Below are 115,343 nucleotides of genomic sequence, written 5' to 3' on the forward strand. Positions count from 1 at the left end.
TGCGTCGTATCGTCAACATGACAGCGGTTGCCGTTGCAGATGCAAATTTTGCGCGCTGATAGGCGTATTTACAGCGCTATTGGGCGAATGCAGCCTGACCTGAGCCTGTAAAATACTGAGAAGCCTGCTCAAATTTTGGGCAGGCTTCTTGCATTTTGGGGGGCAATCCGTCACACTGACCGGCTGAACTTGCGGTGACGCCGCAGTTCTGAAAGGTGTTGTTGATGCTCAAAGCATGGGGTTTTCTGGCCCGCTCGTCTGTGAAGGCTGGTGTGCTTGCTGCGGTGATGGCTGTGCTGCCGCCTGGGGTTCAGGCCCGTGGCAGCGGGCCTTCCGCATTCGACGGGCCCGTGGTGGCTGTCGCCGAATTGCCGCCGCAAGGCCGCAAGACCTATGCGCTGATCTTCGAAGGCGGCCCTTTTCCCTATGACAAGGACGGCTCGGTATTTGGTAACCGCGAACGCATACTGCCCAGGCAGCAGCGTGGGTACTACCGGGAATACACCGTCAAGACACCCGGTTCCCGCGATCGCGGGGCGCGTCGCATTATTTGTGGTGGCCAGGTCGCCACAATGCCCGATACTTGCTACTACACCCAGGATCACTACAGCAGCTTTCGGCGTATTGTGAATTAGCCAGTCAGATTCCTCCTATGTCGCTTTTCCGCAAGAGATGTCTTGCGCAGAGTGATGTGCTAAGTCAACAATGCCCAATGAGCTCCAGGGATGGGGTGTGGTTTTTAAAAAATGCTAATGGAAAGAGCAACGGAGATGGACACTCCACTTCGTCAGGTACAAGATACATCGCTGCGTTTCGTGCGTCCCAATATCGTGCAGGCCATTCGCGCCTACCGGTTGGAAGACCTGCGTGATGCAGCCCAGAACCTGGGGCAGCACTTTTTGTACGCCAATCTGGCGCACGCTCTGTCCAAGGCCGATGTGCTCGAGCTGATTGGCATGCAGTTTTATTTTCCGTCGCACTATGGCAAGAACTTCGATGCGCTGTTCGACTGCCTGACCGACCCCTTGCACAAGAGCGGTCCCCAACCCGGCTTTGTCGTGGTGCTGGACCAGATCCCTACGGCCATGAAGTTTGACCGCGAAGCGCGCGAGCAGCTGCTGGACGTGTTCCGCGATGCCGCAGAGTACTGGGCCGAGCGCAAGGTGCCTTTTCGCTGCTTCTACTCTTTCCTCTGATCGGCTTGCTGATCTCCAAGAAAAAACGCCCGGCTTGCGCCGGGCGTTTTGCTTATGGGTTGGGCTGCTTCAATCCCGCAGCGCTCAGGCGCCCGTAGGTGCCGACAGGCTGGCAGCCGCTTGCTCGTATTCGGCAACCGGTACTTCCTCGGCCCGGCGCTGCAGATCAAAGCTGCCGCTGTAGCCTTTTTCCTCCAGCCATTTGCCCAGGGTGTTGCGCAAGATCTTGCGGCGCTGGCTGAAGGCCACGCGCACCAGCTCTTCGAGCAGCTTGGCATCGAGCTGGGCGGGTTGCGCGCGCGGGACCATGCGCACCACGGCGCTGTCGACCTTGGGGGGCGGGTCAAAGCTCTCGGGCGGCACGAACAGCACGTTCTCCATCGCATAGCGCCACTGCAGCATGACGGTGAGGCGGCCGTAGTCCGAAGTGGCTGGTGCGGCCACCATGCGGTCGATCACCTCTTTTTGCAGCATGAAGTGCTGGTCTTCGACCACATCAACCTGTTCGAGCAGGTGAAACAGGATGGGGCTGGAGATGTTGTAGGGCAGGTTGCCGGCCACGCGCAGCTTGGCCACGCCCAGGCGCTGGGCCAGCGCGCGGAAGTCCACCTTCAGCACATCGGACTCGACCACATCGAGCTGCGGATGGCTGCGCAGGCGCACGGCCAGGTCACGGTCCAGCTCGATCACGCTGAGCTTGCCCAGTCGCTCGACCAGCGGCTGGGTCAGCGCCATCAGGCCGGGGCCGATCTCGACCACGGTTTGGCCGGGCTGCGGGTTGATGGCGTCGACAATCGCGTCGATGACGGCGCGATCGGTCAGAAAATTCTGGCCAAAGCGCTTGCGGGGAATGTGTTTCATGCAATGACAAAGCGGTGCGAAAGCACCGCTCTTGGGTTGGCAGGCCTGGGCCGATGATGACACCGCCGCAGCGCCACAGCGCAGGGCAGGGTCATCGCACGCATCAGGCGGCTGGGCTGTTACTGGGGCGGGTCGCGGTATTCCACATAGGCCCGCGCACGGGCTTCTTGCGCCCAGGTGCTGAAGGCCTGCTCGAGCTTGTTCTCGCGCACGATGGAGCGCACCATGTCACGCTGCTCGCGCTGGTTGAGCTTGGCTTCGCGGCGCTCGAGCAGCTGGATCAGGTGGATGCCAAAGCGGCTGGCAATGGGCTGGCTGATCTCGCCGGGCTGCAGCGCGTTGAGTGCTTCTTCGAACTCAGGCACGAACTTGCGCGGGCTGGCCCAGCCCAGATCGCCGCCTTCCTTGGCGCTGCCGTCTTCCGAGTAGCGCTTGGCCAAGTCTTCAAAGGTGTCCTGCTGGGCGAGCACACGGCGGCGGTAGTCTTGCAGGCGCTCCACGGCCTGGGCTTCGCTCAGTTGGGGGCTGGGGCGCAGCAGGATGTGGCGTGCGTGGCTCTGGGTGACGATGGCGGGCACTTCACCGCTGGTCTTCTCCAGCACCTTCAGGATGTGGAAGCCCGCGGGCGAGCGCACCGGGCCGGCAATCGCGCCTTGTGCGGTGGACTGGGTGGCCTTGACGAACAGTTCGGGATAGCGGTCCGCAGGACGCAGTCCCATCGCGCCGCCGCCCTTGCCGTCGGGCACATCGGAGAACTCGGCCACGGCCGCATTGAAGTCTTCGCCCGCGCGGATCTTGTCGGCCGCCTGCTGGGCCTTGGCCTGCAGCTGCTTGACCTGGTCTTCGCTGGCGTTTTCCGGCACCGTGATCAGAATATGGCCCAGGTTGAGCTGGGTGGCAGCGCCGGCCAGGCCTGCCTTGGCCTTCTGCTCGCGCAGGTACTGGTCGATCTCCAGGTCGCTGACGCGTACCTTGGAGTCGACCTCGGCCTCGCGCAGCTTCTGGATCACCAGCTGCTTTTTCAGGTCGGCGCGGAACTGCTCCTCTGGAATGCCTTCGCTGGCCAGGCGGCGGCGCAGCTCGGGCATGGTCATGCTGTTCTGGCGCGCGACGGACTCTTCGGCCTGTTGCACGGCGAAGTTGTCCACCGTGATGTTGCGCTCGGCAGCCATCTGCAGCTGGATCTTCTGGCCAATCAGCATCTCCAGTGCCTGGCGGCGCGCGGCCTCAGCCGGCATGTTGTTGGCCTCGGCCTGGGCACGCAGGCGCTCGTACTGCTGCTGTACCTCGACATTGGTGACCGGCTCGGAATTGACGACCGCGACGATGAAGTCTGCAGAACGCGGGGCATTGCTGCTGCGCTGGGCCAGCGAGGCAGCGGGGATGGCCACCGAAGGCACAGCCGTCGGGGTGGTCAGGCCTGCGCCTGGTGCCCGCATACCGGCGGATGCGTTGTCGTTCGTCTTGAAGCCTTGCGCTGCGCTGGCACCAGCGAGCAAAGCCAGGCTGCAGGCCACGCTCAAAGAGAGAATGCGTTGTTTCATGGTCAGGGAGTGCTTCAATCGTAATTGCTGAAACGGCTAGGTACTGCAGCGCCGTTGCCGCTGGGCAGAGACTGGTAGCCGGGCACGTTTTCGCGCATGCTGGCCAGCGGATCAGCGCCCAGGGTAAGTTTGGTCAGGCCGGTAAATTCCATCTGGAACAGCAGCTTGGTGTTGGACTGCACCAGCGAGTTCTGCAAGCGCTGCAGCACAATGCGGCTGCTCCAGCAGCAGCCGGCGTATTCCACACCGACCACAGAGTCCACCAGTTTCTTGTCGCGCATGCTGTAGTTCAGGCGGCCCACAGTGTACCAGCGGCCTTCGCCCTTGGCTTTTTTGCCCCCGGAGCCGAAGATTTCATTGACGGGCCACTGCCAGCCCAGGTCCATCTGCTCGCTGTTCTGCGCCTGGTAGCGGTAGGCCAGTGCCAGGGTCTTGTAGTCGCCGGGCTTGTAGCGCGCCTGCATGGTCGAGCGCACCGAGCGTCCGCTGTCCGGGTTGAACTGCACCGTGGTGTCAAAGCCCCACTTGGGCGTCCAGTTGATGCCGGCGCCCAGCATGATGTCCGACCAGCGCTCGTTGACCGAATTGGCATTGGGCATGACCACCTGCTGGTCCGAGAAACGCAGGCGCTGGGCGATGCCAAAGCGCGCGGCCTCGGCGCCGGTCTCGGCATCAAGAAAGCGCGTAGTAGCGCCCACGGTCAGCATGTTGTTGTCGGCAATGCGGTCATAGCCGCTGAACGAGTTCGAGCTGAAGATGGTCGCAAAGCTGAAGTCATACGGCGCCGTGTCGTAGACCGGGATCATGCTCTGGTCGCGGTAGGGCGTATAGGTGTAGAAGGCGCGCGGCTCCAGCGTCTGGATCAGGTTGCGGCCAAACAGGCGCGTCGTGCGCTCAAAGTTCAACCCGGTGTCCAGGCTGACGGTGGGTACCGTGACGCTGGCGCTGCTGACGGTGGACAGGCCCGAGTTGTCAAAGTTGTAGTGCCGGGTGTTGAGCATCAGCTTGGGCGTGATGTAACCCTGCGGCGCAATAAAGGGGCGGCTCAGCTCGGCCTGGATATAGCCCCGGTCGGCATTGGGCTGGTTGAGCAGGCTGGTGTCGGCACGGAAGCGCGTGGCATCGGCCTCGATCGAGCCCTCCAGGCCCAGCGGCAGGTTCTGTGGCGTGTAGCGGTACTGCAGCTGGGGCATGCGGTCGTACGGCGGCACGATCGGCGAGAGCGGATCCTGAAGTGTCTGCCACTTCTGCGCACGCAGCAGCAGGCTGTGGTCGTCGCGCGACCAGCTGGCCGAGGCTTCGCTGTTGAGCAGGCGCTCATTGAGCTTGTAGCTGTTGCCCTGGAAGTCGCGCCAGTAGTCCGAATCGCTCACGCGCTTGGCGTTGATATTCAGCCCCAGGCCGCCAATGGGCGTATCCAGGCTGCCGGTGTGCATCCACAGCCAGGACCAGCGGTCGCGGTCGCGCAGGCGGTCGCCTGGCATGTAGAGGCCCGCCAGGGTTCCGCTGTAGGTGGGCTCCAGGTAGCGGAACTCACCGCCCAGCGCCAGGCCACGCTTGACCATGGCCGTGGGCGTGATGGTGGCATCGCGGTTGGGTGCAATATTCCAGTAGTAAGGCTGGGCGTACGTGAAGCCGCTGTCGCTGTCGAGCGACATGGTGGGCGGCAGCAGGCCTGATTTGCGCTTTTCCGACAAGGGAAAGCTCATCTTGGGGATGGGAATGATCGGCACGCCCTTGAATTCGAGCACACCATTCTCGGCCACACCGACCTCTTCGAGGTTGTCGATGCTGATTTTTTCAGCACGGATGATCCAGTCCGGCTGCCAGCTGGCTTCATCGTTGCGCTGGCAGGTGGTGTAGGTGCCGTCATGCACGACCGAGCGCTCGCGGTCGATGAAATCTACGCGCGATGCCACGCCGTAGCCGTTGTTGGGCAACAGGCGGTAGTTGGCGTCCTTGAAGAAACCCTCGTTCGAATCGAGCTGCATCTGCAGCTCGGTGCCGTCAAACACGCTGCCCGCACGGTTGATGTGCACATTGCCATCGGCATAGGCGGTGTTGCTGGGCTCGTAAAAGCGCAGGCGGTCGGCACGGATCATCGTGTCGGCGCGGCGCAGGCTGGCATTGCCGGTGACGGTGGTCATGTCCGCCGTCTGGCCGGTGAGCTCATCGCCTTCCAAGTAGACGGGCATCTTGCCACGCTGCTCGGAGCCCAGGCTCTCTTGCAGGCGAGGGCTGGAGCGCAGCACCAGGCCAGCGTCGTCGCCAGCAGCGGGCGCCTGGGCCAGCACCAGTGCGGGCGAGGCCCAGAGCATGGCCATGCACAGCCGGGCAATGGCCGTGGGGGAAAAGCGGAGTGGGGTGAGGGACAAGGTGCGGGGCGATGTGTTGGTCTTTGCGCGCGCATGCAGCCCTGCGGCGGCGCCAGCAGGGCGGGGCGAGGCGGGCGCCACATCGGTGAAAGCGTGAATATCCATGGGAAATAGCCACTGGCCTGTGCATCTGCGGTGCATACATGCACACGGATCGGGATCTGGGGCCCAGCCGGGCGGCAGGGCTTTGTAGAATCTGCATTATCCATGAGCCATCCTATTTCCCCCATGTCTGACCCTATTGCTGCAGCTTCTGTAGCACCCCAGCCTGACAGCGCCAAGCAATCTTTACAGGGCGTTACCCCCGTCGCATGGGCCGATGCAGCCCGGGCCGCGCAGTTCGACCAATGGCTGGCAGCGGTAGCGGCCCGCCATGGCCTGCGGGCCGAGAGCGTTCGCCTGGCCTCGGCCGACGCCAGCTTTCGCCGTTATTTGCGGGTGGACGACCTGCAGGGTGGCACCCGCATCATCATGGATGCGCCGCCGGACAAGGAAAACAGCGAATCCTTTGTGAAAGTGCAGGCGTTGCTGGCCGAGGCTGGCCTCAATGCGCCCCAAGTGCTGGACTGGGATGCCGCCCATGGCTTTATGCTGCTGTCCGATCTGGGCACGCAGACGGTGATCGAGAAGCTGCAGCCGCCCGATTCCCAGGCCGCCTACCAGTGGTACATGCAGGCGGTCGATATCCTGGTCGACTGGCAGAAGGCATCGCGTGAAGGCGTGCTGCCGGTCTATGACGAGGCCATTCTGCGCCGCGAGCTGCAGCTGTTCCCTGATTGGTACATCGCCCAGCACCGCCAGGTGCAGCTGAGCGATAAGCAGCAGGTGGTGCTCAAGAACGCCTTTGACGCCATCGTGGCGCAGAACCTGTCGGTGCCGCGCGTCTTTGTGCACCGCGACTTCATGATGCGCAACCTGATGGTGCCGCCCACTGCTGGCGCGCCGCTGGGCGTGCTCGATTTCCAGGACGCCCTCTACGGCCCCATCACCTATGACATCGCCAGCCTGATGCGCGATGCCTTCATCAGCTGGGAAGAGGATTTTGTGGTGGACATCACCATCCGCTACTGGGAAAAGGCGCGCAAGGCGGGCCTGCTGGGTGCCGACAGCCCCTCGGGCTTTGGCGCGGATTTTGGTGACTTCTACCGTGCGGTCGAATGGATGGGCATCCAGCGCCACCTCAAGGTCGCAGGCATCTTTGCCCGCCTGACCCTGCGCGACGGCAAGCCGCGCTACCTGGCCGATGCGCCCCGCTTTCTCCACTACATCCGTGCGACGGCCTCGCGCTACCGCGAGCTGGTGCCGCTGATGCGCCTGATCCATGAGGTCGAAGGCATCGAGGAGCAAGGCGGCTGGATGATGGGCCGGGGCTAAGGCCCTGACCCGAAGCTCTAGCCCCTAACCGCCATCCACTTTGACCAATCCCCATGCCCCGTTTTTATTGCCCTGTTGAACTGCGCGTAGGCGCCACCCTGGATCTGCCGCCCGAGGCAGCGCGCCATGTGCAGGTGTTTCGCATGCAGCCTGGCGAGCACATCACCCTGTTCAACGGCGAGGCGGGCGCAGCTGCCGGCGAATACGACGCCAGCATTGTGCAAATGGGCCGCAGCCATGTGACCGTGCAGATCGAGGGCCACACGGCCATCGAGCGCGAAGCGGCCCGTGCCGTGCACCTGCTGGCCGGCATTACCGCGGGCGAGCGCATGGAATGGCTGGTGGAGAAGGCGACCGAGCTGGGCGTGGCCAGCATCACGCCGCTGGAGGCCGAGCGCTCGGTCACCCGCCTCAAGGGCGACCGCGCCACCAAGCGCCAGGAGCGCTGGCAGGCGATTGCCGCCAGCGCCTGCGAGCAATGTGGCCGCAATCAGGTGCCGCGCATCCATGCACCCCTGGACCTGGCGCAATGGATCAAGGCCGGCGGCCTGGCCGATGCGCAGCGCCTGGTGCTGTCGCTGGCCGAGGGCACGCAGCCGCTGGCCCAGGCGGTGCAGCAAGCGGGCAGCCAGCCCCTGGTCTTTCTGTCTGGCCCGGAAGGCGGCCTGTCGCCCGCAGAAGAAGCACTGGCGCGCGGCCACGGCTTTGCGCCCGTCACCCTGGGCCCACGCGTGCTGCGCGCCGAGACGGCGCCGTTGGCGGCTTTGGGTTATCTGGCCGCGCTTTGATGGCAGCCTGTGTGCTGACCAGGCGCTGAGTCCGCGCTGATGCCACGGCGGCCTCACCTCAGGCCTGCCACTCTCCCCATACCCTCATTCCCCCAAGCCCAGCACCCTGCATGCCAGTGGTGGCGCTCGCCTGCGCGCCCAGCACCGCACCACGCTGGGGCCTTTTACATTTTTAATTCCCATTGATTGGGAATTGAATTCGCCATTCAATTCCGACCTAGGGTTTGCGCTAGGTGCTTATTCAAAGAGCAATTCGACAATTCTGGCATTGATCTTGCAAGATCTTCATTGTCACTAGTCCCGAGGAATGGGAATTGCAAATGGATGCTTCAGAGTTGTTGGTCAGCGAGCGTGCGGCAGCGGATACCCCGGGTTCCGAGGTGTCGGCGGCTGACCGGGTGCTGCAGGTGCTGGCGGTTCTGGCTTGCGCCGGGCGGCCGCTGTCGGCCAACGAGCTGATGCAGGGCACGGGTTTGCCCCGCAGCAGCCTGTACCGGCAGCTCGCGCGCCTCAAGCGCTTTGGCTTTGTGGCTGACAGCGGTGCGCTGTATGCGCCCGGGCCGCTGGGGCTGCAGCTGGCGCGTGGCTTTGATGATGGCTCCCATTTGGTGCATGTGGCCCGCCCTGTGCTGGTGCAGCTGTCGCAGCAAACCCAGGAGAGCGCAGGCCTGCTGGTGGCAGCCAATGGCCAGGCCGTGTGCCTGGACATGGTGGAAAGCCCGCTGTCGCTGCGCTGCTCCTTTGACAAGGGCAGCAGCGTGCCGCTGAAGGTCGGGGCATCGGCCAAGTGTGTGCTGGCCTACCTGCCCGCTGTGCAACGCGAAGCGCTGCTGAACCAGCACTATGGCGAAGGCAGCCCCGCCCGCGCCGAAGCTGCTGCCGAGCTGCAGGAGCTGCGCACGCAGGGCTATATCACCACGGTGGGCCAGGTCGATGCCGGTGTCTGGGGTTGCAGCGCGCCGGTGTTTGCCAGCGGCCGCCGCGCCGTGGCAGCGCTCAGCCTGATGGCACCCCACCAGCGTGTGCAGCACCAGCAAGCCCAGCTGGTGCAGGCCACCTTGGCAGCGGCAGCCCGCATCTCCCGCAGTCTGGCTGGATGACATTGAGATTTTGCTTGGTACTTGAATTGAAAAAGGACTCTCCCATGAACTTCCGCCGCCTGGTCTTGAAGACCTCTTTGATCGCCCTGGCCTGTGGTGCAGGCGCTGCCTTTGCCCAGAGCAATGTGCTGCGCGTGGCCACTGATGCCACCTTCCCGCCCATGGAATTTGTCGAGAACGGCAAGAAGACCGGTTTTGACGTCGAGCTCGTCGAGGCCGTTGCGGCCAAGATGGGCAAGAAGGTCGAATGGGTGGATATCGACTTCAAGGGCCTGGTGCCCGGTCTGATCGCCAAGCGCTACGACATGGCCGTCTCGGCCATCTACATCACCGATGAGCGCAAGAAGGTGGTGGACTTTACCCAGCCTTACTACGCCGGTGGCCTGGTGGCCATGGTCAAGGAAGGCAGCCCCATCACCAAGCTCAGCGATCTGGACGGCAAGAAGGTGTCGGTGCAGGTGGGCACCAAGTCGGTGGGCTACCTGACCGAGCACTTCCCCAAGGTGCAGCGCGTCGAGGTGGAAAAGAACCAGGAAATGTTCAACCTGGTGGATATCGGCCGCGCCGATGCCGCTGTGACCGGCAAGCCCGCCGCCTTCCAGTACAACCGCACCCGTGGCGGCATGAAGGTGCTGGCCGAGCAGATCACCACCGAGGAATACGGCATGGCCATCCGCAAGGACACGCCCGAGCTGACCGCCGCCGTGAACAAGGCACTGGAGCAGCTCAAGACCGACGGTGGCTACAAGGCCATCGTGGACAAGTGGTTCCCCAGCAGCAAGTAATAGGCAAGGGTGCCGCAGCGCGCTGCCCAGGCAGTGCGCTGATATGAGACGACAGGATTGACTATGGATTTGGATTTTTCGCCCGTCTGGGCAGGGTGGCCCGATCTGCTGCGCGGTGCAGCGGTGACGGTGGAGATCACGGCCGCAGCGCTGGTGCTGGGTTGCGTGATGGGCTTGCTGATCGGCATTGGCCGGCTCAACCCCAAGAACAGGATCATCTACGGCATCTGCACGGCCTATGTGGCCGTCATCCGGGGCACGCCGCTCTTGGTGCAGCTGTTCATTCTGTTCTTCGGCCTGCCGCAGTTCGGCATCATGCTGCCGGCCTTTGCCTGCGGCGTGCTGGGCCTGGGCATCTACTCGGGCGCCTATGTGTCCGAGGTGGTGCGCGGCGCGATCCAGTCCATCGATCGCGGCCAGATGGAGGCAGCGCGCTCCATTGGCATGTCGTCCGGCCAGGCCATGGCCTCGGTGATCCTGCCCCAGGCCATCGTGCGCATGATTCCGCCGCTGGGCAATGAGTTCATTGCGCTGATCAAGAACTCGGCACTGGTCTCGCTGCTCACCATCCACGATGTGATGCACCAGGGCCAGAAGATCATCAGCGTCTCCTACCGCTCGCTGGAAGTGTATTTGGCGATTGCCGTGATTTATTTTGTGTTGACCGGCGTGACCACCCTGGCACTGCGCCATTTTGAAAAGCGCATGCGCGCTGGAGGCATGGTGCAATGACCGCAGCTCCGTTGAATTCCGAATCCATGGTCCGCATCCGTGGCCTGCGCAAGGCCTATGGCACGCATGTGGTGCTCGACGGCATCGACTTCGATGTCAAGCCCCAACAAGTGGTGGTCGTCATCGGCCCCAGCGGCTCGGGCAAGAGCACCTTCTTGCGCTGCTGCAATGGCCTGGAAGTGCCGCAAGGCGGCAGTGTCGAGATCTGTGGCCGCACCCTGGTGCAGGACGGCCAGATGCTGCCCGAGAAGGCCCTCAACGCGCTGCGCGAAGAGGTGGGCATGGTGTTCCAGTCCTTCAACCTGTTCCCGCACCTGTCGGTGCTGGACAACGTGACCCTGGGCCCGCGCAAGCTCCATGGCCTCAGCCGCAAGGATGCCGATGCGCTGGCGCATGACCTGCTGCAAAAAGTGGGCCTGGCCCACAAGGCCGATGCGATGCCGGCCAGCCTCTCGGGCGGACAAAAGCAGCGCGTGGCCATTGCGCGTGCGCTGGCCATGCGGCCCAAGGTGATGCTGTTTGACGAGCCGACCTCGGCGCTCGACCCCGAGCTGGTGGGCGAGGTGCTGCAGGTGATGAAGATGCTGGCCGCCGAAGGCATGACCATGATGGTGGTGACCCATGAAATGGGCTTTGCCAAGGAAGTGGCCGATGTGGTTGTCGTCATGGATGGCGGCGGCATCATCGAAGCCGGTGACCCGCAGACCATCTTCAGCAACCCGACCAAGGAGCGCACGCGCAGCTTTTTGCAGGCCGTGTTGACCAAGCAATAAACGGGTAGCTATGAGCATGCAATTTTTCAGCAGCAGCGCGCTGCCCGCTACGCCATGGAAGAACGGCGGCGGCACCACCCAGGAGGTGCTGTGCTGGCCGCCTGGCGCAAGTATCGACAGTTTCGTCTGGCGCATCAGCATTGCGCAAATTGCCAGCAGCGGGCCGTTCTCGGCCTTTGCCGGCGTCGACCGCATCATCACCTTGCTCGGCGGTGATGGCGTGCATTTGCAAGCGGCCGATGGCAGCGTGGACCACCTGCTGCAAAACTGCCTGCAGCCCTTCGCCTTCTCAGGCGATGTGGCGCTGGACTGCCAGCTGCTGGGCGGTGCCTCGCAGGATCTGAATGTGATGACCCGGCGTGGCCGGGTGCAGGCGCAGGTCACCATCCACCGGGGTGGCAGCCTGCAACTGGGCAGCACCCAGGGCCTGCTGCTGGCGCGCGCCGGCAGCTGGCAATTGCCTGCGCAGTCGGCCACATTGACGGCCGGTGGCGAAGACGGCCTGTACTGGACCGCTGCGCTGGGCCAGCCAATGCAGCTGGATGCGAGCAGCGATGAGGCCCTGTTGATCGCCGTCGCGCTGCAGGAGGTAGCTGCCGGTGTCTGATGCGATGAATACCCATAACCAACTGTTTGCGGCCCAGGCCCTGCTGCCCAGCGGCTGGGCCCAGAACGTGCTGCTGCGCTGGGATGCGCAAGGCCGCTTTACCTCCATCGAAACGGGCGTGGATGCAGCCCGCTGCGCTGGCATGGCACAGGCCGCTGGCCCGGTGCTGCCGGGCATGCCCAACTTGCATTCGCATGCCTTCCAGCGCGGCTTTGCCGGGTTGTCGGAGTTCCGGGGGCAGGCGCAGGACAGCTTTTGGAGCTGGCGCAATCTGATGTACCGCTTTGCGGCCCGGCTGGGGCCCCAGCACCTGGAGGCGATTGCCACCTGGCTCTACATCGAGATGCTGGAAGCGGGCTACACCAGCGTCTGCGAGTTCCACTACCTGCACCACCGCCCCGATGGCCAGGCCTATGCGCCCGATGGCGAGCTGAGTCTGGCGCTGCTGCGTGCGGCGCAGACGGCGGGCATCGGCATCACCTTGCTGCCGGTGCTGTACCAGAACAGCGGCTTTGGCGGCCAGCCGCCCAATGAGGGGCAAAAGCGCTTCATCCGCAGCACCGACAACATGCTGCGCCTGCTGGAAAGCTTGGCACCGGCCTGCAGCGCCCAAGGCGCAGCGCTGGGCCTGGCTCCGCATTCGCTGCGCGCCGTGGCGCCCCAGGCCTTGCAGGAGGCCGTGCAGGGCCTGCATGCACTGAGCGCCCAGGCGCCGGTGCACATCCACATTGCCGAGCAGATGGCCGAGGTCAATGCCTGCGTGGCCTGGAGCGGCCAGCGCCCGGTGGCCTGGTTGCTGGACCATATGCCGGTGGATGCGCGCTGGTGCCTAGTGCATGCCACGCACATGGACGAGGCCGAATACGCAGCCGCAGCCGCATCGCAAGCGGTGGCAGGCCTCTGCCCCCTGACGGAAGCCAACCTGGGCGATGGCATTTTCGACCTGCCGCGCTGGCAGGCCAGTGCCGGCCGCTGGGGCATAGGCTCGGACAGCCATATCGGCGTGAACGCCGCCGAAGAGCTGATGATGCTGGAGTACAGCCAGCGCCTGCAATCGCAGCAGCGCAATGTGGCGGCCAGCGTGCAGCAGCCCCATGTGGGCAGCCATATGCTGCTGGCTGCGGTGCAGGGCGGCGCGCAGGCCAGCGGCCGTGCGGTGGCTGGCCTGGCCGTGGGCCAGCAGGCCGATTGGGTGGAGCTCGATGGTCAGCACCTGGCGCTGGCTGGCTTGCCGGCGGCCGAGCAGCTCGATGCCCATGTGTTTGCCAGCAGCCGCAGCAGTGCGGTAGCCCGTGTCTGGGTGGGCGGCCAGTGCCGCGTGGCCGATGGCCGCCACCCGCTGCACCACAGCGCGCAGCGCGGCTTTGTGGCCGCGCGTAGCGAACTTCTTCAGGAGCCATGATCCATGCATTTTGAAACCGACCGCGCCGCCTTCGAGTTCCGCCAAGGCACGGCGCCGCTGCTGATCTCCTTCCCCCATGTGGGCACCTATGTGCCGCCCGCGCTGGCCGAGCGCTTTACGCCCGAGGCGCGCGAGGTGCATGACACCGACTGGCACCTGCCGCTGCTCTACGCCTTTGCGCAGGAGATCGGTGCCTCGACCCTGGTGGCCACCCATTCGCGCCTGGTGGTGGACATGAACCGCCCCCCCGATGGCGCCAGCCTCTACCCCGGCCAGAGCGTGACCGGCCTGTGCCCGGTGGACACCTTTGCCGATACCCCCGTCTACCAAAGCGCCGCGCTGCAGCCCGATGACGCCGAGATTGCCCAGCGCCGCGACCAAGTCTGGAAGCCCTACCACGACCAGCTGGCCGCCGAGCTGGCCCGCATCCAGGCCCAGCATGGCGCTGCCGGCCTGTGGGATGCGCATTCGATCCAGTCGGTGCTGCCGCGCTTTTTTGAGGGCAAGCTGCCCGATCTGAACCTGGGCACCAACAAGGGCGCCAGCTGCGGCGAAGGCCTGGGCGAGGCGCTGCTGGCCGAGGCGCGCAAAGGCGAGGCCGACGGCTTCAGCAGCGTGCTCAATGGCCGCTTCCAGGGCGGCTACATCACACGCCACTATGGCCAGCCAGCACAGAACGTGCATGCCATTCAGCTGGAGATGACGCAGAGCAGCTATATGCAGGAGCACATGCCGTTTGACTACCTGCCGGCCGTGGCCGCCAAGGTGCAGCCCCATGTGCGCCGCATGGTGGAGACCTTGCTGGCCTACGTGCAGCAATCGGCACGCTGATCCCGCCCCCCAAAAAAGCGGTATCCCCGGCTTGCAGGGCAGGCCTGGGGTGCCGTTTTTTGCTGTACTGGCCCAGCAGGTTTTGCTGCTGGCGGGCCGCGTCTGCCAAACAAACCGCCCGACAATAGCGGGCTATGACTACCTCTCGCACCGACAACGCGGCAGCCGCTCCTGCGGCGGCTTTCTGGACCGACCTTGAGCAAGCGCTGGGCCCCAACGGCTTTTCGCGCGGCGCTGACGCCATCCCGCCAAAGTACTGGACCGACTGGAGCGGCACGCCGCCGGTGCCGCCGCTGGCGCTGCTGCGCCCGCGCAGCACGGACGAGGTCAGCGCCTTGCTGCGCATCTGCCATGCCCACCGCGTGCCAGTGGTGCCCCAGGGCGGCCTGACCGGGCTGGCCGGTGCGGCCGTGCCGGTGGCCCAGGGTGTGGCGGTGGCCATGGACCGCATGCAGCAGATCGAGGACGTGAATGCGCGCACCGGCCTGATGACCGTGCAGGCTGGGGTGAGCCTGCAGACGGTGCAGGAAGCGGCTGTGGCGGCGGGCTGGGTGTTTGGCGTGGACCTAGGCGCGCGCGGCAGCTGCCAGATTGGCGGCAATGTCTCCACCAATGCGGGCGGCAATGGCGTGCTGCAAAACGGCATGATGCGCGAGCAGGTGCTGGGGCTGGAAGTGGTGCTGGCCGATGGCACGGTGCTGCCGATGCTGCGGCCCATGCTGAAGAACAACACCGGCTACGACCTCAAGCAGTTCTTTATCGGTGCCGAGGGAACCCTGGGCATCATCACCCGCGTGCTGCTGCGCCTGCGGCCCGCACCGCAGGCCAAGGCCACCTGCATGGTGGCCCTGCCGGGCTTTGACGAGGCGCTGGCGGTGCTGGCGCGCATGCAGGCCCGGTTTGGCAACAGCGTGGCCGCGTTCGAGCTGATGTGGAGCGACTTTGTGCAGACCTCCATGCAGTGGCAAAAGCTCCAGCCCGCGTTTGCCCAGCAGCACCCGCTGCAGGCGCTGATCGATGTGGACGGCAAGGACGAGGCCGCGCTGCGCGCTGCGGTGGAAGAGGCCCTGGGCGAGGCCATGGAGGCTGGCGAGGTGGTGGATGCGGTGATTGCGCAGTCGAGCGAGCAGGCCAGGAGCCTGTGGAAGCTGCGCGAGGCACCCGCTGAGATGACGGCGCACATGCACCCCCCCGTGAACTTTGACGTCAGCCTGCCCCAGGTGGACATTGGCCGCTTTGCCGCCGCCTGCCGCGCCGCCTTTGATGCGCGTTGGCCCGGCCACCACAGCCTGTTCTTTGGCCATGTGGGCGACGGCAATCTGCACGTCACCACCGACAGCCAAACCATCAACGGCGAGGACGAGGCGCTGGAAGCCGTGCTGTACGGCCTGGTGCAGCAGTTCCAGGGCAGTGTCTCTGCCGAGCATGGCATTGGCCTGCACAAGATGCCCTACCTGGGCTTTAGCCGCAGCCCGCAAGAGCTGGCCGCCATGCGGGCGATCAAGCAGGCGCTCGATCCGCTGGGGTTGATGAACCCGGGCAAGGTGTTTGCGGCGGACTGAATTCAGTTTTACTCCCCTTTCACTGAGACTGGCGCCTGCAGCGATGCAGGCGTCGGTTTTCTTTTGTGATTGGGCGATTGCTCAGGGCACCGATGTGGTGCGATCTGGCTCTAGCCGACGGCGTCGCCATGACGCCGCATGCCCGCAGACCCCATATCCAGGCGCTTTCCCGTCCGATGGCATAGAAACTGCTACCTTTTGAAACAAACCCGCAATGGATGACAACGTACAAAGGGGATGGCATGCAAATGGTGCAGATGGCTGCGATTGACAAGGCCGATACGGCCTGGCTCCTGGTCTCTACGGTGCTGGTGTTGCTGATGACACTGCCGGGCATTGCGCTCTTCTATGCCGGGCTGGTGCGGCGCAAGAACGTGGTCAACACGATGGTAGCGGTGTTTGCGGTGGCGGCCGTGGTGGCGCTGACTTGGTTTGCGCTGGGCTATTCGCTGGCGTTCAGCAAGTCGTCGGCCTGGCTGGGCGGGCTGGAGAGGGCCTGGTTCTCGTCCATGCGCCTGGATGCGGCGGCCGGCACCGTGTCGGTCAGCCACCTGGCGCCCCATTTGCCCGAGTCGCTGTATGCGCTGTTCCAGATGGCCTTTGCCGTCATCACCACCACCTTGATCATTGGCGCCGTGGTCGAGCGCATGCGCTTTTCGGCGCTGCTGCTGTTCTCTGCGCTGTGGAGCGTGCTGGTCTATGCACCGGTGGCCCACTGGGTGTGGGAGAGCGATGGCTGGCTCAACAAGCTGGGCGCGCTGGACTTTGCCGGCGGCGCCGTGGTGCACGTCAATGCGGGGGTGTCAGCGCTCGTCTGCGCGGCCATGCTGGGCCGGCGCCAGGGCTATGGCCGCCAGGCCTTTGAACCCCACAGCCTGGGCTGGACCGCAATGGGCGCAGCGCTGTTGCTGATTGGCTGGTTTGGCTTCAATGCCGGCTCGGCACTGTCGGCCGATGGCCGGGCCGCGCTGGCCATGCTGGTCACCATGGTGGCCGCTGCGGCCGGCGCGCTGTCCTGGATGCTGGTCGAGTGGTGGGTGCGCGGCGCGCCCACCTTGCTGGGCGTGCTCTCGGGCCTGATTGGTGGCCTGGTGGCCATCACACCGGCTGCCGGCTTTGTGCAGCTGGGCGGCGCTGTGGCCATTGGCCTGATCGCCGGCGTGGCCTGCTTTTGGGGCGCCACCTGGCTCAAGCGCCGGCTGGGTGTGGATGACTCGCTCGATGTGTTTGGTGTGCATGGCGTGGGCGGCATTGCCGGCTCGCTGCTCACCGCGGTGTTTGCCGACCGGGCCATTGCCGGGGTGGATGCCACGGTGCTGAACCAGCTGGTGGCCGTGGCGGCGGTGGCCCTCTACAGCGCAGTGGGTACTGCCATTTTGCTGACCTTGATCCGTGTGGTTCTGCCTTTGCGGGTGACCGCGCAGCAGGAGCTCGATGGGCTGGATGTCAGCCTGCACCAGGAAAGCCAAAACTGAGTTGAGTGGAGATGTGCGGCGCTGCACTGTGCCGCCGCGCCACCGGGCTGCGCCGCCTTGGCCGCGCAGCCTGCCCATCAGGTTCTGCCACGGAGGAGCTTGTATGAACGACAGTGAACGCCTGGCCATCGCCGCGCATTTGCATGTGGCGCTGCGCCGCAAGACGGGCCGGGTGACCGATACCGAGTGGATGGCCAGCGATACCGCCTATGGCCAGGCGATGGCCCAGTTTGCGCTGAACCATGCCCGCAGCCACCAGGATGCAGAGCTCGAGCGGCTGGCGCTGCGCTTTGCGGCCAGTCTGCCGGGTGCGCCCGCACCGGCGGCCGCCACCATGGGCGCTGCGGTGGCGGGGCCGGCAGCGGATGCTGCTGCGCCGGGCCTGGTGGCGAGTGCCAAGCGCTATGTAGGCGGCTTGCGTTGAAGGGATAGTGAGAGGGAGGGAAGGGGAAGCCCGGGAACAGAAATAGATCGAAACGGAACAAATGATCCATTAATGTATTGAAAAAATACAAATGATCCTTATACTATGCGTATCGCTGCCGGCGCAGGGCTGGTGTCGCATTGTGAAGGAGTGCTCGCATGAGCCATGTCATCCATCGTTCTCTGGCCCAGGTTCCTCTTGTCGCGGTGGGCGGCAAAGGCGTGGAGTTGTTTGACCAGGCCGGCAAGGCCTACCTGGATGCCAGTGGCGGGGCAGCAGTGTCCTGCCTGGGCCATGCGCACCCGGATGTGCTGGCGGCGATGCACCGCCAGCTCGACCAGCTGGCCTATGCCCACACCAGCTTTTTCACCACCGAGGTGCAAGAGGCGCTGGCCGACCACCTGGTCACGCATGCACCTGCGGGCATGACGGATGTCTACTTTGTCTCCGGCGGCTCCGAGGCGGTGGAAGCGGCGCTGAAAATGGCGCGCCAGTATTTTGTCGAGATCGGCCAGCCCGAGCGCACGCACTTTGTCGCGCGCCGCCAAAGCTACCACGGCAACACCCTGGGTGCCTTGGCTGTCGGCGGCAATGAATGGCGCCGCAAGCAGTTTGCCCCCATCCTGATGGACGTGGGCCGCGTGGCCCCGGCCTATGAGTACCGCGACCGCCTGGACGGCGAGAGCCAGCCTGCCTATGTGGCGCGTTTGCTGGCCGAGATCGATACCAAGTTCCAGGAGCTGGGCCCGGACAAGGTGATCGCCTTTGTGGCCGAGCCTGTGGTGGGCGCGACCTTGGGCGCGGTGGCCGCCCCTGCCGGTTACTGGCAGGGCCTGCGTGCCCTCTGCGACCGCTATGGCATCTTGCTGATTGCTGACGAGGTGATGTGCGGCATGGGCCGCACCGGCAGCCTGCATGCGGTGGAGCAAGAGGGCATCAGCCCCGACCTGATGACCATTGCCAAGGGCCTGGGTGGTGGCTACCAGCCGATTGGCGCGGTGCTGGCGCAGCGCAAGATGGTCGAGGCGATGCGGCGCGGCAGCGGCATGTTCCAGCATGGCCATACCTACATCGGCCATGCGATGGCGGCGGCTGCCGCACTGGCGGTGCAGCAGGTGATTCAGCGCGACCAACTGCTGCCCCAGGTACTGGCGCGCGGCGCCTACCTGCAAAAGCAGCTGCATGCCCGCTTTGACGCGCACCCCCATGTCGGCGACATCCGGGGCCGGGGCTTGTTCTGGGGCGTGGAGCTGGTGCAGGACCGCAGCAGCAAGGCCACGTTTGACCCGGCGTTCAAGCTGCATGCCAAGGTCAAGGCCCAGGCCATGGCCCATGGCCTGCTGTGCTACCCCATGGGTGGCACGATTGACGGGCTGCATGGCGACCATGTGCTGCTGGCGCCGCCCTTTATCAGCAGCGAAGCCGAGCTCGACCAGGTGGTCGAGCGCCTGGGCGATGCCATTGACACCGTGCTTGCCCAGCAGCCGGTAGCTGCCTGAAACGCCCCCGAAACGACCTGAAAGAACCCGCCCGATGACACCCACCCAGGACCGCCTGCCGCCCTTGCCCCCCGAAGCCTGGAGCGAAGAACAGCGCCGCTATGCCCAGCCCATCATCGATGGCCCGCGCGGCGCGCTGATATCGCCCTTCGTGCCCTTGCTGCGCAGCCCCGAGTTGATGGACCACACCCAGCGCCTGGGCGAGTACCTGCGCTACCGCAGCGCCATCGGTGTGCGCCTGACCGAGCTGGCGATACTGGTCACAGCCCGGCAGTGGACGCAGCAGGTGGAATGGGCCATCCATGCGCCGATTGCGCTGCGCGAAGGAGTGAGCCAGGCGACCGTGGATGCCGTGGCCCAAGGCCGCCGCCCCGATGCGATGCCTGAGGACGAGGCCGTTGTGCATGATTTCTGCGTCGAGCTGCACCAGCAGCGCCAGGTGAGCGACGCGACCTGGGCGCGCGCCCAGCAGCTGTTTGGCGACAAGGGCGTGATGGATCTGATCGGCATCAATGGCTACTACAGTCTGCTGTCGATGGTGATGAATGCGGCGCGCACCACGGTGCCGGCATCGACGGCGCAGCCGCTGGCGCCTTTGGCCTGATCGATGCGGCATCGCCGACAATCGGGCGATGCGTTTCTCTTCCGACGGCCAGCCCCGCTGGTCTCTTGAACCCCTGACCGCGCAGCACCTCGATGGCCTGATGCAGGTGCAGCTGGCCTGCTATGGCGCGGACTTTATGGAGAGCGCCGCGCTGTATGCGGCGCGCTTGGCCAGCCCGCTGCAGTGCTCGCTGGTGATCGTGCAGGGCCGTGAGGTGCTGGCCTATCTGGCCGCCTACCGCTCCGTGCTGGGCAAGGTGACGCCGCTGCATGGCGGCTTTGCCTGTGCATCCCCCGCCGATACCCTGTACCTGCACGACATGGCCGTGGCCCCTGCGCGCGCGGGCGAGGGCCTGGCCTCCGCACTGTTGCAGGCCATGCTGCAACAGGCGCGGGCCGATGGGCTGCGCTACTCGGCGCTGGTCTCTGTGATGGGCTCGCAGCCCTATTGGCAGCGCAAGGGCTATGCGCCGCTGCTGCCCTGGTCGGCCCAAGAGCGGGATGCGCTGTACAGCTATGGCGAGGATGCGCAGTACATGGCGCAAACATTGGGCTGAGACCGGTCACCGGGCACAAAAAAGGCCAGCGCTGGGCTGGCCTGGGCGGCTTGCTGCGCGACCCGTTTACTGGTGGATGTTGCCGTTGATGGCATGCACGCGCACTTCCACCTCGGTGTTGGCCGCATTGATGATCTTGACGTCATAGGTCAGCACGCCCAGGTGGTCGTCCAGGTCCACCTCGATGGCCTTGCCGGGGGTGTGCTTCAGGGCAGTGGCGATGGCGTCGCTGATGCTGATCTTGGCAGCGGCCAGGCGGTCGGTGTCCTTTTTCTCGGCGACGCCGTCGTCCTTGTTTTCCAGCACCTGGGCGGCGTCCAGGGCGCTGAACTTGAGCTTGATCTCACGGCCTTGGGCGTTGATGCCGCTGACTTCGTAGATGGGCTGCTTTTTCTTGGTGTCGATCTCGGCTTGCAAGACCTTGAGGCCATGCTGGCTCTGTGCGCTTTGGATGGCCTGCGTCAGATCGAAACGGGCCGCTTGCACGGCGGCGATCTTTTCTGCAGTGCTGGCAAAGGCGCTGCCGCTCAGCGACGCCAGGGCGAGCGTCAAGGCCAGAGCGGTGGTGGAGAGGGTGCGTTGCATGGTCAATCCTTTCAAGCGATAACTAACAAAAACTAGTAGGTATAAATAATATTAATAGAATTTTATTGACGATAGCTTGCGCATTGTCAGCGTTTGCAAAGAGCGGTTGGGTAAGGGGTGGCCCTGCATGGCCGTAGGCCAAGACTGGCATGGCGGGCGCGGGTGGCGGCAGGCCGCTAAAATGCGGCCTTTGTCGCTTCTTTCTCCTCCACTCCCATGGTCAACAATCAGAATATGGCGAATGCGATCCGCGCACTCGCAATGGATGCCGTTCAACAAGCCAATTCGGGCCACCCTGGCGCGCCGATGGGCATGGCCGATATGGCAGTGGCCTTGTGGAGCAAGCACCTCAAGCACAACCCGCTCAACCCCCAGTGGATCAACCGCGACCGTTTCATCCTGTCGAACGGCCACGGCTCCATGCTGATCTATGCGCTGCTGCACCTGACTGGCTACGACCTGCCGATCAGCGAGCTGAAGAACTTCCGCCAGCTGCACAGCAAGACCCCCGGCCACCCCGAAGTGGACATCACCCCCGGCATCGAGACGACCACCGGCCCGCTGGGCCAGGGCATCACCAATGCGGTGGGCTTTGCGCTGGCAGAAAAGCTGCTGGCGGCTGAATTCAACCGCCCCGGCCACGATGTGGTGGACCACCACACCTATGTGTTCCTGGGCGATGGCTGCCTGATGGAAGGCATCAGCCATGAAGCCTGCGCGCTGGCTGGCGCCTGGAAGCTGAACAAGCTGATCGCGCTGTACGACGACAACGGCATCTCGATCGACGGCAAGGTGCAGCCCTGGTTTGTGGACAACAGCGCCCAGCGTTTCGAAGCCTACGGCTGGAACGTAATCGGCCCGATCGACGGCCATGACCCCAAGGCCGTGAGCGATGCGATTGCCAAGGCCAAGAAGGTCGCAGACAAGCCGACTTTCATCATCTGCAAGACGTCCATCGGCAAGGGCAGCCCCAACCGCCAGGACACCAGCAAGGCCCACGGCGAGCCGCTGGGTGCCGAAGAAATCGGCCTGACCCGCGCAGCGCTCGGCTGGAACTCGGCACCGTTCGAGATCCCTGCCGATGTCTACGAAGCCTGGGACCACAAGACCTTTGGCGCCAAGGCCGAATCCACCTGGGATGCGCAGTTTGCCGAATACGCCAAGGCCTTCCCCGAGCTGGCCGCTGAGATGAAGCGCCGCATGGCTGGCGACCTGCCCAAGCAGTTTGCCCAAGTGGCTGTGGAAGCCGTGGCCCAGGCCCACACCAAGGGCGAGACCGTGGCCAGCCGCAAGGCCAGCCAGCTGGCACTGGAAGACTTCACCGCTGCGCTGCCTGAGCTGCTGGGCGGCTCGGCCGACCTGACCGGCTCCAACCTGACCAACACCAAGTCGACCCCCGCCTTCCGCGTGGACGACAGCGGTGCTGTGGTCAAGACCGAAGACGGCAAGATCGGCCGCCACATCAACTACGGTGTGCGCGAGTTCGGCATGGCCGCCATCATGAACGGTGTGGCGCTGCACGGCGGCTTCATCCCCTACGGCGGCACCTTCCTGACCTTCAGCGACTACAGCCGCAATGCCATCCGCATGGCTGCGCTGATGAAGCGCCGCGTGGTGCATGTGTTCACCCATGACTCCATCGGTCTGGGCGAAGACGGCCCCACCCACCAGTCGATCGAGCACGCTGCCAGCCTGCGCCTGATCCCCAACCTGGATGTGTGGCGCCCTGCCGATACCGCTGAAACCACCGTGGCCTGGAGCGTGGCACTGAGCAACCGCAACAAGCCTACGGCGCTGTTGCTGTCGCGCCAGAACCTGCCCTACGCGCCCAAGAATGGTGATGCCATCGGCAACATCAGCCGTGGTGCCTATGTGCTGTCCGAGCCATCGGACATCGGCCTGAACAAGAAGGCGCAAGCCGTCATCATCGCCACCGGCTCCGAAGTGCAGCTGGCGCTGAAGGCCCAGCGTCTGCTGGCTGAGCGCAAGATTGCCGTGCGTGTGGTCTCCATGCCCAGCACGACCACCTTCGACCGCGAAGATGTGGCCTACAAGCGCAGCGTGCTGCCCGCCGGCCTGCCGCGCGTGGCCGTCGAGATGGGTGTGACCGACTTCTGGTGGAAGTACGGCTGCGCTGCCGTGGTAGGTATTGATACCTTTGGCGAATCGGCCCCTGCTGGCGTGCTGTTCGAGCACTTTGGCTTTACCGCCGACAACGTGGCCAACACGGTGGAAGTGGCACTGCAAAAGGCTTAAACGCGCACTGCCTCAGCAACCCATAACGCAGGGATGCGGGCCGCAGGGCCTGCAGGCTGCGTTTTTTCATGGGCGCCTGTGATGTGGGTGGGTGCCGGTGACGGGACAGCGCCTATCGGGGCAGACCCTCGCCATCATGGCGGTGCGATTGCGTGGGCTCGGAGGCCACATCGAACGCGATAAAGGCCAGCACCAGCTGCACGCCCAGGATGATGGGCAGCGCACTGACCATGACGGTACCGGCCGTGGTGGCGACGTTGGAGACGATGGACTGCACCCAGTGGAACAGGCCAAACACGGTGCCCCAGCTGATCAGCGCCAGGCCCAGTGGCAGCTCCAGCGAGGCCACCGACATGCCTCGCAGATAGTAGTTGTAGAAAATGCGCTTGCAGAAATTGCGCAGGTGACCGGCCATGAATTCGGTCAGTACCTTGTGGATCTTGAGGTTGCTGACCTCGTCCTCGTAGCGCGAATCGATGGGGATGTCCAGGACCACTGCGCGCACCGTGTTCAGCCGGAACAGCATGTCGGTCTCGAAAAAATAGCGCTGGCTGATCTTGTGCAGCGGCAACTGTGCGGCCGTGCTGGCGGCAATGGCGGTAAAGCCATTGGTGGGGTCAAAGCTGCTCCAGTAGCCGGTGGAGAACTTGGTCATGAACGACAGCACCGCATTGCCAAAGATGCGGATGCGCGGCATGCGGGTGATCTTTTCCAGGTTGAAAAACCGGTTGCCCTTGGTGTAGTCAGCGCGGCCACTGGCAATGGGGGCCACAAAACGCGGCACCAGGGTGGGGTCCATCTGCCCGTCGCCATCGATCTTGACGAGTACGCCATAGCCGTCTGCAATCGCTGCGCGGTAGCCAGCCATCACCGCGCCGCCCACGCCCAGGTTGACCTCGTTGAACAGCACGCGCACGCGGGGGGCCTGACAGTGTTCCTGCACAAAGCGGCCGCTGCCGTCGGGGCAGCAGTCGTCGACGATGTAGATGCCATCGACCTCGGGGCCAATCTCGGCAATCACCGCCAGGATGTGGCGCGTCACCTTGTAGCAGGGAATGATGACTGCCGTGCGCAGGCTGGAGGGCGAAGAGGGGTGCGACAGACTCATGGCGTTTGTGAGGCGGCCCACCATCTGGGGCGGTGTTGCTGCAGGCTATGGATGACGGTGGCGGGAGGCCCCCGTGCTGCCCAGGATTGTTGCACAGCCTGGGGCGCGGGCCGCCCATAGCTGTTGCGTGCCGGCAGTCACGCAGGCGATAGCTGGCCGGGAGCGGGCAATGGCCCACTATTCCATGGCCCAGCCAGTGTTCTCTACAATACGCGGCAAAATCAGACCGCCCCGTCTCCGCACCGCACTTTGCAGCGTGCCCATGTCGGCGGATTGGCAGGTCTGGCCCATCCGGCAACGTGGCGCCAGCGGCAGCGAGCGTGGCCCTGGCCGGGGGCATGCGGCATTTCATTACTTGGAGATCACTATGGCAATCAAGGTAGGCATCAACGGCTTTGGCCGTATCGGCCGCAATGTGCTGCGCTCTGCGGTGCAGAATTTTTCCGATATCGAAATCGTTGCGATCAACGACCTGCTCGAGCCTGACTACCTGGCCTACATGCTGCAGTACGACAGCGTGCACGGCCGCTTCCAGGGCACGATTGCCGTCGAAGGCAACACGCTGATCGTCAACGGCAAGAAGATCCGCCTGACGCAAGAGCGCGACCCTGCCAACCTGAAGTGGAACGAAGTCGGCGCCGACGTGGTGATCGAATCCACCGGTCTGTTCCTGACCAAGGAAACGGCACAAAAGCACATCGATGCGGGCGCCAAGAAGGTGATCCTGTCGGCCCCCTCGAAGGACGACACCCCCATGTTCGTGTTTGGCGTGAACTGCAAGACCTACGCCGGTCAAGCCATCATCTCCAACGCATCCTGCACCACCAACTGCCTGGCACCCGTGGCCAAGGTGCTGAACGACAAGTGGGGCATCAAGCGCGGCCTGATGACCACGGTGCACGCAGCGACTGCGACGCAAAAGACCGTGGACGGCCCGTCGAACAAGGACTGGCGCGGCGGCCGTGGCATTCTGGAAAACATCATCCCCTCGAGCACCGGCGCTGCCAAGGCCGTGGGCGTGGTGATTCCTGAGCTGAACAAGAAGCTGACCGGCATGTCCTTCCGCGTGCCCACGTCTGACGTGTCCGTGGTCGACCTGACCGTGGAACTGAACAGCGAAGCGACCTACGAAGAGATCTGCGCCGAAATGAAGGCCCAGTCGCAAGGCGCCTTGAAGGGCGTGCTGGGTTACACCGAAGACAAGGTGGTGGCCACCGACTTCCGTGGCGAGACCTGCACCTCGGTGTTCGACGCCGAAGCCGGTATTGCACTGGACAAGACCTTTGTGAAGGTCGTCTCCTGGTACGACAACGAGTGGGGCTACTCGAACAAGAGCCTGGAAATGGTGCGCGTCGTTACCGCCAAGTAAGCGCTTTGCGCGGTCTGTGCCCGGGCAGTGGCCCAGGGCATGCGACACACAGAACCAGCACCGGCAACGGCGCTGGTTTTTTTGTGCCCGTTGGCAACCATGCCTGGGCAGAAAGGCCTATATTGCCTTATCAAACCAGGAGATGTACCGATATGGCGCAGCAGGCACAAGCCCAGGCACAGAGCACGAAGAGCAACTACCGTGTGGATCTGCACAACCCCCAAGGCCATGCGTGGCATGGTGATGAGCCGCAGGCCGTTGGCGGTGGCGATACGGCCCCCAGCCCCATGCAGCTGCTGCTGTCGGCCCTGGGTGCCTGCACGACGATTACGGTGCAGATGTATGCACAGCGCAAGGCCTGGCCGCTGACGGGCGTGAAGGTGGAGCTGGCGCTGAACCCCGATGGCAGTGCCGCCTCGGGCAACGACATCGTGCGCAGCATTCAGCTGGAAGGTGATTTGAGCGAAGAGCAGCGCAGCCGGCTCAAGCAGATTGCAGAAGCCTGCCCGGTGCACAAGTTGTTGGTGGGTGAGGTGCGGGTAACCACGGCGCTGGCTTGAGGCTGGCCGGATACCCGAGACGGCGCGCAGGCCGTACAAAGCGGCGTGCCGCTGAAAGCGCTTTTCAGCGCTTGAAAACGTTCAGAGTGACACTCACAACCTTGAGACGATGTACAAAGCGGTTAATGAAACTAACGGCTCTGTAGCAAGGTTTTAAAGGCCGTGGTCGTCGCTCTTATTGCACAACGATATTGTTGTGGTCGATGTGGTAATCAAAGTCGGGCTTGGCCAGCGACACGGTCACTGGCTGGCCTTCGATGGTCCAGGACAGCACAAAGCTGGCAATGGCCGTCGAGACATCGACTTCCATGGGGGTGGGAATGGTTTCCAGCTGACCGTCCCCGATGCGGTGCTGAACGATACCTACCACGCGAGCCTTGAAGTTCTCGGGGTAGTTGTGGGAGTGTTGAGTCGTCATTGGTTGTCTCCTTTCAATGAGGGGGCACCGAATTCCAGCCTCGCAGGCTAAGCTGCAAAGCTGGAGTCATGGAAGCCGCCAGCACGACCTGGCAAATCTGAGAGTTGCACCGGCTGCCAGAGCGAATCCCTGGGAGCCTGTCGTCGCGCCAGCTGCTGCCGGGCGCTAACACGTTGGAATATGTGGCAGCGAAGCCCTCTCTGGTCATCACCGCCGCACCACTTGTTTGTACCATACACCGAAGGCATTTATGTGTAGGTCTGTTTCGTCGAGGCTTGCGCGTGCTTTGCACGCCTATAGAGGAGCTTGAATATGGATACCAAAGTATTGAGACACTATCCCGGACGCATGGCCGATGTGGGCGGCGTGCCGGTGCTGCGCGCCCTGCCGCAGCGCGGGCGGCGCATGGTGGGCGCCTGGTGTTTTCTGGACCACGCGGGCCCCTCGCACTTTGAGAGCGGCCCTGGCATGCAGGTGGGGCCGCACCCGCACACCTGTCTTCAGACCTTTACCTGGATGATCGAGGGCGAGATCCTGCACCGCGACAGTCTGGGCAGCGAGCAGCCGATCCGCCCCGGCCAGGTCAACCTGATGACTGCCGGCAAGGGCATTGCGCATTCGGAAGAAAGCCTGGGCAAGCCGGACTTTCATGCGGTGCAGCTGTGGATTGCGCTGCCCAAGGACCAGCGCTTTATGCCGCCGCGCTTCCAGCATTACCCGCAGCTGCCCCGGCTGCAGCAGCAGGGCATACAGATGACGGTGCTGGCCGGCGACTGGCTGGGCCAACAGGCGCCCACCGAAGTGCACAGCCCGCTGGTGGCCGTCGACATGGAAGCGGCGCAGGCCACGAGCGCCACCTTGGCACTGCGGCCCGATTTTGAGTATGCGGTGCTCTGCCTGTACGGCGATCTGCAGGTCAACGGCGAGCCGGCCCCGGGCAATGAGCTGGTCTACTTGCCCGATGGGCAGACGAGCCTGGATCTGCAATGCGGCGCCGGCAGCCGCTGCATTCTGCTGGGCGGCACGCCCTATGAAGGCGGCGTGATGATCTGGTGGAACTTTGTCGGCCAGACCCAGGAAGAGATCGAAGGCTTTTTGCGCGACTGGCAAAACGGCGAAGGCTTTGGGGCGCCGGTGGCCTCGCCCTTGCCGGCGCTGGTACCCCCCTCGCTGGAGGGCGTGCACCTGCGCAGCCCGGGCGAGGCACCCGCCAAGGACTGATAAACCTTAGGTGTTGGCCATGCGGCGGTGCAAGGTAAAGGGCGGCAGGCTGGCCAGCAGCCGCTGGCCATAGCCGGTGCGCACCAGGCGCTTGTCGTAGCAGTAGACATGGGCCTGGTCCACCTCGGTGCGGATCGCACGGCCCACCCACTGGGCCAGGCGGATGGCGGTGGCGGGCACGACGATTTCGCTGAAGGGGTCGCGGCCCGAGTTTTTCAGCCATTCGGCGCGGGCCTCGTCGACGGGGTCATCGGGCGGCGCAAAAGGCAGCTTGGTGATGAACAGCGATTCGCACAGCGCGCCGGGCAGGTCCAGCCCCTCACCAAAGCTTTGCATGCCAAAGATGATGCTGGGCAGGCCGGCGGCCACGCGCTCGCGGTGCTGGTGCAGCAGCTGGCTCCGCGGCAAGGTGTTTTGCACCAGCACGTGCTGGCGCATGGCCGTGGGCAGCGCATCGACCGCCAGGCGCATCTGCTCGCGCGAGGTGAACAGCACCAGGCCGCCCGACTGCACCTGGGCCAGGTCTTCGAGCAGCGCGTCCACCATCTCGCTGGTGAACTGCTGGGGCGTGCGCGGGTCGGCCTGGGTTTCGGTGACGACCAGGCTGCCTTGCTCGGCATAGTTGAAGGGGCTGGCGACCTCCAGGGTGGAGACGGCCGGGTCGTTGTAGAGGCCCGATTCGCGCAAGAAGAAATCGAATTGGCCACCGCTGGTGAGCGTGGCCGAGGTGAGCACGGCGCCGCGCACCTGGCTCCAGAGATGGTGGCGCAGGGTGGAGCCGGGGATCACCGGGCTGGCATAGGCCTTGATCGCCACAAAATCGCCCACGACATCCAGGGTGAACCACTTGGCCGCCGGCACGCTGCCCTGGGGCGCATCCTGCAGCAGCAGCTGGGTGGTGTCATGCACAGCCTCCAGGCGCGGGGCCAGGCTGCCCACCTGGGCATACAGGGTGGACAGGCGCTTGGCCTCATCGGGCCGGTCGCGCATCTGCGAGCGCAGGGCCTTGGAGATGGCCTGCAGCACATCCAGAAACGCGCTGGCGTGGTGCGCGGCCTGGGCCAGCGGCTCGACCAGTGCGGGCGGCAGTTCGCCACGCGGCAGGCGCACGCGGGCAGGGCCCCGGCCGCCTGATTGCAGCTGCTGGCGCATGCCTTCGCCGTACTCGTCCATCAACAGCCTTGCGCAATCCTGCAAATGCTGGCGCAGCTGGGCGGAATGGCGCGGGATGTCGGCAATCTCGCTGACCTCCACCAAGGCGCCCACGCGCTGCGCGCGGCTGGCGAGCTTGTCGATCCAGGTGAGCTGGCTCAGGTTCATCTCGCAGGCGAACTGCGACAGCGCGGTGCCGGGCAGGTGGTGGGCCTCGTCCAGGATCAGCAGGCAGTTGTCCAGCTCGGGCAGCAGGCGTGCGCCCAAGGTGGACAGCAGCAGATCATGGTTGGCCACCAGCACCTGGGCCTGGACCAGGTCCTTGCGCTTTTCGTAATAGGTGCAGCTGCCAAACACCGGGCAGTGCTTGCCGGTGCAGGAACTGCCTTCGGCGGCGACCGGGCTCCAGACCTCGGGCTCGGGCGGGGTGTCCAGGCTGTCGCGGTCGCCATCCCAGCCCCGGGTGGTCAGCGCATCGGCCATGCTGGTGTAGAACTGCAGGCGCGCGGCATTCTCTTGCGGGCTGCGTTGCGATTGGCGCGCCTGCGCGGCTTCTTCGGGAAAGAAATCGTCGTCGATGGGCTCGCCGCCGTCCGTGACCTCGCCCTGGGCCACACTGGCCAGGCGCTCCAGCTTGAGCTTGCAGACATAGCGGCCCCGGCCCTTGGCCAGCGCATATTTGAAAGGCTGGTCCATCTGCTGGGCCAGTGCCGGCAAATCCTTGTTCACCAGCTGCTCCTGCAGCGCCACCGTGGCCGTCGAGATCAGCACCCGGGTACCGCGCTCCAACGCCATCGCAATGGCTGGCACCGCATAGGCCAGCGATTTTCCAACCCCCGTGCCGGCCTGAATCACCGCAATGGCGCGCTGCGGCTCTTCGTCTTCTTCGAGCTTGCCCAACTGGGCTGCCGCAAAGGTCTCGGCCACTTTTTCGGCCATAAGCCGCTGGCCGGGTCGCGAGCGAAAGCCGCCCTCGACATTGACCATGCGATCGAAGGCGGAAACAGCGCTGCGGGCCCATTCGGAACTAGACATAGGCGGGAAGTGTGGCACGGATTGGCCGTGGCGGCGGGTACTGGGGTTTTATGCGGTAGTCGCCGAACCCAGGCGGCAGCCAGGGGGAAGGTGGAGGTGTTTATCCACTGTGCAAAGGGCTTGTAGTGACATTTGGCAGCAATCCGTTGCGGCCATGCACAGTAGAATCATGCGGCTGTTCAAATAAGCTATTTGAACGGGGTAAAAGAATTTTCTGTTTCTGGCAGTAAACACGCCGCAAAGGGACATGCTTCGCTTTGGCCTTATGTTGGCCTCATGCCATGTTCCTGTGAATCAAGGTTGGAATGGCCAATTATCAAATTACAACCACAGTCCTGGGTGTGCTTTTCGCCGCTGTGATTCTGTTCCTGATCCGGGGCGACAGGCTGTATTTGCGCCTAGGCCTCTTCTGGATGGCCGTCGCGCTGCTGGCCGTGCTGCTGGGCGTGTGGCCGCGTCTGCTTGACCACTTTGCCGATGGCCTGGGCATCCGTTATTCACCCACCTTGCTGTTGGTCTGCGCTGTTGGCGTCCTGTTCATCAAGGCGTTGCATGCGGACATGGTCAACACCCGCATCGAGCGGCAGGTGCGGCGCCTCAACCAAAGTTTGGCGCTGCTGCAGCTGAAGAACCAGCAGGCCCCTAACGACAAGCGCTAAAGCGCCGCTGCAACTCCTTATTTATCGAGATTGATTCGAATGCCAAAACTAACGCCCGTCATTCTGTGTGGTGGCAGTGGAACCCGCCTGTGGCCTTTGTCGCGTGAGCACTATCCCAAGCAATTTTTGAGCTTGCAGGACGATGGCCAGTCCATGCTGCAGAACACGGCAGTGCGCCTGCACGGCGTGCATCCCAGCATCGCGCAAACCAGCCCCGTGCTGGTCTGCAATGCCGACCACCGCTTTTTGGCTGCGCAGCAACTGCAAGAGCAGGGCATTGCCGATGCCAAGCTGGTGCTGGAACCTACCGGTAGAAACACCGCCCCGGCACTGACCCTGGCCGCCTTGGCGGCAGAGGCCGATGCGGTATTGCTGGCCATGCCCGCTGACCATGTGATGACGCGGCCCGAGCAATTGCACCGTGCTGTGGAAGCGGCCTGGCCGCTGGCCAGCGAAGGCGCTATGGTTACCTTTGGCATTGTGGCCGACCGGCCGGAGACGGGTTATGGCTATATCCAGAAAGGCGCTGCTGATAGCCACGGAGCCTTTGCCATCGAGAGCTTCGCAGAAAAACCTTCGCTGGAAGTCGCTGAGCAGTATCTGCGCAGTGGTCAATACCTGTGGAACAGTGGTTTGTTCATGGTGCGCGCCGACCAGTGGCTCAAGGCCATGGCTGCGCTGCAGCCAGCGATGCTGCAAGCCTGTGAGCAGGCCATGGCGCAGAGCAGCCGCGATATGGACTTTATCCGCCCCCATGGCGAGCTGTTTGGCGCCTGCCCCGCAGATTCCATCGACTACGCAGTGATGGAGAAGTTGCCGGTTCGCCCTGAGTTGGGCGTACCCGCACGCGTGGTACCGCTCGATGCCGGCTGGTCTGATCTGGGTGCCTGGGATGCCCTGTGGGACGTGCTGCCACGCGACGGACAAGGCAATGCCGGTACTGGCGAAACCCTGGCCATTGATACCAGAAACAGCCTGCTGTTCTCGGAAAGCCGCCTGATCGCAGCGGTAGGCCTGGACAACGTGGTGGTGGTGGAGACGGCCGATGCGGTGCTTGTTGCCGATAAATCGCGCACCCAGGATGTGAAGAAAGTGGTGGCCCAGCTCAAGGCCCAGAACCGCAGCATGGCCTCGGCCCACCGCAAGGTGCACCGCCCCTGGGGTTGGTACGACAGCATCGACAGCGGCAGCCGCTTCCAGGTCAAGCGCATTGTGGTCAACCCAGGCGCGCAGCTGAGCCTGCAGATGCACCACCACCGTGCCGAGCACTGGATTGTGGTCAAGGGCACCGCCGAAGTAACGAACGGAGATCAGATCTTCCTGCTCGGTGAAAACGAATCCACGTTTATCCCGCTGGGCCACGTCCACCGTCTGGCCAACCCCGGCAAGGTGCCACTCGAGATTATCGAGGTGCAATCGGGCAGCTATCTGGGTGAGGACGATATCGTCCGGTTTGAAGATACCTACGGGCGTGCGCCTGAAGCGCTGAGCGGTAAATGACTGTGCCGGGTTTTCTGATGATGCGCTCACTATGGGCGTACCGGGGCTTTGTATGGAGCAGCGTGATGCGCGAGTTCCATGGCAAGTACCGAGAGTCACTGTTTGGCGCGTTCTGGGCAGTGGCCAATCCCTTGGCCATGATCCTGATCTACACCTTGGTCATGGGCCAGCTGATGCGCCCGACCTTGCCTGGCTATGAAAAGACGCCTTTTGCATTCCCCATCTATCTGTGTGCGGGGGTCATCAGCTGGAATTTCTTCTCTGAGGTGGTGTCGCGGCTGAACGGGGTGTTCATCGACAACGGCAATCTCATCAAAAAGTCGAACTTTCCTCGTGTTTGCCTGCCCATTATTGTGGTGGTCTCGGCCTTCCTTAACTTCGCCATCGTGATGGCTATCTATCTGGTCTTTCTGGCATTGATCGGCCATTGGCCAGGACTGCCCTTGCTGGCCATGCTGCCACTGCTGTTGTTGCAAACCTGTTTTGCGGTTGGACTTGGCGTATTGCTGGGGACTCTGAACGTTTTTTTTAGAGACGTGGGGCAGCTCACCGGTGTGGTGTTGCAGTTTTGGTTCTGGCTGACGCCCATCGTCTACACGTTGGGGGCCTTGCCAGAAAAGGCGCGCCCCATCATGCAAATGAACCCCATGACGCCCCTGGTGCAGAACTACCAGCAAATATTCCTGACCCAAAATTGGCCTACCTGGGCACCATTGCTCAATCTCTTGCTGATTTCCTTGGGGCTGCTGGCCTTGGCTGCGTGGTTTTTCAGTGCTCGCGTGGGTGAGTTGGTAGATGAACTATGACGAATGTCTTGACTGTCAGCCATGTGGGCAAGGCCTATAAGCGCTACCCCAATAAATGGGTACGTGCATGGGAGTGGGCGTCAGGCCGAACCACCCATGAGAAAACCTGGGTGCTGAAAGATATTGACTTCAGCGTCAAACCTGGCGAAGCCGTTGGCATTATCGGCGTCAACGGCGCCGGCAAAAGCACGCTTCTCAAGATCATCACCGGCACCACCCAGCCCACCACTGGTGGGGTGCAGCGCAGTGGCCGCGTGGCTGCGCTGCTTGAGCTTGGCATGGGTTTCCACCCGGATTTCACTGGGCGGCAGAATGTCTTCATGGCTGGCCAGTTACTAGGCCTGAGCCAGGCTGAGATCGACGAGCACATGCCTGCGATTGAGGCATTTGCAGAAATTGGTGAATACATTGACCGGCCTGTCCGCCTGTACTCCAGTGGCATGCAGATGCGGCTGGCGTTCAGTGTGGCAACGGCGGTGCGTCCAGATTTGCTGATTGTGGACGAAGCCCTCTCGGTAGGGGATGCCTATTTTCAGCACAAGAGCTTTGACCGTATCCGCGCGTTTCGGGACCAGGGCAGTGCACTGTTGATTGTGTCGCACGACCGTGCAGCTATACAGGGTTTATGCAGCCGAGCCTTGCTGCTCGAGCGAGGCGTTGTCGTGAAGGACGACAATCCCGAGGCGGTGATGGATTTTTACAATGCATTGATAGCCGAGCGTGAGAACCAAACTGTGCAGGTCGTCCAGTTGGCGGATGGGAGAAGCCAAACCACATCAGGTACAGGTGAAGCGAAGGTCAAGAATATTGCCTTGGTCAATGAGGCAGGCGAAGCCGTTGAAATCATCAACGTTGGCCAGCAAGTTCATCTGCAGATAGATATTGAGTTGGGTGCAATCCTTCCAGGCCTGGTACTTGGTTACTCCATCAAAGACCGGCTTGGTCAAACTATCTTTGGTACCAACACGCACCACCTGGGTTTAAATTTGGATGCCCATGTGCGAGATGGCTGTGTTCGTGTGCAGTTCACATTTCCCGCAAATCTTGGCGCTGGATCATATTCCATTGCAACCGCCTTGCATAAGTCAGACACCCATTTGGCCGCCAACTATGAATGGCGTGATCTTGCACTAGTGTTCAATGTGCTGAATATCAATCGGACGCCATTCGAGGGTAATTGCTGGATACCTCCAGAAGCAAAGTGTATTGCATGAGCTCCGATAATTTTTACCGCGCTTTCGAAGATCGCCACAGGGGTTCTCGCGAACTCATTCTGGAGCGGTTGAAGGTATATATTCCATACATTAGTCCGCTGCTGGCTTTGTATACACCCGCCAGGGTGCTAGACCTTGGATGCGGTCGAGGCGAATGGCTGCAGCTTTCTCAATCACATGGCTTTGAAGCCCGTGGGGTAGATCTGGATGAGGGCATGCTACAGGCATGCATTGAGCGCGGCTTGTCGGTCACTCAAAGCGATGCCCTCGATTACCTGAGTGCGCAGCCTGACTCGTCATTGGCCGTCGTGTCGGGGTTTCATGTTGCTGAACATATTCCTTTTGAATTGCTCGATAAACTGGTTGGAGAGGCACTGCGCGTTCTTAAGCCAGGAGGCTTGCTCATCCTTGAAACCCCTAATCCTGAAAATGTGGTGGTAGGGACGGCCAATTTCTATCTGGATCCGACGCACCAACGCCCCATCCCTCCGCTGCTGCTGGAATTTCTACCCAGCCACCACGGTTTTGCGCGTGTGAGTACGCTGAGATTGCAAGAGCCCGATGACATACACTCGCGCTCTGATATTTCCCTGATGGATGTGCTCAACCATGTCAGTCCAGACTATGGGGTGGTGGCGCAGAAATCAGCGACCCGGGAGGTCATGGCATCATTCGATAGCATTTTCAACGTGCAAAGGGGCGTTGATTTGCCCAGCCTAGCCCGTCGCTTCGACCAGCGTCAGAACGAGTTAATGGCGGCACACCACGAGACGCGTTTGAAGAGTCTTGCCACAGAGGCAGCGTTGGCAAGCACGCGCGGTGATATTCAGCTGTTCCAAGGCAATGTGGGAGTATTGCAGCGTGACTTGCAACTGCTGCGAGGTGAGCTATCAGCCTTCCGAAGTGAGCTGCAGTCCTTGCACGCTGAATTGGCTGCGACCCAAGCGGCGCGGGACGCCTTGCTCCATAGCGCGTCTTGGAAGGTGACAGCGCCGTTGCGGGGCATGGGCGCCTTTGTTGCTTCGCCCATGACTTTCATGATGGACAAAGTCTTGCAATATCCTCGTCTCAGCGAGTGGATAAACCGAGCCATCAGCCAGTTGCCTTGGCTACATGCGCATTTGCGTAACAAGGCTATCTCAAGAGGTCTGCTGTGCGAACCTGTGTCTGTCAGCGAGATGAGTGCCGATCACCCCACCATTGCCGATCTCTCACCCCGCGCAAAGCAAGTGCACACTGCATTGGAGCAAGAAATTGCTCGTCTGAGAGGCTAAGACCATGAGAATCTTGATTGATCTTCAGGGAGCGCAGTCTGCGAGTCGGCACAGAGGGATAGGCCGGTACACGCTTGCGCTGGCCTTGGCGATGGCTAAAAACAAGGGTGAACATGAGATTCATCTGTTGCTCAATGGCATGCTGGCTGAAACGATTCGGCCCATACGCGATGCGTTTAAAGCCTGGATTCCAGCAAACCATATCCATGTCTGGCAGGCCCTCGCGCCAGTGAATAGCAACGCGCCAGAAAATGCAGTGCGCCGGCGTATTGCAGCCATTATCAGAGAAGATGCTATCAGCCAGATTCAGCCTGATGTAGTGCACATTACCAGTCTCTACGACGGCTTTGGCGATAACTCTGTGCACAGTGTCCATGAACGGGCAGAATGCCTTGTGGCGATCACGTTCTACGATGCAATCCCTTTGATCCAGGCGGCAGCGTATCTCGACAACAATCCTGTCTATCGCGATCATTATCTGGCCTGCACTGCGCAAGCGAAAAATGCGGATCTGCTGCTGGCTATATCTGAATCTGCAAGGCAAGAAGCCGTCACTTACCTTCAGGCCGACTCTCATCGGGTCATCAACATTTCCTCGGCTGTAGACCCGTGCTTCATGCCGGTTAGCTATTCAGCCGAGCAAACACGTGATTTGCAAAGACGCTTGGGTATTCGTAAACCCTTTGTGATGTATTCCGGTGCAACGGATGAGCGTAAGAACCACCGTGGTCTCATCAGCGCCTTTGCGCAGCTCCCAACGGACTTGCGCCATGCGCATCAACTGGTACTGGCCGGTGGACTTCCTGCGGATCATCGTGAGCAACTGGAGGCCCATGTGCGCGACTGCGGATTGGCCCAGGATGAGGTGGTGATCACAGGGCGCATCAGCGATGACGACTTGGTCCAGTTGTACTGCCAATGTGCCCTCTATGTGTTTCCGTCCTGGCATGAAGGCTTTGGCTTGCCGGCACTGGAGGCCATGTCCTGTGGTGCAGCCACCATTGGGGCCAACACTACCAGTGTTCCCGAGGTCATAGGATGGGAGCGAGCGCTCTTTGATCCGTATGATCCCGCAGACATAGCGCAGAAGATGGCCGAAGCGTTGACCGATGCAGACTTCCACCAGGAGCTTCGGGCGCACGCTTTAAGACAGGCAACCCAGTTCTCCTGGGATAACTCGGCGCTCCGAACCATTGCAGCGCTGGAGGACTTGGTCTCAAAGGCGACCGTGACAGAGGCATCTGTTCGGCCGGATCTGCTGCCCGCCATTGCGCAGATGGCGGCGGAAGATGCAAGCCTGGACTTGATGGGCCTGTCGCAGGCCATTGCGCGTAACCACAGAGCTGCCAAACCGCAGTTATTGGTCGATATCTCAGAGCTGGTGCAGCGCGACGCCCGAACCGGGATTCAACGTGTAGTTCGCAGTATTCTCCATGAATGGCTTTCGCACCCGCCGGAAGCTTACGAAGTCCGCGCTGTTTACGCGACGACAGATAAACCAGGTTATCGCTACGCTGATCGGTTTGTTCAGAACTTTATGGGCGCGCCAGCTGCGAATGCTGCGGATCCGGATGCCGCCATCGATTATGCCCCTGGCGATATATTCTTGGCACTAGATATGCAGCCGCAGGTGCAAATCTATCAGTCGCCTTTCTACCAGACTTTGCGTAATCACGGCGTCGATGTGCGCTTTGTTCTGTATGACCTGCTGCCCATCACCATGCCGCAGTTCTTTCCCGAAGATGCTGAAGCAAACCATTCCCGTTGGGTAAGCGTGGCTGCGCAGACTGATGGGGTAATTTGTATATCTCAATCTGTGGCAGATGAGTTCAAAGCCTGGTGTCAAAAACGAGCAGCAAATCTACCGCAGATTGACTGGTTTCATATGGGCGCGGACATCGAAAGTTCAACACCCAGCCAAGGACTGCCTGAAGATGCAGTGGTGACACTCGATAAACTTTCCATGCGTCCCACCTTCCTGATGGTGGGAACGGTGGAGCCGCGCAAAGGCCACGCTCAGGTTTTGGACGCAGCCAACGCCTTATGGAACTGTTCGGCAGACTTTAACTTGGTGTTGGTCGGTAAACAGGGCTGGAAGGTAGAAAAACTGGTCAACGACTTACAGGCGCATTCCCAGCTCGGTGAGAGGCTGTTTTGGCTGCAGGGAATAAGTGATGAATATCTTGCAAAAGTATATGCGCAATCAGACTGTTTGATCGCTGCTTCTTATGGCGAGGGGTTCGGGTTGCCTTTGATTGAGGCTGCTCAAATTGATCTGCCTATCATTGCTCGCGATATTCCCGTGTTTCGCGAGGTGGCAGGTGACTACGCGACTTATTTTAATTCCGTAGCTGGGCTGGAATCAGTGATCAGCAATTGGGTAGCTTCATTCGAGGATCGCCAGGATAAAAATTCCAAGCATATGCCGTGGCAGACCTGGGGGCAAAGTGCAGCGCAGCTACTGCAGCGTATTTCTACCAGGAGTTAGTATTTGAGAATGCCTGGCGGGCTGCTGCTAACTAGCGATGGCTTGGCATAAAAATCTTGGTTTTTGGGGTGTTGTGGTTGAATTTGTTGCGGATAGGAGTGAAGGAATCATGGGTGATATTTCCTATTTTTCTCAGCAAGCTCCTTCGATTAGTGGGAATGGATAATGGGTATATTTTAATTGGGGTGCTATGAAGACTTTGCAGCACGCGCATGCGAAAGCTGCAGAATTGATTGAGATTTCTGAAATCTTGCCATCCTGATGTATGCTTTCGCATCATCAGAAAATACTATTTATGTACATCAAATGAAAAAAGCCATCATCACCGGTATCACCGGCCAAGACGGGGCCTACCTGGCCGAACTCCTGCTCTCCAAGGGCTACACCGTTTACGCCACCTTCCGCCGCACCAGCTCGGTCAATTTCTGGCGCATAGAAGAGCTGGGCATCCAGAACCACCCCAACCTGCACCTGGTCGAGTACGACCTTACCGATCTGTCGTCCAGCATTCGCCTGTTGCAGACCACAGAAGCTACCGAGGTGTACAACCTGGCCGCGCAAAGCTTTGTCGGGGTGTCGTTTGAGCAGCCCGTGACCACGGCAGAAATCACCGGCCTGGGCGCCGTGAACCTGTTGGAAGCCATCCGTATCGTCAATCCGAAGGTGCGCTTCTACCAGGCCAGCACCTCGGAGATGTTCGGCAAGGTGCAAGCGGTGCCCCAGAAGGAAGACACGCCCTTCTATCCGCGCAGCCCCTATGGTGTCGCCAAGCTGTATGCACACTGGATGACGGTGAACTACCGTGAAAGCTATGGCATCTTTGGTTCCAGCGGAATTTTGTTCAACCACGAAAGCCCGCTGCGCGGCCGTGAGTTCGTCACCCGCAAGATCACTGACAGCGTTGCCAAGATCAAGCTGGGCAAGCTGGGTGTGATGGAGCTGGGCAATATCGACGCCAAGCGCGACTGGGGTTTTGCCAAGGAATATGTGGAAGGCATGTGGCGCATGCTGCAGGCCGACGAGCCCGATACCTTTGTACTGGCCACCAACCGCACCGAGACCGTGCGCGACTTTGTGCGCATGGCCTTCAAGGGCGCCGGCATGGATGTGGATTTCCAAGGCAAGGCTGAGGATGAGACCGCCATTGATACTGCCACCGGCAAGACGGTGATGCGCGTCAATCCCAAGTTCTACCGCCCAGCGGAGGTGGAGCTGCTGATTGGCGACCCCGCCAAGGCCAAGTCCAAGCTGGGCTGGGAGCCGCATACCTCCCTGGAGCAGCTCTGCCAGATGATGGTTGAGGCCGACATGCGCCGCAACCAGGCCGGGTTCTCGTTCTGATGAACGCCGCTGCCAATGCAGTGGGTGCAGCAGCGCAAAAGCGGGTGCTGCTGACAGGTGCGCAAGGCTTTACCGGTCAGCATCTGGTGCCCTTGCTGCGCGCTGCTGGCTGGGATGTCTGGTCGCTCGATCGCTCCGCCTCCGATGGCGCTGGGCTGATTCCAGCAGCGCAGTGCCTGCAGGCGGACTTGCTTGACGAGGCAGCGCTGCAAAGCGCCGTTCACCAGATCAGCCCGCAGGCGGTCGTGCATTTGGCAGCGATTGCTTTTGTAGGCCACGGCTCGGCGGATGATTTCTACCGCGTCAATGTGGTGGGCACCCGCCACCTGCTGCAGGCCTTGGGCACTTTGCCTGTCAAGCCGCAGTGCGTGTTGCTGGCCAGCAGTGCCAACATCTACGGCAACAGCCACGAAGGTGCCTTGCCCGAGGGCACCACTGCCAACCCCGCCAATGATTACGCCGTGAGCAAGCTCGCGATGGAATACATGGCGCGGCTGTGGCTGCCGCAGCTGCCGGTGGTGCTGGTGCGGCCGTTCAATTACACGGGCCTGGGCCAGTCGCCGCAGTTTCTGATCCCCAAGATCGTGGACCATGCGCTGCGCAAGGCCGACGTGATCGAGCTGGGCAACCTGGATGTGGACCGCGATTTTTCAGACGTGCGCGATGTGGCGGCCGCCTATGTGCGCTTGCTGGATAGCGCCGCGCAGGGGATTGCAGTGGGTGGGGTGTTCAATGTCGGCTCGGGCTGCACCTGGTCGCTGCGCGACGTATTGGCACAGGTGCAGCAGATCAGCGGCCACACGATGGAGGTACGGGTGAATCCGGCCTTTGTACGTGCCAACGAGGTGCGCATCTTGCGTGCTGACACCACAGCGCTGGAGCAGGCCATCGGTGAGTGGCGCAGCTACCAACTGGAAGACACCCTGCGCTGGATGCTGCGGGCTTGAAGGACCTTATGGGTTTAGACATCATCTTGGGCGCTGATGCGCTCCATGCGCCATTGACCGGCATCGGGCGTTACAGCTACGAACTGGCCAGCCAGCTGCGCCAGCACCCTGATGTGGACCGTTTGCGCTACTTCTCCCATGGCCATTGGGTGGCAGATCCGTTGGCGGCGCTCGGTGGGCAGGGTCCAAGCCCCGCCGACGCGGCGCCTGGTGTGCAAAGCACCCCCAACACTGCGCCAAGCTTGTTCACGCGTCTGCGTAGCACCTTGTCGGCCAACCGCGCAGCAGTGCGGGTCTACCAATCGCTGATGCCTGCCATCTCACGCTGGCGGGTACGCGGGGAAGGGCAGGCCATCTTCCACTCCCCCAACTACCTGGTGCCGCCTTTCCCGGGCCGCACGGTCAATACCGTGCATGACCTCTCGCATGTGTTCTACCCCGAGTTCCATCCGCAGGCGCGGGTGGAATTCATGAACATGGCCTTTGGCAGCAGCCTCAGGCACACCGAGCATGTGATCACCGATACGGAAACGGTGCGCCAGGAATTCATCCAGCACTTTGGCTGGTCGGCGGACAAGGTCACAGCCATTGGCCTTGGCATGGATGCCGCCTACCACCCGCGCAGCGATGCCGAACTGGCCCCGGTGCTGGCCAAGCATGGGCTGCAGCCGCGCAGCTACGCGCTGTATGTCGGCACCATTGAGCCCCGCAAAAACATCGGCCGGCTGCTGCAAGCCTACGCGCAGCTGGACCCGGCCTTGCGAAAGGCCTGCCCTCTCGTGCTGGCAGGCGGCAAGGGCTGGAAATCCGAAGACATACACCGCCGCATGGAGCAGGCGGCCAACGAGGGCTGGCTGCACTACCTGTCCTATGTGGACCAGGCCGACCTGCCCATGCTCTATGCGGGCGCACGCCTGTTCGCCTACCCCTCGCTCTATGAAGGCTTTGGCCTGCCGATTGTGGAGGCGATGGCCAGCGGCACGCCGGTGCTGACCTCCGACGCCTCCTGCATGCCCGAGGTGGCGGACGGCGCAGCGGCGTTGGTCAACCCGCTGGACGTGGACGACATTCTGCGCGGTCTGCAACGCCATCTTGGAGACGAGGCATGGCTGCGCGATGCCAGTGCCAAGGGCTTGGAGCGTGCGGCCAACTACTCCTGGCAGCGCTGCGCTGCGGAGACCCTGGCGGTTTACAAGGCGCTGTAAGGCTGCAAAGGTCTTCGCGCTTGTGGGTGCCTGTTAGATCTTGCTATCGGGCCAATCCACAAACGAATGCCGCCACCCCGTCCATACCGTGGGCCCCTGCGCCATCTCTGCATCGCTGAGCAAGCAGCTGTCCAGCTGCGCGCGCAGGGCGGGCTCGTCCATGTCCATGCCGATCAACACCAGCTCCTGGCGGGCATCGCCTACGCGGTCGTCCCAGGCTTTGCGGATCAGGGCCAGCGCTTCTTCGTCCTGCGGCCAGCGTTCTTCGGGCACGGCGGCCCACCAGTAGCCGGCCGCGCTGTGGCGCGCTACCGCACCGGCTTGTGACCACTGGCCTGCCAGCGTAGGGTGGCTGGCCAGCCAGAAAAAGCCTTTGGAGCGCACAACACCCGGCCATTCCTGGTTGATCAGCGCATAAAAGCGCTCGGGGTGGAAAGGGCGGCGTGCGCGGTAGACAAAGCTGCCGATGCCATAGGCCTCCGTCTCGGGCTGGTGGCTGCCACGCAGCTCCTGCAGCCAGCCCGGAGCCTGGGATGCCTGCTCGAAATCGAACAAACCTGTTTGCAGCACCTTGTGCAGCGGCACCTGGCCAAACTCGGCTAGCACAATGCGGGCGCGGCGGTTCAGGCCACGCAAGATGCCCATCAGCTGCTCGCGCTCGGCGTCAGACACCAGATCAGCCTTGTTGAGCACGATCACATCGCAAAACTCGATCTGCTCGACCAGCAGGTCCACAACGGTGCGCTGGTCCTCGTCCCCCAGCGATTGGCCGCGTGCCCGCAGCTGGTCGCGTGAGCTGTAGTCGCGCAAGAAGTTGAAGGCATCGACCACCGTGACCATCGTGTCCAGCTGCGCCACATCGCCCAGGCTGCGGCCGTCCTCGCCGGCAAAGGTAAAGGTCTCGGCCACCGGCAATGGCTCGGAGATGCCGGTGGATTCGATCACCAGCTGGTCAAAGCGGCCTTCGCTGGCCAGGCGGCTGACTTCCACCAGCAAATCCTCGCGCAAAGTGCAGCAGATGCAGCCATTGCTCATCTCCACCAGCTTCTCATCGGTGCGCGACAGCTCGGCCCCGCCCTGGCGCACCAGGGCTGCGTCGATATTGACCTCGGACATGTCATTGACGATGACCGCCACGCGCCGGCCTTCGCGGTTGTTCAGGATGTGATTGAGGAGGGTGGTTTTACCGGCACCCAGGAATCCGGAGAGCACGGTGACGGGGAGTTTGGCTGGGCGCGTCGTTGCCAGTGGGGAGGAGAGGGTGGTGGAAGTCATCGTGGAATGCGGGGTTGGCGCTGGCTCGGGTGGCTTGCTGCATGCCCAGGCCAGCGCTGGGTGGTGCATGTGTTGAAGATGAGATATGTTATAACATAACAAATTAAAGCTGGTTTTTCTCAAGCGTTCGCTGGGAACCGGGAGGATGGCGGCTGCCGAGATGTGGAAAGGACACTGATGATTCCAAAGACTTACGCGCAGTGGCGGCACTGCATCACCGTCGAATGCGGCATCCCCTTGAGCGCAGACTTCATCGCGCAACGCCTGGCGGTATGGCGCAATCCGGGGCTGGAAGAGACGCAGCGCTTCAGGCGCCTGTACGGCGATGCGCATTGGCAGGCGGTGCAGCACTGGTTTGTGCAAGCCGCGCAGGAGCAGGAGAGCGCCGCCGCAGCGGAGCCCCCGCTGGCAGCGTCCGCACGGCAGACCGGATAAACTCTGGCCTCTGTCTTTGTTGTCACCATGTCCACAGCCGCCAAAACGCCCCTGCCCGAGTTGACCAAGCACCAAGCCCTGGTGCTGCAAGCGCTTGCGCGTGAGGCCAATCCGGCCAGCGCCTATGCCTTGCTCGACCAGCTGCGTGACGAGGGCCTGCGTGCGCCCCAGCAGGTGTACCGCGCGCTGGACAAGCTGATCGAATATGGGCTGGTGCATCGGGTCGAGAGCCTCAACTCCTTTGTGGTCTGTGCCCATACCCATGCCGATGGCCATGACCATGGCCTGGTGGTGTTTGCCATCTGCGATAGCTGCGGCCAGGTCGATGAGTTCCTGGAGCCTGCGGTGGAGCGGCGCCTCAAGACCTGGTCCAAGGCCAATGGCTTCAAACCCAGCAGCACCCATGTCGAGATGCATGGAACCTGCAGCCGCTGCGCTGCCGCACCGGCGGCCTGAGCGCGTTTAACCGCCTATTTTTCCTCTTCGCTCCCGCGAATGGCTTCCCGTTATTGCCTGGCCGTTGGTGCCGGGCTTGGCTGCGTTTACATATTGCTGTTTTCATTTGATGTTATAACATCACGTTTTGAAACGCAGCAGCTACGTGCTTGATGCCACCAGGCTGATCTAAGTACGGCAGTAACTGCCAATGAGCGAGCTATGGGATCAACACAAACAACCAGGCGCCGCAGCGCCTTGCAGGCCTCGGCGCTGGCGCGCTGCCTGCTGGCGCTGGGCCTGAGCGCGCTGCTCTGGGGTATCGTGCTATGGGCGGTGCAGCAGCCATGACGCCATCCGTTACCGGCCTGCCGGCGGCAGTGCATGGCGTCGATATCGAACTCTCCAACCTGGGTCTGGGCTATAGCGGCAAGCTGGCGCTGCGGGGTGTCAGCGGGCAGTTTGCGGCGGGCTCGATGACGGCCATCGTCGGGCCGAACGGCGGCGGCAAATCGACCTTGCTCAAGGGCTTGCTGGGGCAGCTCGCACCCATGCAAGGGTCGCTGCGCTGCCGCTATCCGCGCGCGGCGTTGGGCTACCTGGCGCAAGCCTGCGAGGTCGAGCGCGACTTTCCGATCAGCGTGGAAGACTTTGTCAGCATGGGCCTGTGGGCGCAAACGGGCGCGCTGGGGGCCGTCAGCGATGCGCAGCGGGGGCAGATCAGCACGGCATTGGCAACAGTGGGTCTGCAGGGCTGGCAGCCGCGCTGGATAGCCGAGCTCTCGGGCGGGCAGTTTCAGCGCATGCGCTTTGCCCGGCTCTGGGTGCAGAACCCGCCGGTGATCTTGCTGGACGAGCCCTTCACCGGTGTCGACGAGCCCTCCATCGATGTGCTGCTGCAGCTGTTGCAGCAGTGGCATGCGCGGGGCCGCACCGTGCTGGCCGTGCTGCATGACCGCGAAATGGTGGAAGCGTTTTTTCCAGAGGCCTTGGCGCTGGCGGGCACCCAGCTGGGCTGGGGCGCCACCGCCGATGTGCTGACGAGCCTGGCGGCGCGCGCAGGTGCCAGGAGGCGCGCATGATCGCCGAGCTGTTGTGGCAGCCCTTTGTGGACTACGGCTTCATGCGCCGCGCCTTGGCCGGCTGCCTGGCCTTGAGCGCGGGTGCCGCGCCCTTGGGCACCATCTTGCTGTTGCGCCGCATGAGCCTGGTGGGCGATGCCATGTCGCATGCCATCTTGCCGGGCGCGGCCCTGGGCTATCTGCTGTTTGGCCTGTCCTTGCCGGCGATGACGATTGGCGGCCTGGCGGCTGGCCTGGTCGTGGCCCTGCTCTCGGGCGTGGTGACCCGCTACACCGCCTTGCGCGAGGACGCGAGCTTTGCCGGTTTCTACCTGATCTCGCTGGCGCTGGGCGTGCTGCTGATCTCGCTGCGCGGCTCCAATGTGGATCTGCTGCATGTGCTGTTTGGCTCGGTGCTGGCGCTGGACGATCCCACCCTGTACCTGACCGCCACCATCGCCAGCCTGTCGATGCTGGGCCTGGCGCTGATGTACCGGCCCTTGCTGATGGAATGCCTGGACCCCGGCTTTCTGCGCCTGCAGGGGCGCATGGGCAGCATCAGCCATGCGCTGTTCATGCTGCTGCTCGTGCTCAACCTGGTGGGGGGCTTCCATTCGCTGGGCACCTTGATGGCGGTGGCCCTGGTGGTGCTGCCCGCCGCCAGTGCGCGGTTCTGGCTGCGCGGCGTGGGCCTGCAGATGGCGTTGTCCACCGCCATCGCGATGGCCGGCAGCGTGCTGGGCCTGCTGCTGTCCTACCACGCGGGCATTGCGGCATCGGCCGCCATCACCCTGAGCCTGGGCAGCTTGTACCTGTTGTCGCTCTGCCTGGGCCGGCTGGGCAGCGTGCGCGCGCAGCGCCAAAGGCCGGCCAACGATTCTGTGTCTGAACCAATGGGAGTATCCGAATGAGCAATTTTTACCTGAACCGCCGCGCGCTGCTGGGGCTGGCGCTGACCAGCGCCCTGCCTGTCGGCTCCGTCTGGGCTGCGGGCCAGCCGCTGCCCGTGGTGGCCAGTTTTTCCATCTTGCAGGATCTGACGCGCCAGGTCGGTGGTGAGCTGGTCAGCGTTTCTGCCCTGGTCGGGCCCGACGGCGACGCCCATGTGTTTGAGCCCACACCGCAGCAGGCACGCCAGCTGCAGCAGGCCAAGGTGCTGGTGTCCAATGGCCTGGATTTTGAGGGCTGGTTGCCGCGCCTCAAGAAGGCGGCAGGTTTTAAAGGCCAGGAGATCGTCGCATCGCAGGGCATTGCGGTGCGTGCCTTGCCCAAGGGCCATGACCACGGGCACGACCATGGCGCTGACAAGGCGGGGCATGACCTCGATCACGACCATGACCATGGGCACGGCCACAACCATGGCCCCAACGACCCCCATGCCTGGCAGGACGTGAAAAACGCCATCGTCTATGTGCGCAATATCGCCAAGGGCCTGGCCACGGCAGACCCGGCCAACGCAGCCCAGTACGACAAGCAGGCCACGCAGTACATCGCCCGCCTGACTGCCCTGGACGCCAGCCTGCGCCAGCGCTTTGCCGCCGTGCCCGCAGCGCGGCGCACCGTCGTCAGCACCCACGATGCCTTTGGCTACTTTGCCCAGGCCTATGGCCTGCGCTTCGTGCCGGTGCGAGGCCTGTCGACCGAGTCCGAGCCTTCAGCGCGCGACATGGCAGCGCTCGTCAAGCAGGTGCGCGAAGCGCGCATCGGCGCCATCTTCCTGGAGAACATCTCCGACCCGCGCCTGCTTGAGCAACTGTCGCGCGAGACGGGTGCTGCCATCGGTGGGCGCCTCTACTCCGATGCGCTGTCGCCTGCAACTGGCCCGGCTGCCACCTATATCGACATGGTTGAGACCAACGCGACCACCTTGCTCAAGGCCCTGCAACCCGGCTGACCAAGGCTTTTTGCATAGACCATGCTGCCTGCCCATGCACCGGTGCAGGCAGCATGGATGGCGCTCGGACACTGCAGCGTCTGCGATCGGGGCAGCTAGGCTTTTGTAGGTTGCTCGCCCGTGTCGACAGCGGATCATCCGCTCCGCCTCGGTTTTCCTGCGGTCTTCTGGGGGCCATAAACCATAGTGATCTGTAAGATTGATCTCCCTCAAGATGCACATTCGCAACGGTATTTGGATTTTGTTAGCAGATACATGAAATTGAATGTATCCACGCTACGCACATCGCCACGCATACCCGGTTACGGGCTCGGCGCGTCGATTGTTCTGCATCAAGCCCAGAAGCCAGATTGAACCGTGCCATGCCTGCTATCAAAAGTTCTCTGCGCAGTGGGTGGATGTGGCTAGAAGTGACCACGCCTGGTCGTGGCATCAGACGGCACCCGCTTCATATTTGGCTTAGCTATTGAAGTTTTGTATATATCTTGACGTAAGTTCTTGGTAAGAAACAGGCAAGCTTCCCCTATGATGCGACCTCGTTAGAAATTTTATGAATTTCTAAATATCAATAAATTCTATTGATGATTGGGTCGGTGGCTGCTCATCTCCATGCCTCAATGCGATCTCTTCATCCAATGGACTAGAGGAACGCAGCGCCACGCGCAAGCGGGTGAGGGAGGGTGTCATCATGGTGTTTCAAGCAGCAGAACAACGACTGCCGGCTCAACCTGCAAGCCGCAGTGCCGTGCGTCTGGCCATAGCGTCCGCGCAGCGCGGCTTTACGCTGATCGAGGTCATGATCGTGGTCGCCATCGTGGCGATTCTTTCGGCGATCGCCTTGCCCAATTACAGCGAGTACATCAAGCGTGGCCAGATTGTGGATGGCCTGACGCCACTGGCCGATCTGGGCGCCAAACTGGAGCAGCATTTTCAGGACAAGCGCAAATACGATGGTGCCTGCGAAGCCGGCTCTATCGCACCAGAGCCTGCCACCACCGCACGCTTTAAATACGAATGCGACCTGGCTGCCACCACCTTCACTATCTCGGCGATAGGGCTGGGAAGCATGTCCGGCTTTAAGTTCACCTTGGATGAAAAAGGCCAGCGCCGTACCACTGACACCCCTTCTGGCTGGACCAAAGGGACAGATTGCTGGTCGACCAACAAGGCGGGGCGCTGCTGATGCATACAAAGCGTACCCTTCGCGGTTTTACCTTGGTCGAGCTGATGGTCGGGCTGGCCATCACCGTCTTTTTGCTGCTGCTGGTCATTCCGTCGGCCAGTGTCTATATCCTCGATTCCAGAATCCGCGCGGCCGCACAGGCCTACTACGATGGCGCACAGCTGGCGCGGGCTGAAGCGCTGCGCCGCAATGCCTTTGTGGCCCTTGGCATGACGGACAGCAATCTGGGCTGGAAGGTCACCGTAGGTGACACGCAAATCGCCAGCAAGGCAGTGGAAAGCGCAGCGAACCTGACCGTCCAGGCAGAACAGGAAACCATCACCTTTGACAGCGTGGGCCGAACTCCCACCGGTAACGCTGTGACCTTCAAGCCCACCAATGCGACATGCCTGGCAGACAGCGGTACCCAGCGCTGCCTGCGCGTGGTTATCTCGCCCGGTGGCCAGGTGCGCATGTGCGACCCGGCGGTCGGTGAAGAGGGGGACAACCGCAAATGCTGAGTCCATCCCACCGCATGCCGACCCTGGCGCGCGCATCCAGACCCGGCCAGCGCGGCATGATGCTGATCGAATCGTTGGTCGCCATCATGATCATCGTGCTTGGCATCCTGGGCATTGCCGGCCTGACGGCCCGCTCCGTGACCTGGTCAGGCCAGGCGCAGTACCGCACCGAGGCAGGGATATTTGCTGCGCAGATCGTGCAGGCGATCTCGCTCAAGGTGGACCGCAGCTCGCCAGCCAACTTGACCGCATCGTTGCAGGCATTGCAGCACCAGCCCAGCGGCAGTGCGCAGCAATGCAGCTTCAGCGGCAGCGCAACCAGCAATAGGGAGCTGGCCCAGCTGCTGTCGGCCGCCCGCGGCGCGGAAGCAAACGTGCATGGACTGCCCGGCGCTACGCAAGCGGGTCAGCAGATACTCGTCGATACCACGGGCGATCTCAATCAGGTCACCGTGGCGCTGTGCTGGCAGGCCCCGCATGACGAGGCCCCGCGCAACTACCAGATTCAGGCCTATGTGCACTAGGCACGACTCCATGGACATGGCGCATAGGCCATGCTTCAAGCAGATTCGGCTTGCAGGCGGGCGCACTCCGCAGCGCTCGCCACAAGCAGGTTTTTCCATCATCGAGATCCTGGTGGGCCTGGCCATTGGCTTGGCCAGCATGCTCGCCGTCTACCAGCTGTATGGCGTGTCCGAGAATCAGCGGCGCACCGTCTCGTCTGCCAGCGATGCCCAAAGCGCTGGCGCATTGGCACTGTTCAGCATCGAGCGCGATATCCGCTCCGCAGGCCTGGGTTTTGCGACCATGGAGCCTCGGCATTTTGGCTGCAATGTGCAGGGGCATACCAATGGCCGCGCTTTCACGTTCCCGCTGGTGCCCGTGCGTATCACCGCTACAGGCGGTACACAGCTCTGGGTGCTCACCGGCTCGTCAGCGAACATGGTGACCGGATCGCGCTACGAGGCCAGTGCCAATGGCGTCTTCAGCATGGAGAAATCCAATGCCGGCTTGCATGCCGGCGATGTGGCCGTGGGTACCTCAGACACCAATACCCAAGAGTGCCTGTTGATGGAAATTACCGCTGGCGCCCGCTCCACGGTGGCATCGGATTCGGGCAGCGTCCCCTATCCCGACAAGCGCGTAAGCCAGAGTGCCGGAAGCTATAGCAACTTCTACACCGGGACGAGCGCAATCCCTCGTTTTAACGGCGGCAGCCGCCGCAACATGCTCGATGGCGGCACAACCAGCCTGGGCGAAGGGGCGCTCTACAACCTGGGCCCCGAGCCGCAGTTGCACGTCTGGAGCCTGCAGGGCAATGAGCTGGTCTATTACAACCAATTGACAGAGACCAGCGAGAGCAGTGTTGCCGTCGCACACGATGTGCTCAGCTTTCAGGCGGAGTACGGCTATGACCTGGACGAGAATGGCCAGATTAACGGGGCGCAGGAATGGACAGCCACTTTCAGCGACGGCTGGACTTGGGACAAAGTGCTTGCCGTGCGCATAGCCATCTTGGTGCGCAGCTCGCAGTTCGAGCGTGAAGAGGTTACCGCAGAGCCACCACGCTGGGCCAGCGGCACCAAGCAGTTCTGGACAGATGACGACGCGCCCGGAACGGACTGGAAGCACTACCGCTACCGCGTCTACGAAAGCGTCATCCCGCTGCGTAACACCCTGTGGGGGCAATTAGCACCATGACCCATCCATACCGCCAACGGGTTCCCGCCACTCGCCCACATAGCGCACGCGGCGTCGTGCTGCTGGTCGCACTGGTCGTGCTTTTGGTGATGACGCTCACCAGCCTTGCGCTGGTGCGCACCACCACCACGGGCTCTTCCATTGCGGGCAGCCTGGCACTCAAGCAAACCGCCACCACCGGCGCTGATCTGGGCCTGGAGCGGGGGCTGGCGCAACTCGATCAGCTGTCGCAAAACGGCGCGGCGCTGGAGAGCAACAACGCTGGCGAAGCTTACTTCGCCAGTTTCGATCCCAGGGTCGCCGCCAAGGATCTGCAATGGGATTCCAGTGGCAAACAAGCCACCGCCGATGACGGCTTGGGCAATGAAGTGCGCTACATGATCCACCGCCTGTGCAGCGCTTCCGGCGCAGTGAGCGCGGCAGGCCAATCTTGTGTTGCACCCGAAGGCACCGGCTGCCCCGGCTCATCCGACAGCCCCGGCAGCGTGGTGCCCTGCAATGACCGGCCCATGTACCGCATCAGCGCGCGTGCGGTGGGCCCGCGCGCCACCGTGAGCTATGTGCAGATGACCGTGTATTGACGACAGCAGCGCGCAGGCGCGCCCCCTGGCATGGCCCTTACTCCCGGGCAGCAGCCAGCGATGAGAACAAAGGAGAGGGAAATGCTTCAGAAATTAAAAGACCAGGTGCCATGGCCCTGGGCCCGAGGCCTGTGGGCCGTGCTCGCTGCTGCCACCGTGGCGGCCGGCTTGTTTGCGAGCAATGCCACCGCCGACTCCACATCCAGCGACGCAGTCGATATTGCCGATATCCCGCTGGGCATTCTGGGCGACCAGACCAAGCCCAATGTGATGCTCCTGCTCGATACCTCGGACTCCATGAAATGGAGCCATATGCCCGATGGCTGGGAACGGCGTGAAACCAAGCACTTCCCCGTGGGCTACAAAAGCGCGTTGTGCAACGCGCTTTACTACAACCCAGATACCAACTACCCGCTGCCCAAGCAGTCCGATGGCACCACCGACATGCCCGTGCCAATGTTCTCTGCCGCATGGAAGGATGGCTACGACCAGTCGCAAGGTGTCGTCAATCTCGGTACCGCCTTCCAAGCCTATGAAATCGGCACGCGCGCCCGTGATCTGTACAGCGACCTGCCCCAGCGCGCCTATTATTTTCGATGGACACCCGCCAGCAGCACCTACCCCACGGTGCCCAGCTGGGATCGTGAGGCCACTTGCACCTGGCCCACTGTCAGCAGCCTTTTTGACGACGATGGCAGCGTGCAGGACAGCGGTATCGTGGCCCAGCCCATTGACGGCGTGCCGGGCGGTGAGATGCGTGGCCGCTGGACCCGCGTCAAAATTGCCAATGCCGCCGCACAAGAGCGCAACTTTGCCATCTGGTACAGCTACTACCGCACGCGTATCAACATGGCCAAGTCCTCCGTCAGCCTGGCCTTTGGCACGCTGAACGACAACTTCCGCATCGGCTTTATGACGGTGGCCAAGCCCGGATCGGGCGCGCACAGCCACTTCCTGCCGGTGAAGGATTTCTGGGGCACCGACAAGCAGACCTGGTTCCAGACCATCCAGAGCGCCAAAACCGGCGGCTCCTCGCCCACGCGCGAGGCCTTGGCCCGCGTGGGCCGCTACTACGCCGGCAAAAGCGACAGCATCAACGACACGATGCTGCCTTTTGTCGACCCCGTCATCTCCGCCTGCCAGCGCCACTACACCATCGTCACCACCGACGGCTACTGGAACACTGGGCAAGAGACCAAGGGCAGAGGCCCGGTGCAGATCGATGGTGTAACCCTGGTCGGTCAGCAAGATGGGCCGCCTTTGGGGCTGACGCCGCCAGAGGGCTTGATTCCGCGTCCTATTTACGATGGTTCGGTCAGCGGCTATCGCCTGGCGCACGATGCCGAGGTCGATTACGCACTGGCCAGCTGCACGCTTGGCTGGAGAGTGACGGTGCCTGGTGGGGGCACCAAGACCGAGACGACCTATAAGAAGATCGTCAAAAAGGATGTGCTTCGAACTAGCTGGTTCACAGCGGAGTTGCATTGGTGGAGAAAGATCCGAAGCCAAATGATGCGGGTGTCGCACAAGGCACCTTCTTCCGGCAATGGCGACTTTCTGCAAAGCGAGAGCAAATACTGGTATGCACAAGGCACTCACACGCAGACTAAAAATCTTTATCAGCAGCGTCTGAGTTGGAACTATGTCAACAAGGTGCAATACCGCAACAAGCTGGTCACCACTTGGAGCACGGAGACGCAAACTCCTTGGGCTCGGGCAGTAGCGCAGCAGGTGCGGGAGAAGCGCTATTTTTACTGGTACAAAAATCCGGCATTGGGCGAGGTAGAACTCAAGACCACCGACAGATCCGTGTGTGAGGCCTTTGCCAGCGGCTGTACCGTAGAGCCGCCAGGGGGCGATAGCTGGAAGGTGGTTCAGTCATGTACCGCTGGTGTCGCGGGAGATTACAGGGTTGAATGTGACGGTCCCACTGAGCGGAGCGTCAGTGCATCCTTCTGTAGCAGCAACGGCCAGTATGTTCCGGGTGAGGGCACCATTGTTTGCCAAGGCGTGGCTGTTCCCCCATATAGTGGCCCTGTGCTCGCCTGTAACAGCCTGCACCCGCAATTAGCTGCAGATATTGCGGCTGCGGGTGGTAGCACTAGCCAGGTGGAGTACAGCAATTGCGACCGTAGTCACCGTGAGGAGCGTTATGTATCGCAAGATCAATGTGTGAACTTGCCTGCGACGCAGGCCAACGGATTTCGTAGCACAACATGTACGCGCGAGCCCCTTAACGGCGCAGATGGCGAAACCGACAATAGCTGCCAAGTCACCAGCGCTCCTGTATGGGATGCTGCCAGCAGCACCTTTACCGAGTGCAAAAAACGCGGTGACGCAGAGATGGTGGCGTCCTGCCAAGCAGGCAATTTGCCCAACCAGCCCGGCCGTATGGACATAGTTTGCGAAACCAGGGTAAGGGTATCCAGTACTACGGTTGCGCCTAGCACTTGCCATGCGGGTGTGGAGGCAAACTATGCGGTGGAATGCACCAATGCACAGAGCAGTTGGGGCGACCCGGTGCAGAAAGATTCGGCTAGCTGTCGAACGCTCCCTACGCCCAGTCACGACCTGACCTGTGCGCGACGCGAGACGCCTTGGCGGGGTGTTGAGTCGTGCACACCCGAAATTCCGTGGGCGGGCAACGGCTGGGTGGGGACCGAATGTTACGGTCCCGAAAAGCTTCCGCCTCAGCCGAGCCTTTGCACGCCAGCGCCGGGCATGGCTGACACACAGCCACCGCCTCCTATGCCTGTCGATCCGGCAAACTGCAGCCCGCAACTTGCGACTCCAGAAAATGGTTGCATTTACAGCACTTGCGAAGCAAGAGCTCTACCGGCAGAGAACGTGGCATCTTGTCGCAGTGAAAGTCCAAGGTCTCCCGATTGGATAACGAGTAGCTGCCTCGCGCTGTATGAGCGTGGCTGGACCGTTCCCCGCTGCGATGGCATGTTTGATGACTACCGAACTATCAGAAATTGCCAGGCCCGTAGCCGAGAGCGTAATATGCCCTATGGCACTTGCGAAGCATACTTGTCAGAGAATCCAAGCACAGAGACCCAGATCTGTGAGAGTGTCGACGAGAGCACACCTGAAGGTGTGATCTATCTGCAATCCGAGGCAGAGTTTGCGGCATGCGTGGCGGGCACCGATGGGAACGGCGTGGAAACCCAGTGCGTTCAGGAAGGTCCCACCACCATCGATGTACCCCAAGGCGAGCTGTGCGTGCCCGGCTACAACCCAACCACCCACAAAGTGACCGACTGCAGTGGGGTAGGGGTAGGCTCTACAACCATTGAGCCGACCAAGCCTGACCACTGCCCACCAGAGACCTGCGAAGAGGCCAAAGGTAGCAAGAAAGTCTTCAACGGCGATTACCGGACCAACCGTATAACGCTGACAGGCACGGCAGAAACCGGCCGCATCTTGGTCAGGCCACCCGGAATAGTGCCGTTCAATGGCGACCTGGAATCGCCCGCGATCTGCTATCCGCATGAACCTGCGCCGCAACTGCCGCCCGCCGGAAGGCCCCAGCCCGGCACAGCCCCCTGGGCCGCGTTGCCAGCAACGCACACCCGCTGTGGCAGCCTGCCCTGCAATGAGGACCACCTGAACCCTGCCACTGGCGGCAGCAGCAACTCGCTGGCCGATGTGGCGCAGTACTACTACGCCACCGATCTGCGCCCCGGCGACGAGAACAGTACCCCACGCGGCTGGCCCAACCAGGTGCGGCCGGTGGGCACAGGGGCGGAGGACGACAAGGCCACCTGGCAGCACATGAGCACCTATGTGATCGGCATGGGGGTATCGGGCACCTTGAAGTACCACAAGGACTACAAGACTGGCGCAGGCGACTTTGCCGATCTGCGCAGCGGCCTCAAAACCTGGCCGATCTGGCCGCGTGAAGGGGCCAATGAGGAGAGTCCGGAATCCATCGATGACTTCTGGCACACGGCCGTGAATGGCCGGGGCCTGTATTTCAGCGCCAATGATCCATCAGCCATCCAGTCCGGTCTGGCAGAGGTGTTTGCCGATATCCGCGCGGCGCTGGGCTCGGGCGGCAGCGTGGGCGTGTCGTCGCCCATCACTGAAGCGGGCAACAACTTTGCCTATGCCGCCACCTACCGCACTGGCCGCTGGTCAGGCGATCTGCAGGCTTTTGAGATTGGCCTCAGCTCCGGCTGGCGCACGCAAATCGAAGGCTGGTCCGCCAAGGATGCGCTGGACAGGCGCGACCTGGCCACCGACAACCGCCGCATTCTGTTCATGAACGCGGGCAGGCTGGCGGAATTTACCTACGCCAACCTGGGCAGCCTGCGCAGCCATTTCGAAGCGTCCGCCATCAGCACCCGCTTGGCCCAGTATGCGCAGATGAGCGATGCGCAAAAGGAAGCCGCCGAAGGCGCCAACCTGGTGAACTACCTGCGCGGCGACCGCAGCCTGGAAGACTTTGCGCTGGGCGACGAGCGCAAGCTCTACCGCCCGCGTGAAAGCCGCCTGGGCGACATCATTGGCTCGCAACCCCTGTACGTGGGCAAGCCCACGCGCCGCTACCGCGATGCCGGCTATGCCGCCTACCGCCTGAGCCAGCAAAACCGCAGGCCCATGGTGTATGTGGGCGGCAATGACGGCATGCTGCATGCCTTCCATGCCGACACCGATCTGCGCAAGACAGAAACCATCGGCGGCCGAACCGTGCCCGTAGCCGCGCGCGAAGCCTGGGCCTTTGTGCCCACCGCCGTGATGCCCGAAATGGCACGCCTGGCCAGTGTGGACTACGACAGTGCCCACCGCTACTTTGTCGATGGCTCGCCCGTCGTGGCCGATATCCACGACGGCAGCGCCTGGAAGACCATCCTCGTGGGCGGCTTCAACAAGGGTGGCAAGGGCTACTACGCGCTCGACATCACCAACCCGCTGGAGCCCCAGCCGCTGTGGGAAGCCAGCCTGCCCGAGATGGGCCTGAGCTTTGGCCGCCCCATCATCTCCAAGCACCCCAATGGCACCTGGGCGGTGTTCCTCACCTCGGGCTACAACAATGCCGACGGCAAGAACCATGTGTTTGTGCTCAATGCCAGCACCGGCGCGACCATCGCGCAAATGACCACCCCCAACGGCAGCGGCCTGCGCGAGATCAACAACTACTTGCGCGACCCTGCTGGCGACAACACCACCCGCTTGCTCTACGGCGGCGATCTAGACGGCAATGTCTGGCGTTTCCAGTGGGATGTGGCCGCGAGCCGGTTCCAGGTGCAGCGCGTGGTACAGCTCACCGACCAACCCATCACCACCCGCATAGAGCTGGTGCAAGGCAGCACACAACTGCCGCGTATTCTGGTCGCCACTGGTCGCTTGTTCGGGTCTGCTGATATGACGGATAAAAGCCAGCAGTCCATCTACGGCTTTGATGACAAACCGGAGGGCTATGCCATCAGCGCAGCCTCATTCCGGGCAGATCTCAAAGAATCCATATTGGAAGCATACAGGGACACCGAGGGCAAACTTGTGCGCAGACTGCGCTGCGCAAGCCGCGACCATGCCGTCTGCAATGACCGCCGCAAAGGCTGGTATGTCGATCTGCCCATTGAGCGTGAACGGGTGAATGTCAATATGCTGTTGGCCGGTACCACCTTGGTGGTGGCCAGCAATGTGCCATCCGACGCGCCTTGCCTGGCAGGCGGCTCTGGCTGGCTCAACTACCTCAACTTTGAGACGGGGATGGCAGTAAATGGCAACCCGGAAGGCGGCGCCGCTGGTGAGCAGGTGCCCGATACGATGATCGTTGGCAATGCGCTGACTGCTAACCGAGATGGCACCGTGACCAGCCACATCCAGACCGGTGTTGTGGGAAAACCGATTGATATCGTCATCCCCGTGGCGACACCCAAGCCACAGGGCAAACGCATCAGCTGGCGTGAGGCGGTGACGAACTAGGCGCTGCGCCGCTCACACTCCAAGTCAAAGGCCACCACAGCAATTGATCTGTGGTGGCCTTTTTGCGTTCTAAGGAAGGCTGGCGCTGTGTCCAATAAGGTGCTCAGCGGCTCTCAGCCCTCGGCGCCGCCGCCGGCAAACCGGTGCCCAGCTGCAGCACCGCCGTCACCATCGTCCCCGCAGGGCTCGATTGCACGCTGAAGCTGGCGCCCAGGCGCTGGGCGCGGGCGGCCATGCTGCGCATGCCCACCGATTGGCCGGCGCGTTGCACCGCCTGCACATCAAAGCCCACGCCATCGTCCTCTACCCGCACCAGCAGCTGGTTGGGCTTGGGCTGCGAGTACTCTACCCGCACCTTGCTGGCATGGCTGTGCTTGATGACGTTGGACAGCGCCTCCTCCACCAGCCGGGTCAGCAGCAGGCACTGCAGCGCATTGGGGCGCTTGCCTTCTTCGACCGTGCCCTGCCACTGCGCGGCAATGCTCCAGTGCGTTTGTACGCCTATCTCATCCAAGATGCGCGTGATGCGGTGGCGCAGCGGCGCGGCCCATTGCACGGGCGTATCGGGGACCGATGCGCCGGCGCTGGAGCCATAGTCGATCAGCTGGTTGAGGTCATCGCGCATGCTTTTGAGCAGGGACAGCACGCGTGCCGTGCTGATGGTGTCGGGCGACTGCTCCACCAACGCCATGCTGCGCACCAGGGCACCGCCCAGGCCGTCGTGCAGGTCATGGGCGAGGGCCATGCGCTCCTGCAGCTTGGCGTTCTCCAGCGCCTGCAGATGCTCGCGCTGCAGTGCCTGGGCCAGCTCGCTGCGGGCCGATTCCACCCCCACCTTCAGCTCGCGGTTAAAGCGCCGCACCTCGTGCATCTGCTTGACCAATTGGCCGCCCAGCAGCAGCATCAGCAGGCCGATCACCAGCACGCCGCTGAGCGCCGCCCAGTCGCGCGCCACCTGCCAGCGGTCCAGCACCGAGTAGAGGTTGTTCAGCGCCACCAGGGTCAGCAGCAGCCAGATGCAGGCGAGCAGGATATGCGCCAGATTGCGCGGCCGTCTGCGCGGAAACCAGGCATGGATCTGGAACTGCAGCCCATTGACCAGAAACACCGCCGTCGCTCCCTGCCACACCAGGCTGAAACCCTGGCGTGCATGCTCGGCCGGCACCAGGCAGGTCACAGCGGCGCCGACAAAGGCCAGCGCCCACAAAAAGCGCTCCACCCAGGGCAGCTTCTGACCCCCAAAGCGGAAGGTAAAGATGCACACGCTCAGCACATAGCCCAACAGCGCCACCAGGCTGAAACGGGCGCGGGTCAGCGAATCGGGCCAGGGCCACTGCGTGCCCGCCAGGTAGGTGCTCAGGTACAGCATCCAGCACAAGGCCATCAGCGCAAACCAGCCATAGGTGCGTGCGCGGCGCTGCAGCAACCAGATGCTGAAGAACAGCACGCCAGCCATCGCGCAGAGCACGGCATTGACAAAGTAGACCGTGCGCTGGCGCCATTGCTTGCCCGCCTGCACATCGGCCACCTCCTGCGGCGCGCCCAGGCGCAGCTGGCCCAGACCCGGGCTCAGCGCCCTGCTGCCCACCACGTACACCCAAACATGGTTGATGCCAGGCTGCAGCATCGATTCTGGCAGCAGCCACCAGCGCGGCACATTCCAGCTGCGCGACAGTGGCTCGACCAGCGAGGCATCGCTCCACAGCAAACCATGGTTCACATACACCGCGCCAGCCACGCTGATGCCATCGATGCCGAGCGCCACTGCGCTGGGCGCCACTGCGCTGGGTGCCACCGCAGACTCGGTATCGAGCACCTGCGGTGCGCTGTCGCAGACGCGCTGCCAGGCAATGCGGTACCAGACGGCGCCATCGTGCGTGGGCCAGCGGCTGGTCCACAGATCGGGCAGTTTGACCGGCTCCCAGCCCTCAGCGGGCGCGGGCAGTGCGGGGTTGAGCCCACTGGCGCGGGCCGCATCCACCTGCAGGATCTGTGCCTTGCAGCTGGCGCTAGGGGTGGTGCCCGATTGCGAGGTTTGGGCCATTGCCGGCCATGCCATCAGCATAACCAGCAGTGCGAGAAAGTACGCCCCGGCTTGCAGCAGCCGGGGGAGGGGGTTGCCGCGCCCGATCACTCAATCATTCCCCGGGCGCGCGCTTCGCGCACGGCCATCATGCGCGAGGAGACCGCCAGCTTGCGGTAAATGCGCTTGACATGGCTCTCCACAGTGTGGCGCGACAGATGCACTGCGTCAGCAATTTCTCGGTTGCTCATGCCATCGGCCACCAGGCGCAGTATCTCGGCTTCCCGGGGGGTCAGGCCCACATCCGGCTCGCCCCCATGGGCGGCTGGTACAGCGCTATCGGCGGGCTTGGACGCGCGCATGGGCAGCAACTGCAAAATGCGCCGGGCGATAAAAGGGTCGATCGGTGCGCCTCCGCGCAGCACGCTGCGGATGGACAGCATCACCTCGAAATCATCACGCTGCTTGAGCACATAGCCGGTAGCGCCAGCGCGCAAGGCGCTCAGGATCAGCTCTTCCGAGCTCCAGGCCGACACCACCAGAATGCCCAGTCCCGGGTCCTCGGCCCGCAGCTCTTCAATCAGCGACTGGCCGTTGCCATCGGGCAGGCGCAAATCCACCAAGGCCAGGCCCACCGGCCCTTCGGCTACTACCGCCCGAGCTTCGGCCAGGGTGCTGGTAACGATCAGCGCATCGTCCTCATACCCCAGCTGTTTCAACACCTGGCGCAAGCGTTCTTGCAGCAGCGGCTCGTCCTCCACGACCAAGACGGGGACGGGTAAAAGAGCATCTTCAACGAGCAGAGAAGGTTCAAGCATGGGCAACAAAAAACGCGGGGGCGGACCCCCGCGATGGTATGCGAGTGGGCGAAAAATGCTATCCCTGAAACTGGGGAATTTCCCCGCCTGTGCCGTTGGCCGAGGGCGGGTAAGTGGTCACTGCCCGGCCAGCAAACGGAGGCAAAGCAGCCAGCAATCCCTGTTTGGTTTTTGCCGAGGTGACCATCTTCTGTGATTTAAATTGGTATTACCAAAATACCAATTAGGTTAGTAGATTGTCAAATTACGGGTTTACCCTGGCAATAAAAACTCCTAATTCCACAATAATCGCCCAACTTTGCCGCAGGTTAGCGATTTCATGGTTTATTGGTAATACCAATTTAGACCAAAGGTCCAACCAACGGCATAGCGAACAAGCCATTCACCAGGCTAGGCCAAGCACAGGGCAGCCCAAGCAGCCCGTTAGCGCCATGCCCGGGTGAACAGCCCAAGATCAAGGCGCGCCACGCGCCCGTCCAATAACTTCGAGACATCGCCATGCAAACTCTCTGGCAGCAAAACTACGACCCGGCTGGCAACATCTGGGTGTCGGCCCTGGTGGCCTTGATTCCGATCCTGTTTTTCTTTTTGGCGCTGACCAAGCTGCGGCTCAAGGGCTACCAGGCGGGGACGGTCACGGTGGTGCTGGCCCTGGCGGTGGCGTTGTTGTTCTACCGCATGCCCGTCAGCGCAGCGCTGGCCTCGGCGGTCTATGGCTTCTTCTATGGTTTGTGGCCCATTGCCTGGATCATTGTGGCTGCCGTGTTTCTGTACAAGATTTCCGTCAAGACGGGGCAGTTCGATGTGATCCGCTCGTCGATCCTGTCGGTCACGCCGGACCAGCGCCTGCAGCTCATCCTGGTGGGCTTTTGCTTCGGCGCGTTTTTGGAAGGCGCGGCAGGCTTTGGTGCGCCGGTTGCCATCACGGCAGCCTTGCTGGTGGGCCTGGGCTTCAAGCCGCTGTATGCCGCAGGCTTGTGCCTGATTGCCAATACCGCCCCGGTCGCTTTTGGTGCGATGGGTATTCCGATCATCGTGGCTGGCCAGGTCTCGGGCGTCGATGCGTTTGCGATTGGCCAGATGGCTGGCCGCCAGCTGCCCTTCATGACCGTGCTGGTGCTGTTCTGGCTGATGGCCATCATGGATGGCTGGCGCGGTGTGAAGGAGACCTGGCCTGCGGTGCTGGTCGGTGGCGGTTCGTTTGCGATCGTGCAGTTCCTCACCGCCAACTACATTGGCCCGGAGCTGCCCGATATCACCTCGGCCATCGTGTCCTTGATTGCGCTGACCCTGTTCCTCAAGGTCTGGCAGCCCAAGCGCATCTTCCGCTTCACGCCTGAGGCGGGTGAGCAAGCTGCTTCGGCCGTGCCTGCAGCGCCGGTGTCCTCGGGCGCACCGCTGACGGCTGTTGCCGTCATCAAGGCCTGGTCGCCCTTCATCATCCTGACCGCCATGGTCACCGTCTGGAGCATCAAGCCCTTCAAGGCGCTGTTTGCGGCAGGCGGCCCGCTGGCGTCCACCGTCATCAATATTCCGGTGCCGTTCCTGCACAACCTGGTCGAGAAGACGCCGCCCGTCGTGGCCGCTGCCGCCCCTTATGGCGCTGTCTACACCTTCAACTGGCTGCTGGCCACCGGCACCGCCATCCTGATTGCGGCGCTGATCACCATTGCCTTCACCCGCCTGTCGCCGTCCAAAGCGGTCGCTACCTTGGCGGAGACATTCAAGGAACTGGCCGTGCCGATCTACTCCATCGGCATGGTGCTGGCCTTTGCCTTTGTCGCCAACTACTCGGGCCTGTCGGCCACCCTGGCGCTGGCTTTGGCACACACGGGCCAGGCCTTTACCTTCTTCTCGCCCTTCCTGGGCTGGATTGGCGTGTTCCTGACGGGCTCGGACACCTCCGCCAACGCGCTGTTTGCCGCACTGCAAGCCACCACAGCGCAGCAGCTGGGCCTGCCCCAGGTGCTGACCGTCGCTGCCAACACCACTGGCGGCGTGACCGGCAAGATGATCTCGCCCCAGTCCATCGCCATTGCCTGCGCCGCTGTGGGCCTGGCGGGGCGCGAATCGGACCTGTTCCGCTTCACCGTGAAGCACAGCTTGATCTTCGCCGTCATCATTGGCTTGATGACTACGCTGCAGGCTTATGTGTTTCCGTGGATGATTCCAGGTCATTGAGCGTCGCTGCGCCATCGCTGTTGATGGCGCCCGCGACGAGAACACACCACACCTGAAAGCTCTCCCCATGCGCCTCGCTGACCATGTCGTCGAAAAACTGCTTGCCCTGGTGCAGGCTCGTGGGCTGCAGCCGGGCCAGCGCCTGCCGGCAGAGCGGCAACTGGCGCTGGAGCTCGGGGTGTCGCGCACGTCAGTGCGCGAGGCGCTGCAAAAGCTCATCAGCCAGGGGGTGCTGTCGGCCCGGCGCGGTGATGGCACCTATGTGCAGACGGTGCCGTCGGCCGATTGGCTGCAGGAGGCCATGGCGCCACTGGCCGGCCTCATCGAATCCGACCCCAACTACCGCTACGACGTGCTGGAAACCCGCCATGCGCTGGAGAGCAGCACCGCCTGGCTGGCTGCGCAGCGCGCCACCGCGCAGGACAAGGAACGCATCCAGCGCTGCTTTGATGTGATGATCGAGCACCAGCAAAGCGGCCATGCCGAGCTGGCTGCGCGCGCCGATGCGCAGTTCCACCTGGCGATTGCCGAGGCCTCGCACAACCTGGTGCTGGTGCAGGTGATGCAAAGCCTGTTCACCGTCGTGCTCTCTACCGTGGAGCGCAACCGCCACGACATGTTCCGCCTGAGCGCCCCGGTCACCCTGCAGCAGCTCACCGTGCAGCACCAAAGCCTGATGCAGGCGATTTTGGAGGGCGACCCGCAGCGCGCCCGCGCCTGCATTGGCGAGCACCTGGAGCATGTGCGCCACACCATCCAGCAGATGGACGAAGAGCGCGCGCGCCGCGAACGATCGATGCGCCTGCCGGCCGAGCTGATGCCCAGCCCGCCCGGTGCGCCATGATGGGCATTGCGCCAGACCATCTACCGAAACAACCGCCCGAGACAAACACCCAGCCCTGAGAGAGCCAGCATGATCATCTCTTCCGCATCCGATTACCGCGCCGCCGCGCAAAAGCGCCTGCCGCCGTTTCTGTTCCACTACATCGATGGCGGCGCCTATGCCGAGCAAACGCTCAAGCGCAATGTTGCCGACTACGCCGATGTGGCCCTGCGCCAGCGCGTGCTCAAGGACATGAGCCAGCTCGACACCAGCATCGAGCTGTTTGGCGAAAAGCTCTCCATCCCCGCCATCCTCGCGCCCGTCGGCCTGCTGGGTATGTTTGCGCGCCGGGGGGAGGTGCAGGCATCGCGCGCCGCAGCTGCCCATGGCATTCCCTTCACCTTGTCCACCGTATCGGTCTGCCCGATTGAAGAGGTGGCGCCGGGCCTGGGCCGGCCCATGTGGTTCCAGCTCTACGTGCTCAAGGACCGGGGCTTTATGAAGAACGCGCTGGAGCGCGCGCAGGCCGCCGGCTGCTCCACCCTGGTGTTCACCGTCGATATGCCCGTGCCCGGCGCCCGCTATCGCGATGCGCATTCGGGCATGAGCGGCCCCAACGCCGCCATGCGCCGCTACTGGCAGTCCGTCACGCACCCGGGCTGGTCCTGGGATGTGGGGCTGAACGGCCGCCCGCACGACCTGGGCAATATCTCCGCCTACCGGGGCAGCCCTACGGGCCTGGCCGACTACATCGGCTGGCTGGGCAGCAATTTTGATCCATCGATCTCCTGGAAGGACCTGGAATGGATCCGCGACTTCTGGAAGGGCCCGATGGTCATCAAGGGCATCCTCGATCCGGAAGACGCCAAGGATGCCGTGCGCTTTGGCGCCGATGGCATCGTGGTCAGCAACCATGGCGGCCGCCAGCTCGATGGTGTGCTGTCATCGGCCCGCGCGCTGCCAGCCATTGCCGATGCGGTCAAGGGCCAGATCAAGATCCTGGCGGACTCGGGCATCCGCAACGGCCTCGACATCGTGCGCGCCATTGCCTTGGGGGCCGATGCCACCTTGCTCGGCCGCGCCTTTATCTATGCGCTGGCCACCTCGGGCCAGGCCGGCGTCAAGCACCTGCTGGAGCTGATGGAAAAGGAAATGCGCGTGGCGATGACCCTGACCAGCGTGGCCAAGGTGGCCGATATCAACGGCGATCTGCTGGTACGCCAGTAAACACCGTCCAGCCATTGCCTCCCTCACTGCCATGACCGCTGCCACCACCACCCCCGTCTCGCGCGATGCGCTGCTCGCCCAGCTGCGTTCCGCCGTCGGCCCCGCCCATGTGCTGACCGGCGACCAGGCCACGCGCCGCTTTCGCAAAGGCCATCGCACGGGCGAAGGCCCGGTGCTGGCCGTGGTGCGCCCAGCCAGCCTGTGGGAACAGTGGCAGGTGCTGGAGGCCGCTGTGGCCGCAGGGCGCATTGTCATCATGCAGGCAGCCAACACTGGCTTGACAGGCGGATCGACGCCCGACGGCAGCGGCTATGACCGCGAGATCGTGCTGATCAACACCTTGCGCATCACCGGGGTGCAGGTGCTGGGCGACGGCGCCCAGGTCGTCTGCCTGCCCGGCGCTACGTTAGACAAGCTGGAGCAGGTGCTGGCACCACTGGGGCGCGAGCCGCATTCGGTCATCGGCTCGTCCTGCATCGGCGCCTCGGTGCTGGGCGGCATCTGCAACAACTCCGGTGGCTCACTGGTGCGGCGCGGCCCGGCCTATACCGAGCTGGCGCTCTACGCCCAGGTGCGGGCCGATGGCTCGCTGGCGCTGGTCAACCACCTCGGCATTGCGCTGGGTGCCACGCCGCAAGAGATATTGACCCGCCTGCAAAACGGCGACTACCGCGACGCCGATATTGCGCACGATGCGCAGCGCGCCGCATCCGACCCGCGTTACGCCGCTGCCGTGCGCGATGTGGACCAGGATTCGCCCGCGCGCTTCAATGCCGATCCCTCGCGTTTGTTTGAGGCCTCGGGCTCCGCCGGCAAGCTCTGCCTGTTTGCGGTGCGGCTCGACACCTTCCCCAAGGTGCCCAGCACCGTCTTTTACATCGGCAGCAACGCGGCCAACGACCTGACCACCGTGCGCCGCCATCTGCTCACCGCCTTGCCCGAGCTGCCCATTGCCGGCGAGTACATCCACCGCACCGCCTACGACATTGGCGAGAAATACGGCAAAGACACCTTCTTGCTGATCGACCGCTTTGGCACGGCCCGCGTGCCGGCCGCCTTTGCGCTCAAAAGCCGGGTCGATGGTTTCTTTGAACGGCTGGGCCTGCGCGGCGTCAGCGACCGCATCATCCAAGCCTTGACCAACCTGCTGCCCAGCCATTTGCCGCCGCGCATGCGCCAGTGGCGCGAGCGCTATGAGCACCACTTGCTGCTGCGCGTGTCCACCGACACAGCCGACGCCACGCGCGCGTTCCTCACTGAGCATTTCAGCGGCAGTGCGAGCGGTGGCTGGTTTGAGTGCGATGCGCAAGAGGGCCGCAAGGCCTTTTTGCACCGCTTTGCGATTGCGGGTGCTGCCATTCGCTACCGCGAAGTGCACCGCGCCCAGGTCGAAGACATCGTCGCGCTCGATGTGGCCCTGCGCCGCAATGACCGCGACTGGGTGGAGCAGCTACCGGCCGAGGTCGAGGCCGACATGGTGCACAAGCTCTACTACGGCCATTTCTTCTGCCATGTTTTCCACCAGGACTACATCGTCAAAAAAGGCGTCGATCCGCTGGCGATGGAGCACCGCATGTGGGCGCTGCTCGATGCGCGCCGGGCCGAGTACCCGGCAGAACATAACGTGGGCCACCTCTATGTGGCCAAGCCGGCGTTGGCTGATTTTTATCGGCGCCTGGATCCCAGCAACAGTTTGAACCCTGGCATTGGCCATACGGCACGGGGTAAGAACTGGGAGGCTTGCTGTGATCGGCCAAGTGGCTGGCCTCAAGGCTATTCGGAGTGATGCTCGCGCACATCGCGGCTTGTGGGGCTGGCTGGCGGTCTGACTAGCTAGCGTGTGTGGTCTGTGGGTGTGCGTTGAGTCGTAAGCTGCAGCGTCCGGGCTGCCTGGACTGACTTGGAGGGTTGCGCTTTCAGGGCAGGTTCATCGGGCTTCCAGCTCGTCGCAGAGCATGTCCCAGAAGGTTTGCACCAGCAAGGGCGTATCGGCGCGCCTGCCGTGCTTCATCAGGCAGATCTTGCGGGCCAGTTGCGGCCGGCTCACCGGCAGGTAGCACAGCTGCGGGTCTGACAGCGCCTGCTTGCTCAGGCTGGATATCACGCCGACCTTCAGGTCACTGTGCACCACTGCGTAGAGCGACTCGATCGACGACAGGTTCTGCGGCGTGTTCATGTTCACCCCCTGGTCTTTCAGCACGGCCGCAATCATGTCGTAGGTGTTGCCACGGCGCAGTATCACCAGCGATTGGTCCTTCAAGTCGCGCCAATGCAATTTGGGCAGCTGTGCCAGCGGGTGGCGCTGCGAGACCACCACCATGATCTCATCGGTGGTGATCAAGCGCGAATCGATGTGCATGGGCGTGTCGAAATGCAGGCCGATGGCGATATCCGCATCGCCCTGTGTGATGGACTCGGCCAAGGTGTCGCTGTGCATGTCGTCCAGCTGAAACTGCACCTGCGGATAGCGCTGCTGAAAGCGCGCCATATGCGGCGCAATCCATTGCGATGCCGAAGGAATGCAGTGCAGGCGGATGACATGGCTGCGGTGCTGCAGGCGCTGGTGCATGTCTTCCATGCCCTGGTCGAAGGTGGCGATCATCCAGCTGACCTGGGCGCGTACGGATTCGCCCGCAGGCGTCAGCCGCACACGCCGCATGCTACGGTCAAACAAGGTCGCCCCCAGGGTGATCTCCAGCTCGCGTATCGCTGATGAGAAAGCCGGTTGGCTCATCTCCAGCGCCTGGGCGGCCTGGGTAAAGGTTGCGTGCTCCGCAGCTTGCTTGAAACAGCTCAGCTGCCGGAGGGTTGGGATGGGTGCCGATCTCTGCGGCTGGAATACGTGCGTCATGATGAATTCATTTTTTCAAATCGTATTAAATCATCCAATTGTAAATTCCTATGTTATGCAGTTTTTACTAAAAAGTAAGTAATTGAAGGTGATTGGCCCGCCTCGTTGCCCCTGATGTGCAATGGATGGACGCGAAACAAGTACTGACTTATCGGCCGCTATCCCTTTGTTTATGGGGTTTTCACCGGTTTACAGCGCCGATCTGGCGCTCCGATCCGGGTGTTTTTGGCGCCGCGTAAGGCTGTGGCACCCCAAAGACATAACATTTGTTAAATTAATTAACTATGATTCTTGATAGGTGTGATATATCATGTAATTTGACATTTCGGCCCCACGCGCACCTCCGCCGGGCAGCCCGGGACTCGGCAAAAGTTACCGTGCGAAAAGTCTTGTGTTGGGGCGCCGGCAGAGCGCACGCCTGGCGCCGCAGTCTGCGCGCCGGGGGCCTGTGGCGGATGGCGCCAGGCACGCAAAGCTGGGCGCAGACCCAGGCCCTTGGTTGTGCATCAGCGCGGCCAGGGGCTCGGTGCCCCAGCGCCCAGACCCAACCTGCGCAAGGGCGCAATGCTTGCTACTTTTTTAATCCGCATGTCCATGCTGCAGACCGGCCCATTGCCAGGGCGTCTGTGGAGCAGCGTTGGGCATGCCCTTGTTTGTCGAGCTCAGTTATGAACTTTTCCGCAATTGATTGGAGCCAGGCGCCCGCCAACGCGCGCTGGTGGGCCATCGATGGTGATGGCCATGCCTACTGGTACTGCACGCCGCAGATCGCCAACTCCACCACCTTCTGGTTTGCGTCGCGCCATCCGGCGCCCAGCTTTGGCTATGCGCGCGATTTCCGCCTGTCGCTGCAAGAGCGCCCGGCCGCCGCCGAAGATACCGCGCCCGTGCGCGCCGCCGCAGGCCGGCTGCTGCGCCGATAAGGGGCCTGCCCCGCAGATGGGCCCACAAAAAACGGCGCCCTCAGGCGCCGTGCGGATGGCCAACCAAGCAGCCCGCCAAGGCTGACTGCCTAGGCAGGTTTAGATGATGCCCAGGAACCAGGTCGCCACCAGCAGCGACAGCGACACCCCCCAGACCCAGAAGAACGAATAACGGATGTGCTGGCCCATCGACAGCTTGGCCAGGCCCAGCCCCATCCACAGCGCGGGCGAGAACGGCGATACAAAGGTGCCCACAATGCTGCCGATGATCATCGCGTAGGCCGCTGCAGTCGGTGCCACGCCAGCCTGCGTGGTGATCTGCTCCACCACCGGGAACAGCGCAAAGTAATAGGCATCGGTGCTCAGCACCAGCTCCAGCGGAATGCCGATGGCGCCAATCACCAGGTGCAGGTAGGGCAGCAGCACGGCGGGCAGCACATCCACCAGCGCCACCGCAATGCTGTTGAGCATGCCCGACTCCTTCAGGATGCCCAAAAAGGTGCCCGCAGCCAGGATGATGCTGGCCATCATGATGGCGCCGCCCGCATGCGCATTGATGCGCTCGATCTGCGTCTTGGGCTTGGGGTAGTTGATGACCAGCGCCACGCACAGCGCAATCATGAAGGTATAGCCCGGCGGGAACACGCCCATCACCAGCACCGCCAAGGTCAGCAAAAACACCAGCGCATTCACCCAGCGCAGCCGGGGGCGCAGCAATTGCGTACGCGCCTCATCAGCGGCCTTGGCTGCAGCGGCCTGTATGGCCAGCTCGGTGGCCGCATGGGGTTGCAGCGCCGCTGCCATGTCGTCCACCGGGGTGGCCGCTGCTGGCGCAGGTGCAGCCTCGTCGGCGCTTTGCGCCGCTGCGCGAATGCGGCGCTGCTCACGCAGGCCCAAAAACACCGCCAGTGCCAGCAGTAGCGCCAGCCCCATGGCCTGCACCACCACCAGGTCGCGCCACAGCGCCACCGCATCCATCTCCAGCACCGTGGCCACCCGGCCCACCGGGCCGCCCCAGGGCAGCATGTTCACCACACCCGCGCTCGCTGCCAGCAGCAGGAACAGCAGGTAAGGGCTCATCTTGAGGCGCTGGTACAGCGGCAGCAAAGGCGGCACCACCAGCAAAAAGGTCGATGCACCCGCGCCATCCAGCTGGGCGATCGCCGAGATCAGCACCGTGCCCACAGCCACCGCAATCACATTGCCGCGGGTGATGCGCACCATCGCACGTATCAAGGGGTCAAACAGGCCCACATCGTTCATCACGCCAAAAAACAGAATGGCGAAGATGAACATCGTCACCACCTGCACGACGGAGCTGATGCCGTGGCGGTAGAAGGCGTTGATCTCGTCCGTGCTGAAGCCGGCAACAAGCGCGCCGACCAGGGGGACCAGCACCATGCTGATGACAGGCGAGACTTTCTCGGTCAGCAGCAAGGCGACGATGACAACAATAATGGCTAAGCCGATCAAGGTGAGCATAGGTACTTATTTCTTATAGGGCGTGGGGGGAAGGGAAGTGGCCGGCTACCCGTCCAGGTAGGCGGCCTGCGGGCGCAGGCAGGCCCAAACACGCCGGGGACCGAGGCGACCGAGCCCGGCAGCGCTTGTGGCACCTCCTGCGGCTTCGCATCTAGTCTTGTCTCCTTGGCAAACCGGGCTGGGTAAGGTTTGCCGGGCCGTGTGGGCCTGTCTTATTTGCGGATTTGCCTTTGCGTGGCGTTGATCTTGAAAAGGCCCTTGTCTCTGACATACCGGGCCGATTGCCTGCGGGCACTGCGGGCCCGGGCCCTTCTGCGGCTGTAGCCCGACCAGTCGGCCCACAGCTTCCACAGCAGCGCCATGAAGGAGGGGAGCATCACCTCCGGCCATAACCAGCTATCAACGGGTGGAACTTCATAGATTTTCAGCATCACTATGACGACGGCAATGATCAGCAGGTACATGACGTGGAGGCGTTATGGGCACTGGTTGCTGTGCTGTGCCGGTGCGTGGTGGGCACACCGGCATGGGTCAGCAGCAACTGCAGCGCAGGCAGGTGGCCGCTTGGGTTTCAACAGCGGCAAGCCTGCCAAGGGTGAATCGGTAGCCAAGCCGGCATGTCGGGGGCTGTGCCACCCCTCGCTTCATCACCGGCTTGAACGAAGCATGTCTTGCCGCACCATCCCCCTGGGGGCGCGCGCAACCAAGACATGCATACCCAAATTATAGCTTTGCACTAAGAAAACAATTAAATCAATCATTAACGGCTATGAATGAGATGGATTTACACCGCCGGCGCTGGCAGCGTCCGCCCCTGCCAGCCGCCTCTCAGCAGCGCCAATACTGCAGATCGCACCGCCCCACCAGCCATTAACGCCCAGCGTTTTCAATGCAGCTGCGGCGCCTACATACAGTAACGGCGCCCCTCTTAGCCGGCGCGCGACGACTGCGCCCGATAAAAACCGCTGGGCCTATGGGCAGGGCAAGTAACACATGCCTCCAAACCATTCAGCAACCTGCTAAACCCACAAAAAAGGCGGATTTGTCCTAGCAAACCAAAGGGTTTGGTTTTCAGAAGTTAACAAATTGATGCAGCCGAATAAGCAAATTCAAAAAACCATTAAGTAGTCAGAAATGATTACAGTTTGATCAGAAATTACTCTTGTTCAACAAGCCCTACATCGTTGCTAATACAGTAAAAATTCAGGTCGCAGAGGTTTGTTTCATTAAGATACTTTCTGTTGAAATACCTGTAGTTTGAAGCGAACATAAACTAATAGTTACACTTAAAACGAAAAAGCTATCCAGCAGATTTCAGCGGCGATGGTTAACAGATCGCCACACCCCCAAGCCCCTGCCATCGGCTTCATAAGCGCTAGCAGCACAGCAAATGCTGGCGCTGCATCCGCATGTTTTTGGCTATTTATCAACGGCCACAAAGCTTGGTATTTAAACAGCTGGGTAAACCCTGTGTTGCTGCACCATTGCTGCAGCAATGTCAACTTTCTTAAACCGATGTTGATTTGGTGGTTTTTGTGCTTCCCGTTGCGCCAAGTGCTACTTTGGCTGCAGTACCCCTTAAAATTCTGAAATATTAATATTTTCAATGGATGGAGTTGTGATGATAAAAAATTGCATCAGTCTGTTGTGGCCGGGTGCGCATGCGCAACCCGTCCACAGCCCCACCAAGGAGGGGGCGCCTGCACTAGGCGCACTTGGTAAAACACTGCTGGCCTTGGCCGGCTTTTGCGCTTTGGCCGCCCCGGCCCATGCCGCCATCAGCATCACCAGCGTGGTCGTCAGTGCCGATGGGCAAGGCCCCTTTGATGCCGACAACAACCCCGGCAATGACAGTGGTCCGCTGAACGGCGTTGTGCGCACGCAAGACACCGTTCTGTACACCATCAACTACAACGCGTCGAACACCGACAGCAGCACCATCACCGCGACCTTGCCGGCTGGTATGCGCTGGGATCCGACCGCCACTGCGGCTACCGTGTGTAATGGCACTGGTGGTGGTTCGCTGAATGCGGCCCGTACCGTGCTCACCTGTAACCGCGCGCCAGCCAGTGCCGGTGTGGAATCGTTCCAGGTGCTGAGCTGGGTGGGTGCCGTGGGCAATGGTGCTGCGGTGACGATGACGGCGGCTTCGGGGGGCTCTACAGCGACTTCGACGCCGGTAACGGTTTCGGCGACGCCTAAGACTGATACCCGGACTCGCTACGAAAGCGCGTCGATCACGCGGACCGAGACTGCGCCGGGCTCTGGAGTATGGCAGCGCAATCTGACTATGTATATCAGTTTGGGCTCCACCTTGCCCGCTAGCGGCAATTTCAAGGGTTATGAGGCCTTGCAGAACCCGGTGGAAGTCACCTTAAAGGTGCAACCTGGGGCAGTTTTGACTTGCACTGGTGGCGCTACTTGTACGCAGCCCGGTGGCCCTGGGACTGATGCGATCGTGCGCTTGCTTACCCCTGTCACGCACTATCTGGATGCAGCTGCAGCTGGTGGTTATGAATCGACTTGGCGACAAACCACTGCTTACTTGCTGCGCCTATCTGTGCCGGAAGTGCCTAACTTCCCCGCTGGTTCTGTGAGTTATCTCACCGGACAGCTGACCGATTTTGCACCGTTGAGCCTCTCTGCCCAACCCAACGTTGTTCCGGCTCCCGGTTACCAGCCCGGATTTAGTTGTGCAGCCAATACGAGCATCGGAAGTTCGCAAACTTGTATCGGTGTACCCATCAATCGTAGTACGCCAATACAGCTGAGCATCACAGGCGGTGCAGTGTCAACTAACACGGACTACTTGTATGGCGATGGCCATGGCTATACCCAGGGTTTTGAGAAGGTGCTGCCTGGTCAAACCTTTAACGCCTTAATGGGTCTGGGCAACTTGCCCAGCTCAGAAGAGGATGCAACAGATGCGCAGTCATGCGTGGTTTGGGATCCTTCTTTGCTTGAGTTAAGAGCTCCTTCCAGTTTGAAATTTGGGACTGGCCCGCTCTTTTACACAACGCAGCAATTGGATTGGCCTGATGTGGCGCCGACCGATATGGTGTTGGAGTATTCTGCCCAGCCGTACGCCGACAATGCAGCACGTCGTGCTGCCAACTGCGGTGTTGCCGGAGACAACAATCCACTGTGGACCAGCAATTACGCATCCTTGCCTCCCAACACCATTACCAGTGTTCGCTATGCTTATCGCCCAGATCTGCTGCCAGGACAAACAGTCGGACTAGCTTTGCCTTTGCAACGCAGTACAAGTGCTGCCTCGCTGGCCTTGGCCGATAATGCACCGCTTCCATGGTTCCGCCAATATTTCACGGGTAGCTCAGGCCGGATTCAGTCTACTTACAGTGGAAATGGTGCGACCACGGGTACTAATGGTGGTGGCTATGTGCAAGCCGCATCGGCCCTGGTGCGCCATAGCGTTGAGGTGCCTGCTAGCGTGGCGCCAGGCGCCATCTTCCCTGTCACGGTAACCCCACGCACCATTGGTGCTGCTGTGCCTGGGATCAATGCTGTATCGCGTGGTGTTGAGTATGTCATCGACTTCCCGAACACCTATATCCAGCCGATTGCCAGCTCGATTGCTGCAGGTCTGCCGCCTGGCGCGACCTATGATCTGACGCCTGCCAATCTGGGCGGCGATGGCCTGCCTGGTACGGGTGATGCGAATGAAGCACCTGCGAGGCTGGTGGTACGCCTGGGCGACCTGGCTGCACCTGGCGGTGCCGTGGGCCCCGCTCCGCACCAAGGCCATGTAACGACCTATCCGCCCATTATTTTCCAAGCCCAGACGGCCTTTATCTCGCCGGTCGGTGCTTACCCAGTGAGCAGCTTGATCTCGGCCACCAATGACCTGAGCTTTGCCGACTGGACCGGCATTACCAATATCGCGCCTGCAGCACTGCTGCAAGACCGCCGCGAAGTAGCTAGCACGACGGTATCCGGCGTAGCCGGCTTCCAGATGAGCAAGTCGCTGGTCGCAGGCGGCACGGTGGATAACACCGACCCGGCCAACCCGGTTACCCGCATTACTGCTGGCCAGCCGTTTACTTATGCGATCTCTTTTGGCAACGCAACCAGCCTGACCAAAGGCCAGTTGCGTATGGTCGATGTGCTGCCGTTTGACGGTGACCTGCGCGGCACCACCGGCCTGGGCGCACTGCAAATGCTGAGCGTGGATGCAGCAATGGCTGACCCCGCTCAAGGCACGATTGGTGTGGAGTACACGCTGAACCCCGCAGCGACCGTGCAAGCAGCAGTGCGCACGGTGGGCAATGAAGACGCAGCCACTGGCGTGGCGTGGAGTACCTACACCGGCGGCGCCTTCCCCGCGAATGTGACCGCGCTGCGCTTTACCACCAGCTCGGTGCTGAACCCCGGCTTTAGCGGCCTGGTGAACCTGGAGATGCGCAGCCTCTCGCCGCTGTCGCCAACGACCCAGCTGTTCAACGACGTGTTTGGCCGTGAACTGGCCCCCGGCGGCCTGGTGCTGACGGCCAGCGGCTCGGTGCAACTGAGCGGCCAAGCGGCTGCCAGCCTGACGGGTACCGTGTTCCTCGACCCGAACATGAACAACACCATCGACGCTGGCGAGACCGGTATTGCCGGTGTGACGGCAACCTTGACCTGCGATGCAGGCCCCGCTTGCGTAGCAGGTGAGACGCATACCGCCGTGACCAACGCCTCGGGCGTCTACAGCTTTGCGCCCGGCGCTACGGTCGATGGCCAAGCCAACTTCCCAGGCCTGGCCAGCGGATCGTGGACCTTGAGCATTGCCCCAGCAGCGACCCTGCGCAATGTGGGCTCTACCGCAGGTACCGTCAACGGCGCCGCATCGGGCACGGCCGTAGGCCGCAGCATCAGCGGCATTGTGGTGGCCACTGGCGCCACCGCTGTGGACTACCTGTTTGCCGAGCACGAAGTCGGTGCACTCACGGTCAACAAGGCGCTGGTCTTGCCTGCTGGCGTGACCGGTCCGTTTGACTTTGCGTTTACCGCCACCTGCGACCTGCCCACCGCTGGCTTTACCTACCCTGCCACCTTGCTGGGCTACCCCGGCAACACGGCAGTGGCCATTGAAGGCCTGCCCGCAGGCGCCAATTGCACGGTGACGGAAGACACCCCCCTGCCTACCGCCCCAGCCCTGTACGAGTGGGCAGCGCCCACAACGCCTGCTGCGGTGGTGATCCCTGCCAACAGCAATGCGGCAGTGACGGTGACCAATGCGCTGAACCCCCTGCTGGGCGGCATCACCATCACCAAGGATCTGACCCTGCCCGGTGGCGTGAACGGACCGTTCACCTTCACCTATACCGCTACTTGCGACCTGCCCACGGCCGGCTCGGTGTTCCCTGCCAGCCTGGTGTACCCCACCGCTACCTCGACCACCATTACCGGTGTGCCCGCTGGTGCGCAGTGCGTAGTGGCTGAAGGCCCCCTGCCAGCAGCCCCTGCCAACTACACCTGGGGCCCAGCGGCTGCCAACGCCAACGTGACCGTGCCTTTGAATGCAACGGCCCCGGTGACGATGGCCAGCACCCTGGTGCGCTCGGTAGCCGGTATTGAAGTGACCAAGACCCTGGCCCTGCCAGACGGTGTGACAGGCCCCTTCAGCTTTGGCTTTACCGCAACGTGTAACCTGCCGACCCCCGGCTCGGTCTACAGCGCCACCTTGGCCAACTACCCCACCAACACGCGGGTGACGATCCCCGGTATCCCATCGGGTGCCAGCTGCGCGGTGACCGAGAACGCTCCGCTGCCTGCAGCACCTAACGGCTACGAGTGGGGCGCCCCGAGCGTGCCTGCCGCCGTGACCGTGCCAGCGAGCGGTGTTGCCTCGGTGGGTGTGACGAACACGCTGGTCCAGCAGTTCGGCACCATCACCATCAACAAGACGCTGGCCCTGCCCCAGGGCGTGAGCGGTCCGTTCAACTTCAGCTACACGGCCACCTGCAATCTGCCGAGCGCCGGCACCGTGTTCCCTGCCAGCTTGAGCTACCCGGGTGCTACCTCGACCACCATTGCCAACGTGCCCGCTGGTGCACAGTGCGTGGTGGCCGAAGGCGCCCTGCCAACGGCCCCCACCAACTACAACTGGGGCCCAGCGGCAGCCAATGCGACCGTGACCGTGGTGGCCAACAGCGATGTGGCAACGACCATGGCCAGCACCCTGGTGCGCGCCCAAGCCGGCATTGAAGTGACCAAGACCCTGGCGCTGCCAAGTGGTGTAACGGGCCCCTTCAACTTTGGCTTTACCGCCACCTGCGACCTGCCTGCTGCAGGCACGGTGTACACCGCTGCGTTGGCCAACTACCCGACCAACACCAAGGTGACCATTGCCAACGTACCGGCCGGTGCCAACTGCACGGTGGTGGAAGACACCCCCCTGCCCACGGCCCCAGCCAACTACGAATGGGCAGCGCCCTCGGTGCCCGCCCCCGTGGTGGTGCCTGCCACCGGTGCCGTGGCAGTGGGTGTGACCAACGCGCTCAAGGGGCTGGAAGGCAACATCCAGGTGAACGCCACCACGGCCCTGCCAGACGGCATCACCGGCCCGTTCAGCTTTGTGCTGACTGCCACCTGTGACCTGCCCACCGCAGGCACCGTGCACAGCGTGACCTTGACGGCGCCGCCAAACGGTTCGGCCATGATCGCCGGCGTGCAAGCCGGTGCGCAGTGCACGATCACCGAGACCCTGCCAGACGCACCAGCGGGCTTCCGCTGGGAAGCGCCCGAGTTTGACCAGACCACCGTGACGGTGGGCACGGACTCGGATGTGCCTGTGGCGCTGACCAACAGCTTGACCCGGGTGGTATCGGCCGCCCCCGTGCCTGTGCCTGTGGACAGCCGTGTGGCGCTGATGCTGCTGGCGATGCTGATGATGGCGGGAGCTAGCTTGCATATGCGCAAGCGTTAAAGATCAGCTGGGCAGCAGCGCGGGCCACTCCGAGTTGCTGCCTGGTCGATGTGAGTGAGAACCGGGGCTTTGGCTCCGGTTTTTTTGTTTGTGCTTTTGCTTTTTTGAGTCTTGTTGCTTTGGTTGATACCTGCGGCGCTGCTTGGTTTTGTTGGCGGTTGCGCTTGTTTATTTGCTTTGTTTGCTACTGGCGTAGGGCAGTTGGCCGGGATGTGCGCCCGGCGGCGCAGTCACTTTCATTTGGCGCCAAATGAAAGTAACCAAAGCAAACGCGCCCCTGCTGCTTGCGACCCTTCGCGTTGCGAAGGGCAACCTGTGTCGTGGCATTTGCGGGGTGTGCCGCGAAACTCTCTACGCGCTGTAAGCGCTCCGTTCGGACAGACGCGGCAAGCTAGTTGACGATGCACTGGCACTCTGCGGTGCCAGTGCCACCCCGCAAATGCCACGCCCCAGGCGCATGCAAAAGGGGGGATGCGGGATAGCTTCTTTGGGTGGTGGAGGATGCTGTCCTTGTCTGGTTGGCTGGCGGTTGTGCTTGTTTATTGGTGTTGTTTACTACTGGCGTAGGCCGCTGGCCGGGTCTCGCCCCGGCGGGCGAGGTACTTTTCTTGCGCAGCCAAGAAAAGTACCCAAAAGAAGGCTGCCCCTGCTGCTTGCGACCCTTCGCGTTGCGAAGGGCAACCTGTGTCGTGGCATTTGCGGGGTGTGCCGCGAAACTCTCTACGCGCTCAAAGCGCTCCGTTCGGACAGACGCGGCAAGCTAGTTGACGATGCACTGGCACTCTGCGGTGCCAGTGCCACCCCACAAACACCACGCCACAGGCGCATGCAAAAGGGGGGATGCGGGATAGCTTCTTTGGGTGTTTTGGGGTTAGGGCTTTGTGAGGCTGGTTGGCTGGCCGTTGTGCTTGTTTATTGGGTTTGTTTACTACTGGCGTAGGGCAGTTGGCCGGGATGTGCGCCCGGCGGCGCAGTTACTTTCATTTGGCGCCAAATGAAAGTAACCAAAGCAAAGGCGCCCCTGCTGCCTGCGACCCTTCGCGTGGCGAAGGGCAACCTGTGTCGTGGCATTTGCGGGGTGTGCCGCGAAACTCTCTGCGCGCTGTAAGCGCTCCGTTCGGACAGACGCGGCAAGCTAGTTGACGATGCACTGGCACTCTGCGGTGCCAGTGCCACCCCGCAAATGCCACGCCCCAGGCGCATGCAAAAGGGGGTGATGCAAACAACCCCCAAACAGCCAAATACCAATATGCCATCGCTACGCTCGGCCAGTTTTGGGGCCGAGCGCAGCGATGGCCTGCGTCTGCGAATCTCCCCTTCTGAATGCGCCGAGGAGCACAGGGTATGGGCTGGGCAGTTGCACCGAAGAGTGCAACTGCTTCGTGAACTGACTCACCGCGTCTGTCCGAACGGAGCGCCTTTGGCGCGTAGTGAGTTTCGCGGTGCAGCCCATACCCGCGCACCACAGGTTGCCCGCAGCGAAGCGAAGGGACGCAGTCAGTAGGGCGACCTTCTTTTGGGTACTTTTCTTCGGCCGGCGATCCGGGGTCGCCAAGAAAAGTACCTCGCCCGCCGGGCGAAATCCGGCCAGCAAAACCAAGCAGCGCCGCAGGCATACGCATAAGCAAGATCAAGAGCAAGCCGAGCGCAGAGATGGCCCCACAGCGGACCGGCAAATCTGCCCAGCAAACTTAAACGCGTAACCCCCCAAAACCCCGGGCTGGAAAGCACCAATTGCCCGACTACGGCGCTCGGACCGTATTGAAAAGCTAACACCTTAAACCGTCTGAATAAGGTCCTCCTTTAGGTATGTGGATAGCGAGGGTACCAGTGGCAAACCCTGGGCCAGATGTGGTGGTCATGGGTAGTGGCTGGTGCGCATTGAGAGCCAACGCAACAATCGCCGCCCCGCAGATGCCCCGCTGGGCGCGGGCAGGTGCTATTGAAATAGATGCAGATGATGCTTGTGCTTACAGGTAGTGCTGGCGATGGCTTGCATCTGGAGGGGGCCTTTTTGAGAGCCGAGTGAATGCGCAGGACACCAGGTACAGCAAAACTTTTTTGCACTGCGGACTCGCTTGAAAGCCAGCACTGACGTAGGTTTTGGGAAATTATGGAATGCAGCAAGCAGCGCTGCCGAACGCTGGCAATGGGGCTGGAGCCTGCTGTGCCACAAGTGGCTGATGACGGCGGGATGAAACTTTTGAGCCATTGCCGTTGATTTGATATTTATCTAACAAAGGCGGTAAAAGGTAAGTTTCATTGCGCCCGTAATTAAACTTCCAGTTCATTGATGTTTTCAATAAATGGAGGTTTGGTGATAAGCAAAGACTTTAACTCAACGCGGGGTGGGGGGAGCCAAACCCGCGTGCAATGGCCTCGGCTATCGTCGGGGCGCCGAGCCAGGCGCGCCAAGCTGAACCCGGCCATGTTAGCGCTAGCGGGGCTGTGCGCGATGGGCGCTTTGGCGGCGCCGGCCTATGCCGCCATCACCATCACCAGTGCGGTGGTGGCAGCCGATGGCAGTGGCCCGTTTGATGCGGACGATGCGCCGGGCCATGACAGCGGCAGCAACAACGGGGTGGTGCGTACGCAAGACACGGTTCTGTACACCATCAACTACAACGCGTCGAACACCAGCAGCGGCACCATCACTGCGACCCTGCCTGCGGGCATGCGCTGGGACCCCAGCGCCACGGCCGCCAGCGTTTGCAATGGCCCCGCCGGTGGTAGCTTGAACGATGCCCGAACCGTGCTGACCTGCGACCGCCAGCCCAGCACGCCGGGGGTGGAGTCGTTCCAGGTGCTCGGCTGGGTGGGCAATGTGGCCCATGGCGCCACGGTGGCGATGACGGCTGCAGCGGGCACTTCGTCGGTGACGTCGGCACCGGTGACGGTGTCTGCCACGCCCAAGACCGACACCCGTGTGCGGGTGGAAGTGCCCAACATCACGCGTGTACAAAGCCCTGCGGGTTCCGGTGTCTGGATGCGGAATTTGCCGCTGGCCATCAGCCTGGGTGCCGTGAGGCCTGCGAGCGGCAATTTCAAGGGATTCGAAGCGCTGCAAAGCCCGGTGTCGGCCACCCTGAAGGTGCAGCCCGGTGCGGTGGTGCTGGACTGCCCAGGGGGCGCGAGCTGCACGCAGTCTGCGCCAGGTGCTGATATCACGGTGCTGTTCAACAGCCCAACGACCCACTTTCTGGATCCGTTGACCGCGCCCGGCTTTGGCGATACCTGGCTGGAGACGGCGCAGTTTGTGGTGCAAATAGGGGTGCCTGAGGATCCGAATTTTCCGGCGGGCCAGACCAGCCGGATTACCGCGCAGTTGACGAACTTTGCGCCACAGGGCTTGTCGGGTCAGGCCAATGCCGCGCCCGCTCCGGGGCACCAGCCTGGCTTCAGCTGTGCGCCGAATGCAAACCTGAATGTCACGCAAAGCTGCTTTAACACGGTCATCGACCGCACCCAGCCACTGTTGCTGGAGCCCAATGGGGGTGCGGTGTTTGACGGCAGCGGCTATATATACGGCGATGCCCACGGCTACACCATCGGTGCGGAAAAAATGCTGCCTGGCCAGAACTTCATGGCCACGGTCGGCCTGGTCAACCAGAGCAGTTCCGAGCTGGCAGTCACCGATGCGCAATCCTGCGTTGCCTGGGACCCTGCGTTGCTGGAGTTGCGTGCTGCATCCAGCCTCAAGCTGTCCAACTTGCCGAACTTTATCTTTCCGCCCACGGTGGATTTGCCGAATGTAGCCCCGGCGGACATGGTGCTGGAGTACTCGGCCCAGCCCTATGCCAGCAATGATGCGCGCAAGGCGGCCAACTGTGGCGAGGCGGGGGATGGCAACCCGCTGTGGACCAGCAACTACGCATCGCTGCCGGCCAATACGATCACCAGCGTCCGCTACGCCTACCGCCCAGACCTGCGGCCGGGCGACACGGTTGGCCTGGTGCTGCCCTTCAGGCGCAGCACTGGCGCTGCTTCTTTGGCTTTGGCCGATGACGCACCGCTGGCCTGGTTTACGCAGTACTACAGCGAGGCTACTGGGCGGATCTACTCTCGGTATGCGGGCGATGGAGCGACTTCTGGCGGAGACGGTGGCGGCTATGTGCAGGCTGCATCGGCGCTGGCACGGCACAGCATCAGCATGCCCAACAGCGTGGCGCCTGGTGGGATGTTTCCGATCACCGTGACGCCGCGCACCATTGGCGCTGTGGGGGCAGGGGTGGATGGTGTGTCTCGCAATGTCGAGATCACCATTGATTTCCCCAACACCTATATCCAGCCCGTTGCAGCGTCGATTGCTGCGGCGCTGCCACCCGGTGCAACCCATAGCCTGACCGAAGCGAACCTGGGCCAGGACGGCTTGCCCGGTACGGGTGATGCCGGTGAGGCACCCGCCAAGCTGGTGATTCGCCTGGGTGACCTGGCGGCCCCAGGCGGTACCGCTGGCCCCGGGGTGCACCAGGGCCATGTTACGGAGTATCCGCCCATCACGTTCCAGGCGCAGGCTGCCTATACCTCGCCCGTGGGTGCATACCCCCTGGTGGGACGCGTGACGGCCACCAATGATCTGAGCGTGGCCGATTACAGCGATATGGACAACATCTCGCCCGAGACCATGCAGCAAGACCGCACTGAGCGCGTCAGCACCACGGTGTCGGGGGTGGGCGGTTTCCAGATGAGCAAGTCGCTGGTGAGCGGTGGCACGGTCGACAACACCGACCCGGCCAACCCGGTGACGCGCATCACGGCAGGTGAGCCCTTTACCTATGCGATCTCGTTCGGCAATGCCACCAGCTTGACCAAGGGCCGGTTGCGCATGGTCGATGTGCTGCCCTTTGATGGCGACAGCCGTGGCACCACGGCCCTGGGCCCGTTGCAGATGCTGAGCGCCCAGGCGGCGATGGCCAGTGCCAGCCAAGGCGCCATCGACATCGAGTACACCGTGACGGGCGCCGCTGCAGTGCAAGCAGCTGTGCAAACGCCAGGCAATGAAGATGCGTCGACCGGCGTGGACTGGATCGCGTATACGCCGGGTGCGGCTTTCCCTGCCGGCGTGACTGCGCTGCGCTTTACCACCACCTTGGGCTTGCAGCCGGGCTTTAGCGGTATTGCCAACCTGGAGATGCGCAGCACCTCGGCACTGACCCCGGCGACCCAGCTGTTCAACGATGTGTTTGGCCGCGAGCTGAGCCCGGGTGGCCTGGTGCTGACGGCCAGCGGGCAGGTGCAGCTGAGCGGGCAGGCCGCAGCGAGCCTGGTCGGGCAGGTCTTCAACGACCTGAACATGAACGACAGCCGCGATGCGGGCGAATCTGGTGTGGCGGGCGTGACGGCGACAGTGACCTGTGAAGCGGGCCCTGCCTGTACTGCTGGTGCATCGCACACGGCGGTGACGGATGCGGATGGGGTCTACAGCTTTGCGCCTGGCGCGATGGTGGACGGTCAGCCGAACTTCCCTGGTCTGGCCAGCGGCTCCTGGACCTTGAGCATCGCGCCTGATGCGAGCTGGAGCAATCGTAGCTCGACAGCCGGTACCGTCAATGGTGTTGCCTCGGGGGATGCGGTGGGCCGCTCGATCACTGGCATCGTTGTGCCCACCGGTGCAACCGCAGTGGACTATGTGTTCAGCGAATCCCAAGTGGGCAGCCTGACCATCAACAAGGCACTGGCCTTGCCCGATGGTGTGGCCGGTCCTTTCGACTTTGCGTTCACCGCGACCTGCGATCTGCCAACGGCTGGTTTCACCTACGCCGCTACGCTCGCAGGCTATCCGGCCAATACGGCAGTGACGATGGACAACCTGCCCGCCGGCGCCAACTGCCTGGTGACGGAAGACCAGCCGCTGCCGGCTGCGCCCGACACCTACCAGTGGGCGGCCCCTACGGCGCCGGATGCTGTGGTGATCACCGGCGGCAGCAATGTGGCGGTGACGGTGACCAATGTGCTCGCTCCCTTTAGACAGCTGGGCAACATTGTGCTGAACGCCACCACGCATGTGCCAGAAGGCATCGCCGGCCCGTTCAGCTTTGTGCTGACTGCCACTTGTGACTTGCCCGAGGCTGGCACCAAGCACAGCGTGACGCTGGACTACCCCAGCAGCTCGTCGGCCATGATCAGTGGCGTGCGGGCTGGTGCGCAATGTGCGCTGTCGGCAGGCTTGCCCGATGCCCCATCGGGTTACCGCTGGGCAGATCCGGCCTTTGACCAGGCCTTGGTGACGGTGGAGGCGGGTGCTGATGTGCCTGTGGCGGTGACGAATAGCCTCACGCGCATGGAAGTGGGTAGCGCTGAGCGGGTGCCAGTGGATAGCCGTGTTGCTTTGCTGCTGTTGGCGATGGCTATGGCGGCGGCTGCTGGCTTGCATATGCGCAAGCGTTAAATCAGCTGGGCAGCAGCGCGGGCCACTCCGAGCTGCTGCCTGGTCGATGTGAGTGAGAACCGGGGCTTTGGCTCCGGTTTTTTTGTTTTGTGCTTTTGTTTTTGTTTTGGTGCGGTTTTGTTGGTTGTTGTGCTTGTTTATGGGGTTTGTTTACTACTGGCGTAGGGCAGTTGGCCGGGATGTGCGCCCGGCGGCTCAGTCACTTTCATTTGGCGCCAAATGAAAGTAACCAAAGCAAAGGCGTCCCTGCTGACTGCGACCCTTCGCTGCGCTGCGGGCAACCTGTGGTGCGCGGGTATGGGCTGCACCGCGAAACTCTCTACGCGCCGTAGGCGCTCCGTTCGGACAGACGCGGTGAGTCAGTTCACGAAGCAGTTGCACTCTGCGGTGCAACTGCCCAGCCCATGCCCTGTGCTCCTCGGCGCATTCAGAAGGGGAGATTCGCAGACGCAGGCCATCGCTGCGCTCGGCACCTGAAGTTCTTGCTTTTGCGAATGCCTGCGGAGCTGCTTGGTTTTGTTTACTACTGCGTAGGGCAGTTGGCCGGGTCTCGCCCCGGCGGGCGAGGTACTTTTCTTGCTCAGCCAAGAAAAGTACCCAAAAGAAGGCTGCCCCTACTGACTGCGTCCCTTCGCTGCGCTGCGGGCAACCTGTGGTGCTCGGGTATGGGCTGCACCGCGAAACTCTCTACGCGCCGTAGGCGCTCCGTTCGGACAGACGCGGTGAGTCAGTTCACGAAGCAGTTGCACTCTGCGGTGCAACTGCCCAGCCCATACCCTGTGCTCCTCGGCGCATTCAGAAGGGGAGATTCGCAGACGCAGGCCATCGCTAAGCTCGGCCAGTTTGGGGGGCCGAGCGCAGCGATGGCCTATTGGTATTTGGCTGTTGGGTTGTTCGCATTCCCCTTTTGCATGCGCCTGTGGCGTGGTGTTTGAGGGGTGGCGCTGGCACCGAAGAGTGCCAGTGCATCGTGAACTAGCTTGCCGCGTCTGTCCGAACGGAGCGCCTTGGCGCGTAGAGAGTTTCGCGGCACACCCCACAAACGCCACGACACAGGTTGCCCTTCGCAACGCGAAGGGTCGCAAGCAGCAGGGGCGACCTTCTTTTGGGTACTTTTCTTGGTCGCCAAGAAAAGTACCTCGCCCGCCGGGCGAAATCCGGCCAGCAAAACCAAGCAGCGCCGCAGGCATATGCATAAGCAAGATCAAGATCAAGATCAAGATCAAGATCAAGATCAAGATCAAGATCAAGATCAAGATCAAGATCAAGATCAAGATCAAGATCAAGATCAAGATCAAGATCAAGATCAAGCCGAGCACAGAGATGGCCTGCGTCCGCGCACCTCAGTGGGCAGAAAATCTGCCCAACAAACTCCAACCCGTCACCAACAACGCCCCCGGCCGGAGAGCATTACCGGCCTCTACCAAGCCGACGGCTGGTGTAGCACGCCATCGTGAGGGGGCTCATCAATGGCGTGCGGCGCGGAGGCCATCAACAGCGGTGTGCAGCGTTTGCAACCGGCTCAGATGGGTTTGCAGCCCAGCGCCAACGGGGCGCTGCCGGCGTATGCAAGGGAAGACATAGTCATCGTGCACGCAATCGCCTACCAATGCCCACGGTGACCGCGAGCGCCAGCAGGCCAATGCCCCACACCGACAGCGTTGGAATGGACGCTGGTTTTATCACCTCGCTGCGCGTTACCGTTGCTGTTGCGATGCAGGGCGGCGCTGCGCCAGAAGGTGCGCAGATGGCATCACTGTCAGCGGGCGGGCTTGCGCTGGCGGTATTCACGATGTCTTCGACAGGTCCCGGAGCCACCATGGCGTTCACCGTGTAAGTGACCCGGCCGCCAGCGGGCAGATTGGCGATAGTGTCATTCAGCGCACTGGTGCCACTTGCTGCGCCACAGGCGGTCCCGGGGGTTCCGCTGGCGGTACAGGTCCAACTCGCATTGCGCAGGCCATTGGGCAATGGATCGCTGACGACGGTGCCTGATGCGGATGCGGTCCCGCCGTTGTCTACAGCGATGGTGTAGTTGACGGCTTGGCCGGGCGCTGCGCTGGGCTGACTGGCTGCTTTCGTCAGCATTATCTGTGGGGTATTGGCAGGGCATAACGCAGTGCTGCTGACTTGCGCCAGGAAACCCTCCAAATCTGGATTGCTTTTTACCTGAACAATGATTTCGTTTGTTTGACCGGCGGGGCGCCAAATGACATTGGGCGCTCCCAAGCGCATCTGAGTTCGATTGGCAAATCTATAGCCCTCAAGTGAATAAGGGTCTTCTGATGGGCTGCTTTCCAAAGCAATGCCATTTACCCACACGGTTGCGGCCGAATTGTCTGCCAAGAAATCAATCGCAAGCTGAAAACCAGAAGGGCTGATGGAGGCATCCAGTTCAAACCGCAAGCGATAAAACCAGTCGCCGGTGACCGTGTCGGCCTGGTTGCGGCTGGATATCCACTGTGCATTTGAAAATGGGGACGGGCTCCAGGCATCCGGCGCCAAATTGCCGGTAAAAGCATCTTGGAACGCGGTGGGAAGCGGGCCATTGGGGGGCAAGGCCGCGTTGCCGGAGTCGATGGGCGCAGAAACATCCCAGGCTGTGTCTACCGTGCCATCGGGCAGAGTGCCTCGGAGGATGGGGTTATACCCGGTATTGAATATATTGGGATCGGTGCTGCAACTGACTGGGAGTACGGTGGCGGCCTGGGCGCCCATGGCACCAATGGCCAATAAGGCCGCCGCCATGCATTGGCGGACGTGGGGAAGTTGAATCATTAGAGCCTCCAATAAGCTAAGATAAATACCAATTCATAAACCCCGGTACTGCCAATGCATAAGCGAATCAAGCAGTGCCTACAGTGCTGTTCGGGTTTTTGAAGGGATTTATCTTATGGTCATATTTTGGGCTGGGCAATTGGTAATTAGTTTCTATTTATTATTGGTTTTGTTTTTCAAAGTTATTTATGTAAGGCTTATTGGGTAGCGCTAGATTGGCGCGTGACTGAAAGAATAATTTTTGGAGCACTAAATCCGTGCTGGTACGAGGCTAATATAAATAATTTTACAAAAATCTTAAATAGGAGACATGCACCGCAATCGCGAATGGCGGTCAAAACAGACGGCTGTAAAACACCCTGAAATCGCTGGAGGTGGCTGGAGCCCAGCCGGGCGGCGTGCATTGCGCACGGTCGCCTTGCTTTCAACGCCTTGCCTGCGCTGGACGACAAGTCCGCATGGGGGGTGTGCGCCCTCCACAGGTGGCTGCCATGGCTCCTTTTTCTGGCGACCAGGGTGCGGCAACGTTCAGGCGCCTGCACTGGCCACCGCGCAAACCTCCATCCATTTGGCCGGGCTGTCCAAGCGCGCCTCCAAGGAGGCTTGGGCGGGGCTCACCCTGAGAGGCGGTACTTTCAGGCTTGCTGGCGCGTTGCAGCGAGCACGATTTCGCGGATGCAGACACCGTCTGGCTGCGCGTAGGCGTAGTGGATGGCGTTGGCCACATCCTGGGCCGACAGCACCTTGCTGCCCATGGAGGTCTTCCAATCCTCGTAGCCGGCCTTGATGCTGTCATCGGTGGTGTGGCCGAGCAGCTCGGTCTCGACCGCGCCGGGGGCGATGGTGGTCACGCGCACATTGTGGGCAGCCAGCTCTTCGCGCAGGTTCTCCGTCAGGCCATGCACGGCGAACTTGGTGCCGACATAGGCGACATGGTTGGGGAAGGTCTTGCGGCCGGCCACCGAGCTCACGTTGATGATGCTGCCACGCTGGCGCTGCACCATGCCGGCGGCAACGGCATGCACGCCATTGAGGACGCCTTTGACATTCACATCCAGCATGCGGTCCCACTGGTCCGGGTCCTGGCGGGTGATCTCGCCCAGCAGCATGACGCCGGCGTTGTTGACGATGGCATCGGCCGGGCCAAAGCGGGCTTCGCCTTGCTGCACGGCAGCGGCTACGGCGGCGCGGTCGGTCACGTCAACGGAGAGGGCCAGGGTGTCGGGCAGGTTCAGCGCCTGCATGTTTTCCAGCCGGCGCGCCAGCAGCAGCAGCGGGTGGCCCAGCGACGAAAACAGCTGGGCGGTAGCCAGGCCAATGCCCGAGCTGGCACCGGTGATGACGATCAGGGGTTTGTGGTTTTGCATAATCCGGGAGCCTTTTCCGAAATAGATTTTTCTGATGAATCAGCAGAGAATCTAGTGTAGGGCGAGCGTATGGCGCTTGAAAAATGGTTTATTCTTCTTTCACCTATACGTTTTGCTTATGGCTCGCCATGGATTACCGCCAGTTCCGCGCCTTTGTGGCCGTCTTTGAAGAGCGCAATATCACCGCTGCCGCGCAGCGCCTGCACCTGAGCCAGCCGGCGTTGTCGGGCAGCATCCGCCTGCTGGAAGAGGCCCTGGGCACGGCCTTGTTTGTGCGCAAGGCGCGCGGTGTGGAGGTGACGGACGACGCCCGCGCGCTGTACCCCCAGCTGCGCCGCATGGTGGCCGAGGCCGATGGCCTGGCCCAGCGCTTTCGCAAACGTGACGAGCGCGAGCGCCTGACCATTGGCGTGGAAGAGGATGTAGCCCGCAGCACCGTGCAGCATTTGGCCGCCACTGCCCGTGCCTGCGTGCCCGGCGTGCAACTGCATTTGCTGGCGCAATGCGAGGGCGATGCGCGCCTGGCCAGCGAAGAGCTGCGCTGCGAGGATGAGCTGTTCCTGCCCCTGCTGAGCGAGCGCTATGTGCTGGCCCTGCCCGCACAAGCGCTGCTGCCAGCCAACGCAGCAGACACGCCGCAAGACCCCGCCACCGACTGGATCGTCTGCCCCACCCACGCCAGCCACCAGCGCCTGATGCCCATCTACGGCAGCCGCGCCGATTCGCCCGCCGCGCTGGCCAGCAATTTCTCGCTGGCGCTGGATCTGGTGGCCGCCGGTGTGGGCCGGGCCATCGTGCCCGAATCCCTGGCGCAGGAGATACATGGCGTGCAGACCCAGCCGCTGGAGGTGGAGCTGAAACGCCGCATTGGCCTTTGCTACAACGTGCAGGCTTTAGGTAATGGGGCGCTGGCGCGCTTGCGGGATGGGGTGGTGGCTATTTAAGTGGATGCGCATTTGCTGCAGGAATATGGCTGCCATTCAGCGCGCTCTTGCGCAAACTGGTTTGTGTAGTCAGTCGTTATTGCGTTGCTGGATGATTTTCAGGCTGCTACTGATACCTACACATGGGTCTCTTGCGGAGTAACGACGCGTCGCGCTGAAATGAGACATATCGGAACCCAGAACACTTAAAAGTGCGTCTGTTTTGTATCAAGTTGTGTAAATCTGTATATATATAACTGTCGCTTTACAGGGTTTGGCGGCTTGCATTTGCTAGGAATTACTAGGACGGCCGGTAACGGCGCATGCCGGTCGTGCTTAGCAGCTGCTATCGAAAAACTGAGCTGATAGCCCAGTATAGATAGCGCTAAACAATGGTTTTGGGTGTGAGCGCATTTTTGCCCACGCAACACGGCTTAGCGGTTAATGCTTACAAGTCGCTGACAAATAACAAGAAACCCAACGTCATCGTGACGGTTACAAACACGCTAGGTGCTTTTGTAAAGCTCGTCTACATTAGCGTCCATAGTTATATCAAATGGAAACAAAATGTATATGTGGGAGCTTTGGGGAGGGCTGCAGCCGCACGCTGCATCGATACCGTACCGCTTTGCCGCGTGGCCGAAAGCCTCGCTTGCGATGTGTGGTGAGCAATCACTAGCCGTTCATAGTTTTTCGGTCCATTCCTCCAATTATTGGCTGCTGTAACGCAGTTTGAGTCTGCGCCGCGTTGGCCGACTCATCCGCCGTGGTGGCGAATCCCGAGATCAACAAACACCTGCAGATCTGAACCAGGCGTGCGTGCGCGCGTGCGCCTTTCAGTGTCTGCTGCGATTTTCATAATTAACAGAGATGGATGGTGACGACGATGGTGCCAGAGGGGGAAGCATTTTTTCGTGCGCTGAGCAGGCGTTTATCAACATGGCTGTTACTGCTGCTGCTAATGGCTGCTGGGATGACGACTGCGCGGGCCGATGGCGTGGCGCAGGCCAAAGGCTTGGCATGGTTGCAAGGGCAGGTTCTGCCATCCGGCAAACTGGCCAATAAATCGCGCTTTGGCACTGCTGCGCAGGCGCAATGCGAGGCAGCACAAACCTTGTTGCGCCTGGCAGGCAATAACAGCCAGGTAACGGCGCTGGTGAATGCCATGCCCGCCTCGGGCGATAACGTGCCCACGGAAACGCTGGCTTGCTGGCAGTCGCTCAAAACCCAGCAGGGTGTGCAGATTACCTCGCCGCTGTCGGGCCGGTTTATTGCCGATAAAGGCTATGCCACCTATCCCGATGAAATGGTGCCCGGCATCATCGACACGGCCTGGGGCTACAGCACCATGGCGACACCCGCCGCATCCACCCGCCAAGGCGTCATGCAGTGGCTGATGTCCAAGCAATCGGGCGGCATGCTCAAGGCCGGCGGCTATGCCAACCTCTACACCACTGCCGTGGTGCTGCGCGCCATCAATGCCGATGCCCTGAAGGACGCTGGCACCCTGGCCTTGGCGCAGACCTTGGCCCAGGCACTGCTGGCCAAGCAAGCGGCCTCTGGCGCCTGGGGCGAGAGCCAGATGCTCAGCGCGTTGGTGTTTGAAGCCGTACATCCCTATACTGCCTCGGCTCCGCAGGTGGCCACCCAGTTGCAAAGCTATTTGTTGGCGAGCCAAAAGTCCGATGGATCCTGGGAAGCTGACAGCTACACCACCGCCCTCGCTTTGAGGGCTTTGGCCTTGGTAGCCGTTAAGCCGGCCGACCCGGGCCAACAGGCCAACTCGGGCACTGTCATGGGCATGGTGCTCGATGGCAGCAGCAACACGCCGCTGGAGAACGCCACGGTCACGGTGACACCGGCCTCGGGAGGGGCTCCCATCTCGGTGCAGACCAATGCGCAAGGCTTGTACGAGATAGCGGTATCGCCTGCCGGCCAGGTGGGCGTTGCAGCCACCAAGGAAGGCTATAGCCTGGTGACCGGATCGGGGGTGGTGCAGGCGCGTGGAAGCTTGAGCTTCTCGCCCACGTTGACCAAGGCGATCACGGTGACCCCGCCCGCCAACCCGGACCCTGCGGTGACGACGGTGATGGTGCAGGGTACGGTGACCCAAGCGGCCAATGGCGCGCCCATTGCGGGGGTGACGGTGACGGTCAAGAACACGGCCGCAGGAACGAGCTACAAGGCGAGCACGAATGCCGCAGGCCAGTACAGTATTGCCAGCGTGGCAGCGGGTGCTGTTGTTCTTTCTGCTGACAAAGCGGGCTGGATCAGTGCATCGGGCACGGCCAATCTGCCTGCCGGCAGCACGGGCGTGTTCTCGCCTGCGCTGATCGATGCGAGCTCTGCCAGCGCCACGTCTGTGCCGGTGAGCGGCCAGGTCATCGATGCGGCGACCAAGGCGCCGCTGGCGGGCGTGTCCATCACCATCCAGGGACCGTCATCGCAGACAACGGGTTTGTCTGGGGCTGATGGCCAGTTCACGATGACGGCTCCCATTGGCGCCATCACCTTGAACTACGCGTTGGCGGGCTACGGCAGCATCAGCCAGTCGGGTACCTCCAGCATTGGCTCGCGCCTGGATGCCGGCACTATCGAGATGTCTGCGGCGCGCCAAACCAGCATCTTGCACGGCTTGGTGACCGATACATCGGGCGCAGCGATTGCCAATGCGACGGTGGCGGTGGGTGCGAACAGTGCGCTGACCAATGGGGCAGGTGCTTACGTGCTCGATGGGCTGACAGGCACCGCCTGGGATGTGCAGGTGTCTGCCAACGGCTTCCAGTCGCGCATCTACCAACTGACGATTGCCGAGCCCGGCGATATTACGCAGGACTTTGTGATCCCGGCCTCGGCAGGGGTGGGCTTTCTGGATCTTGCCGATCTGGTGGTGGTGCCCACGACCACGGGTTTGAACAAGCCCGTCAAGGCGAGCGTCAAGCTGAAGAACAACTCGGCAGCGGCATCGACCACCAGCATCGTGCTGGAGATCCAGGGCCCCGCTGGTGATGTGGTGGCCACCTTGTCTGCGCTGGATGCGGCGGCCATTCCGCTGGGTGATGCCACGCTGAATCCCGGTGAAGCGCTGGAGGTGTTTTTTGAGTGGAACACCGCCAGCCACGCCGCCGGCCGGTATGCCGTGATTGCCAAGCTGGTCGAGCCGGGCTCGCGCGGCAAGGACAACCCCACGGGTGTGGTCACCGGCAGCTTGCGCACCGCGCTGGACATCACGCCCCAGGCCGCATTCTCCGGCTCGGCCAATGCAGAGCCGCCCGTGGTGCAGGCGGGTGCCAACACACCGGTGGCCTTCAGCGCGTTGGTGAAGAACGCCGGCAATGTGGTACTGCCCGCATCGGGCTACCTGCTCAAGGTGGTGGATGCCACCACCGGTGCGCTGGTGTACCAGACAACGGCCCAGGCCCCCAGCATTGCGCTAGGTGGTCTGCAGGAGATCAGCTTTGGCACCTGGATGCCAGACCAGGCCGCCAGCCTGAAGGTGGAGGTGACCGCCGGCATAGCGCCGGGCGCCGCGATCCAGTCCAGCCTGTATGTGGGTGATATGGCCCAGGCTAAGTTCACGGTCGACAAGCCGGTGGTACCACCGGGCGACCAGACGGTCAAAGGCAAGATCAAGATCACCGGGCTGGACATGGCATCGGGCAGCAGCACCGACCCCTTGGCGCCGGTGATCCGCGAAGCGGTGACCAAGGCGGTGCGCTATGGGGATGACTACGCTTACAAGCACCACGTGAGTGACCTCAAGTGCTTTGCCTGCCATGTGCAAACCCAGGCCGTAGTGGGCGGCGAGAAGAACCTGCGCTTTGTGCAGCCGCTCGATCAAAACAAGCGCAACGAGCTGATGAATGCCATCTTGCAACAGGTGCGTGCGGACGGCAAAGTCAATTACTCGGGCGATACCTACATCCGCACCACCACCACCCTGGGCCTGTGGGCGACCAAGGAGTGGCACAATCCGCAAGAGATTGCATCGAGCAACCGCAAGCTGGCCGAAGCCATTGTCTCCATCTCCAACAACGGCGAATGGAATCCGGACTACGGTGGCCACTGGTGGGGATCGACCGGGCAATCGACCGGCATCAATGTGGCCAGTCTGGTGGACTACAGCACGCTGCTGAACAAGCACGGCCCGGGCACTGACAAAACCAATAAACCTGTGAGCATTGCAGGCCTCAGCACCGGTGACCAGCGCTTGGCCGTGGCGGCCAACGGCCAAGTTTATGTGGGGGACAAGGGCAGGCAAACCGTGTATGCGGTGGATATGGCCTCGGCCCAGGCGACACCGGTGGCGACGGGTTTGCCGATCCAGAACCTGCGCGTGCTGGCCAATGGCAAATTGCTGATCGCCACCACCTCGGGCGTCTACCTGTCGGACACTGTGGGCGCGCCGGTCCGGATCAGCAGCCAGGCCAGCACGGATGCGATTGCGCTGGCGGGTGGGGGCTACCTGCTCAAGGCTTACGGGCAGACCAAGCTCTTCAAGCTCGATGACGCGGGCAACCTGTCGGAGTTCCTCAGCAGCAACCTGCTCGAATCGACGGGTGGGCAGCTTGAGCAGGAACCTGATGGCGCCATCCTGGTGACCCACCCTGGGCAGAACCGCGTGCTGCGGTTTGAGCTGGACGGCAGCTTCAGAGACACGCCTGCGGCGTTTACCAATGGCGTGCCCTATCAACTAGTGCGGTTTGGCGACAAGGGCTATCTGCTGAGCACCAGCAACGGGCTGTATTGGTACAACGAGAACTGGATCGTCGAGCGCTTGAGCTTTGCTGCCCTCAACTCCGCTATTGCCTTGCCGGATGGCTCCGTGATGTGGAGCAACAGCTCCAGCGTCAATCGCATGAGTTTCACAACAGCGGATGGTTCGGACGTCGCTGCCAAAATTGATGCGACCTTGGCGAAGTCAGCCACCAAGCTGGTGGCAGGTTCCATCTTTACGGCATCGAACAATGCGGATATTGCGTTCCGGGTGATGGGCCTGTCCAAGCTGCGCGAATACTACCAAGGCAGCGCACGCGCTGGCGAGTTTGACACGCTGATCTACGACATTGCGCAGACCTTGTGGAGCCGCCAGAACAGCGATGGCGGCTGGGGCAATACGACGGGCTACACCACCAGCGACCCGGTGGCCACGGCCATCGTCGGTGTGGCGCTGGACTTTACCAACCCCTCGCGCAGCGACCCGAGGCTGCGGCGTGCCATCCAGTACGTGCTGAACCAGCAACGCGCCGATGGCTCGTGGCTGAGTACGCAGGGGCTGGGCGGATCGCTGCTGTCCTCGACCTGGATTGAGATCTGGCTGCCCACCATGCTGGACCGCCTGGGTGCGCTGGATGCCGATCTGGTGGTGGACTTTGCCGCCAATGCGGTACCCACCAACCTGCAGCCGGCGCCGACCAAGACGCTACCGCAGGCCGATGGCTCCACGCAGTACCTGTGGTCGTTCACCGGCATTACCGAGACGGGCCGCGAGGTGAACTTTGACTTGGCGCTGGCCAATATGGCGATTGAAGAAGTGCGCCCCGCCGCGCAGATCGCCAGCCTGAAGTTCCAGAACAGCTTTGTGGTGGGCGAGGTGGTGTCGCCCATCGTGGTGCCGCGCATTGCCGCCAATGCCAACATCAGCATCCAGGCGTTGACGGACAAGCCGGTGTACACCAGCCAGGAGAGCGCAGTCTTCTCCGGCCCGGTCAGCAATGGCGGCGTGGCTGCGCGCGATGCACAAGTGCGCTTTACCGTGCTCGACAGCCAGGGTGACCCGGTGGCGACCCTGCCACTGCCGGCCGCCGTGAGCGTGGCGGTGGGGCAGACCGAGCAGGTGAGCAGCAACTGGCCGGTATCGGGTGTGCTGGCGGGCGACTATGTGCTGCTGGCGGAGCTGGTCACCGCAGATGGGGTGGTCTACGGCAGCGCCACGGCTCCCTTCAAGGTGGTGGGCGGCCCGGGCCCTAGCAATGCCACCAAGATCAGCACCGACAAGGCCGAGTACCTGGTGGGCCAGGCGACGCAGATCACCTCACGTGCGGGCAACACCTCATCGAACGTGGTGCAGCAAAACCTGCGCGCAGAAACGGTGGTGCAGCAGTTGGCAAGCAGCAAGCGCGTGCTGGTGGCCAAGGCCGCCACCTCGTTCCAGCAGATGGAGGCCATCACGCAACTGGTGCCCGCCGGATCGCGTGAGTTTGGCTACACCTTGCCGGCCGGACAGCTGGGCGCGGGCACCTACCAGGCGCAGCTGAAGCTGTACGACAGCGCGGGCAATCTGCTGTCTGAAAGCACGACGGGCTTCCAGGTCAAGGCGGCAGCCGCTTGTGTGCCCGGTGCGGCCGGCGCCATCACGGCCACGCCCAGCACGGCCAACATCGGCGACAGCGTTGCGCTGGGCTTCAAGCTGGACAACCCCGGCGCAGCGCTGGGCAGTGGCGCAGTCACCTTGCGTGTGGTCAACCCCGACAGCGGCGCGCTGCTGATGGAGGCACCCACTCCGAATGTGTCGATAGCAGCTTCTGGCCAGTGGAGCCAGACCTACCGCTGGACCGTACCGCAAGGCGCGCCTGCCAATGTGCTGGTAATTGCGAGCTTGGGCACGGCGGGCTGCGAGGAGGCCGTGGCCACAGCGGCCTTGAAGATTGGCAACGGCGGCAATGGCACTGGCACCGGAACAGAAACCGGCAACGCCAAAAAGGTGCCAGTCAATGGCCCTGTTGGATTGCTGCTGCTGAGTGCCGCACTGGCCTGCTTGGCCGCTGCGGGCCTGCGACGCCGGCAAGCGGGCCGCTGACCACCACCACAACGGGCCCATACACCAAGGTATGGGCCCGCACATGACAACGACAAAAAACGAGAGAGAGAACGACATGGCGATCGTTATTACCAACAGCCAGATGGCAGCTGCAGCGGATGATGTGGCAACCGATGCCGTGATGCGCGGCTTCAAAAAAATAGTGCGACCGGTGGCCCATGTGGTGGCAGCAGCCCATATCGCCTTGGCGCTGCAACCGCTCAGTGCCATCGCCCAGGAAAAAGGCCAGCCCGCTTACAACCCCATGGCGCAAAGCCAAATGCAGCGCCTGCAGGCCTGGGATGCCAAACTGAAGGCGGCCAACTACCAGGCCCAAAAAATGGAGCAGGCCGGCTCGCAGCGTTTGCAAGCGCTGATCGTGCAAGCGGGCGAGCAAACCCGGGACTTGCAGGTGCAGCAGGCGCTGGCACAGCCGCAGCAAAAGAAAGCAGGCCCAGCACCCATCTACAACGCCAAGACGACCCCAGAATCGCTGCGAGACACGCTCGTTGCTATCCAGGACGAGAGCGGTACTGCGCGTGAGGACCTGCGCAGCATGCGCGCTGAGTTGGTGCAGAAGGGCCTGGGTGGCGAGATATTGGCCCGCCATGATGCGGCGGCTGCCGAGTTTGAGCTGAAGGTGCAAAAGCTGGATGCGCTGGCTGCGCGCTTGCTGGGCAACAACGGCGGCCTGGCCGCCAAGTCTGCCGCCTCCATCAACAGCGCTGATCTGCAAGCGCTGGGCGCACTGCTCGCGCAAGGCGCGCCGCAGAAAAAAATTACCACCAGCCCAGAGCTGCCCTGGCGCACCCCCACCCCCACCAAGCGTGAGCCATCGCAAACGCGCCAGGAGTGGAGCCAGCAACTGGGCCTGCAAGCGGGCCTGCCAGCGGGCCAGGCCGCGCTGCAGTCTGCACCAGTGACCAAGGTCACCACCGTGGGCGGCGTGCAATTTACCGTGCCACCCAGCGCCGACCAAGCGCCCAGCGATGCAGACCTGGGCGAGACCGACGAGATCGTGCTGACCGCTGCGATCAAGGCCAAGGCCGCCGAGCTGGGCAAGAACCCGGTGGCCATCCAGAACTGGGTGCGCAACCACATCGAATGGGTGCCCACCTGGGGTGCCATCCAGACGGCCGACACGGTGCTGGGCAGTGGCCGGGGCAATGCCTTTGACATTGCCAGCCTGACCATTGCACTGCTGCGCGCGAGCAATATCCCCGCCCGCTACCAGCTGGGCACCATTGAGCTGCCCGTGGCCCAGACCATGAACTGGGTGGGCGGTGCCCAGGTGCCCGCGGCTGCGCAGCAGCTGCTGGCCCAGGGTGGCATTGCCAACACCGGCATCATCATGAACGGCAAGATTGCCTCCATCCGCATGGAGCACGTCTGGGCCAGCGCCTACGTCAACTATGCGGCCAGCAAAGGCGCCATCGATGGCGGCGCCGATGCCAGCCCACCGCAGCACCCCAACATCAACGCCCATGCCAATGGCTGGCTGCCGCTGGATGCCAGCTACAAGCAATACCAATACGCCCCGGGCATGAACCTGCAACAGGCGGTACCGCTGGATGCCAAGGCGCTATTGGACAGTGCCCAGTTGGGTGCCACCGTCAACGAAGCCGAAGGTTGGGTGCAGAACCTGAACCAGGCTGCCGTGCAAAACCAGATGCAGCAGTACCAGGCCCAACTGCAAAGCTACATCAACAGCCAGAACGCGGGCGCCACCGTGGGCGACGTGGTCGGCAAAAAAATCATTGCTGAGCGCATGCCCGCGACCCTGAGCGGCCAGCTGCCCTACACCGTGGTGACGGAAAACCCCGCCACCAGCCGCATCCCTGCCAGCCTGCAGCACCAGTTCCAGTACAGCCTGATGGACCATTGGGGCGATCAGATCCTGAGCTACACCGCCAAGGTCAGCCAACTCGTAGGCAAGCGCATCACGCTGAGCTACGTACCTGCCGACAAAGCAACCGAGGACCTGATTGCGAGCTACTTGCCCAAGCCCCATGCTGATGGCATCCCCATCCAGCCAAGCGAGCTGCCCACCAGCCTGCCGGGTTACCTGATCCGCCTGAACCCACAAATCAATGTGGACGGACAAGTTGCTGCGCAAAGCAGCATGGCGCTGACGATGGGCACCGATCTGCAAGGCCAGGGCGGCTTTACGCAATACAGCAACCCCACTCAGTGGGACCTGACGCCGGATGCCAGCCATGTGGTGGGGCAGGCGACTGCGATTGGCATTAGCGCGGGGGGGATCAATGCTAAGCAGCTGGAGGTGCTGAAGGCGCGGTTGGAGACCACCAAGGCGAAGATTCAGGCCAACAGCGCAGCGGCTCTGACAGGTGAGCAAATCAGCGGAGATCTATTGACGGCGGTGATTTGGAGCTGGTTTGTTGAAGCCGAAAATCACAATCGCCTTGGCCAGCGTGAAGCGGGCGTGGTTGAAACACCGGGCCTGAGTTACGGACTGTTCCACGCAGCAGCCAGCCCGGTGTACAGCTGGGGCGTGGTGCGACAAGTTAAATTCCCTGGGGTGAATCTGGATATCGGTCATATCCGCAACTTGACTTGGGCCAAGGACAATGACCAAAGCAAATGGGTGAGCTATAACCGGATGCGCGGTCAATATATGAGCGCGCTTGAGCATGCGGTGCCAGAGCGATTCTTCGGCGACCCATTGCAATGCAATCCGGCCGGTACAACAACACTTGTGGCTGGCCTGTCCGAATGCCCGCAAGGGATTTCCGCCATTAAAGCCATCGGCTTAGCTACGGCCCAGGGGCAAAAGATATATACCATTACCGCTAAGGTCTATCAAAACAACCCGAATCTTGTGAGCGAGGCACTTGCAGCGCACAGCCAAGAGACTAAAAATAGGGTACAGAGCGCTTTGAATACAGGTATGCAGGTCACCATTCATCAAACACCTATTGTGGAAAATGGTTGGAAAGGTGCAGGTATTATCAGCATCGATCCTCAAACAGGTGCTGGCGCTTACACAATCGAAGGGGGAAGTAATGGTGGTGTTTTACTTATTTTCGGCGCGATCGTATTTGCTATAGGTATATATGGTACAGCCGTCGCGCTTGCGCCTGCTTTGATATTGGTTGCGGCAGGAATATTCTTTATGTTTGCGGCTGCAACCATATTTCAGAGTTCAAGCCCGAACGCTGAGGAAGATGGATGTAACTTTTTTACCACTGCCGGAGTCAACTTGTTAGCGCTCGCATTGGGACTTCTTATAACTGGGACAATTGGAATTGTGCTGGGTGTGATAGCTGCCCTTTTGCTGTCCTTGCCTAGCACAAGTCGAGGGGTAGGTAATCTATGCGCAAGATAGTAATTTTCTCTCTTTGCTTGATTAATATGGTTTTAATTGGGCTAACTTTTTCAAAAAATACCGAGATAGTCTTTGCTTTTGATAGATATTTCTACATTTGCTATATGGTGTCGGCTGTGTCGTTTGTCGCTCTGTTATTTTTGCAATTGCAGAAACTTTCTTTAATCGTAATTTTTTTACTTAACTGCTTCTTGTTGAGTCGATTAACAAGAATTCTTGATGAACGTGATGTAATAATTGGATTGTCAATTGTGTTATTTACGTTCATTGCGGCTTGGGGTTTATCACGTTTTAAAAAATAAATTGCCGGTTTAAATGTTATGTCGAAAAATGCAAAACCCTAGATTTATTCTGTGTTCGCATTCTTTTAATGCGCTGTTGAAGCGGTAGAGCAGTCTAAGGGTCTGCTTGATCGGAGATCTCAATGTATAGATTTTTGCAATACTTATTCCGTTGATAATATTTTTCTTGGAGTATGCGCTTGCCGCTTCATTTGATCGGTGTTGGTGTTTTCAGCTTTGAATATATTCCTGTCATGGGCTTTCGTCCCGCTGCTGGCTTTGTTTGAGCTGAAATCGCTTAAAAAGATTGATGAGAATAAGCTAAAGTATTTTCTTCTGAATGGTGCAAGCTTCCCTTTCTTCTCTGTCGGAGTTGTTGCTGGTTTCTTTTATTACTCTGATAACTATATGGAACAAAAAGCACAACAAGTTCAGGAGTTTGCATGAGAGGTAGATGTGAAAATTGCGGAGGGTTCCTATTCTGGAAGGCGATTTTTAGTGCTATGGAGAAATGCTGCAACTGTGGTGCGCATTTGAAAAAATCAAAGCTTGATAATTGTCTTTACTTGCTTCCTATTTCTGTATTCCCTGTTAAGGTTTGGATCGCGGATCCTTTGTTTGCTGATGTTTTTTTCAAAAACGTAGCATTGACCATATATCTGCTTGTTTCCTTTGTTTTTGTTTTGTTGTTCAGATGGTGGTTTGGTTATCAGGTGCGTAATTAAGATTGCTCATTAATCAGGCTCGATGCTAAAAAAGTTCTGATGAAAAAATTCTTGTTGATAACCCCAGTATTGATTTTGCTCGTAGTGCAGGGGCTTGAGCATAAATACTATGGCGCAGCACTATTCTCATTTTTGGCTTCTGTAGCTTGTGTGGCTAATCTGACATCCATTGCGAAAGCTGCAAATGAAAATAGAGGCAAGATCGTTGCTGCATTGGTTTTGATGTCGCTGGCCTTGTTCTACTTTCGGCTGTAATGGTTTTCTTTGTGAGGGTTGTTGCTATGAAAGTGCAAACCAAAAAGTGGTTGTTTTTCGTTGTCTGGGTGTTGCTTTGTATCCCTGGCGTGATGCATCTGATGCAGTATTTTTCAATGTGACGATGCAGGCTTCAGAGAAATAACGACGTGAGCATAATTTTTAATGAATCGCCCAGTCATGGTAAGTAGCTATCCATTGATAAAAATAAATTTAAACCAAAGGTGTGTTGGGCACATTACCTTGCCTGGGATCGTGGTGCACCATTCCGACCTTATGGGCATCGCAGGATTTTTTAGAAAGATATCAGCCGCGCAACAGGAATACCGTTTTCTGAGATTTCCCGCAGGTGCTGGTAGCGATGCACGTTATTTGTGCATTCAATCTTGGCGAAGTGATGATATGGATCAGGCATTCTCCGATATCCAGATGACGGCGTTTTATGCCACAACGCCTTTTGCAGGATTCTCATCCGATCTTGTCTTTGGCCCGCGCTCAGAAGACCCCTTTTTGTACTTGCCTGTTTTGGGTATTTTGGAAGAAGGCTGGCCTATCTCCATGCACAAGAACGGAAGCCATAGAACGATCATGCGGGCACGCAAAGGAATGGCATATATCGCAGCGCCGCGTCATATTTTTTATATGATGGCGCTTATCTTGGAGGGCTTTGCCAAGCGAGAGGGTGTGCAGACATTGCGCTTTGAGCAATCTGCAGCGGGCGGTGGTGTTGGAATGCCCAGCTATGAGCTGGAATTCCAGAAAGCAATATAGCGCTGCTTTTATATTTGGTTATGCAAGCGATCTTTTGCCAAGAGTCAGATGCCTAGCTACATGGATAAGGCAATTTTTTAGATGCCCTTTTTTGGTAAGGGCTGAGGACAGCTCAGCGGATAGCCATTGGGGCTGCAGTCCGTGCAGTCTGGGCTATCCGCTATGGGTATGTAGGGCAGAGAGTCGTAATGCGCTCTTGCCCTAGCCGTATCAGGACAGCACGTCGCGCAGCGACGCATCCTTGGCGAACTGGGCCTTGGCAAAGGGGCACAGTGGCAGCACCTTGGTGTGGGTCTCGCGGGCCCAGGCGACCAGCGCACCCAGCAACTGGCGACCGGCGCCTTCGCCGCGCAGTGAATCGTCCACTTCCGTGTGGTCGATGATGATCATCGTGGCATTGGTGCGGCTGTAGGTCATTTCGGCCACGCGTGCGGCATCGCGGTTGATAAAGAACGCGCCTTTGGAATCGGCTTCTTCGTGTTGGACGGTGTAGGGCATGCGGGCCTTTGGCTGAACAAAACCCCAAGAATAAGGGATCGCGGTAGTCGTCGGGTGACAGGTGGCTTGGCTTGGGGCGCCGGTTCAGGAGGCTTCAGACCGCCTGGTCGTCATCTTCATCGTCGTCCTCGGGCGGGTTCTCGGCCCGCTCCCAGGTGCCGCCCACTTCCTGGCGCCAAGCACTCACCAATGGCAGGTCTGCGATTTGTTCCAAGGTCTGGTCGCGTTCATAGATACAAGCCATGCAGACCAGCAAGGCATCGCCGGGCTCGTCGGTGGTGGCATCCAGAAACTGCCAAGCCCCATCGGCATCATGCGAGACCATCAACACTGGCAGATGCTCGCGTACCACTTTGGTCGTAGAAAAGCTGGCGGTGTTGTGCGCATCGGCAAAGGCCAATGCGCAAACTGGTGGCTGTGCATGCGGCTGCGCCTTTCGGTATCAGGCTTCGGTGGCAAACAGCTCGACGGCATCGTCGGACCAGTCATGGCCGCTCCAGCCGGAATCTGCATCGGGCGGCGGGAAGGCGGTACGGCAGTAGCCCTGCTTGGCCGCAAAATCAAACACGGCATGCGGGTAGCCATTGATCAGCAGGACGACCTTGCTGCCATCGGTGGACCAGCCAATCGTCACCTCGGAGGGCAGGTGCTTGTCCGAGACATCGGCCACGTTGTAGATGTGCAGCGCGTTCTGGATGGGTTGTTCGGCATTCGCAAAATCCAGCGCGTAGAAGTAGGCGGTGTCGCCATCGTCTTCGAATACTGCGGCATAGCTGCCTTCAGGGGCGTTGCCTTGGATGGGCTCGGCGGCGCCGATCTGGATGGTGTCCTGGGCAGTGACGACGATGGGCATGAACAGTCCTTGTCATGAATGAGAGGGAAGCCGTGGCGGCCAGCAAGGGCCCAGCATAAACCGGCTTGGTGGCAGCGCTGGGTAGGCCAAGCTTGTTATCGCGTGCCGCGGATATGGGCGATCACTTCGCGCAAGGTGGTGGCATCGGGCACCCACCAGTCGGCCAGGGCGCCCAGGGCCACGGCGCAGACCAGGGCGCCGAGCAGCGGCTTCCAGGTCAGTCGCACGGCAGAGGCCAGCCAGCCTGCGCGCTCCACCTGCACCAGCGCGCGGGCGGTCATCATCGAAAAGGCCAGTTCCACCGCCACAGTCAGCAGCACATCCACGCCAAAGTACAGCCATAGCAGCGCGCCAAAGCCAAAAAAGGCGAGCAGCAAACCGGCAAATACCGCCAGGATTGGCACGAGGACGATGCCCTCATCGCCGCCGCCGATATCGACCACATCGAGGGCATCGGTCCAGGAGTTGGAGACGTTGGATGCAGCAGATGACACGTCTCCATCCGCCCAATCCCCAGATGCCCCGCCACCACCGAAATCACCGCCGCCGCCCGACGGCCCATCGGGCACGCCCTTGCCCACATGCAGATCGGGCACTGGGTCCATGCCATCAACCCGGGCGTCCTCGCGCTTGCGCGCATAGGCATTGCGCACCAGGTAGGCGGCCCACAGCCGCAGCGCCAGCAGGTAGACCGCATAGCCCACGCCCAGGCTGATGGCGTAGCGCAGCGCCATCGAGTGGACCCCGGAATGGAGCAGCGCTGCCGTGACCGCCCACATGACCAGCAAGACCAGCAGCCCCATGCACAGGCCATGCAGGCGCAGCCAGTGCTTTTTTTGCAGCGCGGATGCCATGTGCTGGGGCATGCGCAGCGATGTCCAGCTGGACTTGCGCTTGCGCAGCGCGGAGCGGTTTTGGGGTGCTGGGGCCAAGGCTGAGGGGCGGGGATTGGGATCGGGAGCAGTGTAGCAGTGCGGGTTTGGCTGCTGGTTGGGCGGCGGCTGGCACCTTGGCGCAGTTGCTTGGAGTGGCTGGGTCCGCCTACCGTTCATGCCCTTTGCGTCGGCGCACCGCCCAGTGCAGGGCCGTAGCAATACGGAGTGTGAGAAGCGAGCACCCGCGCATAGCGGTCCTGTACCAGGTACGCCGCCGCGTTGCGTTCATCGCCCTGACCGTGGAGACAGTTCAGTAGCTCGCGGCGCATCGGTCCATTCTGGTGGGTCTGCAATGTTTTGTAACTTTTGCTTGCGCTTTGAGGTGCTTTTACTTTGTCGCGTATGCGACTTCTGAGGCTGCTGGTGCAGCACGTTTCCAAAGGCCCGCAAACCGTGCTTGAGAGTCGATAACGCGCTTTCTATGCCTTTAAGCGGCGCTGAATAAGCCTTCCTCAGTAACCCCATTCCTCTTGTTTTTTGACTCAGGATTTCCCTGCAATAACACCGTATGGTTGAACAAAGAAACATTTGTTCACGATATTTGCATAAGAGCACATATGTTCATACATTCGATAAATATTTATTTTTTATGAATGAATGCTCTCGGCCTCGATCTCTGAAAGCCGCGTAGCACTCAATACCTGCAAGGAGTGAAGATATGGCAAAGAAGTATTTCAGCAGCCTTCTCCGAAGGTTAGGGGCGGCAACGGCTTTGTTGCCGTTGTCGGTCGTGGCCTGGGGACAGACGGCAGATCTGCAGATTGTGAAAGCCGGCCCCGCATCGGCGAATGGAGGGGGTGCATTTACATACACCCTCGTTCTGGACAATAACGGGCCAAGTGGGGCCAATGGGGCCAGTTTTATCGACACCTTGCCGCAAGGTGTCGTGAATGTTGCGGCCAGCTGTGTCGCCGCCATCAACGGGGCCACTTGCCCTGCCAGTATCGCTGCTAATAACAGCTCTGTGTCTGGCACCCTTCCCAGTTTTCCCCACCTTGGCAAAGTCACCATTGCCGTCACGGGAAACTTTGCGGTATCCGGTTTGAGCTCGCTCACCAATACGGCAACCATCACCCCGCCTGCGGGCATCGTCGACGACAAACCGGAGTCCAATACGAGCTCGGTCAGTACGGCGATGAACTATGGCGCCGACTTGGTAGTCACGAAATCGCAGAGCACCGACAGCTTTGTATCTGGCCAGTTGGTGACCTACGTGATGACGCTGACCAACAATGGCCCTGCAGCGGCCGATGGCGTTCGGATGGAGGACTTTCCCTATGGCAACGGTGGCACTGCTGCGGCGCGCGCGAATGCCACTTATATCTTTGCGGGTTGCACACCTGCCAATGGGGCGGTGTGCCCAGACAATGCTGCATTCCGAAATTACAGCGGCGAGGTGCGCAGTGCAGGCTACTTGTTCGACACCATAGTGCCTAGCTTGCCATCGGGCGGCTCCATCACCATCACGTACACGATGGTCGCCACCGCTCCCTCGCTGTGCGGGTTGGCATCGGGGCCACTTCAGAATGTGTTTCAGACCCGGGCGCTTCCATTTGGGGTGACTGATCCAGACCCGTTCAACAACAGGGCGGAAGTGGAGCAGGCCATGCCTGCCACGTCGGCCTGCCCGCAGACCGACATCCAGGTGACCAAGGAGCAGAGCACCGACGACTTTGTCCCGGGTCAGCCCGTCACCTACACCATGACCTTGACCAACAGCGGCCTCACGGATGCCAGTGGTACGTTGATGGAAGATTTTCCTTACGCCAACGGTGGCACGGCGGCCACCAGTGTCAGTGCGGCTTACAGCTTTGTCGGTTGTGTTGGTGCGAATGGCGCTGTATGCCCGGCCCCCAATGAATTCCGCAATTACACGGGTTTGGTTGGCGGCGCGGGTTATCTATTCAATACAACGGTACCTGTTCTGCCCCCGGGGGGCTCGATCACGATCACCTACACCATGGTGGCGAACGCGCCCACCCAATGCGGTTTGAGGGCAGGGCCACTGCAGAACGTGTTCCAGATCCGTGGATTGCCCGTGGGTGTGGGTGATTCCGATCCATCGAACGACCGGGCTGAAGTGGAGCAACTGGTCCCCGCCACAGCCGCCTGTCCGCAGGCCGACCTGGTTGCCACCAAGACGCAGAGCTCCGACACGTTTGTCGCGGGTCAAACAGTCACCTACAACATCACGCTTACCAACAGTGGCCCCGATGCAGCCGACGGGGCCTCCATCTTGGATTACCCCTATGCATATGCTGCGGGGGTGAACATGAACGCCACCTACACCTTTGCTGGTTGTACTGCTGCCAATGGCGCGGTCTGCCCGGACAATGGGGTGTTCCAAAACTACACCGGCCAGGTCGGTGGGGCGAGCTATTTGTTCAATACGAACGTGCCCACGCTGCCATCGGGTGGCTCCATCACCATCAGCTACACGATGGTGGCCAACCTGACCTCTGCCTGCACCTCCGCCAACGGAACTATCCAAAACACCTTCCGTGCGGCTGCGCCCGTCGGTGTCACTGATCCTGATCCCTACAACAACGAGGCACTGGTGGAGCAGCAGTTTGTTTGTGCCGATATTTCCACCAACAAGACCGTGGCTCCGGTTTCGGTCAAGAGTGGCGATGCGGTTACCTACACCGTCAGCGTGGTCAACGCAGGGCCTGCCGATGTCAGCAATGTTGCGTTTTCCGATCCATTGCCCGCAGGCTTTGTGTATGGCAGTGCCAGCTGTGCGGTAGAGCTGGCACCAGGCTCCTGTGGCCCGGTCAACTACGACAGTGCCTCGCGAACCGTGAGCAGCACCATTGCGGCGATTGGTGATGGTGGCCAGGTGCGATTCACGATTGTGGGGTCCGCCGGCATCATTCCAGGAACCTATCCCAACATTGCGTACGCCGCTGCACCTTCTGGTGTTGTGGATCCGGTGGCCTCGTCCAACAGCAGCTCGGTCAATCTCCAGATCTTCAACACCAGCGCACCGGTGACGGTCAGCAAAGTCATCACGGGTCTGTCGCCCAGTGGCTTGCCCGCGCCGCTCACGTTTACCGGCACCGTGACCTGCGGCGCACAAGCGCCGCAAATCTGGTCGGCCACCGTGGCTGCAGGCAGCAGCAGTGCCAGCAGTGCTGCGCTGAGCTTCTACGATGGTGATGCCTGCACGGTGACCGAAAACCCGCCGCCCGCAGCGCCTGCCGGTTATGTCTGGACGGGAACTCCGGCGATCAGCCCCAGCCCCACCGCAACGCTGGCGTCTGCGCCCGTAGCCGTCAGCGTGACCAATGCGCTGCAGCGGCAGACCAGTAGCCTGGATCTGAGCCAGCTGTTCAGCGGCCCGGCAGATGCGGTTGCACAGGTGAGTGGCGTATTCAGCTTCTCGTTGAACTGCGGCGTTGACGGTACGTTCTCGCTTTCCATTACCGTGACCCATGGCGCAAGCCTGCCAGCTGCCATCAACAGCCTGCCCGCTGTGGCCAGTTGCACTGCCACTGCGACGGGGACCATACCAGCAGCTCCTAACGGGTTCGTGTGGGATGCGTCGAGCTTCCAAAACAATCCAGCGGTAACCATTGCCAATGGCGTGGTGAGCATTGTGGTTACCACCCCGTTGAGGGCTAACACGGGCAATGTGGGCGGCGCCGTCAAGGCAGTACCGGCCCTCGGCAATGCGATGTTGTTGCTGGTGGGCCTGCTGATGGTTGCCTTCGCGGCCGTGAATGGCAGGAGCCGCAAGCACTGACCCGCCTGGCATTGCGCTAGCGATGAAAACGCCCGGTGAAGCCGGGCGTTTTCATCAGATCCAGCGATTGTATTTATGTGCCGCTGCTGACAGGCCATCGCAGGATGGGCGGACTGTACGCCACGAGCGCGCGGTTGAGGGGACGCTGAGCCATGGTGGGGCTTAGGCTGTGGCGCCGGCTCGCTCATTGCTGGCGCCGCTGTCTTGGCCAAATCCTCCATAACCCAGTAGAACCCTGAAGGACTAATCGCTTGGGTGGGAGGCTTCTCCAGCTCTGCCGCAATGCGCTTGACCGCATCCGGGTCGCCGCTGGAGAGCTTGAGCAGCTGCTGCATGGCCTTCGGGTCAGAGATGTCGGCATATAAGCTGATGCCGAGCTCCTCCAGGTGGCGCAGAACCGTTCCCAATCAGACAGTGTCCTTGCCATATTCCAGATTGCACGTCGTCTGTTTGCTGATGCCAACGCTGCCGGAGAGGTCATCCAACCGAATACCCGAGGCTTTGCGCAGGGCTCGGATGGCGTGGCGAAGGTCTGACACACCGTCTTCTGGGTGGCATGTCGTACCTGTTGTGGAAGGGGAAGCGATTTGCATTTAATTGGTCCCGCTGAACGGGTTGGCTGTACAGGGCAGCTGCACGATGGAATCAGGCTACAGCCACGGCTTTCTAAACCGGTCAAGCCGGTAAGCTGAAAGATCGGGAAGGGCCTGTGAGGCGATAGAGGCCATAGGCCGAACTGCCAGCTGAGCGATCCATTCGGCCGTGATGGCCGCCTGGGTCAAGCCCAGATGCTGGTGTCCAAAGGCGAGCAGTACGCGCCCATCACATACCTGATCAATGACGGGCAGCGAGTCGGGCAATGATGGCCGCAAACCCATCCAGGTGGTTGCATCCCGCGCGTCCAAGTCCTGGCGGAAAAGGCCCTGGCTTAAGCGGTGTAGTTGCCAGGCACGATCCATGCGGGGAGGGCGATGCAGGCCTGCAAACTCAACGGTGCCGGCGAGCCGCAGTCCTCCCTGCATGGGGGTCATGATGAACTTGCGCTCCAGCGATGTCACCGGAAACGGCAGCCGCCCGTGCTCGTGGGGCAACATCAGGTGGTAGCCGCGTTCGGTATCCAACGGTACAGATATGCCGGTCAGTTGGGAGACGAGCGCTGCAGAGTGGGCGCCACAGGCGATCAGCACGCGCCGGGCATTCAGCGGCCCTTGGCTGGTGATAAGCACTGCCCCCTTCTCATTTAGGCGGCCATGGCGCACCTGCTGTTGGACAAAGCGCACGCCGCAGGCCTTGGCTGCCTCGGCCAGGCGGCAGACCACCAAGTGGGGGTCAATGAAGTGCCCGGTCTTCGGAAAATAGATCCCTCCCAGAAGGTGATCACTCAGTGCTGGTGCGGCATCCTGGAGCGCATGTGCTGACCAGAGGTCGGCATCTACCCCTTGCTGCAGCCAGCGCTTGCGCAGTGTTTCGAGAGGAGTGTGGGTCTCCCTTCGCTCGTATACCAGCAGCGAGCCACGGGCCTGGAGCAGTTCTCCACACCCCATGGATGCCAGCGTGCGCTCCCAGGCGCCTAGGCTGGCTTCGTTGAGCGTGCGCAGGCCTGCCACCGTACGCTGAAACGGCGCGCTGCGCAGATTCAGCAGCAACCGCGTGAACCAGGGCAATGCACGGGGGAGGTATTTCCAATCTAAACGCAATGGGCCCATCGGGTTGATGAGCATGGCGGGTATCTGCTTCAGGATGGACAGGTCGGCGATGGGACTGACCTGCTCGGTGGCCAGATGTCCGGCATTGCCGTAGGACGCGCCATGGCCAGGTTCCTGCGCATCAATGACTGTCACGCGCAGGCCTTGCCTTGCCAGTGCCAGTGCGCATGAGGTTCCGATGATGCCCGCGCCAACCACGACGATATCGGCATCGTCAGATGGGGCTTCTGTATGCGAGGAATCAGACATGCAATCTCCTGTAAAGGCAGGACAGCGGCCACCGACTTTTACCTGGAGTCGGCAGCCTCGCGGTGTTAGCCCAGGCCATGCTCGGCGGACCAATCGGCATACCAGGCATGAAACAGCGCGTACTGTTGCTCCGCGTAGCGCCGCTGTGCGTCACTGAGCACATCGCTCTCATTGAAGTGCAGGGTGTATTCTTTGTCGCCGTTGAGCACCATCAAGTGCTTGTAATAGAGCACGAGGTCGCAGCCTTCATCGAAAGACGAGAGCACGGCCAGTGCTGATTCCAGCTCCCGCGCCAGACGACGGGCCTTGGCATCTCCCCGCGCCGCCTGTTGGCTCAAGGCGACCAGTTGCAGCACTTCACGGGGCAGGGCATTGCCGATGCCGGTGATGGCGCCAGTGGCATGGCAGTTGACAAAGCCATGAACGACCTGGGTGTCGACACCGGCCATGAGGGTGATGCCCTCCTCTTTGGAGGTAATGTTCTCCGCCGCGTAGCGCATATCTGCTGCGCCACCGAACTCTTTGAAGCCGATCAGGTTCGGAAACGCGCGGCGCAGCTCGAAGAACAGGTCAGCGCGGGTGGCAAAGCCATAGTAGGGGCTGTTGTAGATCACCGCTGGCAAATGGGGGGCGGCGTTGAGAATGGCGGAAAAATGCGCCTTTTGGGCAGCGCTGGAGCTGCCACGTGAGAGCACACGCGGGATCACCATCAATCCATGGGCGCCGACATGGGCCGCATGGGCAGCATGAGAGACGGCCTCGCAGGTGTTGATGGCACCGGTGCCGACAATGGTTGGGATGCCGGCTGCCACCAGGCGGGCAACGCCTTCCTGGCGCTGACTTTCAGAAAGCAGCGGCCAATCGCCCATGGAGCCGCAGTACACGACGGCACGCATTCCCAGGTCCACCAAGGCACGGGCCTTGGCGACCAGGGCCTGAAAGTCGGGCTTGCGTTCGGGGGTGCAGGGGGTCATCAGTGCAGGGATGCAGCCGGTGAAGATGTTGTCGCTCATGGTCGTTCCTTGGGGTGGTTTTAAGGGAGCAAAGGAGATACAGGCGAGGCTTTCAACGCGTGCTTACGCCTCTCAGATGCCCCATGCAAAAGGGTCCTGCTCGTCGATCAGCAGGGAGCTGTCGGCCGTCATGAAGGCGCGACCGGTGATGTAGGGGCGAATGCGCTCGCCCTCTTGCTGATAGCTGGCGAAAAACTGGCTGCCAGTGATGCTGGCCTGTACCCAGCGCTCGCCAGCCGCGAGCTGGCCATCGGCCGCAAGGCATGCCAGCTTGGCACTGGTGCCAGTGCCGCAGGGCGAGCGGTCGTATGCCTTGCCCGGGCACATGACGAAGTTGCGGCTGTCGGCCTGGTCGTCATCGGCAAACAGCTCAACATGGTCGATCAGCGCACCATCTTCACCACGGATGCCAGCCGCTTCCAGCGCTTGGAGTAACGCCCAGGTGAAGTGGGTCAGGCTGTCAACATGCTCCAGCTGCAGTTCCTGCCCGTGCTCAGACACCAGATAGAACCAGTTGCCGCCCCAGGCAATATCTCCAACCACGCGGCCATGGCCGGGTAGATCCACCGCAACCTGGCGGCGGTAGCGATAGGCGGGCACATTGCAGACGGTCACCAACCCATTGCTGTGCAAAGTGGCGCTGACCGGGCCAACGGGTGTGTCGATCTTATGTACACCCGGCTCGATCAGTCCCAGGTAGTGCAGTGAAGCTACCAGGCCGATGGTGCCGTGCCCGCACATGCCGAGATAGCCGGCATTGTTGAAGAAGACCACGCCGCAGATGGCATCTGGCGATACCGGTGCGCAGTACAAGGCACCGACCAGCACGTCGTTGCCGCGTGGCTCTAGCAGGCAGGCGCGGCGCCAGTGGTCGTGTTTCTCTCGCAGCTCATCACGCTTTTCCGCCATGGATGACCCGGCTAGATCGGGAAACCCCTTCATGACCAGACGTGTGGGCTCGCCACCAGTGTGAGAGTCGATGGTGTGTAGTTGAATCATGGAGCACTTCCTGGGAACCTGGACAGGTGTTTAGGTGGACGACTGGGGCGCTGTGTGCACGCCGCTTAGGTGGTTGTCGGCGACGGTTTCGCTTTCGTCATCGCCCTCCAGGCGGATCAGATGTGCGGGTATGCCGGTGGCTGCGCCCCAGTGGTAGATACCGAGCGCACATGCCGCCACGGTCAGCGTATCGAAAGGATGGGCAAGCACGCCCAGACCGCCAACGCTGCCCAGCTTGGAGAGCACGATGGTGATGCCGTAGAAACCGATCAGCCAAGCAGATGAACGCACCTGCTGGAACAGGCTGAGCTGCACAGTGGGAACGAAGCGGCCGCACAGAACGTACACTGCAAACATCAGAATCTGCAGGCCCAGCAGCCAGGACACCGTATTCCAGCCCGACCAGTACACGATGAGCGCAGCGATGACGAAGGACATAGGGCCAAGCACACCCATCCACCGCACGCGGAATGGACGCGGCATGCCCGGTGCATTGCGGCGCAGTGCAGCGACGGTCACCGGGGCTACGGCATAGCTCAGCACCAGCGCTGCGGAAACCACATTGATCAGCGCCTCCCAGGATGGAAAGGGCAAGGTCCAGAACACCGACAAGGCGAACGTCAGCCAAAGCGCCGGACGTGGAATGCCGGACTTGGCATCGATATGGGTAAAGACTTTGAAAAAGGTACCGGTCTGCGCCCAGCCATAGATGACGCGTGGGGTGGCATTCATGTAGATGTTGCCGCAGCCGCTGGGGGAGATCACTGCATCAGCGACCACCAGGTACGCCAGCCAGCCAACTCCCAGCAGCAACGCAATGTCACGATAAGGCAGCGAAAGCTCCTTGGAGATGCCAGCCCAGCCGTTGGCCAGCATGTCAGTGGGCACGCTCCCGAGAAAAGCCACTTGCAGCAGCACATAGATCGCGGTGGACAGCAGTACCGAGAGAATGAGCGCGACCGGGATAGTGCGCTGCGGGTTTTTGACCTCGCTGGCCACCGAGATGATGGGCGTCAGCCCGAGATAGGCAAAAATAATGCCGCCAGCGGAGACTGCCATCTCGATGCCAGAAAGACCGAAAGGGGCAAATCCCTGGACCTGGAAATTTTCTGGTTTAAAGAAAGTGAACAAAACGCCGATGACCAGCAGTGGCACGATGAACTTGAACACGCTGACGAGGTTGTTCGCTTTGGCAAAGGTCTTGACGCTGCGGTAGTTCAGCACGAAAAAGAGGCACAGCAGGGCAAACTGCGTGAGCCAGCCTGCGATGGTGGGGTTGCTGGAGCCCGCCTGCGTCAACCCGGGGAACCAGGCTGCCGCGTACTGGCGCGCAGCCACGACCTCGATCGCGACCAAGCTGGAGAAGGCGATCAGCGTGATGAATCCCATCATGTAACCGAGTAAGGGGCCATGCGAATACACCGGGTAGCGCACCACACCTCCAGCGCGTGGCAGTGCTGCCCCCAGCTCGCAGTAAACGATGCCCAGCAGCAGTACGGCGAACCCGCCCAGCAGCCAGGAGAAGATGCCTGCTGGCCCGGCGATGGCCGAGACATGGCTGGCCGCGAAGAGCCAGCCCGAACCGAATATGGCACCCAAACCGATGAAGGTCAGATCGGTCAGCGACAGCTGTTTCTTGAATTTTCCGTTTCCCGGCATGGTGTCTCCTTCTGTGATTCGCGTTTGAGCAAGGTGGGATTGCGATGGACAGTTCTTTGCAGAACCGTCGCTCCATGGGATTGAATGCGGATTTACCAAGGCTGTACTCAGACATTGGCAGGGAGTTTGTGCGGCTTATTGGTATTTGTGTTTGCTGATGCTTGTGAAGTGGCTTTTGCTATAAAAAAGCAGAATTAGTTTATTTGAAGCTCCAATAGTTTTTAAGCCCTAAAAATATTTGAAAATTTCCAACAAACCAGCGTTCTATTCAAGCTAAACTAGTATTAACCCTGAAGATGCGGTGACGCTGTGGTCCCTGAATTATTCTGTGGGCGGGCTCAAAATTGCTTGATGGTTTTGCATCTGAAGTTTGACGAAATTGGCATAGTCCGCAAATGGAGCGAGTAGATGTCTTCGCATGGAAATCCTTGTTCAGAATGGGTTTGGGGCTGATTTGCGCATTGACCTGGCGTGCGTAGTTTGCGCATAATTTCGCTCACGGCATGCAGCCGAGAACGAGAGCCCATAATGCAGAACATCACGACTATGTTGAATATGGAAGCCATGCCGCATCGGCTGGAAAATATCGAGCAGATGGTTGGGAATATGCTGCCATTTTTGCCAGTCTTGGATGCGGTGCCGAATGCAGCCATATTCATCAAAGATATGCATGCACGTTATTTGCTGGCCAATCGCAGTTTGGTGCAGCGCTGTGGTCTCAAACAATTGACCCGGTTAATAGGTAAAACCAGCGCAGAGGTTTTTCCCACCCAGATGGGGCCCGGGTACACCCAGCAGGACGCCCGTGTTCTGACCCAAGGGGTCATACTCGACAATCAGCTTGAATTGCATCTTTTCAGCAGCCGAGAGCCCGGTTGGTGTCTGACGTCGAAAAGACCGGTTCGTAACCACCACAACGAGATCATCGGCCTGATGGGGATTTCGGTTGATTTGCCATCAGCCAGCGGCGCGCATCCGGCCTACCAGCGGTTGGTCGCCGTTGATGCGCACATCCGCAAGCATTTCAGTGATGCGGTGACCATGAAAGAGCTGACAGCGATTGCTGGCATGTCCGTTGCGCAACTGGAACGCTATTGCAAGCGCGTGTTCCACCTGACACCGCGACAGATGATCCACAAAGCCCGCTTGGAGCACGCGCATCGGCTGTTGAACACGGCATTGCCGATCACAGACATTGCGCTGCAGTGCGGCTACACCGACCACAGTGCATTTACGCGGCAATTCAAACTGCTCACAGGGCACACACCGCGCCAATACCGGGAAACCTGCGGGCACAACGGAGCTGCGCTGCCCGAGGCCGGGGATTGACGTGACTGAACGGGCAGTGCAATGACAGCCTAGCCATCCGAATAGCTGCCTTGACGGACGGTTGCTGACCCGACCGACGCGATCTTGCTCTGCTGCTTGTGCCCCGGTCATCACTAGGTCCGTAGGCGATCTAGGCCGCGCTTCGTCCGGAGGAGATCTAAGTCAACTGAATCGGGACATACCAAAAGCAGTAGGCTTCATTTTGATAAAGCAAGGTTTAGTTAGATGATGCCCTATAGGGAAGCATGTAGCCATTATTTGCTTTATCAAAATGAAGCTAAACCGTAAAATATGATTCACTATAGGCTATCATCATCGATGTAAAAAACAGCCTATAGGCTAGCAATGCCACCAGAACTCAACCAACTCCGACTCGAACAGTTGCAAGCCACTTTGTCCCATTACGCGGACTTAGTGAAGCGGCAGGTCCCTTCACGCGGGTGGTTGAAGCTCATCCGGGAAGCTTTGGGGCGCACGGAGCGTCAGCAGGCTCAGCGACTGGGCATCACAGGTTCGACGCTACATAAGTCCGAACAGTCCGAAGCGGATGATCGCATCACGCTTGGGCAGTTGCGAAAGCTCGCTGATGGGCTGGATTGCGAGCTGGTCTACGCCCTCGTGCCCAGGCGGCCGCTCACGGCGGTGGTCCACGAGCGCGCCCGCGCCATCGCTATGGAAGAAGTCTTGGGCGTGGCCCACACCATGGGCTTGGAAGATCAGCGCCCGGGCGCCGAACGGCTTCGCAAGCAAGTAGAACGCCGGACGGAAGAGCTGCTGCGCGGCCGCTGGTCGGATTTATGGCGATAGACCTCGACGAGCAGGACGGCCAGACCCCGCTGGACCCCGACGAGAAGGCTGGGCTCATCCCTGGGCACCTGGACACCAAGGGCGACCTGAACGACTGGGAGCAGGAGAACATCCTGGGTGCGGTGCGCTGGCTGAAACGGGCTCGCTTGCCGGATGTACTCAGCGAAGGGTTCTGCCGAGAGTTGCACAAGCAGATGTTCGGCAAAACATGGGCCTGGGCGGGTACGTTTCGCAAGTCCGACAAGAACATCGGCTGCGACTGGACGCAGGTGGGGGTGCGGCTAAAAAACCTCTTCGACAACACGCGTTGGTGGGTCGACAACGCTACGTTTGCGCGCGACGAAATCGCCGCACGCTTTCATCGCGACTTGGTCTGGATTCATCCGTTTCCCAACGGCAATGGTCGGCATTCCCGCATGATGGCGGACGCGCTTGTGCGCAGCCTTGGCCAACCGGCGTTCTCCTGGGGAAGCGGCGGTGATCTGGTCGCCGCCAACGAAGTACGGGCCCGGTACTTGGCTGCCCTGCGAGCGGCAGACCAAGGCGACTATCAGCTACTGCTGGCGTTCGTGCGTAGTTGACGGACTCTGCACTCCAGGCCAGCACCAGCGATTGCAATCTTCAATGCCGCAATAGCGGCTTGAACCGCTCAGTTCACCGCAGACCATGCGCCTGCACGGCTTCCAAGCGTGTCTTCAGCTCCAATGGTCAGAGGAGACTGGGGACGATGGAGTAGCCTATCGCGTTGTAGCCGCGCAGCCATTGCTGCCACATGCGGCGGGCCCAAAGTGATGTGACTGGGGCCGTTCTGTTCGCAGCCGATGACGCGCGGGTTTGCCCCAGACCGCGAAGCGCATGGCTTGCGCTTCGTAGAACTCAGGAAGACGATGGGGCAACGCGTAGGCCGTCGAAGAGCCCGAGACTTGTTGGGAGCAAATTCAAGGACATAGGTGTGAGGTGCCATAGAGATTTGTTCCCATTGGTCAAAGTGCTTGCGACTGGCCTACTTAGCGCCACATTGACAGCGATTGGTGTTGCAAGCTTGTTAGCTTTTGACCTTACGCGTTTGCCCAGCTTGATATAGAACTCAACGGCTCGAATGCGGTCTGCGTATGAATACATAAACTACCTCTTGGAAGTCCAAGTTATCATACGCATCCCCTTTGTTAGTCTGAGCGCTAGGTGGCTGAACTCAATATCCGAGCACACATTCCCCATCAATTCTCTGTACGAGGGACTCCAGACGGTGTCCGTGGCATAAATTCGTCTCGGGTTTGGGGTACCTAGGCCTCAGATCAATTTATGCAACAACACCCAGATATGGGCATTGGTAATCAACAGCGTAACCAGCTTGAGGATGCGCCAGAGTGGTCACGTGACATAACTCATTCTGGGGAAGGAGCGATCTTAAATATATTTAATCAACAACGTAGTAACAAGTTAGTTGCTTGCTAATCCCCTAACCCATGGTAGAGCAGTTCCCCACCCTATCACAAAGTCATGATGATTGCTGCAGAGCAAATAACTAGCATTTTCATCGCAGACGTAAAATTCAAATGCTGGGCATTCTCTCAACACAGCATGGAGATCATTCCCATTCCTAAAGCGCCAAAACTCACTTGCCCCAGGTAGGAACATGAGGCAATTCGTATCTCCTACGAATTTAGGGATCAATTCCCAGCCATCGCTGCGAAAACATCCATCTGGTGCATGAACTCCATCCCATGCGTCTAGCAAACTCACATCTACTCCTAAATTGGTTCGTAAATTTCTGACCACTTCTTGTATCTCGGTAGCAATTGGGATGGACGCCTTGATGCCTATAGTCAAGATTGCGGAGGATATTGAATCTGAAATCATTGTTCAACTGCACTAACGATTAAAAGGAACATTATCCAATAAAATATGCCCTCGTGTAGCACCACCGCCACCCCGCTTACCACCCGTCTGAAATCCAACGTGTGGAACATCAGGGCCGTTCTTAGCATGTGCCCAGTCAACATTGACCTCTGCACCGCTACTATGCCGCCACTCAG

Annotated in this window: 85 protein-coding genes and 1 pseudogene (1 of these 86 only partly in view); 60 read left to right on the top strand and 26 right to left on the bottom strand. The window is 61.3% G+C overall.

Annotated elements, in window-relative coordinates; all coding sequences use genetic code 11:
- Positions 1-224: 224 nt before the first annotated feature.
- On the top strand, positions 225-635 hold the full coding sequence (locus LPW39_RS09980; protein WP_230774142.1) for a ribonuclease: 411 nt from the start codon (positions 225-227) through the stop codon (positions 633-635).
- 135 nt (positions 636-770) lie between these two features.
- Entirely contained in the window at positions 771-1,196 is a 426-nt protein-coding gene (locus LPW39_RS09985) for a barstar family protein (RefSeq protein ID WP_027010748.1), read from the top strand.
- A gap of 84 nt (positions 1,197-1,280) precedes the next feature.
- Here LPW39_RS09985 and rsmA read toward each other — a convergent pair whose 3' ends face one another.
- The 3 genes from rsmA to LPW39_RS10000 all read right to left on the bottom strand — a co-directional run bounded on the left by rsmA (position 1,281) and on the right by LPW39_RS10000 (position 6,081).
- On the bottom strand, positions 1,281-2,057 hold the full coding sequence (gene rsmA / locus LPW39_RS09990) for a 16S rRNA (adenine(1518)-N(6)/adenine(1519)-N(6))-dimethyltransferase RsmA (protein WP_230774144.1): 777 nt from the start codon (positions 2,055-2,057) through the stop codon (positions 1,281-1,283).
- 119 nt (positions 2,058-2,176) lie between these two features.
- Positions 2,177-3,601 carry a peptidylprolyl isomerase gene (locus LPW39_RS09995; protein WP_230774145.1) on the bottom strand — a complete coding sequence of 475 codons (1,425 nt, stop codon included), beginning with the start codon at positions 3,599-3,601 and terminating at the stop codon, positions 2,177-2,179.
- A 14-nt stretch (positions 3,602-3,615) separates the two neighbouring features.
- Entirely contained in the window at positions 3,616-6,081 is a 2,466-nt protein-coding gene (locus LPW39_RS10000) for an LPS-assembly protein LptD (protein WP_230774146.1), read from the bottom strand.
- Positions 6,082-6,183: 102 nt separating this feature from the next.
- On the opposite strand from LPW39_RS10000, the gene LPW39_RS10005 reads away from it, so the two are divergent.
- From LPW39_RS10005 to LPW39_RS10075, 15 genes are all read left to right on the top strand, one after another.
- The gene (locus tag LPW39_RS10005) at positions 6,184-7,350 is read left to right on the top strand and encodes an aminoglycoside phosphotransferase family protein (RefSeq protein WP_407928822.1); all 1,167 of its coding nucleotides are present in this window, start codon (positions 6,184-6,186) and stop codon (positions 7,348-7,350) included.
- 53 nt (positions 7,351-7,403) lie between these two features.
- Positions 7,404-8,138, top strand: a complete 735-nt coding sequence (locus LPW39_RS10010) for a 16S rRNA (uracil(1498)-N(3))-methyltransferase (RefSeq protein WP_230774149.1) — start codon at positions 7,404-7,406, stop codon at positions 8,136-8,138.
- 320 nt (positions 8,139-8,458) lie between these two features.
- Positions 8,459-9,238 (top strand): IclR family transcriptional regulator, encoded by a 780-nt coding sequence (locus LPW39_RS10015; RefSeq protein ID WP_230774151.1) that lies wholly within the window; start codon positions 8,459-8,461, stop codon positions 9,236-9,238.
- Between the two features lie 44 nt (positions 9,239-9,282).
- Positions 9,283-10,023: a transporter substrate-binding domain-containing protein gene (locus LPW39_RS10020; RefSeq protein ID WP_230774152.1), complete on the top strand. Its 741-nt coding sequence runs from the start codon at positions 9,283-9,285 to the stop codon at positions 10,021-10,023.
- A 63-nt stretch (positions 10,024-10,086) separates the two neighbouring features.
- Positions 10,087-10,755, top strand: coding sequence for an amino acid ABC transporter permease (locus LPW39_RS10025; RefSeq protein WP_133858165.1), 669 nt, complete (start codon positions 10,087-10,089; stop codon positions 10,753-10,755).
- On the top strand, positions 10,752-11,528 hold the full coding sequence (locus LPW39_RS10030; protein WP_330166601.1) for an amino acid ABC transporter ATP-binding protein: 777 nt from the start codon (positions 10,752-10,754) through the stop codon (positions 11,526-11,528). Before LPW39_RS10025 ends, LPW39_RS10030 begins: the two co-directional genes overlap by 4 nt.
- A gap of 10 nt (positions 11,529-11,538) precedes the next feature.
- Positions 11,539-12,135, top strand: coding sequence for a HutD/Ves family protein (locus LPW39_RS10035; protein ID WP_330166602.1), 597 nt, complete (start codon positions 11,539-11,541; stop codon positions 12,133-12,135).
- 4 nt (positions 12,136-12,139) lie between these two features.
- Positions 12,140-13,537 (top strand): formimidoylglutamate deiminase, encoded by a 1,398-nt coding sequence (locus LPW39_RS10040; RefSeq protein ID WP_230774153.1) that lies wholly within the window; start codon positions 12,140-12,142, stop codon positions 13,535-13,537.
- A 3-nt stretch (positions 13,538-13,540) separates the two neighbouring features.
- Positions 13,541-14,368: an N-formylglutamate deformylase gene (gene hutG / locus LPW39_RS10045; RefSeq protein ID WP_230774155.1), complete on the top strand. Its 828-nt coding sequence runs from the start codon at positions 13,541-13,543 to the stop codon at positions 14,366-14,368.
- A 134-nt stretch (positions 14,369-14,502) separates the two neighbouring features.
- Positions 14,503-15,930, top strand: a complete 1,428-nt coding sequence (locus LPW39_RS10050) for an FAD-binding oxidoreductase (protein ID WP_230774156.1) — start codon at positions 14,503-14,505, stop codon at positions 15,928-15,930.
- 242 nt (positions 15,931-16,172) lie between these two features.
- Positions 16,173-17,405 carry an ammonium transporter gene (locus LPW39_RS10055; protein ID WP_230774332.1) on the top strand — a complete coding sequence of 411 codons (1,233 nt, stop codon included), beginning with the start codon at positions 16,173-16,175 and terminating at the stop codon, positions 17,403-17,405.
- A 103-nt stretch (positions 17,406-17,508) separates the two neighbouring features.
- Positions 17,509-17,829 carry a hypothetical protein gene (locus tag LPW39_RS10060; RefSeq protein WP_230774158.1) on the top strand — a complete coding sequence of 107 codons (321 nt, stop codon included), beginning with the start codon at positions 17,509-17,511 and terminating at the stop codon, positions 17,827-17,829.
- 158 nt (positions 17,830-17,987) lie between these two features.
- Positions 17,988-19,328, top strand: coding sequence for an aspartate aminotransferase family protein (locus LPW39_RS10065; protein WP_230774159.1), 1,341 nt, complete (start codon positions 17,988-17,990; stop codon positions 19,326-19,328).
- Between the two features lie 34 nt (positions 19,329-19,362).
- Complete coding sequence (locus LPW39_RS10070; RefSeq protein WP_230774161.1) at positions 19,363-19,932, top strand: carboxymuconolactone decarboxylase family protein; 570 nt, start codon at positions 19,363-19,365, stop codon at positions 19,930-19,932.
- 28 nt (positions 19,933-19,960) lie between these two features.
- Entirely contained in the window at positions 19,961-20,488 is a 528-nt protein-coding gene (locus LPW39_RS10075) for a GNAT family N-acetyltransferase (protein ID WP_230774162.1), read from the top strand.
- Positions 20,489-20,554: 66 nt separating this feature from the next.
- On the opposite strand, the gene LPW39_RS10080 is transcribed toward LPW39_RS10075, so the two are convergent.
- Complete coding sequence (locus LPW39_RS10080) at positions 20,555-21,073, bottom strand: PepSY domain-containing protein (protein WP_230774164.1); 519 nt, start codon at positions 21,071-21,073, stop codon at positions 20,555-20,557.
- Between the two features lie 216 nt (positions 21,074-21,289).
- Here LPW39_RS10080 and tkt point away from each other — a divergent pair, with 216 nt between their 5' ends.
- Positions 21,290-23,329: a transketolase gene (gene tkt, locus LPW39_RS10085; RefSeq protein ID WP_230774166.1), complete on the top strand. Its 2,040-nt coding sequence runs from the start codon at positions 21,290-21,292 to the stop codon at positions 23,327-23,329.
- Between the two features lie 112 nt (positions 23,330-23,441).
- Here the strand turns inward: tkt and LPW39_RS10090 are convergent, their stop codons facing one another.
- Positions 23,442-24,437, bottom strand: a complete 996-nt coding sequence (locus LPW39_RS10090) for a glycosyltransferase family 2 protein (RefSeq protein ID WP_230774167.1) — start codon at positions 24,435-24,437, stop codon at positions 23,442-23,444.
- Between the two features lie 367 nt (positions 24,438-24,804).
- On the opposite strand from LPW39_RS10090, the gene gap reads away from it, so the two are divergent.
- Together gap and LPW39_RS10100 are read left to right on the top strand one after the other, a co-directional pair.
- Positions 24,805-25,806: a type I glyceraldehyde-3-phosphate dehydrogenase gene (gene gap, locus LPW39_RS10095; protein ID WP_230774173.1), complete on the top strand. Its 1,002-nt coding sequence runs from the start codon at positions 24,805-24,807 to the stop codon at positions 25,804-25,806.
- A gap of 152 nt (positions 25,807-25,958) precedes the next feature.
- The gene (locus LPW39_RS10100; protein WP_230774175.1) at positions 25,959-26,366 is read left to right on the top strand and encodes an OsmC family protein; all 408 of its coding nucleotides are present in this window, start codon (positions 25,959-25,961) and stop codon (positions 26,364-26,366) included.
- Between the two features lie 175 nt (positions 26,367-26,541).
- On the opposite strand, the gene LPW39_RS10105 is transcribed toward LPW39_RS10100, so the two are convergent.
- Positions 26,542-26,784: a hypothetical protein gene (locus LPW39_RS10105; protein ID WP_133858177.1), complete on the bottom strand. Its 243-nt coding sequence runs from the start codon at positions 26,782-26,784 to the stop codon at positions 26,542-26,544.
- A gap of 312 nt (positions 26,785-27,096) precedes the next feature.
- Here LPW39_RS10105 and LPW39_RS10110 point away from each other — a divergent pair, with 312 nt between their 5' ends.
- Positions 27,097-28,005, top strand: a complete 909-nt coding sequence (locus LPW39_RS10110) for a pirin family protein (protein WP_230774177.1) — start codon at positions 27,097-27,099, stop codon at positions 28,003-28,005.
- A 6-nt stretch (positions 28,006-28,011) separates the two neighbouring features.
- On the opposite strand, the gene dinG is transcribed toward LPW39_RS10110, so the two are convergent.
- Positions 28,012-30,192: an ATP-dependent DNA helicase DinG gene (gene dinG / locus LPW39_RS10115; RefSeq protein WP_230774178.1), complete on the bottom strand. Its 2,181-nt coding sequence runs from the start codon at positions 30,190-30,192 to the stop codon at positions 28,012-28,014.
- Positions 30,193-30,533: 341 nt separating this feature from the next.
- On the opposite strand from dinG, the gene LPW39_RS10120 reads away from it, so the two are divergent.
- The 9 genes from LPW39_RS10120 (at position 30,534) to LPW39_RS10160 (ending at position 41,626) form a co-directional block, all read left to right on the top strand.
- On the top strand, positions 30,534-30,851 hold the full coding sequence (locus LPW39_RS10120; RefSeq protein WP_330166603.1) for a DUF2304 domain-containing protein: 318 nt from the start codon (positions 30,534-30,536) through the stop codon (positions 30,849-30,851).
- Between the two features lie 39 nt (positions 30,852-30,890).
- Complete coding sequence (locus tag LPW39_RS10125; RefSeq protein ID WP_230774181.1) at positions 30,891-32,351, top strand: mannose-1-phosphate guanylyltransferase/mannose-6-phosphate isomerase; 1,461 nt, start codon at positions 30,891-30,893, stop codon at positions 32,349-32,351.
- A gap of 20 nt (positions 32,352-32,371) precedes the next feature.
- The gene (locus LPW39_RS10130) at positions 32,372-33,157 is read left to right on the top strand and encodes an ABC transporter permease (protein ID WP_330166607.1); all 786 of its coding nucleotides are present in this window, start codon (positions 32,372-32,374) and stop codon (positions 33,155-33,157) included.
- Entirely contained in the window at positions 33,154-34,371 is a 1,218-nt protein-coding gene (locus LPW39_RS10135; protein WP_230774184.1) for an ABC transporter ATP-binding protein, read from the top strand. Before LPW39_RS10130 ends, LPW39_RS10135 begins: the two co-directional genes overlap by 4 nt.
- A complete protein-coding gene (locus LPW39_RS10140) occupies positions 34,368-35,645 on the top strand; it encodes a class I SAM-dependent methyltransferase (protein WP_230774185.1) in 1,278 nt (425 codons plus the stop codon). The genes LPW39_RS10135 and LPW39_RS10140 overlap by 4 nt, the downstream gene beginning before the upstream one ends.
- 4 nt (positions 35,646-35,649) lie before the next feature.
- Positions 35,650-38,133 (top strand): glycosyltransferase family 4 protein, encoded by a 2,484-nt coding sequence (locus LPW39_RS10145; protein WP_230774187.1) that lies wholly within the window; start codon positions 35,650-35,652, stop codon positions 38,131-38,133.
- A 306-nt stretch (positions 38,134-38,439) separates the two neighbouring features.
- Positions 38,440-39,474, top strand: coding sequence for a GDP-mannose 4,6-dehydratase (gene gmd, locus LPW39_RS10150; protein ID WP_230774189.1), 1,035 nt, complete (start codon positions 38,440-38,442; stop codon positions 39,472-39,474).
- Positions 39,474-40,421 carry a GDP-mannose 4,6-dehydratase gene (locus tag LPW39_RS10155; protein WP_230774190.1) on the top strand — a complete coding sequence of 316 codons (948 nt, stop codon included), beginning with the start codon at positions 39,474-39,476 and terminating at the stop codon, positions 40,419-40,421. The genes gmd and LPW39_RS10155 overlap by 1 nt, the downstream gene beginning before the upstream one ends.
- Before the next feature lie 8 nt (positions 40,422-40,429).
- Positions 40,430-41,626 (top strand): glycosyltransferase family 4 protein, encoded by a 1,197-nt coding sequence (locus LPW39_RS10160; protein ID WP_230774192.1) that lies wholly within the window; start codon positions 40,430-40,432, stop codon positions 41,624-41,626.
- A 33-nt stretch (positions 41,627-41,659) separates the two neighbouring features.
- Here the strand turns inward: LPW39_RS10160 and zigA are convergent, their stop codons facing one another.
- Positions 41,660-42,901, bottom strand: a complete 1,242-nt coding sequence (zigA, locus tag LPW39_RS10165; RefSeq protein ID WP_230774197.1) for a zinc metallochaperone GTPase ZigA — start codon at positions 42,899-42,901, stop codon at positions 41,660-41,662.
- 177 nt (positions 42,902-43,078) lie between these two features.
- Here zigA and LPW39_RS10170 point away from each other — a divergent pair, with 177 nt between their 5' ends.
- The 12 genes from LPW39_RS10170 to LPW39_RS10225 all read left to right on the top strand — a co-directional run bounded on the left by LPW39_RS10170 (position 43,079) and on the right by LPW39_RS10225 (position 56,625).
- Entirely contained in the window at positions 43,079-43,336 is a 258-nt protein-coding gene (locus tag LPW39_RS10170; protein ID WP_230774199.1) for a hypothetical protein, read from the top strand.
- Between the two features lie 27 nt (positions 43,337-43,363).
- Positions 43,364-43,792 carry a Fur family transcriptional regulator gene (locus LPW39_RS10175; protein ID WP_230774201.1) on the top strand — a complete coding sequence of 143 codons (429 nt, stop codon included), beginning with the start codon at positions 43,364-43,366 and terminating at the stop codon, positions 43,790-43,792.
- 201 nt (positions 43,793-43,993) lie between these two features.
- The gene (locus LPW39_RS23445; RefSeq protein WP_269075796.1) at positions 43,994-44,122 is read left to right on the top strand and encodes a hypothetical protein; all 129 of its coding nucleotides are present in this window, start codon (positions 43,994-43,996) and stop codon (positions 44,120-44,122) included.
- Positions 44,119-44,853, top strand: coding sequence for a metal ABC transporter ATP-binding protein (locus LPW39_RS10180; protein ID WP_230774202.1), 735 nt, complete (start codon positions 44,119-44,121; stop codon positions 44,851-44,853). The genes LPW39_RS23445 and LPW39_RS10180 overlap by 4 nt, the downstream gene beginning before the upstream one ends.
- Complete coding sequence (locus tag LPW39_RS10185) at positions 44,850-45,743, top strand: metal ABC transporter permease (RefSeq protein WP_230774204.1); 894 nt, start codon at positions 44,850-44,852, stop codon at positions 45,741-45,743. The genes LPW39_RS10180 and LPW39_RS10185 overlap by 4 nt, the downstream gene beginning before the upstream one ends.
- Positions 45,740-46,726 (top strand): metal ABC transporter substrate-binding protein, encoded by a 987-nt coding sequence (locus LPW39_RS10190; RefSeq protein ID WP_230774205.1) that lies wholly within the window; start codon positions 45,740-45,742, stop codon positions 46,724-46,726. The genes LPW39_RS10185 and LPW39_RS10190 overlap by 4 nt, the downstream gene beginning before the upstream one ends.
- 688 nt (positions 46,727-47,414) lie before the next feature.
- Positions 47,415-47,909 (top strand): type IV pilin protein, encoded by a 495-nt coding sequence (locus tag LPW39_RS10200; RefSeq protein WP_330166604.1) that lies wholly within the window; start codon positions 47,415-47,417, stop codon positions 47,907-47,909.
- Positions 47,909-48,409: a GspH/FimT family pseudopilin gene (locus LPW39_RS10205; protein WP_230774207.1), complete on the top strand. Its 501-nt coding sequence runs from the start codon at positions 47,909-47,911 to the stop codon at positions 48,407-48,409. The genes LPW39_RS10200 and LPW39_RS10205 overlap by 1 nt, the downstream gene beginning before the upstream one ends.
- Complete coding sequence (locus LPW39_RS10210) at positions 48,403-48,933, top strand: PilV family protein (protein ID WP_230774208.1); 531 nt, start codon at positions 48,403-48,405, stop codon at positions 48,931-48,933. The genes LPW39_RS10205 and LPW39_RS10210 overlap by 7 nt, the downstream gene beginning before the upstream one ends.
- Positions 48,934-48,943: 10 nt before the next feature.
- The gene (locus LPW39_RS10215) at positions 48,944-50,110 is read left to right on the top strand and encodes a PilW family protein (RefSeq protein ID WP_230774210.1); all 1,167 of its coding nucleotides are present in this window, start codon (positions 48,944-48,946) and stop codon (positions 50,108-50,110) included.
- Entirely contained in the window at positions 50,107-50,691 is a 585-nt protein-coding gene (locus LPW39_RS10220; RefSeq protein WP_230774211.1) for a pilus assembly PilX family protein, read from the top strand. The genes LPW39_RS10215 and LPW39_RS10220 overlap by 4 nt, the downstream gene beginning before the upstream one ends.
- Positions 50,692-50,772: 81 nt before the next feature.
- Entirely contained in the window at positions 50,773-56,625 is a 5,853-nt protein-coding gene (locus LPW39_RS10225; protein ID WP_230774213.1) for a pilus assembly protein, read from the top strand.
- 103 nt (positions 56,626-56,728) lie between these two features.
- On the opposite strand, the gene LPW39_RS10230 is transcribed toward LPW39_RS10225, so the two are convergent.
- Positions 56,729-58,669 (bottom strand): sensor histidine kinase, encoded by a 1,941-nt coding sequence (locus LPW39_RS10230; protein ID WP_230774215.1) that lies wholly within the window; start codon positions 58,667-58,669, stop codon positions 56,729-56,731.
- Between the two features lie 86 nt (positions 58,670-58,755).
- Entirely contained in the window at positions 58,756-59,466 is a 711-nt protein-coding gene (locus tag LPW39_RS10235) for a response regulator (protein ID WP_230774216.1), read from the bottom strand.
- Positions 59,467-59,964: 498 nt separating this feature from the next.
- Between LPW39_RS10235 and lldP the strand changes: the two genes are divergently transcribed.
- From lldP to dld, 4 genes are all read left to right on the top strand, one after another.
- Positions 59,965-61,647 carry an L-lactate permease gene (gene lldP, locus LPW39_RS10240; protein WP_230774218.1) on the top strand — a complete coding sequence of 561 codons (1,683 nt, stop codon included), beginning with the start codon at positions 59,965-59,967 and terminating at the stop codon, positions 61,645-61,647.
- Positions 61,648-61,714: 67 nt separating this feature from the next.
- Positions 61,715-62,491, top strand: a complete 777-nt coding sequence (lldR, locus tag LPW39_RS10245; RefSeq protein ID WP_230774219.1) for a transcriptional regulator LldR — start codon at positions 61,715-61,717, stop codon at positions 62,489-62,491.
- Between the two features lie 69 nt (positions 62,492-62,560).
- The gene (gene lldD / locus LPW39_RS10250; protein ID WP_230774224.1) at positions 62,561-63,697 is read left to right on the top strand and encodes an FMN-dependent L-lactate dehydrogenase LldD; all 1,137 of its coding nucleotides are present in this window, start codon (positions 62,561-62,563) and stop codon (positions 63,695-63,697) included.
- 31 nt (positions 63,698-63,728) lie between these two features.
- Positions 63,729-65,483 (top strand): D-lactate dehydrogenase, encoded by a 1,755-nt coding sequence (gene dld, locus LPW39_RS10255; RefSeq protein WP_230774226.1) that lies wholly within the window; start codon positions 63,729-63,731, stop codon positions 65,481-65,483.
- 141 nt (positions 65,484-65,624) lie between these two features.
- Here the strand turns inward: dld and LPW39_RS10260 are convergent, their stop codons facing one another.
- Positions 65,625-66,548 carry a LysR family transcriptional regulator gene (locus tag LPW39_RS10260; RefSeq protein WP_230774227.1) on the bottom strand — a complete coding sequence of 308 codons (924 nt, stop codon included), beginning with the start codon at positions 66,546-66,548 and terminating at the stop codon, positions 65,625-65,627.
- 668 nt (positions 66,549-67,216) lie between these two features.
- Here LPW39_RS10260 and LPW39_RS10265 point away from each other — a divergent pair.
- On the top strand, positions 67,217-67,471 hold the full coding sequence (locus LPW39_RS10265; RefSeq protein ID WP_230774228.1) for a hypothetical protein: 255 nt from the start codon (positions 67,217-67,219) through the stop codon (positions 67,469-67,471).
- Positions 67,472-67,570: 99 nt separating this feature from the next.
- On the opposite strand, the gene LPW39_RS10270 is transcribed toward LPW39_RS10265, so the two are convergent.
- The 3 genes from LPW39_RS10270 to LPW39_RS10280 all read right to left on the bottom strand — a co-directional run bounded on the left by LPW39_RS10270 (position 67,571) and on the right by LPW39_RS10280 (position 71,074).
- Positions 67,571-68,953: a CitMHS family transporter gene (locus tag LPW39_RS10270; protein ID WP_230774230.1), complete on the bottom strand. Its 1,383-nt coding sequence runs from the start codon at positions 68,951-68,953 to the stop codon at positions 67,571-67,573.
- Positions 68,954-69,165: 212 nt separating this feature from the next.
- Positions 69,166-69,417, bottom strand: coding sequence for a TIGR04438 family Trp-rich protein (locus LPW39_RS10275; protein ID WP_230774231.1), 252 nt, complete (start codon positions 69,415-69,417; stop codon positions 69,166-69,168).
- A gap of 1,444 nt (positions 69,418-70,861) precedes the next feature.
- Positions 70,862-71,074 (bottom strand): hypothetical protein, encoded by a 213-nt coding sequence (locus tag LPW39_RS10280; RefSeq protein ID WP_230774233.1) that lies wholly within the window; start codon positions 71,072-71,074, stop codon positions 70,862-70,864.
- Positions 71,075-72,353: 1,279 nt separating this feature from the next.
- On the opposite strand from LPW39_RS10280, the gene LPW39_RS10285 reads away from it, so the two are divergent.
- From LPW39_RS10285 to LPW39_RS10295, 3 genes are all read left to right on the top strand, one after another.
- Positions 72,354-75,881, top strand: coding sequence for a DUF5979 domain-containing protein (locus tag LPW39_RS10285; RefSeq protein WP_230774234.1), 3,528 nt, complete (start codon positions 72,354-72,356; stop codon positions 75,879-75,881).
- Between the two features lie 2,428 nt (positions 75,882-78,309).
- The gene (locus tag LPW39_RS10290) at positions 78,310-82,269 is read left to right on the top strand and encodes a DUF5979 domain-containing protein (protein WP_230774236.1); all 3,960 of its coding nucleotides are present in this window, start codon (positions 78,310-78,312) and stop codon (positions 82,267-82,269) included.
- A gap of 1,190 nt (positions 82,270-83,459) precedes the next feature.
- Positions 83,460-83,726: a hypothetical protein gene (locus LPW39_RS10295; protein ID WP_230774237.1), complete on the top strand. Its 267-nt coding sequence runs from the start codon at positions 83,460-83,462 to the stop codon at positions 83,724-83,726.
- Positions 83,727-83,853: 127 nt separating this feature from the next.
- Here LPW39_RS10295 and LPW39_RS10300 read toward each other — a convergent pair whose 3' ends face one another.
- A complete protein-coding gene (locus tag LPW39_RS10300; protein ID WP_230774239.1) occupies positions 83,854-85,047 on the bottom strand; it encodes a DUF11 domain-containing protein in 1,194 nt (397 codons plus the stop codon).
- Between the two features lie 635 nt (positions 85,048-85,682).
- On the bottom strand, positions 85,683-86,414 hold the full coding sequence (locus tag LPW39_RS10305; protein ID WP_230774240.1) for an SDR family oxidoreductase: 732 nt from the start codon (positions 86,412-86,414) through the stop codon (positions 85,683-85,685).
- Between the two features lie 128 nt (positions 86,415-86,542).
- On the opposite strand from LPW39_RS10305, the gene LPW39_RS10310 reads away from it, so the two are divergent.
- Together LPW39_RS10310 and LPW39_RS10315 are read left to right on the top strand one after the other, a co-directional pair.
- Entirely contained in the window at positions 86,543-87,358 is an 816-nt protein-coding gene (locus LPW39_RS10310; RefSeq protein WP_230774242.1) for a LysR family transcriptional regulator, read from the top strand.
- Between the two features lie 952 nt (positions 87,359-88,310).
- Complete coding sequence (locus tag LPW39_RS10315) at positions 88,311-94,136, top strand: carboxypeptidase regulatory-like domain-containing protein (protein WP_230774243.1); 5,826 nt, start codon at positions 88,311-88,313, stop codon at positions 94,134-94,136.
- On the opposite strand, the gene LPW39_RS10320 is transcribed toward LPW39_RS10315, so the two are convergent.
- Complete coding sequence (locus LPW39_RS10320) at positions 94,048-94,872, bottom strand: hypothetical protein (protein ID WP_230774245.1); 825 nt, start codon at positions 94,870-94,872, stop codon at positions 94,048-94,050. The two genes, LPW39_RS10315 and LPW39_RS10320, sit on opposite strands and share 89 nt — an antisense overlap.
- Before the next feature lie 183 nt (positions 94,873-95,055).
- Between LPW39_RS10320 and LPW39_RS10325 the strand changes: the two genes are divergently transcribed.
- The 4 genes from LPW39_RS10325 (at position 95,056) to LPW39_RS10340 (ending at position 99,514) form a co-directional block, all read left to right on the top strand.
- Positions 95,056-97,482 carry a transglutaminase domain-containing protein gene (locus tag LPW39_RS10325; RefSeq protein WP_230774246.1) on the top strand — a complete coding sequence of 809 codons (2,427 nt, stop codon included), beginning with the start codon at positions 95,056-95,058 and terminating at the stop codon, positions 97,480-97,482.
- Between the two features lie 506 nt (positions 97,483-97,988).
- Entirely contained in the window at positions 97,989-98,210 is a 222-nt protein-coding gene (locus LPW39_RS10330; protein WP_230774248.1) for a hypothetical protein, read from the top strand.
- Between the two features lie 317 nt (positions 98,211-98,527).
- Positions 98,528-98,743, top strand: a complete 216-nt coding sequence (locus LPW39_RS10335; protein WP_230774249.1) for a hypothetical protein — start codon at positions 98,528-98,530, stop codon at positions 98,741-98,743.
- A gap of 165 nt (positions 98,744-98,908) precedes the next feature.
- Positions 98,909-99,514, top strand: a complete 606-nt coding sequence (locus LPW39_RS10340; RefSeq protein ID WP_230774251.1) for a hypothetical protein — start codon at positions 98,909-98,911, stop codon at positions 99,512-99,514.
- Between the two features lie 210 nt (positions 99,515-99,724).
- Here LPW39_RS10340 and LPW39_RS10345 read toward each other — a convergent pair whose 3' ends face one another.
- From LPW39_RS10345 to LPW39_RS10360, 4 genes are all read right to left on the bottom strand, one after another.
- On the bottom strand, positions 99,725-100,012 hold the full coding sequence (locus tag LPW39_RS10345; protein ID WP_230774252.1) for a GNAT family N-acetyltransferase: 288 nt from the start codon (positions 100,010-100,012) through the stop codon (positions 99,725-99,727).
- Between the two features lie 94 nt (positions 100,013-100,106).
- Positions 100,107-100,412: a hypothetical protein gene (locus tag LPW39_RS10350; protein WP_230774254.1), complete on the bottom strand. Its 306-nt coding sequence runs from the start codon at positions 100,410-100,412 to the stop codon at positions 100,107-100,109.
- A gap of 42 nt (positions 100,413-100,454) precedes the next feature.
- A complete protein-coding gene (locus tag LPW39_RS10355) occupies positions 100,455-100,865 on the bottom strand; it encodes a DUF2251 domain-containing protein (protein ID WP_230774256.1) in 411 nt (136 codons plus the stop codon).
- Positions 100,866-100,960: 95 nt separating this feature from the next.
- A complete protein-coding gene (locus LPW39_RS10360; protein ID WP_230774257.1) occupies positions 100,961-101,797 on the bottom strand; it encodes a hypothetical protein in 837 nt (278 codons plus the stop codon).
- Positions 101,798-102,458: 661 nt separating this feature from the next.
- On the opposite strand from LPW39_RS10360, the gene LPW39_RS10365 reads away from it, so the two are divergent.
- Positions 102,459-105,545, top strand: a complete 3,087-nt coding sequence (locus tag LPW39_RS10365; protein WP_230774258.1) for a DUF5979 domain-containing protein — start codon at positions 102,459-102,461, stop codon at positions 105,543-105,545.
- Positions 105,546-106,195: 650 nt separating this feature from the next.
- Here LPW39_RS10365 and LPW39_RS10370 read toward each other — a convergent pair.
- The 4 genes and pseudogenes from LPW39_RS10370 to LPW39_RS10385 all read right to left on the bottom strand — a co-directional run.
- A complete protein-coding gene (locus LPW39_RS10370; protein WP_230774260.1) occupies positions 106,196-107,500 on the bottom strand; it encodes an NAD(P)/FAD-dependent oxidoreductase in 1,305 nt (434 codons plus the stop codon).
- Positions 107,501-107,565: 65 nt separating this feature from the next.
- Positions 107,566-108,513, bottom strand: a complete 948-nt coding sequence (locus tag LPW39_RS10375; protein WP_230774261.1) for a dihydrodipicolinate synthase family protein — start codon at positions 108,511-108,513, stop codon at positions 107,566-107,568.
- A 72-nt stretch (positions 108,514-108,585) separates the two neighbouring features.
- Positions 108,586-109,512, bottom strand: a complete 927-nt coding sequence (locus LPW39_RS10380; RefSeq protein WP_230774263.1) for a 4-hydroxyproline epimerase — start codon at positions 109,510-109,512, stop codon at positions 108,586-108,588.
- 96 nt (positions 109,513-109,608) lie between these two features.
- Positions 109,609-111,171 (bottom strand): annotated as a pseudogene (locus LPW39_RS10385) (APC family permease); the annotation flags it as partial.
- A gap of 528 nt (positions 111,172-111,699) precedes the next feature.
- Here LPW39_RS10385 and LPW39_RS10390 point away from each other — a divergent pair.
- From LPW39_RS10390 to LPW39_RS10400, 3 genes are all read left to right on the top strand, one after another.
- Positions 111,700-112,500, top strand: a complete 801-nt coding sequence (locus LPW39_RS10390; protein ID WP_230774264.1) for an AraC family transcriptional regulator — start codon at positions 111,700-111,702, stop codon at positions 112,498-112,500.
- Positions 112,501-112,845: 345 nt separating this feature from the next.
- Positions 112,846-113,307: a mobile mystery protein A gene (locus tag LPW39_RS10395; protein WP_230774266.1), complete on the top strand. Its 462-nt coding sequence runs from the start codon at positions 112,846-112,848 to the stop codon at positions 113,305-113,307.
- On the top strand, positions 113,298-113,888 hold the full coding sequence (locus tag LPW39_RS10400) for a mobile mystery protein B (protein ID WP_230774267.1): 591 nt from the start codon (positions 113,298-113,300) through the stop codon (positions 113,886-113,888). The genes LPW39_RS10395 and LPW39_RS10400 overlap by 10 nt, the downstream gene beginning before the upstream one ends.
- Positions 113,889-115,179: 1,291 nt before the next feature.
- On the opposite strand, the gene LPW39_RS10405 is transcribed toward LPW39_RS10400, so the two are convergent.
- Positions 115,180-115,343: the 3' end of a polymorphic toxin type 47 domain-containing protein gene (locus tag LPW39_RS10405; protein WP_230774269.1), read on the bottom strand. The gene runs 895 nt beyond the window's last position; only the last 164 of its 1,059 coding nucleotides appear in the window; its start codon lies beyond the right edge, outside the window; its stop codon occupies positions 115,180-115,182.

The organism is Comamonas koreensis (assembly GCF_021026195.1).
GTDB classification, from domain to species: domain Bacteria; phylum Pseudomonadota; class Gammaproteobacteria; order Burkholderiales; family Burkholderiaceae_C; genus Comamonas; species Comamonas koreensis.

Bases quoted from the DNA above. Each gene is read 5' to 3' on its own strand.
- LPW39_RS10075 (WP_230774162.1), top strand. From the start codon at position 19,961: ATGCGTTTCTCTTCCGACGGCCAGCCCCGCTGGTCTCTTGAACCCCTG.
- LPW39_RS10310 (WP_230774242.1), top strand. From the start codon at position 86,543: ATGGATTACCGCCAGTTCCGCGCCTTTGTGGCCGTCTTTGAAGAGCGC.
- LPW39_RS10380 (WP_230774263.1), bottom strand. From the start codon at position 109,512: ATGATTCAACTACACACCATCGACTCTCACACTGGTGGCGAGCCCACA.
- LPW39_RS10335 (WP_230774249.1), top strand. From the start codon at position 98,528: ATGAAAAAATTCTTGTTGATAACCCCAGTATTGATTTTGCTCGTAGTG.
- LPW39_RS10390 (WP_230774264.1), top strand. From the start codon at position 111,700: ATGCAGAACATCACGACTATGTTGAATATGGAAGCCATGCCGCATCGG.
- LPW39_RS10275 (WP_230774231.1), bottom strand. From the start codon at position 69,417: ATGTACCTGCTGATCATTGCCGTCGTCATAGTGATGCTGAAAATCTAT.
- LPW39_RS10025 (WP_133858165.1), top strand. From the start codon at position 10,087: ATGGATTTGGATTTTTCGCCCGTCTGGGCAGGGTGGCCCGATCTGCTG.
- LPW39_RS10040 (WP_230774153.1), top strand. From the start codon at position 12,140: ATGAATACCCATAACCAACTGTTTGCGGCCCAGGCCCTGCTGCCCAGC.
- LPW39_RS10140 (WP_230774185.1), top strand. From the start codon at position 34,368: ATGAGCTCCGATAATTTTTACCGCGCTTTCGAAGATCGCCACAGGGGT.
- LPW39_RS10290 (WP_230774236.1), top strand. From the start codon at position 78,310: ATGTTAGCGCTAGCGGGGCTGTGCGCGATGGGCGCTTTGGCGGCGCCG.
- LPW39_RS09985 (WP_027010748.1), top strand. From the start codon at position 771: ATGGACACTCCACTTCGTCAGGTACAAGATACATCGCTGCGTTTCGTG.
- LPW39_RS10005 (WP_407928822.1), top strand. From the start codon at position 6,184: ATGAGCCATCCTATTTCCCCCATGTCTGACCCTATTGCTGCAGCTTCT.
- LPW39_RS10345 (WP_230774252.1), bottom strand. From the start codon at position 100,012: ATGCCCTACACCGTCCAACACGAAGAAGCCGATTCCAAAGGCGCGTTC.
- LPW39_RS10110 (WP_230774177.1), top strand. From the start codon at position 27,097: ATGGATACCAAAGTATTGAGACACTATCCCGGACGCATGGCCGATGTG.
- LPW39_RS10235 (WP_230774216.1), bottom strand. From the start codon at position 59,466: ATGCTTGAACCTTCTCTGCTCGTTGAAGATGCTCTTTTACCCGTCCCC.
- LPW39_RS10155 (WP_230774190.1), top strand. From the start codon at position 39,474: ATGAACGCCGCTGCCAATGCAGTGGGTGCAGCAGCGCAAAAGCGGGTG.
- LPW39_RS10090 (WP_230774167.1), bottom strand. From the start codon at position 24,437: ATGAGTCTGTCGCACCCCTCTTCGCCCTCCAGCCTGCGCACGGCAGTC.
- LPW39_RS10105 (WP_133858177.1), bottom strand. From the start codon at position 26,784: ATGACGACTCAACACTCCCACAACTACCCCGAGAACTTCAAGGCTCGC.
- lldP (WP_230774218.1), top strand. From the start codon at position 59,965: ATGCAAACTCTCTGGCAGCAAAACTACGACCCGGCTGGCAACATCTGG.
- LPW39_RS10050 (WP_230774156.1), top strand. From the start codon at position 14,503: ATGACTACCTCTCGCACCGACAACGCGGCAGCCGCTCCTGCGGCGGCT.
- LPW39_RS10065 (WP_230774159.1), top strand. From the start codon at position 17,988: ATGAGCCATGTCATCCATCGTTCTCTGGCCCAGGTTCCTCTTGTCGCG.
- LPW39_RS10395 (WP_230774266.1), top strand. From the start codon at position 112,846: ATGCCACCAGAACTCAACCAACTCCGACTCGAACAGTTGCAAGCCACT.
- LPW39_RS10400 (WP_230774267.1), top strand. From the start codon at position 113,298: ATGGCGATAGACCTCGACGAGCAGGACGGCCAGACCCCGCTGGACCCC.
- LPW39_RS10230 (WP_230774215.1), bottom strand. From the start codon at position 58,669: ATGGCCCAAACCTCGCAATCGGGCACCACCCCTAGCGCCAGCTGCAAG.
- dld (WP_230774226.1), top strand. From the start codon at position 63,729: ATGACCGCTGCCACCACCACCCCCGTCTCGCGCGATGCGCTGCTCGCC.
- LPW39_RS09980 (WP_230774142.1), top strand. From the start codon at position 225: ATGCTCAAAGCATGGGGTTTTCTGGCCCGCTCGTCTGTGAAGGCTGGT.
- hutG (WP_230774155.1), top strand. From the start codon at position 13,541: ATGCATTTTGAAACCGACCGCGCCGCCTTCGAGTTCCGCCAAGGCACG.
- LPW39_RS10190 (WP_230774205.1), top strand. From the start codon at position 45,740: ATGAGCAATTTTTACCTGAACCGCCGCGCGCTGCTGGGGCTGGCGCTG.
- LPW39_RS10355 (WP_230774256.1), bottom strand. From the start codon at position 100,865: ATGCCCATCGTCGTCACTGCCCAGGACACCATCCAGATCGGCGCCGCC.
- LPW39_RS10260 (WP_230774227.1), bottom strand. From the start codon at position 66,548: ATGACGCACGTATTCCAGCCGCAGAGATCGGCACCCATCCCAACCCTC.
- LPW39_RS10020 (WP_230774152.1), top strand. From the start codon at position 9,283: ATGAACTTCCGCCGCCTGGTCTTGAAGACCTCTTTGATCGCCCTGGCC.
- LPW39_RS10295 (WP_230774237.1), top strand. From the start codon at position 83,460: ATGCATAAGCAAGATCAAGATCAAGATCAAGATCAAGATCAAGATCAA.
- LPW39_RS10365 (WP_230774258.1), top strand. From the start codon at position 102,459: ATGGCAAAGAAGTATTTCAGCAGCCTTCTCCGAAGGTTAGGGGCGGCA.
- lldR (WP_230774219.1), top strand. From the start codon at position 61,715: ATGCGCCTCGCTGACCATGTCGTCGAAAAACTGCTTGCCCTGGTGCAG.
- LPW39_RS10210 (WP_230774208.1), top strand. From the start codon at position 48,403: ATGCTGAGTCCATCCCACCGCATGCCGACCCTGGCGCGCGCATCCAGA.
- LPW39_RS09995 (WP_230774145.1), bottom strand. From the start codon at position 3,601: ATGAAACAACGCATTCTCTCTTTGAGCGTGGCCTGCAGCCTGGCTTTG.
- LPW39_RS10080 (WP_230774164.1), bottom strand. From the start codon at position 21,073: ATGCAACGCACCCTCTCCACCACCGCTCTGGCCTTGACGCTCGCCCTG.
- LPW39_RS10270 (WP_230774230.1), bottom strand. From the start codon at position 68,953: ATGCTCACCTTGATCGGCTTAGCCATTATTGTTGTCATCGTCGCCTTG.
- LPW39_RS10300 (WP_230774239.1), bottom strand. From the start codon at position 85,047: ATGATTCAACTTCCCCACGTCCGCCAATGCATGGCGGCGGCCTTATTG.
- LPW39_RS10145 (WP_230774187.1), top strand. From the start codon at position 35,650: ATGAGAATCTTGATTGATCTTCAGGGAGCGCAGTCTGCGAGTCGGCAC.
- LPW39_RS10305 (WP_230774240.1), bottom strand. From the start codon at position 86,414: ATGCAAAACCACAAACCCCTGATCGTCATCACCGGTGCCAGCTCGGGC.
- LPW39_RS10010 (WP_230774149.1), top strand. From the start codon at position 7,404: ATGCCCCGTTTTTATTGCCCTGTTGAACTGCGCGTAGGCGCCACCCTG.
- LPW39_RS10160 (WP_230774192.1), top strand. From the start codon at position 40,430: ATGGGTTTAGACATCATCTTGGGCGCTGATGCGCTCCATGCGCCATTG.
- LPW39_RS10215 (WP_230774210.1), top strand. From the start codon at position 48,944: ATGGACATGGCGCATAGGCCATGCTTCAAGCAGATTCGGCTTGCAGGC.
- dinG (WP_230774178.1), bottom strand. From the start codon at position 30,192: ATGTCTAGTTCCGAATGGGCCCGCAGCGCTGTTTCCGCCTTCGATCGC.
- LPW39_RS10200 (WP_330166604.1), top strand. From the start codon at position 47,415: ATGGTGTTTCAAGCAGCAGAACAACGACTGCCGGCTCAACCTGCAAGC.
- gmd (WP_230774189.1), top strand. From the start codon at position 38,440: ATGAAAAAAGCCATCATCACCGGTATCACCGGCCAAGACGGGGCCTAC.
- LPW39_RS10370 (WP_230774260.1), bottom strand. From the start codon at position 107,500: ATGTCTGATTCCTCGCATACAGAAGCCCCATCTGACGATGCCGATATC.
- gap (WP_230774173.1), top strand. From the start codon at position 24,805: ATGGCAATCAAGGTAGGCATCAACGGCTTTGGCCGTATCGGCCGCAAT.
- lldD (WP_230774224.1), top strand. From the start codon at position 62,561: ATGATCATCTCTTCCGCATCCGATTACCGCGCCGCCGCGCAAAAGCGC.
- LPW39_RS10185 (WP_230774204.1), top strand. From the start codon at position 44,850: ATGATCGCCGAGCTGTTGTGGCAGCCCTTTGTGGACTACGGCTTCATG.
- LPW39_RS10205 (WP_230774207.1), top strand. From the start codon at position 47,909: ATGCATACAAAGCGTACCCTTCGCGGTTTTACCTTGGTCGAGCTGATG.
- LPW39_RS10180 (WP_230774202.1), top strand. From the start codon at position 44,119: ATGACGCCATCCGTTACCGGCCTGCCGGCGGCAGTGCATGGCGTCGAT.
- LPW39_RS10315 (WP_230774243.1), top strand. From the start codon at position 88,311: ATGACGACTGCGCGGGCCGATGGCGTGGCGCAGGCCAAAGGCTTGGCA.
- LPW39_RS10175 (WP_230774201.1), top strand. From the start codon at position 43,364: ATGTCCACAGCCGCCAAAACGCCCCTGCCCGAGTTGACCAAGCACCAA.
- LPW39_RS10125 (WP_230774181.1), top strand. From the start codon at position 30,891: ATGCCAAAACTAACGCCCGTCATTCTGTGTGGTGGCAGTGGAACCCGC.
- tkt (WP_230774166.1), top strand. From the start codon at position 21,290: ATGGTCAACAATCAGAATATGGCGAATGCGATCCGCGCACTCGCAATG.
- LPW39_RS10030 (WP_330166601.1), top strand. From the start codon at position 10,752: ATGACCGCAGCTCCGTTGAATTCCGAATCCATGGTCCGCATCCGTGGC.
- LPW39_RS10170 (WP_230774199.1), top strand. From the start codon at position 43,079: ATGATTCCAAAGACTTACGCGCAGTGGCGGCACTGCATCACCGTCGAA.
- LPW39_RS10130 (WP_330166607.1), top strand. From the start codon at position 32,372: ATGCGCTCACTATGGGCGTACCGGGGCTTTGTATGGAGCAGCGTGATG.
- LPW39_RS10340 (WP_230774251.1), top strand. From the start codon at position 98,909: ATGAATCGCCCAGTCATGGTAAGTAGCTATCCATTGATAAAAATAAAT.
- zigA (WP_230774197.1), bottom strand. From the start codon at position 42,901: ATGACTTCCACCACCCTCTCCTCCCCACTGGCAACGACGCGCCCAGCC.
- LPW39_RS10225 (WP_230774213.1), top strand. From the start codon at position 50,773: ATGCTTCAGAAATTAAAAGACCAGGTGCCATGGCCCTGGGCCCGAGGC.
- LPW39_RS10035 (WP_330166602.1), top strand. From the start codon at position 11,539: ATGAGCATGCAATTTTTCAGCAGCAGCGCGCTGCCCGCTACGCCATGG.
- LPW39_RS10055 (WP_230774332.1), top strand. From the start codon at position 16,173: ATGCAAATGGTGCAGATGGCTGCGATTGACAAGGCCGATACGGCCTGG.
- LPW39_RS10015 (WP_230774151.1), top strand. From the start codon at position 8,459: ATGGATGCTTCAGAGTTGTTGGTCAGCGAGCGTGCGGCAGCGGATACC.
- LPW39_RS10135 (WP_230774184.1), top strand. From the start codon at position 33,154: ATGACGAATGTCTTGACTGTCAGCCATGTGGGCAAGGCCTATAAGCGC.
- LPW39_RS10060 (WP_230774158.1), top strand. From the start codon at position 17,509: ATGAACGACAGTGAACGCCTGGCCATCGCCGCGCATTTGCATGTGGCG.
- LPW39_RS10100 (WP_230774175.1), top strand. From the start codon at position 25,959: ATGGCGCAGCAGGCACAAGCCCAGGCACAGAGCACGAAGAGCAACTAC.
- LPW39_RS10375 (WP_230774261.1), bottom strand. From the start codon at position 108,513: ATGAGCGACAACATCTTCACCGGCTGCATCCCTGCACTGATGACCCCC.
- LPW39_RS10265 (WP_230774228.1), top strand. From the start codon at position 67,217: ATGAACTTTTCCGCAATTGATTGGAGCCAGGCGCCCGCCAACGCGCGC.
- LPW39_RS23445 (WP_269075796.1), top strand. From the start codon at position 43,994: ATGGGATCAACACAAACAACCAGGCGCCGCAGCGCCTTGCAGGCCTCG.
- rsmA (WP_230774144.1), bottom strand. From the start codon at position 2,057: ATGAAACACATTCCCCGCAAGCGCTTTGGCCAGAATTTTCTGACCGAT.
- LPW39_RS10220 (WP_230774211.1), top strand. From the start codon at position 50,107: ATGACCCATCCATACCGCCAACGGGTTCCCGCCACTCGCCCACATAGC.
- LPW39_RS10070 (WP_230774161.1), top strand. From the start codon at position 19,363: ATGACACCCACCCAGGACCGCCTGCCGCCCTTGCCCCCCGAAGCCTGG.
- LPW39_RS10000 (WP_230774146.1), bottom strand. From the start codon at position 6,081: ATGGATATTCACGCTTTCACCGATGTGGCGCCCGCCTCGCCCCGCCCT.